Source organism: Streptomyces sp. NPDC046712, from assembly GCF_040645695.1.
In the GTDB taxonomy this organism is placed as follows: Bacteria; Actinomycetota; Actinomycetes; order Streptomycetales; family Streptomycetaceae; genus Streptomyces.
Window position 1 is genome coordinate 1 of sequence record NZ_JBEYYW010000024.1, and the last position, 110,972, is coordinate 110,972.

Annotated in this window: 107 protein-coding genes and 1 tRNA gene (1 of these 108 running past the window's edge); 49 read left to right on the forward strand and 59 right to left on the reverse strand. The window is 71.3% G+C overall.

Going from position 1 to position 110,972, the window contains the following annotated elements; translation table 11 throughout:
• Positions 1-100 precede the first annotated feature (100 nt).
• Entirely contained in the window at positions 101-589 is a 489-nt protein-coding gene (locus tag ABZ939_RS27025) for a hypothetical protein (protein ID WP_361860308.1), read from the reverse strand.
• Positions 590-750: 161 nt separating this feature from the next.
• On the opposite strand from ABZ939_RS27025, the gene sph reads away from it, so the two are divergent.
• On the forward strand, positions 751-1,746 hold the full coding sequence (gene sph, locus ABZ939_RS27030) for a sphingomyelin phosphodiesterase (RefSeq protein ID WP_361860311.1): 996 nt from the start codon (positions 751-753) through the stop codon (positions 1,744-1,746).
• A gap of 135 nt (positions 1,747-1,881) precedes the next feature.
• On the opposite strand, the gene ABZ939_RS27035 is transcribed toward sph, so the two are convergent.
• The gene (locus ABZ939_RS27035; protein ID WP_361860314.1) at positions 1,882-2,019 is read right to left on the reverse strand and encodes a hypothetical protein; all 138 of its coding nucleotides are present in this window, start codon (positions 2,017-2,019) and stop codon (positions 1,882-1,884) included.
• A 48-nt stretch (positions 2,020-2,067) separates the two neighbouring features.
• On the opposite strand from ABZ939_RS27035, the gene ABZ939_RS27040 reads away from it, so the two are divergent.
• Together ABZ939_RS27040 and ABZ939_RS27045 are read left to right on the forward strand one after the other, a co-directional pair.
• Positions 2,068-3,552: an APC family permease gene (locus ABZ939_RS27040; protein ID WP_361860316.1), complete on the forward strand. Its 1,485-nt coding sequence runs from the start codon at positions 2,068-2,070 to the stop codon at positions 3,550-3,552.
• A 5-nt stretch (positions 3,553-3,557) separates the two neighbouring features.
• Positions 3,558-3,767: a hypothetical protein gene (locus ABZ939_RS27045; RefSeq protein ID WP_361860319.1), complete on the forward strand. Its 210-nt coding sequence runs from the start codon at positions 3,558-3,560 to the stop codon at positions 3,765-3,767.
• On the opposite strand, the gene ABZ939_RS27050 is transcribed toward ABZ939_RS27045, so the two are convergent.
• Both ABZ939_RS27050 and ABZ939_RS27055 read right to left on the reverse strand, forming a co-directional pair.
• Positions 3,764-4,231, reverse strand: a complete 468-nt coding sequence (locus tag ABZ939_RS27050; protein ID WP_361860322.1) for a hypothetical protein — start codon at positions 4,229-4,231, stop codon at positions 3,764-3,766. The genes ABZ939_RS27045 and ABZ939_RS27050 overlap by 4 nt on opposite strands.
• A gap of 103 nt (positions 4,232-4,334) precedes the next feature.
• Positions 4,335-4,817, reverse strand: a complete 483-nt coding sequence (locus tag ABZ939_RS27055) for a macro domain-containing protein (protein ID WP_361860325.1) — start codon at positions 4,815-4,817, stop codon at positions 4,335-4,337.
• 115 nt (positions 4,818-4,932) lie between these two features.
• Here ABZ939_RS27055 and ABZ939_RS27060 point away from each other — a divergent pair, with 115 nt between their 5' ends.
• Positions 4,933-5,685 (forward strand): MerR family transcriptional regulator, encoded by a 753-nt coding sequence (locus ABZ939_RS27060; protein WP_361860328.1) that lies wholly within the window; start codon positions 4,933-4,935, stop codon positions 5,683-5,685.
• Here the strand turns inward: ABZ939_RS27060 and ABZ939_RS27065 are convergent.
• The 6 genes from ABZ939_RS27065 to ABZ939_RS27090 all read right to left on the reverse strand — a co-directional run bounded on the left by ABZ939_RS27065 (position 5,682) and on the right by ABZ939_RS27090 (position 12,801).
• Positions 5,682-6,569 (reverse strand): hypothetical protein, encoded by an 888-nt coding sequence (locus ABZ939_RS27065; protein WP_361860331.1) that lies wholly within the window; start codon positions 6,567-6,569, stop codon positions 5,682-5,684. The two genes, ABZ939_RS27060 and ABZ939_RS27065, sit on opposite strands and share 4 nt — an antisense overlap.
• Positions 6,566-6,913, reverse strand: a complete 348-nt coding sequence (locus tag ABZ939_RS27070) for a hypothetical protein (protein ID WP_361860334.1) — start codon at positions 6,911-6,913, stop codon at positions 6,566-6,568. The genes ABZ939_RS27065 and ABZ939_RS27070 overlap by 4 nt, the downstream gene beginning before the upstream one ends.
• 136 nt (positions 6,914-7,049) lie before the next feature.
• On the reverse strand, positions 7,050-9,224 hold the full coding sequence (locus ABZ939_RS27075) for a 3-hydroxyacyl-CoA dehydrogenase NAD-binding domain-containing protein (RefSeq protein ID WP_361860337.1): 2,175 nt from the start codon (positions 9,222-9,224) through the stop codon (positions 7,050-7,052).
• 34 nt (positions 9,225-9,258) lie between these two features.
• Entirely contained in the window at positions 9,259-10,473 is a 1,215-nt protein-coding gene (locus ABZ939_RS27080) for an acetyl-CoA C-acetyltransferase (RefSeq protein WP_361860339.1), read from the reverse strand.
• Positions 10,474-10,516: 43 nt separating this feature from the next.
• The gene (locus tag ABZ939_RS27085) at positions 10,517-11,659 is read right to left on the reverse strand and encodes an acyl-CoA dehydrogenase family protein (protein ID WP_361860342.1); all 1,143 of its coding nucleotides are present in this window, start codon (positions 11,657-11,659) and stop codon (positions 10,517-10,519) included.
• The gene (locus ABZ939_RS27090) at positions 11,656-12,801 is read right to left on the reverse strand and encodes a CaiB/BaiF CoA-transferase family protein (protein ID WP_361860345.1); all 1,146 of its coding nucleotides are present in this window, start codon (positions 12,799-12,801) and stop codon (positions 11,656-11,658) included. The genes ABZ939_RS27085 and ABZ939_RS27090 overlap by 4 nt, the downstream gene beginning before the upstream one ends.
• A gap of 152 nt (positions 12,802-12,953) precedes the next feature.
• Between ABZ939_RS27090 and ABZ939_RS27095 the strand changes: the two genes are divergently transcribed.
• Together ABZ939_RS27095 and ABZ939_RS27100 are read left to right on the forward strand one after the other, a co-directional pair.
• Positions 12,954-13,469: a hypothetical protein gene (locus ABZ939_RS27095; RefSeq protein ID WP_361860348.1), complete on the forward strand. Its 516-nt coding sequence runs from the start codon at positions 12,954-12,956 to the stop codon at positions 13,467-13,469.
• Positions 13,470-13,539: 70 nt separating this feature from the next.
• Positions 13,540-14,745: a saccharopine dehydrogenase NADP-binding domain-containing protein gene (locus tag ABZ939_RS27100; protein WP_361860351.1), complete on the forward strand. Its 1,206-nt coding sequence runs from the start codon at positions 13,540-13,542 to the stop codon at positions 14,743-14,745.
• A 46-nt stretch (positions 14,746-14,791) separates the two neighbouring features.
• Here the strand turns inward: ABZ939_RS27100 and ABZ939_RS27105 are convergent, their stop codons facing one another.
• The 3 genes from ABZ939_RS27105 to ABZ939_RS27115 all read right to left on the reverse strand — a co-directional run bounded on the left by ABZ939_RS27105 (position 14,792) and on the right by ABZ939_RS27115 (position 16,059).
• Positions 14,792-15,166, reverse strand: coding sequence for a VOC family protein (locus ABZ939_RS27105; protein ID WP_361860354.1), 375 nt, complete (start codon positions 15,164-15,166; stop codon positions 14,792-14,794).
• Entirely contained in the window at positions 15,163-15,297 is a 135-nt protein-coding gene (locus ABZ939_RS27110; RefSeq protein WP_361860357.1) for a hypothetical protein, read from the reverse strand. Before ABZ939_RS27110 ends, ABZ939_RS27105 begins: the two co-directional genes overlap by 4 nt.
• 66 nt (positions 15,298-15,363) lie before the next feature.
• Positions 15,364-16,059: an endonuclease V gene (locus ABZ939_RS27115; RefSeq protein ID WP_361860360.1), complete on the reverse strand. Its 696-nt coding sequence runs from the start codon at positions 16,057-16,059 to the stop codon at positions 15,364-15,366.
• An 84-nt stretch (positions 16,060-16,143) separates the two neighbouring features.
• Here ABZ939_RS27115 and ABZ939_RS27120 point away from each other — a divergent pair, with 84 nt between their 5' ends.
• Positions 16,144-16,443, forward strand: a complete 300-nt coding sequence (locus ABZ939_RS27120) for a YciI family protein (RefSeq protein ID WP_361860363.1) — start codon at positions 16,144-16,146, stop codon at positions 16,441-16,443.
• Here ABZ939_RS27120 and ABZ939_RS27125 read toward each other — a convergent pair.
• A complete protein-coding gene (locus ABZ939_RS27125; RefSeq protein WP_361860366.1) occupies positions 16,440-17,540 on the reverse strand; it encodes an oxidoreductase in 1,101 nt (366 codons plus the stop codon). The two genes, ABZ939_RS27120 and ABZ939_RS27125, sit on opposite strands and share 4 nt — an antisense overlap.
• A 212-nt stretch (positions 17,541-17,752) precedes the next feature.
• On the opposite strand from ABZ939_RS27125, the gene ABZ939_RS27130 reads away from it, so the two are divergent.
• The 3 genes from ABZ939_RS27130 (at position 17,753) to ABZ939_RS27140 (ending at position 21,417) form a co-directional block, all read left to right on the forward strand.
• Entirely contained in the window at positions 17,753-18,169 is a 417-nt protein-coding gene (locus ABZ939_RS27130; RefSeq protein ID WP_361860369.1) for an SsgA family sporulation/cell division regulator, read from the forward strand.
• Between the two features lie 237 nt (positions 18,170-18,406).
• Complete coding sequence (locus ABZ939_RS27135) at positions 18,407-20,086, forward strand: ABC-F family ATP-binding cassette domain-containing protein (RefSeq protein WP_361860371.1); 1,680 nt, start codon at positions 18,407-18,409, stop codon at positions 20,084-20,086.
• Between the two features lie 356 nt (positions 20,087-20,442).
• On the forward strand, positions 20,443-21,417 hold the full coding sequence (locus ABZ939_RS27140; protein ID WP_361860374.1) for an acyl-ACP desaturase: 975 nt from the start codon (positions 20,443-20,445) through the stop codon (positions 21,415-21,417).
• A gap of 49 nt (positions 21,418-21,466) precedes the next feature.
• On the opposite strand, the gene ABZ939_RS27145 is transcribed toward ABZ939_RS27140, so the two are convergent.
• Positions 21,467-22,771 (reverse strand): SDR family oxidoreductase, encoded by a 1,305-nt coding sequence (locus tag ABZ939_RS27145; RefSeq protein WP_361860377.1) that lies wholly within the window; start codon positions 22,769-22,771, stop codon positions 21,467-21,469.
• 111 nt (positions 22,772-22,882) lie between these two features.
• Here ABZ939_RS27145 and ABZ939_RS27150 point away from each other — a divergent pair, with 111 nt between their 5' ends.
• Positions 22,883-23,182: a hypothetical protein gene (locus tag ABZ939_RS27150; RefSeq protein WP_361860380.1), complete on the forward strand. Its 300-nt coding sequence runs from the start codon at positions 22,883-22,885 to the stop codon at positions 23,180-23,182.
• Positions 23,175-23,798, forward strand: coding sequence for a hypothetical protein (locus ABZ939_RS27155; RefSeq protein WP_361860383.1), 624 nt, complete (start codon positions 23,175-23,177; stop codon positions 23,796-23,798). The genes ABZ939_RS27150 and ABZ939_RS27155 overlap by 8 nt, the downstream gene beginning before the upstream one ends.
• Here ABZ939_RS27155 and ABZ939_RS27160 read toward each other — a convergent pair.
• Entirely contained in the window at positions 23,786-24,052 is a 267-nt protein-coding gene (locus ABZ939_RS27160) for a WhiB family transcriptional regulator (RefSeq protein WP_361860386.1), read from the reverse strand. The two genes, ABZ939_RS27155 and ABZ939_RS27160, sit on opposite strands and share 13 nt — an antisense overlap.
• Positions 24,053-24,299: 247 nt before the next feature.
• Here ABZ939_RS27160 and ABZ939_RS27165 point away from each other — a divergent pair, with 247 nt between their 5' ends.
• Entirely contained in the window at positions 24,300-25,160 is an 861-nt protein-coding gene (locus tag ABZ939_RS27165) for a hypothetical protein (protein ID WP_361860389.1), read from the forward strand.
• Between the two features lie 55 nt (positions 25,161-25,215).
• Entirely contained in the window at positions 25,216-25,905 is a 690-nt protein-coding gene (locus ABZ939_RS27170) for a TetR/AcrR family transcriptional regulator (RefSeq protein WP_361860392.1), read from the forward strand.
• 15 nt (positions 25,906-25,920) lie between these two features.
• Here ABZ939_RS27170 and ABZ939_RS27175 read toward each other — a convergent pair whose 3' ends face one another.
• Together ABZ939_RS27175 and ligD are read right to left on the reverse strand one after the other, a co-directional pair.
• Entirely contained in the window at positions 25,921-26,805 is an 885-nt protein-coding gene (locus tag ABZ939_RS27175) for an alpha/beta hydrolase (RefSeq protein WP_361860395.1), read from the reverse strand.
• 99 nt (positions 26,806-26,904) lie between these two features.
• The gene (gene ligD / locus ABZ939_RS27180; RefSeq protein WP_361860398.1) at positions 26,905-27,924 is read right to left on the reverse strand and encodes a non-homologous end-joining DNA ligase; all 1,020 of its coding nucleotides are present in this window, start codon (positions 27,922-27,924) and stop codon (positions 26,905-26,907) included.
• 52 nt (positions 27,925-27,976) lie between these two features.
• Here ligD and ABZ939_RS27185 point away from each other — a divergent pair, with 52 nt between their 5' ends.
• The 3 genes from ABZ939_RS27185 (at position 27,977) to ABZ939_RS27195 (ending at position 32,333) form a co-directional block, all read left to right on the forward strand.
• On the forward strand, positions 27,977-29,047 hold the full coding sequence (locus ABZ939_RS27185) for an ATP-dependent DNA ligase (protein WP_361860401.1): 1,071 nt from the start codon (positions 27,977-27,979) through the stop codon (positions 29,045-29,047).
• Positions 29,048-29,789: 742 nt separating this feature from the next.
• Positions 29,790-30,041, forward strand: a complete 252-nt coding sequence (locus ABZ939_RS27190) for a hypothetical protein (RefSeq protein WP_361860667.1) — start codon at positions 29,790-29,792, stop codon at positions 30,039-30,041.
• A gap of 207 nt (positions 30,042-30,248) precedes the next feature.
• A complete protein-coding gene (locus ABZ939_RS27195; RefSeq protein ID WP_361860403.1) occupies positions 30,249-32,333 on the forward strand; it encodes an MDR family MFS transporter in 2,085 nt (694 codons plus the stop codon).
• 142 nt (positions 32,334-32,475) lie between these two features.
• On the opposite strand, the gene ABZ939_RS27200 is transcribed toward ABZ939_RS27195, so the two are convergent.
• On the reverse strand, positions 32,476-32,913 hold the full coding sequence (locus ABZ939_RS27200; protein ID WP_361860406.1) for a YchJ family protein: 438 nt from the start codon (positions 32,911-32,913) through the stop codon (positions 32,476-32,478).
• A gap of 145 nt (positions 32,914-33,058) precedes the next feature.
• On the opposite strand from ABZ939_RS27200, the gene ABZ939_RS27205 reads away from it, so the two are divergent.
• Positions 33,059-34,840 carry an FAD-dependent oxidoreductase gene (locus tag ABZ939_RS27205; protein WP_361860409.1) on the forward strand — a complete coding sequence of 594 codons (1,782 nt, stop codon included), beginning with the start codon at positions 33,059-33,061 and terminating at the stop codon, positions 34,838-34,840.
• A 7-nt stretch (positions 34,841-34,847) separates the two neighbouring features.
• Here ABZ939_RS27205 and ABZ939_RS27210 read toward each other — a convergent pair whose 3' ends face one another.
• Entirely contained in the window at positions 34,848-35,237 is a 390-nt protein-coding gene (locus ABZ939_RS27210; protein WP_361860412.1) for a VOC family protein, read from the reverse strand.
• Between the two features lie 17 nt (positions 35,238-35,254).
• Here ABZ939_RS27210 and ABZ939_RS27215 point away from each other — a divergent pair, with 17 nt between their 5' ends.
• Both ABZ939_RS27215 and ABZ939_RS27220 read left to right on the forward strand, forming a co-directional pair.
• Positions 35,255-36,598: a 6-phospho-beta-glucosidase gene (locus tag ABZ939_RS27215; protein WP_361860415.1), complete on the forward strand. Its 1,344-nt coding sequence runs from the start codon at positions 35,255-35,257 to the stop codon at positions 36,596-36,598.
• Between the two features lie 68 nt (positions 36,599-36,666).
• Positions 36,667-38,562, forward strand: a complete 1,896-nt coding sequence (locus ABZ939_RS27220) for a M64 family metallopeptidase (protein ID WP_361860418.1) — start codon at positions 36,667-36,669, stop codon at positions 38,560-38,562.
• A 90-nt stretch (positions 38,563-38,652) separates the two neighbouring features.
• Here the strand turns inward: ABZ939_RS27220 and ABZ939_RS27225 are convergent, their stop codons facing one another.
• From ABZ939_RS27225 to ABZ939_RS27235, 3 genes are all read right to left on the reverse strand, one after another.
• Positions 38,653-39,459, reverse strand: a complete 807-nt coding sequence (locus ABZ939_RS27225) for an SAM-dependent methyltransferase (RefSeq protein ID WP_361860421.1) — start codon at positions 39,457-39,459, stop codon at positions 38,653-38,655.
• Positions 39,460-39,536: 77 nt separating this feature from the next.
• On the reverse strand, positions 39,537-39,773 hold the full coding sequence (locus ABZ939_RS27230; RefSeq protein WP_137992288.1) for a DUF397 domain-containing protein: 237 nt from the start codon (positions 39,771-39,773) through the stop codon (positions 39,537-39,539).
• Complete coding sequence (locus ABZ939_RS27235) at positions 39,774-40,637, reverse strand: helix-turn-helix transcriptional regulator (RefSeq protein ID WP_361860424.1); 864 nt, start codon at positions 40,635-40,637, stop codon at positions 39,774-39,776.
• Between the two features lie 256 nt (positions 40,638-40,893).
• On the opposite strand from ABZ939_RS27235, the gene ABZ939_RS27240 reads away from it, so the two are divergent.
• Genes ABZ939_RS27240 through ABZ939_RS27250 form a run of 3 tightly spaced genes read left to right on the forward strand, consistent with a single transcriptional unit; the run spans position 40,894 to position 42,498 of the window.
• Complete coding sequence (locus ABZ939_RS27240; protein ID WP_361860427.1) at positions 40,894-41,355, forward strand: ATP-binding protein; 462 nt, start codon at positions 40,894-40,896, stop codon at positions 41,353-41,355.
• Positions 41,356-41,360: 5 nt separating this feature from the next.
• On the forward strand, positions 41,361-41,819 hold the full coding sequence (locus ABZ939_RS27245) for a hypothetical protein (RefSeq protein ID WP_361860430.1): 459 nt from the start codon (positions 41,361-41,363) through the stop codon (positions 41,817-41,819).
• Positions 41,788-42,498 carry a methyltransferase domain-containing protein gene (locus ABZ939_RS27250; protein WP_361860433.1) on the forward strand — a complete coding sequence of 237 codons (711 nt, stop codon included), beginning with the start codon at positions 41,788-41,790 and terminating at the stop codon, positions 42,496-42,498. Before ABZ939_RS27245 ends, ABZ939_RS27250 begins: the two co-directional genes overlap by 32 nt.
• Positions 42,499-42,630: 132 nt before the next feature.
• Here the strand turns inward: ABZ939_RS27250 and ABZ939_RS27255 are convergent.
• Positions 42,631-42,718: transfer RNA gene (locus tag ABZ939_RS27255), tRNA-Leu, on the reverse strand.
• Positions 42,719-42,978: 260 nt separating this feature from the next.
• Here ABZ939_RS27255 and ABZ939_RS27260 point away from each other — a divergent pair.
• A complete protein-coding gene (locus ABZ939_RS27260) occupies positions 42,979-44,247 on the forward strand; it encodes a DUF2254 domain-containing protein (RefSeq protein WP_361860670.1) in 1,269 nt (422 codons plus the stop codon).
• A 10-nt stretch (positions 44,248-44,257) separates the two neighbouring features.
• On the opposite strand, the gene ABZ939_RS27265 is transcribed toward ABZ939_RS27260, so the two are convergent.
• The 3 genes from ABZ939_RS27265 to sucC all read right to left on the reverse strand — a co-directional run bounded on the left by ABZ939_RS27265 (position 44,258) and on the right by sucC (position 48,089).
• Complete coding sequence (locus ABZ939_RS27265) at positions 44,258-45,835, reverse strand: aldehyde dehydrogenase family protein (RefSeq protein ID WP_361860436.1); 1,578 nt, start codon at positions 45,833-45,835, stop codon at positions 44,258-44,260.
• Positions 45,836-46,034: 199 nt separating this feature from the next.
• The gene (gene sucD, locus ABZ939_RS27270) at positions 46,035-46,937 is read right to left on the reverse strand and encodes a succinate--CoA ligase subunit alpha (protein ID WP_361860439.1); all 903 of its coding nucleotides are present in this window, start codon (positions 46,935-46,937) and stop codon (positions 46,035-46,037) included.
• 15 nt (positions 46,938-46,952) lie between these two features.
• Positions 46,953-48,089 carry an ADP-forming succinate--CoA ligase subunit beta gene (sucC, locus tag ABZ939_RS27275; RefSeq protein ID WP_361860442.1) on the reverse strand — a complete coding sequence of 379 codons (1,137 nt, stop codon included), beginning with the start codon at positions 48,087-48,089 and terminating at the stop codon, positions 46,953-46,955.
• Between the two features lie 145 nt (positions 48,090-48,234).
• On the opposite strand from sucC, the gene ABZ939_RS27280 reads away from it, so the two are divergent.
• From ABZ939_RS27280 to ABZ939_RS27295, 4 genes are all read left to right on the forward strand, one after another.
• Positions 48,235-49,929, forward strand: a complete 1,695-nt coding sequence (locus ABZ939_RS27280) for a thiamine pyrophosphate-binding protein (RefSeq protein ID WP_361860445.1) — start codon at positions 48,235-48,237, stop codon at positions 49,927-49,929.
• A gap of 12 nt (positions 49,930-49,941) precedes the next feature.
• Positions 49,942-51,171 carry a formyl-CoA transferase gene (frc, locus tag ABZ939_RS27285; RefSeq protein WP_361860448.1) on the forward strand — a complete coding sequence of 410 codons (1,230 nt, stop codon included), beginning with the start codon at positions 49,942-49,944 and terminating at the stop codon, positions 51,169-51,171.
• Positions 51,171-53,339, forward strand: a complete 2,169-nt coding sequence (locus ABZ939_RS27290; protein WP_361860451.1) for an acetate--CoA ligase family protein — start codon at positions 51,171-51,173, stop codon at positions 53,337-53,339. The genes frc and ABZ939_RS27290 overlap by 1 nt, the downstream gene beginning before the upstream one ends.
• 112 nt (positions 53,340-53,451) lie before the next feature.
• A complete protein-coding gene (locus ABZ939_RS27295; protein WP_361860454.1) occupies positions 53,452-54,840 on the forward strand; it encodes an OFA family MFS transporter in 1,389 nt (462 codons plus the stop codon).
• Positions 54,841-54,924: 84 nt separating this feature from the next.
• Here the strand turns inward: ABZ939_RS27295 and ABZ939_RS27300 are convergent, their stop codons facing one another.
• The 20 genes from ABZ939_RS27300 to ABZ939_RS27395 form a co-directional block, all read right to left on the reverse strand.
• On the reverse strand, positions 54,925-55,584 hold the full coding sequence (locus ABZ939_RS27300) for an HAD family acid phosphatase (protein WP_361860457.1): 660 nt from the start codon (positions 55,582-55,584) through the stop codon (positions 54,925-54,927).
• A gap of 215 nt (positions 55,585-55,799) precedes the next feature.
• On the reverse strand, positions 55,800-56,879 hold the full coding sequence (locus ABZ939_RS27305) for a sugar phosphate isomerase/epimerase (protein WP_361860459.1): 1,080 nt from the start codon (positions 56,877-56,879) through the stop codon (positions 55,800-55,802).
• Between the two features lie 49 nt (positions 56,880-56,928).
• The gene (locus tag ABZ939_RS27310) at positions 56,929-58,326 is read right to left on the reverse strand and encodes a nucleotide pyrophosphatase/phosphodiesterase family protein (protein ID WP_361860462.1); all 1,398 of its coding nucleotides are present in this window, start codon (positions 58,324-58,326) and stop codon (positions 56,929-56,931) included.
• Positions 58,323-59,492, reverse strand: coding sequence for a metabolite traffic protein EboE (gene eboE, locus ABZ939_RS27315; protein ID WP_361860465.1), 1,170 nt, complete (start codon positions 59,490-59,492; stop codon positions 58,323-58,325). The genes ABZ939_RS27310 and eboE overlap by 4 nt, the downstream gene beginning before the upstream one ends.
• Positions 59,493-59,505: 13 nt before the next feature.
• Positions 59,506-60,354, reverse strand: a complete 849-nt coding sequence (locus tag ABZ939_RS27320) for a TatD family hydrolase (protein ID WP_361860468.1) — start codon at positions 60,352-60,354, stop codon at positions 59,506-59,508.
• Positions 60,354-60,908: an EboA domain-containing protein gene (locus tag ABZ939_RS27325; RefSeq protein ID WP_361860471.1), complete on the reverse strand. Its 555-nt coding sequence runs from the start codon at positions 60,906-60,908 to the stop codon at positions 60,354-60,356. Before ABZ939_RS27325 ends, ABZ939_RS27320 begins: the two co-directional genes overlap by 1 nt.
• On the reverse strand, positions 60,902-61,855 hold the full coding sequence (locus tag ABZ939_RS27330) for a sugar phosphate isomerase/epimerase family protein (protein WP_361860474.1): 954 nt from the start codon (positions 61,853-61,855) through the stop codon (positions 60,902-60,904). The genes ABZ939_RS27325 and ABZ939_RS27330 overlap by 7 nt, the downstream gene beginning before the upstream one ends.
• The gene (locus ABZ939_RS27335) at positions 61,852-62,814 is read right to left on the reverse strand and encodes an SCO3242 family prenyltransferase (RefSeq protein ID WP_361860476.1); all 963 of its coding nucleotides are present in this window, start codon (positions 62,812-62,814) and stop codon (positions 61,852-61,854) included. Before ABZ939_RS27335 ends, ABZ939_RS27330 begins: the two co-directional genes overlap by 4 nt.
• Entirely contained in the window at positions 62,811-63,941 is a 1,131-nt protein-coding gene (locus ABZ939_RS27340) for an inositol-3-phosphate synthase (protein ID WP_361860479.1), read from the reverse strand. The genes ABZ939_RS27335 and ABZ939_RS27340 overlap by 4 nt, the downstream gene beginning before the upstream one ends.
• Positions 63,942-64,024: 83 nt before the next feature.
• A complete protein-coding gene (locus ABZ939_RS27345; protein WP_361860482.1) occupies positions 64,025-67,714 on the reverse strand; it encodes a ThuA domain-containing protein in 3,690 nt (1,229 codons plus the stop codon).
• A gap of 264 nt (positions 67,715-67,978) precedes the next feature.
• Positions 67,979-68,983 (reverse strand): sugar phosphate isomerase/epimerase family protein, encoded by a 1,005-nt coding sequence (locus ABZ939_RS27350; RefSeq protein WP_361860673.1) that lies wholly within the window; start codon positions 68,981-68,983, stop codon positions 67,979-67,981.
• A 12-nt stretch (positions 68,984-68,995) separates the two neighbouring features.
• Positions 68,996-70,204 carry a Gfo/Idh/MocA family oxidoreductase gene (locus tag ABZ939_RS27355; RefSeq protein ID WP_361860485.1) on the reverse strand — a complete coding sequence of 403 codons (1,209 nt, stop codon included), beginning with the start codon at positions 70,202-70,204 and terminating at the stop codon, positions 68,996-68,998.
• 47 nt (positions 70,205-70,251) lie between these two features.
• Positions 70,252-71,289, reverse strand: a complete 1,038-nt coding sequence (locus ABZ939_RS27360; protein WP_361860488.1) for a substrate-binding domain-containing protein — start codon at positions 71,287-71,289, stop codon at positions 70,252-70,254.
• A gap of 56 nt (positions 71,290-71,345) precedes the next feature.
• Positions 71,346-72,353: an ABC transporter permease gene (locus ABZ939_RS27365; RefSeq protein WP_361860491.1), complete on the reverse strand. Its 1,008-nt coding sequence runs from the start codon at positions 72,351-72,353 to the stop codon at positions 71,346-71,348.
• Complete coding sequence (locus ABZ939_RS27370) at positions 72,350-73,867, reverse strand: sugar ABC transporter ATP-binding protein (RefSeq protein WP_361860494.1); 1,518 nt, start codon at positions 73,865-73,867, stop codon at positions 72,350-72,352. The genes ABZ939_RS27365 and ABZ939_RS27370 overlap by 4 nt, the downstream gene beginning before the upstream one ends.
• A gap of 157 nt (positions 73,868-74,024) precedes the next feature.
• Positions 74,025-75,206: an ROK family transcriptional regulator gene (locus ABZ939_RS27375; protein ID WP_361860676.1), complete on the reverse strand. Its 1,182-nt coding sequence runs from the start codon at positions 75,204-75,206 to the stop codon at positions 74,025-74,027.
• Between the two features lie 146 nt (positions 75,207-75,352).
• Positions 75,353-76,003 (reverse strand): class F sortase, encoded by a 651-nt coding sequence (locus ABZ939_RS27380; protein WP_361860497.1) that lies wholly within the window; start codon positions 76,001-76,003, stop codon positions 75,353-75,355.
• 73 nt (positions 76,004-76,076) lie between these two features.
• Positions 76,077-76,775: a hypothetical protein gene (locus ABZ939_RS27385; protein ID WP_361860500.1), complete on the reverse strand. Its 699-nt coding sequence runs from the start codon at positions 76,773-76,775 to the stop codon at positions 76,077-76,079.
• A 271-nt stretch (positions 76,776-77,046) separates the two neighbouring features.
• On the reverse strand, positions 77,047-77,724 hold the full coding sequence (locus ABZ939_RS27390) for a GntR family transcriptional regulator (protein WP_361860503.1): 678 nt from the start codon (positions 77,722-77,724) through the stop codon (positions 77,047-77,049).
• A 121-nt stretch (positions 77,725-77,845) separates the two neighbouring features.
• Positions 77,846-78,793 (reverse strand): beta-ketoacyl-ACP synthase III, encoded by a 948-nt coding sequence (locus ABZ939_RS27395; protein WP_361860506.1) that lies wholly within the window; start codon positions 78,791-78,793, stop codon positions 77,846-77,848.
• Between the two features lie 292 nt (positions 78,794-79,085).
• On the opposite strand from ABZ939_RS27395, the gene ABZ939_RS27400 reads away from it, so the two are divergent.
• The 6 genes from ABZ939_RS27400 to ABZ939_RS27425 all read left to right on the forward strand — a co-directional run bounded on the left by ABZ939_RS27400 (position 79,086) and on the right by ABZ939_RS27425 (position 86,121).
• Positions 79,086-80,063, forward strand: a complete 978-nt coding sequence (locus ABZ939_RS27400) for a 2-dehydropantoate 2-reductase (RefSeq protein ID WP_361860509.1) — start codon at positions 79,086-79,088, stop codon at positions 80,061-80,063.
• Positions 80,060-82,000, forward strand: coding sequence for a molybdopterin-dependent oxidoreductase (locus tag ABZ939_RS27405; RefSeq protein ID WP_361860511.1), 1,941 nt, complete (start codon positions 80,060-80,062; stop codon positions 81,998-82,000). Before ABZ939_RS27400 ends, ABZ939_RS27405 begins: the two co-directional genes overlap by 4 nt.
• Complete coding sequence (locus tag ABZ939_RS27410; RefSeq protein ID WP_361860514.1) at positions 81,981-84,074, forward strand: NADH-ubiquinone oxidoreductase-F iron-sulfur binding region domain-containing protein; 2,094 nt, start codon at positions 81,981-81,983, stop codon at positions 84,072-84,074. The genes ABZ939_RS27405 and ABZ939_RS27410 overlap by 20 nt, the downstream gene beginning before the upstream one ends.
• Positions 84,071-84,931: a 2Fe-2S iron-sulfur cluster-binding protein gene (locus tag ABZ939_RS27415; protein ID WP_361860517.1), complete on the forward strand. Its 861-nt coding sequence runs from the start codon at positions 84,071-84,073 to the stop codon at positions 84,929-84,931. The genes ABZ939_RS27410 and ABZ939_RS27415 overlap by 4 nt, the downstream gene beginning before the upstream one ends.
• 5 nt (positions 84,932-84,936) lie before the next feature.
• Positions 84,937-85,785 (forward strand): formate dehydrogenase accessory sulfurtransferase FdhD, encoded by an 849-nt coding sequence (gene fdhD, locus ABZ939_RS27420; protein ID WP_361860520.1) that lies wholly within the window; start codon positions 84,937-84,939, stop codon positions 85,783-85,785.
• 132 nt (positions 85,786-85,917) lie between these two features.
• A complete protein-coding gene (locus ABZ939_RS27425) occupies positions 85,918-86,121 on the forward strand; it encodes a hypothetical protein (RefSeq protein WP_361860523.1) in 204 nt (67 codons plus the stop codon).
• On the opposite strand, the gene ABZ939_RS27430 is transcribed toward ABZ939_RS27425, so the two are convergent.
• From ABZ939_RS27430 to ABZ939_RS27440, 3 genes are all read right to left on the reverse strand, one after another.
• Complete coding sequence (locus ABZ939_RS27430; RefSeq protein WP_361860526.1) at positions 86,118-86,522, reverse strand: (2Fe-2S) ferredoxin domain-containing protein; 405 nt, start codon at positions 86,520-86,522, stop codon at positions 86,118-86,120. The genes ABZ939_RS27425 and ABZ939_RS27430 overlap by 4 nt on opposite strands.
• On the reverse strand, positions 86,519-87,040 hold the full coding sequence (locus tag ABZ939_RS27435; protein WP_361860529.1) for an isochorismatase family protein: 522 nt from the start codon (positions 87,038-87,040) through the stop codon (positions 86,519-86,521). Before ABZ939_RS27435 ends, ABZ939_RS27430 begins: the two co-directional genes overlap by 4 nt.
• An 85-nt stretch (positions 87,041-87,125) precedes the next feature.
• Positions 87,126-88,217, reverse strand: coding sequence for a bile acid:sodium symporter family protein (locus tag ABZ939_RS27440; RefSeq protein WP_361860532.1), 1,092 nt, complete (start codon positions 88,215-88,217; stop codon positions 87,126-87,128).
• Between the two features lie 191 nt (positions 88,218-88,408).
• Here ABZ939_RS27440 and ABZ939_RS27445 point away from each other — a divergent pair, with 191 nt between their 5' ends.
• From ABZ939_RS27445 to ABZ939_RS27475, 7 genes are all read left to right on the forward strand, one after another.
• Complete coding sequence (locus tag ABZ939_RS27445) at positions 88,409-89,275, forward strand: LysR substrate-binding domain-containing protein (RefSeq protein WP_361860535.1); 867 nt, start codon at positions 88,409-88,411, stop codon at positions 89,273-89,275.
• A 289-nt stretch (positions 89,276-89,564) separates the two neighbouring features.
• Positions 89,565-91,394: a long-chain fatty acid--CoA ligase gene (locus ABZ939_RS27450; protein WP_361860537.1), complete on the forward strand. Its 1,830-nt coding sequence runs from the start codon at positions 89,565-89,567 to the stop codon at positions 91,392-91,394.
• A 113-nt stretch (positions 91,395-91,507) separates the two neighbouring features.
• Positions 91,508-92,767, forward strand: coding sequence for an ABC transporter substrate-binding protein (locus tag ABZ939_RS27455; RefSeq protein ID WP_361860540.1), 1,260 nt, complete (start codon positions 91,508-91,510; stop codon positions 92,765-92,767).
• A gap of 9 nt (positions 92,768-92,776) precedes the next feature.
• Positions 92,777-95,662 (forward strand): ATP-binding cassette domain-containing protein, encoded by a 2,886-nt coding sequence (locus tag ABZ939_RS27460; protein ID WP_361860543.1) that lies wholly within the window; start codon positions 92,777-92,779, stop codon positions 95,660-95,662.
• Entirely contained in the window at positions 95,659-96,429 is a 771-nt protein-coding gene (locus ABZ939_RS27465; protein ID WP_361860546.1) for an ABC transporter ATP-binding protein, read from the forward strand. Before ABZ939_RS27460 ends, ABZ939_RS27465 begins: the two co-directional genes overlap by 4 nt.
• 100 nt (positions 96,430-96,529) lie before the next feature.
• Positions 96,530-97,324, forward strand: coding sequence for an aldo/keto reductase (locus ABZ939_RS27470; RefSeq protein WP_361860679.1), 795 nt, complete (start codon positions 96,530-96,532; stop codon positions 97,322-97,324).
• Between the two features lie 125 nt (positions 97,325-97,449).
• Positions 97,450-97,917, forward strand: coding sequence for an RICIN domain-containing protein (locus tag ABZ939_RS27475; protein ID WP_361860549.1), 468 nt, complete (start codon positions 97,450-97,452; stop codon positions 97,915-97,917).
• A gap of 31 nt (positions 97,918-97,948) precedes the next feature.
• Here ABZ939_RS27475 and ABZ939_RS27480 read toward each other — a convergent pair whose 3' ends face one another.
• Both ABZ939_RS27480 and ABZ939_RS27485 read right to left on the reverse strand, forming a co-directional pair.
• The gene (locus tag ABZ939_RS27480) at positions 97,949-98,815 is read right to left on the reverse strand and encodes a methyltransferase domain-containing protein (RefSeq protein WP_361860551.1); all 867 of its coding nucleotides are present in this window, start codon (positions 98,813-98,815) and stop codon (positions 97,949-97,951) included.
• A 71-nt stretch (positions 98,816-98,886) separates the two neighbouring features.
• Positions 98,887-99,819: an AraC family transcriptional regulator gene (locus ABZ939_RS27485; protein ID WP_361860554.1), complete on the reverse strand. Its 933-nt coding sequence runs from the start codon at positions 99,817-99,819 to the stop codon at positions 98,887-98,889.
• An 82-nt stretch (positions 99,820-99,901) separates the two neighbouring features.
• On the opposite strand from ABZ939_RS27485, the gene ABZ939_RS27490 reads away from it, so the two are divergent.
• Complete coding sequence (locus tag ABZ939_RS27490; RefSeq protein ID WP_361860557.1) at positions 99,902-100,723, forward strand: NmrA family NAD(P)-binding protein; 822 nt, start codon at positions 99,902-99,904, stop codon at positions 100,721-100,723.
• Positions 100,724-100,737: 14 nt separating this feature from the next.
• On the opposite strand, the gene ABZ939_RS27495 is transcribed toward ABZ939_RS27490, so the two are convergent.
• Complete coding sequence (locus tag ABZ939_RS27495; protein WP_361860560.1) at positions 100,738-101,736, reverse strand: WYL domain-containing protein; 999 nt, start codon at positions 101,734-101,736, stop codon at positions 100,738-100,740.
• Between the two features lie 39 nt (positions 101,737-101,775).
• Between ABZ939_RS27495 and ABZ939_RS27500 the strand changes: the two genes are divergently transcribed.
• Positions 101,776-102,255: a hypothetical protein gene (locus ABZ939_RS27500; protein ID WP_361860562.1), complete on the forward strand. Its 480-nt coding sequence runs from the start codon at positions 101,776-101,778 to the stop codon at positions 102,253-102,255.
• Positions 102,252-102,770 (forward strand): hypothetical protein, encoded by a 519-nt coding sequence (locus ABZ939_RS27505; protein ID WP_361860565.1) that lies wholly within the window; start codon positions 102,252-102,254, stop codon positions 102,768-102,770. Before ABZ939_RS27500 ends, ABZ939_RS27505 begins: the two co-directional genes overlap by 4 nt.
• Here the strand turns inward: ABZ939_RS27505 and ABZ939_RS27510 are convergent.
• Both ABZ939_RS27510 and ABZ939_RS27515 read right to left on the reverse strand, forming a co-directional pair.
• Positions 102,757-103,512, reverse strand: a complete 756-nt coding sequence (locus ABZ939_RS27510) for a methyltransferase domain-containing protein (protein WP_361860568.1) — start codon at positions 103,510-103,512, stop codon at positions 102,757-102,759. The two genes, ABZ939_RS27505 and ABZ939_RS27510, sit on opposite strands and share 14 nt — an antisense overlap.
• A 23-nt stretch (positions 103,513-103,535) precedes the next feature.
• A complete protein-coding gene (locus tag ABZ939_RS27515; protein WP_361860571.1) occupies positions 103,536-103,841 on the reverse strand; it encodes a 4a-hydroxytetrahydrobiopterin dehydratase in 306 nt (101 codons plus the stop codon).
• A gap of 91 nt (positions 103,842-103,932) precedes the next feature.
• Between ABZ939_RS27515 and ABZ939_RS27520 the strand changes: the two genes are divergently transcribed.
• Positions 103,933-104,742, forward strand: coding sequence for a helix-turn-helix transcriptional regulator (locus tag ABZ939_RS27520; protein WP_361860574.1), 810 nt, complete (start codon positions 103,933-103,935; stop codon positions 104,740-104,742).
• On the opposite strand, the gene ABZ939_RS27525 is transcribed toward ABZ939_RS27520, so the two are convergent.
• A complete protein-coding gene (locus tag ABZ939_RS27525; RefSeq protein ID WP_361860577.1) occupies positions 104,732-105,148 on the reverse strand; it encodes a hypothetical protein in 417 nt (138 codons plus the stop codon). The genes ABZ939_RS27520 and ABZ939_RS27525 overlap by 11 nt on opposite strands.
• A 671-nt stretch (positions 105,149-105,819) precedes the next feature.
• Between ABZ939_RS27525 and ABZ939_RS27530 the strand changes: the two genes are divergently transcribed.
• The gene (locus tag ABZ939_RS27530) at positions 105,820-106,359 is read left to right on the forward strand and encodes a hypothetical protein (RefSeq protein WP_361860580.1); all 540 of its coding nucleotides are present in this window, start codon (positions 105,820-105,822) and stop codon (positions 106,357-106,359) included.
• A 599-nt stretch (positions 106,360-106,958) separates the two neighbouring features.
• Here ABZ939_RS27530 and ABZ939_RS27535 read toward each other — a convergent pair.
• Complete coding sequence (locus ABZ939_RS27535) at positions 106,959-107,219, reverse strand: hypothetical protein (protein ID WP_361860583.1); 261 nt, start codon at positions 107,217-107,219, stop codon at positions 106,959-106,961.
• A 324-nt stretch (positions 107,220-107,543) separates the two neighbouring features.
• Between ABZ939_RS27535 and ABZ939_RS27540 the strand changes: the two genes are divergently transcribed.
• Positions 107,544-107,858 carry a hypothetical protein gene (locus ABZ939_RS27540; RefSeq protein ID WP_361860586.1) on the forward strand — a complete coding sequence of 105 codons (315 nt, stop codon included), beginning with the start codon at positions 107,544-107,546 and terminating at the stop codon, positions 107,856-107,858.
• A gap of 99 nt (positions 107,859-107,957) precedes the next feature.
• Here ABZ939_RS27540 and ABZ939_RS27545 read toward each other — a convergent pair whose 3' ends face one another.
• Both ABZ939_RS27545 and ABZ939_RS27550 read right to left on the reverse strand, forming a co-directional pair.
• A complete protein-coding gene (locus ABZ939_RS27545; RefSeq protein ID WP_361860589.1) occupies positions 107,958-108,398 on the reverse strand; it encodes an ArsI/CadI family heavy metal resistance metalloenzyme in 441 nt (146 codons plus the stop codon).
• A 41-nt stretch (positions 108,399-108,439) separates the two neighbouring features.
• Positions 108,440-109,813, reverse strand: a complete 1,374-nt coding sequence (locus ABZ939_RS27550; protein ID WP_361860592.1) for an NAD(P)-binding domain-containing protein — start codon at positions 109,811-109,813, stop codon at positions 108,440-108,442.
• A gap of 220 nt (positions 109,814-110,033) precedes the next feature.
• On the opposite strand from ABZ939_RS27550, the gene ABZ939_RS27555 reads away from it, so the two are divergent.
• Both ABZ939_RS27555 and ABZ939_RS27560 read left to right on the forward strand, forming a co-directional pair.
• A complete protein-coding gene (locus tag ABZ939_RS27555) occupies positions 110,034-110,396 on the forward strand; it encodes a metalloregulator ArsR/SmtB family transcription factor (RefSeq protein ID WP_361860595.1) in 363 nt (120 codons plus the stop codon).
• Between the two features lie 213 nt (positions 110,397-110,609).
• Positions 110,610-110,972 carry the 5' end (the start) of a low temperature requirement protein A gene (locus ABZ939_RS27560; RefSeq protein WP_361860598.1) on the forward strand. 834 nt of this gene lie beyond the right edge of the window, so 363 of the gene's 1,197 nt are visible here — the first part of the coding sequence; its start codon is at positions 110,610-110,612; the stop codon falls past the right edge of the window.

Below are 110,972 nucleotides of genomic sequence, written 5' to 3' on the forward strand. Positions count from 1 at the left end.
GCCCCGGCCTGCGCGCGGCCCCCAGGGGCCGGGCGGGGGTCTCCGGCGCACCGCGCCCCCCCCCCTGCCCCCCCCCCCCCACCTGGTGGTGCGTTGGGTGTCAGGAGCGGTCGGCGCCGACCGGCTCGCCGACGATGCGGCCGGCCAGGGCGCGGGCCCAGGCGTCGACGTCGGCGGCGAGCTCGCGCTCGGCGGCGGCACGCTCTTCGGCGATACGCGCGGCACCGGCGGCCAGGATCGCGTCGCGCTCGGCGATGCCCTCCGCGCGGGCGGCGGCGATGGCGGCTGTGCCGTCCTCGGTGGCCTTGGAGCGGATACGGGCGGCGTCGTGGCGGGCCTCGGCGAGCTCGGCCTCGTACTGCTCACGGATCTGGGTGGCCTCGGCGCGCAGGTCGTCGGCGCGCTCGGTGCCGCCGGCGATGGCGTCATCGCGCTCGACGAGGGTGCGGTTGATCTTCGGCAGGATGCCCTTCGCCAGGATGAGGAAGGTGAGGGCGAACAGCACCACGCCGAGGATGAGCTCAGCCGTGACGGGGTTCAGCGGACCGAGGTCCATGTCGAAGATCGTCGAATTCTGCGCGAGGGTCATGCGCGCATGATACCTGCCCGGGAAAGCGACGATTTCCGCGGGTGCTCGACGAGAGTTGGCATGTTCGTGCCGACCGCGCAAGATTCCCGGCACCCAATGGCTACCGAAAGGTAACTACGGCTGCTTTGATGTGCGGCGCTGGTCCAACCCCCCACCTACACATGGGAGTTCCTGTGCCGCTCGCCGCACACCGCCGTCGTGCCTCCGGCGCCGCCCTGTCGCTGGCGCTCGCCGCCGCGACCCTGGCCACGGCAGCCCCCTCGGCTTCGGCCGCCGAGACCGACGCTCCGCGTCTGAAGGTGCTCAGCTACAACGCCTTCCTCTTCAGCAAGACCCTCTACCCGAACTGGGGCCAGGACCACCGGGCCAAGGCGATCCCCGCCGCCGGCTTCTACCAGGGGCACGACGTCGTCGTGATCCAGGAGGCCTTCGACAACTCCTCCTCCGATGCCCTCAAGGCGAACTCGGCCGCCCAGTACCCGTACCAGACCCCGGTCATGGGCCGGAGCAAGACCGGCTGGGACGCCACGAGCGGCGCCTACTCCGCCACGACCCCCGAGGACGGCGGCGTGACGGTCCTCAGCAAGTGGCCGATCGTCCGCAAGGAGCAGTACGTCTACAAGGACGCGTGCGGCGCGGACTGGTACTCGAACAAGGGCTTCGTCTACGCCGTCCTGAACGTGAACGGCAGCAAGGTCCACGTCGTCGGCACGCACGCCCAGTCCACCGACCCGGGCTGCTCGGCGGGCGAGGCGGCGCAGATGCGCAGCCGCCAGTTCAAGGCGATGGACGCCTTCCTCGACGCCAAGAACATACCGGCGAACGAGCAGGTCGTCGTGGCCGGCGACTTCAACGTGGACTCCCGCACGCCCGAGTACTCCACCATGCTGAGCGACGCGGGCCTCGCCGGCGCGGACGCCCGGACCGGCCACCCGTACTCCTTCGACACCGAGCAGAACTCGATCGCCTCCGAGCGCTACCCGGACGACCCGCGCGAGGACCTCGACTACGTCCTGTACCGCTCCGGCAACGCCCGCCCGGCGGGCTGGACGAACAACGTGGTCCTGGAGCAGAGCGCGCCCTGGACGGTCTCGAGCTGGGGCACGCAGTACACGTACACCAACCTCTCCGACCACTACCCGGTGACCGCGTACTGAGCGTACGGAGCTCCCTGAACCGATCGGGCCGGGCCCGCCACGCCTCCACGGCACGGCGGGCCCTCGCCTGTTTCCAGGGGCCCGGGTCAGCTGCTTCCAGGGGCCCGGGTCAGCTGGGACCACCAGGGGCCTCGGTCAGCCGTCCGCCGACCAGCCGGTCGCGGCGCGGCCGTACGAGTGGAGGGCGGCCACGACCTCCTGCGGCGAGCGCCAGCCGGTCAGGACGTCCATCTGGTAGCCGTCCTCCATCGCCACGAAATTGGCGGCGATCATCCGCGCGGAGTCAGGCGGCGACCGTACGCTCCTCACTGGGAGGCCGTCATGACCACCGAGAACGCGGGACCACCCCCACTGACCGAGAAGGGCCTGCGGAGCGACTCCGTCGGCCTGCTCGCCACGGTCGCGCTCGGACTCGCCTCCGTCGCCCCCGCGTACAGCATCGCCGTCACCCTGGGTCTGGTGACCCTCACGGTCGGCGACCTCGCACCGGCCGCTCTGATCCTCGGTTTCGTACCGATCCTCCTGACGGCCTTCGCCTTCCGGGAGCTGAACCGGCGGATGCCGGACTGCGGCACCACGTTCGTCTGGAACACCCGTGCCTTCGGTCCCGCCGCCGGCTGGCTCGCCGGCGGCTGGACGGTCCTCGTCGCGACCGTCATCGCGATGACGGCACTGGCCCAGGTCGGCGCGTCCGCGCTGCTCGTGCTCCTGGGCCTCGACGCGGCGGCCGACAGCAGCCTCGCCGTCACCGGCGTCGCCGTCCTCCTGCTCGCCCTGGTCGCCACCGTCGCCTACCGGGGCATCCAGCTCGCCGCCCACGTCCAGTACGCGATGCTGGGCATCCAGCTCGTCGCGCTGCTCGCCTTCGGCGTCGCGGCCTTCGCCCGGGACGGTGCGTCGACCCCGTCCCTCGGCTGGATCAACCCCTTCGCCTTCGACGGCTTCGGGCCCTTCGCCGAAGCGGTGCTGCTCTGCCTCTTCATCTACTGGGGCTGGGACGCCCTGATCACCTTCAACGAGGAGACGGTCGACAGCGACCGCACGCCCGGCAGGGCCGCCGTGGCCTCGACCCTGATCCTGCTGGTCACCTATCTCTTCACCGCCTTCGCCGCGATCTCCTACGCGGGAACCGGCGGCTCGGGCCTCGGGCTCGGCAACGAGGAGACCGCGGCCGACGTCCTCACCCATCTCGCCCCGCCGGTCCTCGGCGACGCCCTGGGCAGGCTGGTCACGCTCGCCATCGCCGTCTCGGCCGTGGGGGCCCTGCTGACCTGTGCGGGCTCGGCGCCGCGCAGCACGCTGTCGATGAGCACGCACGGCGCCCTGCCGGCCGCCTTCGCGCGCACCCATCCCCGCTTCCGCACGCCCGCCTTCGGGACGGTCTTCATCGGCACCGCGGCCGCCGCCGTGCTCGTGCTGCTCACCCTCGTCTCGGCCGACTTCCTGGGAGACGCCATCCTGTCGATCGGCCTGCTCATCGCGTTCTACTACGGCGTCACCGGCCTCGCCTGCGCCTGGATCTTCCGCGGGGAGCTGCGGAACTCTCCGCGCGATCTGCTCGTCAAGGGCGTACTGCCGGCGACCGGCGGGCTGATCATGCTGGCCGCCTTCGTCCGCAGCGCGTACGACATGGTCGACCCGGGCTACGGCTCCACCTCCCTGGGCGGCGTCGGCGGGGTCTTCCTGCTCGGCGTCGGCTCGATCGTCCTCGGAGCGGTCGTGATGCTCCTGGTCCGCCCTCGCTTCCGCCGCTTCTTCCACGACGGCCGCACGTCCGTCGCCACCCTGTCCGTCACGGAGAACTGAGCCCCATGCGCACCCTCGCCATCGCCGCGGTCCAGACCACGCCCGTCCCGCACGACCTCGCCGCCACCTGGGAACGCTTCGCCGACCAGGTCCGGGCGGTGCGCGCGACCTTCCCGCACGTCCAGCTGGTCGTCGTACCGGAGCTGATGCTCTGCGCCGAGGCGCCGCTGCCCATGTACGGCGGCCGGTTCGTGCCGGCGCCGGACAGGCCCTAGTACCCGTACATGCCGAACTGGGTGTAGACCCAGAGGCCCACGACCCCCGCCACGCAGAGAAGCACCACCCAGGAGCCGAGGCTCGTGTGGCGGCTCTTGCGGGGGCGGGCGGGCTTGGCCGGGCGCTCCGCGCGCTTGGGGCGCTCGGTGCGGGCGCGGGGCGGCTCCGTGTCGGCGGCGGCGACATCCGCGAGCAGGCGCCGGCAGACCGCGGCCAGCTCGCCCGTCCCGACGGAGAGGTCGACGACAACCTCCGAGCGGGCCGGTGCCGTGGTGCCGCCGTCGAGCAGGCGTCCGGCCCGGAGGCGCGCCTGGTCCTTCCCCCCGGTCGGGGCCAGGCTGATCCAGCGCCCCACGTGCTCGCCGCGGATCACGACCCCACCGCCCCGCTCCCGGTACACGGTGTGTTCCCGCCACAGGACCGCGGCCAACTCCGTGGCCGTCTCCCTGAGTTCCGTGTACATGACCCTCCCCAGTCACCGATCCCCGAATTCGAACAAGCACGTGACTCTAGCGGCAGGTACACGCCATCCGACGCGCGGGTGGGCCGGTATCCCTTACGGCCTGTTACGCCTCGAAGTCGTACACCGTGACCGATATCCCCCGGGCCGTCAGCCGCTCGGTGATCAGCGGCTCGACCTTCGACCACTTCCCGCCGGCCAGCCCGCAGCCGATCCGCGGCATGTGCACGGACGCCCCCAGCTCCTCCGCCTTGTCCGCGAGCAGCCCGAGCGCCGCGTCGATCGCCTCGTAGCGCACGGGCACACCCGTGCTCCGGCCGGTCCGTATGCCGCGCTGGCCCACCATGTTGGCCACCCAGACATACGGCCCGACCTGCACGAACTGGGCGGCCCCGAGCGCGAAGTCGTTCCGCGCGCGCTCCCGGTGCCAGCGCCGGAAGGCCGCCTCCGGCTCGGGCCAGCGGCGCGATATCGCCAGGACGAATCCCTTGCCCCAGCCGCCCAGGTCGTTGCAGACATGAGCGATGATCTTGACACCCTTGCCCTGCGGCGCGGTGGCGTCCCCCCGTACGTACGTGATCCCCGACATGCCCCCACCGTACGAGGCGCCACTGACAACGCGCCTACCTTTTACAACGGTGGTGAGACAGCAATACTGTTGCACCAATGGGGAACGGCACGGCACCGGAAGCGAGGCACCTCAGATGGGCACCGAGGCCGAGGAGCAGCCGCCGACGTTCACCGTCGACGAGCTTGCCGCGCGGGCGGGCGTGACCGTGCGGACCGTCCGGTTCTACAGCACCAAGGGCCTGTTGCCGCCGCCGGCCATCGGGCCGCGGCGGGTCGGGCACTACAGACCCGATCATCTCTCCCGGCTGGCACTCATCGAGGAGCTCCAGCGGCAGGGCATGACGCTCGCCGCCATCGAGCGGTATCTGCACCAGCTGCCGCCCGATCTCAGTGCGCGCGATCTCGCCGTCCACCGTGCCCTGGTGGCCTCGTGGGCGCCCGAGTCGGCCGAGGAGATCACCCGGCGCGAGCTGGAACGGCGCGCCGGCCGGGCCCTCGCCGACACGGACGTCGACCGGCTCGCCGCGATGGGCGTCCTCGACAAGGGCGCCGACCCGGACGTCTTCCGGCTCGACTCCACCCTGCTGCGTCTCGGGGTCGAACTCCTCGACGTGCCCATCGCACACGAGACGATCCTCGCCTCCCGCACCGTCCTCCTCGAACACGCCCGCGCCGCGGCCCAGGAGCTGTCCCGGCTCTTCCGGGACGAGGTGTGGAACCCGTACCGGGAGAGCGCCGAGGACCCGGACCACCTCGCCGCGATGAAGTCGCTCTCCGCGCACATGCAGCCGATGGTGATCCAGGCCCTGGTGACCGCGTTCCAGCGGTCCTTGCGGGAGGAGCTGCGGGCGGCGTTCGGCACGGAAACGGTGGCAGGGACCGATTAGCCGAGCAACTGCGGCTGGGTGCCCGGGGTCAGGCCGATCCACACACCGTCGCTCTCCTGGATGATGTACATCGCGTCGCGGTCCACGTTCCAGCCGAGGGGGACGACGTAATACCGCCCGTCGCGCTCCAGGAGCAGGCGCAGCCCGGTATAGCGGTAGCGGTGGAGCACGCTTTTCGGCAGGACCTCCTTCTTGACCGTGCCCTTCGGGAGCGTCGGGAACGCGAGCGGGCGACTGCTGAGAATCATCACTCCGGTCCATTCGGTGACGCGGCGGGCGTGAGCCTCGGCATCCCGGTGGGCCGTCTGCTGCGTGACCTGAGTCAGCGTCCAGAAGAGGAAGACTCCTGCCGCGAAGATCGGCAGCGCCCTGCGCCGGAATCCCTCCGGCCGTCGGCCCTCGGCGTCCCGCAACTGGCCCAGGAGCAGCCCGGCGGCGATGACGAGGGACGCGGCCCAGCCGTACGGCTGAATCTCGACCCACAGGACGAGCAGGACGACGCCGACCACCACGACCGGGACGTACAGACGGCCCGCCATGACCTCGGCTCTGGAGGGGTGCGGCCGGGCCCTGGCGTGAATCCAGGGCCCGGCGACAATCAGCACCATCACCCCGGCGGCGACCAGGATCTCCACCCTCAGCAGGTTCAGGCTCTGGGTCACCTGCTCGCCGAAGCCCAGGTCGAGCGCGTTGTGGGAAACGTGGAAGTACGCGAAGAACGTGCTCGTGTACATCGCTCCCAGATAGAACATGAGGGCGGCGATGAACGTACCCTGCGCGATCACGATCCTGAGAAGCGCGGTGGGGCTGCTCAGCTCAGCCCCACGGACCGGCTGCGTCGCCTCCCGCTCGTGAGGCGAATCGTCCGGCAAGAGATTGCTCACGTGCCGTCAGGATTGGGCTGTTCCTCCGGCGGTCCCGATGTTTCAGGCGCAACGGTCGCGGTGGGCGGAGGCGCGAAGGTCGGAGTTCCCTCGCGTTTGCCGGTCGCCGTCGGCGGGGGCGGCGGAGGATTGATGTCCTCGTCCCCGTCCCCCGTGGGCTGCGTGTCCTGGTCCTCGCCCGGATCCTCCGGCGTCTCCTCCGACGTCTCCTCGTTCACGACCGATGGCGTCGGGTCCGCCGGCTCGTCCTTGTCGGGGTCGCACCCGGCGATCAGGGCGACGCTGCACGCGCTCAGCACAGCGAGCACAACGCCCCGGATCCAGCGACCGGTCTTCTCCCGCATCCGACCTCCTTGATCGTCTGCGAGCGTAGGGGGCTCCCCCGCGCACCGCCCGGCCCCACACGTGACGGCCCCGCCGCACCGCTCGATCGGAGGATCGAAGGGTGGCGCGACGGGGCCGTTCAGCGGATCGGAGGCGTCACGCGTCCGTGAAGACCTCGCCCCGCTCGGCCTTCTCCACCAGGAGCGCGGGCGGCTGGAAGCGGTCGCCGTACTTCTCGGCCAGCTCACGCGCGCGGGCCACGAAGCCGGGCAGTCCGCCCTCGTACCCGTTGATGTACTGGAGCACACCGCCGGTCCACGCGGGGAAGCCGATGCCCATGATGGAGCCGATGTTGGCGTCGGCGACCGAAGTGAGGACGTTCTCCTCCAGGCAGCGGACCGAGTCCAGCGCCTCGGAGAAGAGCATCCGCTCCTTCATGTCCTCGAACGGGATCGTCACGTCGGAACGGGTGAAGTGCTCGCGCAGCCCCGGCCACAGACCGGCCCGCTTGCCGTCCTCGCCGTACTCGTAGAAGCCCGCTCCGCCGCTGCGTCCGGTACGCCCGAACTCGTCGACCATCCGGTCGATCACCGCGTCCGAGGGGTGCCCGGCCCATGTCCCGCCGGTCTCCTCGATCGCGCGGCGGGTCTCGTTGCGGATCTTGCGGGGCAGGGTGAGGGTCAGCTCGTCCATCAGGGAGAGGACCTTCGCCGGGTAGCCGGCCTGGGCCGCGGCCTGCTCGACCGAGACCGGGTCGGCCCCCTCGCCGACCATCGCGACGCCCTCGTTGATGAACTGCCCGATCACGCGGGAGGTGAAGAAGCCGCGCGAGTCGTTGACGACGATCGGGGTCTTGTTGATCTGCCGCACCAGGTCGAAGGCGCGGGCCAGGGCCTCGTCGCCGGTCTGCTCGCCCTTGATGATCTCGACCAGCGGCATCTTGTCGACCGGCGAGAAGAAGTGCAGGCCGATGAAGTCCTCCGGGCGGGTGACTCCTTCGGCGAGCACGGTGATCGGCAGCGTCGAGGTGTTGGAGCAGAGCAGCGCGTCCGGCTCGACGATGTCCTGGATCTCCTCGAAGACCTTGTGCTTGAGCGCGGTGTCCTCGAAGACGGCCTCGATCACGGCGTCGCAGCCGGCCAGGTCGGCCGGGTCCCCGGTCGGGGTGATCCGGGCGAGCAGCTCGTCGCGCTTCGCCTCGGTCGTACGGCCCCGCGAGAGCGCCTTGGCGAGCAGCTTCTCGGAGTACTCCTTGCCGCGCTGCGCCGCCTCGGCCGAGACGTCCTTGAGGACGACCTCGATGCCGGCGCGGGCGCAGGAGTACGCGATGCCGGCGCCCATCATGCCCGCGCCGAGGACGGCGACCTTGCGGACGGGGCGCGGCTCGATGCCCTGGGGGCGGTTGGCACCGGAGTTGACGGCCTGCAGGTCGAAGAAGAACGCCTGGATCATGTTCTTCGCCGTCTGGCCGGTGACCAGCTCGGTGAAGTAGCGGGCCTCGATGGTCAGCGCGGTCGCGAAGTCGACCTGGGAGCCCTCGACGGCGCACGCGAGGATGTTGCGCGGGGCCGGGTAGGGCGCGCCGTTCAGCTGCTTCTTCAGGTTGGCCGGGAAGGCCGGCAGGTTGGCGGCGAACCGCGGGTTCGAGGGGGTCCCGCCGGGGATCTTGTATCCCTTGACGTCCCAGGGCTGCTGCGACTCGGGGTTCGCGTCGATGAAGGCGCGCGCCTTGGCGAGCATCTCCTCGGGCGTGGCGGCCACCTCGTGGATCAGGCCGTTCTCCAGCGCCCGCTGCGGGGAGTACTGGGTGCCCTGGAGCAGGACCTTGAGCAGCGCGTCGGCGATGCCCATGAGCCGTACGGTACGGGTGACACCGCCGCCCGCGGGGAGGAGACCGAGGGTGACCTCGGGCAGGCCGATCTTGGAGCCGGGCGCGTCGAGCGCGACGCGGTGGTGGGAGGCGAGGGCGATCTCGTAACCGCCGCCGAGCGCCGCTCCGTTGATGGCGGCGACGACCGGCTTGCCGAGCGTCTCGATCCGGCGCAGCGAGTTCTTGATCTCCGTGCCGGTGTCGAAGGCGATCTGCGCGTCCTCCGGCCGCAGCCGGATCATGTCCTTGAGGTCGCCGCCCGCGAAGAAGGTCTTCTTCGCGGAGGTGTAGATGATGCCGCGGATGGAGTCCTTCTCGGCCTCGGCGCGGTCGGCGATCGCCGCGATGGAGTCCTTGAACGCCTGGTTCATGGTGTTCGCGGACTGGTTGGGGTCGTCGAGGACGAGGGTGACGACGCCGGTCTCGTCCTGCTCCCAGCGGATGGTGGTGCTCTGGCTCATTGCTGCTTCTCCGTAAGGCTGGTGGGACGGACGGTCAGACGCGCTCGACGATCGTGGCGATGCCCATGCCGCCGCCGACGCACAGCGTGGCCAGGCCGTACCGCTTGTCCTGGCGCTCCAGCTCGTCGACGAGGGTGCCGAGGATCATCGCGCCGGTCGCGCCGAGCGGGTGGCCGAGCGCGATCGCGCCGCCGTTGACGTTGACCTTGTCCAGGCTGATGCCCATGTCCTTGACGAAGCGGAGTACGACGCCGGCGAACGCCTCGTTGATCTCGACGAGGTCGATGTCGTCCATGGTCAGTCCGGCCTTGGCGAGCGCCTTGCGGGTCGCGGGCGCGGGGCCGGTGAGCATGATGGTCGGCTCGGAGCCGGAGACGGCGGCGGCCACGATGCGGGCGCGCGGCGTCAGCCCGTACCGCTCGCCGACCTCCTTGGAGCCGATGGCGACCAGCGAGGCGCCGTCGACGATGCCGGAGGAGTTGCCGGCGTGGTGGACGTGGTCGATCTTCTCCACCCAGTGGTACTTCTGCAGCGCGACCGCGTCGAAGCCGCCCATGTCGCCGATGGCCGCGAAGGAGGGCTTGAGGGCGGCGAGCGAGTCGGCGGTGGTGCCCGGGCGCATGTGCTCGTCGTGGTCGAGGACGACCAGGCCGTTGCGGTCCTTCACCGGGACGACGGAGCGGTCGAAGCGGCCGTCCTTCCACGCCTCCGCGGCACGCTCCTGCGACAGCGCCGCGTACTCGTCGACGTCGCGACGGGAGAAGCCCTCGATGGTGGCGATGAGGTCGGCGCCGATGCCCTGGGGGACGAAGCCGGTCTCGTAGTTGGTCATCGGGTCGGCGAACCAGGCGCCGCCGTCGGAGGCCATCGGCACCCGCGACATGGACTCGACGCCGCCGGCGAGGACGAGGTCCTCCCAGCCCGAACGGACCTTCATCGCGGCCATGTTGACGGCTTCGAGGCCGGAGGCACAGAAGCGGTTCTCCTGGACGCCGGCGACGGTGTCGGGCAGTCCGGCGGCGATGGCGGCGACCCGGGCGATGTCGGAGCCCTGGTCGCCGACCGGGCCGACGACGCCGAGGACGATGTCGTCGATCGCGGCCGGGTCGAGCCCGGGGAACCGGGCGCGGATCTCGTGGATGAGACCGACGACGAGGTCGATGGGCTTGGTGCCGTGCAGGGAGCCGTTGGCCTTGCCGCGGCCGCGCGGGGTGCGGATCGCGTCGTACACGTACGCTTCGGTGCTCACGAGAAGCCTTTCGGAAGATTCATGAGGGTGGGCAACGGGGAGGTCAGCCGAGCAGGGAACGGCCGATGATCTCCTTCATGATCTCGGTCGTCCCGCCGTAGATGGTCTGGATGCGGCCGTCGGTGAAGGCCCTGGCGACCGGGAATTCGCTCATGTAGCCGTATCCCCCGTGCAGTTGCAGGCAGCGGTCGGCGACCCGCTTCTGCAGCTCGGTGGCCCACCACTTGGCCATCGAGGCGTGGACGGCGTCGAGCTCCCCGTTCGAGTGATCGACGATGCAGCGGTCGAGGAACGTACGGGTGACGGCGCACTCGGTCGCCATCTCGGCGATCTCGAAGCGGATGTGCTGGAGCTTGGCCAGCGGGCGCCCGAACGCCTCGCGTTCCTTCACGTACGTGGTGGTGATCTCCAGGAGGTTTTCGGCTGCGGCTATGCCGGCGACGGCGATGGCCATCCGCTCCTGGGCGAGATTGGTCATGAGGTGGACGAAGGCGCCGTTGAGCTCGCCGAGGAGGTTCTCCTTGGGGACGCGGACGTCGTTGAAGAAGAGCTCCGCGGTGTCCTGCGACTTCTGCCCGATCTTGTCGAGGTTCCGGCCGCGCTCGAAGCCCTCCATGCCGCGCTCGACGACCAGCAGCGAGAGACCGTGGGCACCGCCCTCGGGGGTCGTCCTCGCGACGACGATCACCAGGTCGGCCAGGATGCCGTTGGAGATGAACGTCTTGGAGCCGTTGAGCACCCAGTGGTCGCCGTGGTCCTCCGCGCTGGTGCGGATGCCCTGGAGGTCGGAGCCGGCGCCCGGCTCGGTCATCGCGATGGCGGTGATCAGCTCGCCCGTGCAGAAGCCGGGCAGCCAGCGGCGCTTCTGTTCCTCGGTGGCCAGCGAGGTGAGGTACGGGCCGATGATGTCGTTGTGCAGGCCGAGGGCGATGCCCGGTGCGCCGGCCCGGGTGAACTCCTCGGCGAGCACGGCGCTGTAGCGGAAGTCGGCGTTGCCGCCTCCTCCGTACTCCTCGTCGACGGCGAGGCCGAGCAGCCCCTGGCGTCCGGCGGCCCGCCAGGCCTCGCGCGCGACGATGCCGTCCTTCTCCCACTGCTCGTAGTGGGGCAGCACCTCCTTGGCGAGGAAGGTGCGGACGGTCTCGCGGAAGGCTTCGTGGTCGGCGGTGTAGAGCTGGCGCTTCATGCTTCGGGCTCCTGGCCTTTCAGGGAGGGGACGGCCCAGTCGCGGGCGACCTCGTCGGTGTCGGCGCCGGGCCGGGCGGGTCCGGAGCGGACGGTGCCGGGGGTGGCGGAGAAACGGGGCGCGGGTGCGGGCTGGGTGAAGCCGGCGTGCTCGACGAAGGTGCCCCGGGCTGCGAGATGGGGGTGGGCGGGGGCCTCGCGCAGGGAAAGGACCGGCGCCACACAGGCGTCCGTCCCCTCGAAGACGGCCGTCCACTCCGCTCGGGTGCGTGCCCTGAACCGCTCGGCGACGGCGGCGCGCAGCTCGTCCCAGCGCCCGAAGTCCTTACGGGCGGGGGCGACGTCCTCGATGCCGAGCAGGCGCGTGAACTCGTCGTAGAACTGCTGCTCCAGGGCCCCGACAGCCATGTATCCGCCGTCGGAGGTCTCGTACGTGCCGTAGAAGGGGCAGCCGCCGTCGAGCAGATTGACGCCCCTGCGGTCCTGCCAGCCGCCGGCCGCCAGCATGCCGTGGATCATGGTGGCGAGGTGGGCCGTGCCGTCGACGATGGCCGCGTCGACGACCTGGCCCTCGCCGTGCGTGCGCGCGTGCTGGAGCGCGGCGAGCACGCCGACGACGAGGTAGAGCGAGCCGCCCGCGTAGTCGCCGACGAGGTTGGCGGGGACCGTGGGCGGCCCGTCAGGCTCGGGCCCGATCATGCCGAGGGTGCCGGTGATCGCGATGTACGCGATGTCGTGTCCGGCGCTCGCGGCGAGCGGCCCGTCCTGGCCCCAGCCGGTCATCCGGCCGTAGACGAGCTTCGGGTTGCGGGCGAGGCAGGCGTCGGGGCCGACGCCGAGGCGCTCGGCGACACCGGGCCGGTAGCCCTCGACGAGGATGTCGGCGCGTTCGACCAGGTCGAGGACCGTGGCCGGGCCGCCGTCGGCCTTGAGGTCGACCAGGACGGAGCGCTTGTTGCGATTGGTGAGGTCGTACGCGGGGTCGATACCGAGTCCCGAGCCGCCGGGCCGGTCGATCCGCACGACGTCGGCGCCGAGGTCGGCCAGGAGCATGGCGGCGAACGGGCCGGGCCCGATCCCCGCCAGTTCGACCACACGCACCCCGGAGAGGGGGCCGTTCCCACCGTTCGTCCGCGCTGCCATCGAGCCCCCAGGACCGTGTGTGACACCAGTGATGTAACACCGGTGATGCTAGGAACGTGTTCCACTCCGCACAAGCCCCCAGGCCGAGCAAGCGCTTGGAAATTCACCCGGCGCATCAGGAACGTCCGGACCGGCACCGATAGAGTCCCGCCATGCGCATATCAAGACGCGGTACGACCGCCCTGCTCGCAGCCCCTCTCGCGGCCGCCCTGCTGATCTCCTGCTCCTCGACGGAGGAGCGGCCGGGGACCGGTTCCCAGGCCGCACCGAGCTCGACCTCGTCCCCGCTCGCCGCCGCCGGTGCGGACGGTGGCGCGCAGCCGGGGAACGGTGCGGTCGAGGAGAGCGCGACCCCGTCCCCCGCGCCCGAACTGGTCAGGGACGCCTTCGCCGGACTGCAGGCCACGCTCAACGACAGCTGCGCCGCCGACTGCGCCTACTTCCTCGGGCGCGTCCACGAGGAGCTCCAGGGGCTCGACGCCGCCATGAAGGCCGACCCGAAGGGTCCCGGCCACTTCCCCGAGCCGATCGCCTGGATCGAGAAGCTGCGGACCACGCTGGGCGGCGACCACACCTACGCGAACCTGAAGAAGCACCAGACCCTGCTGCTCGGCACGAGGGACCGGATCAACACCTGGATGCAGGACCACCCCGACGACTACCGCTGACACACCTCGCGTGAGGTACCGCTAGGCTCCGCGCTCGCAGGGGAAGCCGCAGGCGAAGGCGAGGGGCTGGATGGAGACCGGGAACGGCACGGGGCGGGTCGCGGTGGAGCGACCCTATGACGTGGTCCTGTTCGGGGCGACGGGGTTCGTGGGCGAGCTCACCGCGGAGTATCTGGCCGAGCATGCTCCGACCGACTGCCGGTGGGCGCTCGCCGGGCGCAGCCGCGCCAAGCTGTCGGCCCTGCGGGCGCGGCTCGCCGTCCGGTGGCCGCGGTGCGCGGAGCTGCCGCTGCTGGTCGCGGACTCCGCGGACGCTGACGCGCTGCGCGAACTGGCCGAGTCGACCACGGTGGTGGCCACCACGGTCGGACCCTACGTCTGGTACGGCGAGGGCCTGGTCGCGGCGTGCGCGGAGGCCGGCACGGACTACGTGGACCTGACCGGCGAGTCCGAGTTCGTCGACCAGATGTACGTCCGGCACGACGCGCGGGCCCGGGAGACGGGTGCCCGGATCGTGCATGCGTGCGGCTTCGACTCCGTACCGCACGACCTGGGCGTCTACTTCACCGTCCAGCAGCTGCCGAAGGACGTGCCGCTGCGGATCGACGGATTCGTGCGCGCCGGGGCCGTCTTCTCGGGCGGGACCTTCGCGTCGGCCCTGACGGCGATGGGGCGCGGCCGGGAGATTCTGGCGGCGGCGCACGAACGGCGCCTGCACGAACCCCGGTTGGTCGGCCGACGGGCGCGGGCACCGCTGGGCGGGCCACGGTTCAGCCGGGAGACCGGCACCTGGGCACTTCCGCTGCCAACACTCGATCCGCAGGTGGTGGCGCGGTCGGCGAGGGCCCTCGAGTCCTACGGCCCGGACTTCCGCTACCGGCACTACGCCTCGGTCAAGACGCTGCCGATGGCACTCGGCGGCGCCACCGCGGTCGGCACGGGCGTATTGGCGGCCCAACTGGCGCCCGTACGGCGCTGGCTGATGGAGCGTTACGAACCGGGCCAGGGGCCGAGCGCGGAGCGGCGCGCACGGAGCTGGTTCTCCGTACGGTTCGTCGGCGAGGGCGGCGGGCGGCGGGTGTTCACCGAGGTGTCGGGTGGCGACCCGGGCTACGACGAGACGGCGAAGATGCTCGCCGAATCGGCTCTGTGCCTCGCTTTCGACGATCTGCCGAAGACCGCGGGGCAGGTCACGACGGCGGTGGCGATGGGCGACGCGCTGGTCGACCGGCTGCGGGCGGCGGGCATCCGCTTCCGGGTGGCGTACGAGGGCTGACGCCCGGGGTCAGTGCCGTACGAGGCACGAGGGCTGATGCCCGGAATCAGTGCCGTACGAGGCAGAAGGGATGGCCGGCCGGGTCCGCGTAGATCCGCCACCCCCGGTCGCCGTCCCCCTCGTCGAGCTGCCACGCCCCGAGCGCCAGGACCGCCTGGTGCGCCGCCTCCAGATCGGCGACCCGTACGTCCAGGTGGAACTGCTGCTCGGGCGCACCCCAGACCGGCGGCCGGTGGTCGGCGACCCCCTGGAAGGCGAGCACCGGCGCGCCCGCGGCGTCGTGGAGGGTGGCCCAGCCGTCGCCGACGGCCCACTGGGGGTCGGGGCGGTTGATCTCGCCACCGAGCAACTGCTGGTAGAAGCAGGCCAGTTCCATGACGTCCGTGCAGTCGAGCACGACGCACTGCAGGGTGCCGATCACGCCATCACCCAGCCGACGACGATGTAGATCATGGCGCAGACCCAGGCCAGGGCGGCGAGCCCGGCGACGGCGAGGATCGCGATCATGCCGCGTTCGACAGGACGGAGCGGGGCGGGAACGGGGGTTGTCATGCCCCCCACTCTGCCGCCCATGATCGCGTTCCGCCATCCGTACTCGTACTCAGGCGCCTCAGTCGCCTACTCAGCTCCCCGCGCTTCCTTCAGGGCGCGGCGGCAGAGGGAGTCGGCGTGGCGGGTGGTCTCGGGGATGCGGTAGCGCGGGGCGAGCAGGAGGGTGTGGGCGCAGGCGTTGCCCAGGGAGACGCGGTGGCCCACGGAGACGAACACGGGCTTCACTCCGGCCTGGGTGCGCAGGGCGCGGCCGACCTCCTCGTCGGCGGCCACGAGGGGGCTGAAGTCGCCCCGGGCGGGGCCGGGTTGGTCGTAGCCGAAGGTGAAGGGGTTCTTGGCCACGCCGATCGACGGGCGCCCGGTCAGCACGCCGAGGTGACTGGCGAGCCCGAAGCGGCGCGGGTGGGCGAGGCCGTAGCCGTCGCAGACGAGGAGACCGGGGTCGGCCTTCAGCGAGGCGAGGGCGGCGAGCACCGTCGGGATCTCACGGAAGGCGAGGAGGCCCGGGACGTAGGGGAACGAGACCCGGCCGACCGCCGTGGCCTCCTCCACCACCTCGAGCGTCCGGGCGTCGAGCACGACGGCCGCCGCCGCGACCAGATCGCGCTCGTCGTCGTACGCCACGTCCAGACCCGTGACGTGCCCCGTGCCGGGCGACGGGCCCGGCTCGTCGAGCACGAGGCGTCCCCGCAGCTCCCCCTGCACGGCACGGGCGGCGGACTCGTCGGCGGGCCAGCCCGCGGGAATGTCGATGATCGTCATGGTGCGGCCAGCCTACGGCGGCCCTCCGTCCGAAGGACGAGAGGTTTTCCCACCGCTTCCCGGCCCCCGGGTAGCCTGGCGATCATGTTCGTACTGGAATTGACCTACACCGCCCCCGTCGAGCAGGTCGACACGTTGCTCGAGGCGCACGTCGAGTGGCTCGACGCGCAGTACGCCGCCGGCGTGTTCATCGCCTCCGGTCGGAAGAACCCGCGCGACGGCGGTGTCATCCTCGCCGCCGGGGTCGACCGCGTGGAGATCGAGAAGATCGCCGCGGCCGACCCCTTCAGCGTCGAAGGCGTCTGCGCGTACCGGATCACGGAGTTCTACGCGACCAAGACGGCCGACGCCCTCGCCCCGTACCGGGAGCAGCTGCCCGGCTAGGAGCGGCTCTGGCCCAGCCGGGCGATCCTGCCCTTCTCGCCGGAGGCCCAGCACGCGCCGTCCCGCGTGCAGTCGACCGTGTCGTACGAGCCGGTGTCGATCGTCCGCCAGGTGCGGCCGCCGTCCGTCGTCAGGTCCGTGCCCGTGGGGCCGACGGCGAGCGCCGCCGACCTGCTGTGCGGGAGCCAGGCGACACCCGAGCGGTAGGCCGGCGGCGGGACCGACGCGGCGCTCCAGCCGCGCCCGCCGTCGCCGGTGACGGCGGCCGCCCGCGGGGACGGCTGGTCCTTGCGGTAGTCGCCGCCCACCGCGATCCCGTGCGTACGGTCACGGAACGCGAGCCCGAAGACTCCGCGCGCCGGGTCGCCCGCCGGGATGGTGGATTCGGCGACGGTCCAGTTCAGGCCGCGGTCGCCGGAGTGCAGCACGCGTGCCGTGGCCCCGCCGCCGGTCGCCAGCCAGACGTCTTTGGGCCCGGAGGAGACCAGGCACTGGCCGCTCGCCGCGAAGGCGGCCTCGCCGGGCAGCGCCGCCGGCATCCCGGCGTCCGGCAGCACCTCCCACGTACGGCCGCCGTCCCGCGTGGAGAGGATCCGGTACTTCCCGTCCACCGGATCGCTCATGGCCAGCCCGTGCCGGTGGTCGAAGAAGGTCAGGCAGTCGTAGAACGCCCTCGGGTCGGTGTTACGGAAGGACTCGGTCCAGGTCGCGCCGCCGTCGTCGGTGCGCAGCACCCGCGACGCCTCTCCCTCGCCGATCGCGAGGACCACCGCGCGGCGGGCGTCGAAGGCCTCCACATCGCGCAGTTCCAGCTCCGCCGCCCCGGGGGGAGACACGTTCCGCCAGCTCCGGCCGCCGTCCGTGGTCCGCAGCACCGTCCCCTTCGAGCCCGCGGCCCAGGCGGTCGTGCGGTCGACCGCCGCGAGCCCCCGGAAGCGGGCGTCCGTATCGGTCCGGGTGAGCTGCCAGGTTCCCACGGAGGTCTCCCCGTTCGACGCGCCCTGCGCCGGTACCGCCGGAATCGCCACGGCCAGGGCGAGCACCGCCCCGCTCAGGCCCACCGACATCATTCGTCTCGTCTTCCCCATGGACGTCATGGCGCCGGAAGCTAGCCCACCCCGGTGATCCCGTCCAGAGCGCGTCGGGCCCGCCGCGGCGGGCCGTTCCGCCGAGTCGAGGTGAGAACACCCAGGTGAACCGGCGGTGACACAGGTCACGTGACCCCCCAGTGCACGATCCGGCCCGATCGTTCGTCTTCCCCTGTGTCAGGGAGACGTCAGGAACCGAAGCCGCGCGACAGGAGCTGGCCTTGTCCACCGTCATCGAGCAGGCCGTCCAGGCCCGTCTGGTCGCATCCGCTCCCAGGATGGAAACCGTCCCCGCCACGCTGCGGTACGACCGTGCGGATCCCTTCGCGGTGAGCATGGCGTTCCCGCCGCCGGCGACGCTGGAGGGCGTCGAGGTGTCGTGGGCGTTCTCGCGCGAGCTGCTGGCGCAGGGCGTGGAGGGCCCGGCCGGGGTGGGGGACGTCCGTGTCCGCCCGTACGGCTACGACCGCACCGTCGTCGAGTTCCACGCGCCCGAGGGCGTGGCCGTGGTGCACATCCGCACGGCCGAGCTGCGGCGCTTCCTCAAGCGGTCGCAGCACCTGGTGCCGGTCGGCCGCGAGCACCAGTACCTGGACTGGGACCAGGATCTGGCCCAGCTCCTCGACGACTACGCCTGAGCGTCCATAAATCGTTTGTCTCCCGCTCGGCGCACGGCGTAGCTTCTGGTCCGGCCCTGTTGTCGCCCGATCGGAGAAGGCCGTTGCTCGTCTGAGGTTTCGAGACACCGTGCCGCGCGTGCCCCTTGCCGCCGCGTGTGCCGTCTTCGACCTCGGCGTACGAGCCCTTGTGCCTGCCCGCGCCCCCGGTGTCTCACCCGTTGCCCCAGCCCACGCTCTTGCAACAGGGAGGCCACCATGGCGACCCATCCCACGTTCATCACCTGCTCGTCCCTCTCCTTCTCCTGGCCCGACGGCACCGAGGTCCTCGACGACTTCCGGCTCGCGGTCGGCCCCGGCAGAACGGGGCTGATCGGCCTCAACGGATCGGGCAAGTCCACGCTGCTCAAGCTCATCGCGGGCGAGCTGACGCCCACCGCGGGCAAGGTCCTCACCGTCGGCGAGGTCGGCTACCTCCCGCAGAACCTGTCCCTCGACACCGCGTTGCGGGTCGACGAGGCGCTCGGCATCGCGGCCACCCGCGCCGCGCTGCACGCCATCGAGGCGGGCGACCCCGCCGAGGCCCACTTCGCCGCGGTCGGCGACGACTGGGACGTGGAGGAGCGGGCCCGCGCCACGCTCGACCAGCTCGGGCTCGACCACATCGGGCTCGACCGGACCATCGGCGAGGTGTCGGGCGGTGAGTCCGTCCTGCTGCGGCTCGCCGCGCTGCTGCTCGCCCGGCCGGACATCCTGCTGCTCGACGAGCCGACGAACAACCTCGACGTGTACGCCCGCCACAGGCTGTACGAGGCGGTGGACGCCTGGTCCGGGGTGCTGGTCGTGGTCAGCCACGACCGCGAACTCCTGGAGCGTGTCGACCAGATCGCCGATCTCCGGGACGGAGAGGTCGGCTGGTACGGGGGCACCTACTCCGCGTACGAGAAGGCGGTCGCCGCCGAACAGGAGGCGGCCGAGCGGATGGTGCGGGTCGCCGAGGCCGACGTACAGCGTCAGAAGCGCGAACTCTCCGACGCCCAGCAGAAGTTGGCGCGGCGCAAGCGGTACGCGCAGAAGAGCGCCGCGAACAAGGTGGTCCCGAAGATCGTCGCCAACAACCGGAAGAGCGAGGCTCAGGTGTCGGCGGGCAAGCACCGCGCCCTGCACTCGGAGCGGCTCGCCGAGGCGAGGGAGCGACTGGACGTGGCGGTAGAGGCGGTACGGGACGACGACGAGATCCGGATCGAGCTGCCGCGCACCACGGTCCATCCGGGCCGTGGCGTGCTGTCGCTGCGCGAGGTGGAGCTGCGCTACGGAGCCCGGGTGGGTGGCGAGTTCGAGCTGCGCGGCCCTGAGCGGATCGCGCTCGTGGGCCGCAACGGAGCCGGCAAGACGACGCTGTTGCGGACGATCGCCGGGGAGCTGGAGCCACTGTCGGGCGAGGTGCTGCCGGAGGTGCCGCTGCGCTTCCTGCCGCAGCGACTCGACGTCCTCGACGACGAGCTCAGCGTGGTGGAGAACGTCACCCGGTTCGCGCCCTCGGCGTCGGGGAACGCCATCAGGGCGCGGCTGGCGCGGTTTCTCTTCCGGGGCGCGCGGGCGGATCAGGCTGCCGGGACGCTGTCGGGCGGGGAGCGGTTCCGGGCGACGCTTGCGGCGCTGCTGCTCGCCGAACCCGCTCCGCAGTTGCTGATGCTGGACGAGCCGACCAACAACCTGGACATGGCTTCCGTCCGGAAGCTGACGGCGGCGCTGGAGTCGTACGAAGGGGCGCTGATCGTGGCGAGCCACGATGTGCCGTTCCTGGAGTCGCTGGGAATCACCCGCTGGCTGCTGCTCGACGGTGAGCTGCGGCCGACGACGCCGGAGGCGGTACGGGAGGGACTGCTCGACGAGGGCTCGACGAGGCGAGGGGGCGGGGGGTCAGCGGTGCAATAGCACTTCGCACCTCCGCCGGGGGTGAGGACGGGGGCGAGCTCCTGGTCCCCACCGCGCGTCTCGACCGCCGCGGCCGGCAGCCACACGCTGCCGCTGCGGCGGTCGCGGCCCCTCCGCTTACCGCCTCTGCGTCGGAGCCCCTCCGCTACGAGTAGCCATGATCACGCCAGGCGGGGGCGCCGAGGGCGTGACCTGCCTCTCTGCGGACACGCCACCAGCTGCGTACATAACCGAACGTAACCGGACATCGGTGAGACGGGCTTGGCCGACGCCTTACGGAGCCTTAACCTACGGTCTCGTAACCTACGAATCCGTAGGTAATTCCGTATACCCTTCTCCGTCCCCCAGGAGTCCCCGTGACGCTCACCTCTCCCCACCTCGGCAGCTCGACAGGGTGGACCGACGCGCGGCTGCTCTACGCGCTGGAAGAGGTGGTCGAGAAGGAGCTCAACCGGCACCTCAAGGTCACCAAGGACTGGATGCCGCACGAGTACGTCCCGTGGTCCGACGGCCGTAACTTCCCGGGCCTCTTCGAGGACGGCGAGGCCTGGGAGCCGTCGCAGTCCAAGGTCACCGAGGTCGGCAAGATCGCCCTCGTGGTGAACCTGCTCACCGAGGACAACCTGCCCAGCTACCACCACGAGATCGCCACCCTCTTCGGCCGCGACGGCGCCTGGGGCACCTGGGTGCACCGCTGGACCGCGGAGGAGGGCCGGCACGGCATCGTGATGCGCGACTACCTCCTGGCCTCGCGCGCGGTGGACCCGGACAAGCTGGAGCAGTTCCGGATGGCGCACATGAGCGAGGGCTTCGAGTCCGACAACCGGCACTCGATGCTGCACTCGGTCGCGTACGTCGCCTTCCAGGAGCTCGCCACGCGCATCTCGCACCGGAACACCGGCCACCAGTCCGGCGACCCGGTCTGCGACCGGATGCTGGCCCGTATCGCCACCGACGAGAACCTGCACATGGTCTTCTACCGCAACCTGCTGGGCGCGGCCTTCGAGCTCGCCCCCGACCTGACCATGCAGGCCGTGCGGGACGTCGTCGTGAACTTCCGGATGCCCGGACACGGCATGCCCGGGTTCGAGCGGGCAGCGGCGCAGATGGCGATCGGCGAGATCTACAACATGCGCATCCACCACGACGACGTCATCCAGCCGGTGCTGCGCTTCCTCAAGGTGCTCCAGATCGACGGTCTCGGCCCGGAGGGCCTGAAGGCCCAGGAGGAGCTGGGGCTCTACATGGCGGGTCTGGACAGCGAGGCCAGCAAGTTCGACGAGAAGCTCGCCGCCCGCAAGGCGCGGATGGCGGCCCGCGCGGCCGGCTGACCGGCCACGCGCCGACCGGCCAGGCGCCTACCGGTCAGGCGCCGACCCGCTACCAGGCGGCTTCCCGGTAGTCCTTGAGGAAGACGCCCGAGACGGGCTCCCCGGCCTCGCCGCGCACGATCGGGTCGTAGATCCGCGCGGCGCCGTCGACGACGTCGAGCGGCGTACGGGTGCCCGCGGCCGCGATCCGGGCCTTGCGGGGCGCCGGGTTCTCGTCCGTGATCCAGCCCGTGTCCACGCTGCACATGTGCACGCCCTGCTCGGCCAGCTCGCCGGCGCTGGTGCGCGTGAGCATGTTGAGGGCGGCCTTCGCCATGTTCGTGTGGGGATGGCCGCCCGTCTTGTTCCGTACCGCGAAGCGCCCCTCGACGGCCGACACGTTGACGATGTAGCGGCGCGGCCGCGGGGAGGCGAGCAGCAGCGGCAGCAGCCGGTCGCAGAGCAGGGTCGGCGCGAGGGCGTTGACGAGCTGGGTCTCCAGGAGTTCGGCGGCGTCGAGATCGCCGAGCCGTACGGACCAGGAGTTCTGGGCCGAGAGGTCGGGCAGCAACCCGGCCTCGTCCGGCTCCAGGCCGGCGACGACCGGGACCCGGTCGCCGCCGGTCTCGTACCCCGGTGCCGGGATGACGCCCTCGGGGAGCGCCTTCCGCTCCCCCGCGGCGAGCAGGGCGTACGACTCCGGGGGCCGGCGTATCGTCTGGGCGGCGTTGTTGACGAGTATGTCCAGCGGTCGCCCCTCCGCCCGCAGCCGCTCGCAGAGGCCGAGGACCTGGCGCGGGTCGCGGAGATCGATGGCGACGACGGTGAGCCGGTCCAGCCACCGCTCGCTGCCCTCGGCGGCCCGGAAGCGGCTCAGGGTGTCGTGCGGGAAGCGGCTGGTGACGAGCAGCTCGGCGCCGTCGCGGAGCATCATGAGCGCCAGCTGGAACCCGATCTTGACGCGGCCGCCGGTGAGCAGGACCCGGCGGCCGGTGAGGTCGGTGCTCAGGGCGCGGCGGGCGGTGTTGTCGGCGGCGCAGGATTGGCAGAGCCGGTGGTAGAAGGCGTCGACCTGTCGGTAGGACGACTTGCAGACATAGCAGTACCTGACCCGGCGGAACTCGCCGGGGGATTCCTGGTCCAGGGCCACCAGGGGCGCGTCCTCGCGCCGGTCGAGCGCCCCGGTCGCGGTGCGCGCGGCCAGGGCGGCGTCGGCGGCCGACTGCTCGGCGCGGCGTGCCTTGCGGCGCTTGTTGCGGCTCTCGCGGGCGAAGGTGGCGGCTAGCTCCTCGCCGCGCATCCGGGCGGGATCGCCGAGGGGCAGGCTCCGCAGCCTGCTGATCGTGCGCTCGAAGGCGGCGAGTTCCTGGTCCATGGCTCCATGATCGTAGTGAGGCCGGGCCCGGGTCAGCATCCGGTTATCTCCTCACTCGGGGGCGGGACGGCATTTCTCCTCTTTGGCGATGATCTGCCAGGGTGATCGCCCATGGATCCCGATCTTCAGGTGGACACGGATCAGTTGGGCCGTTTCTCGCGCGCCCTGGACCAGTCGCTGACGTCGCTGAGCGCGGCGAGACGGGCGCTGGAGCATGTACGGGCGGACCAGTTGGGGACGCGGGAGCTGGACGAGGCCTGCGACGGGTTCCAGCGGCGGTGGAAGTACGGGGCGGGGCAACTGGGCTTACGGATCAAGGCGGTTCACGAGGGCGTGAGCGCGAGCCACGAGAGCTGTGCGCAGCTGAACCGCTCGATCGAGTCGGCGTTCCGGGCGGTGGAGCGTGCCTGAGGGGACGTTCCCGCACCTGGGTTGGAACCCGGCGCCGGGCAGCCCGCCGGAGATCGCGGCGCTGAGGACGAAGTTGACGACGTCGGCGACTTCGCTGGGCACGGCGTGGCGCCTGGTGGACCAGCTCCTGTCGGACAGCACGACCTGGCGCGGCGAGGCGGCGACCGCCTTCCGCGAGGCCCTCTCCGACGACCTCCCCCGCCACCTCAAGAACGCCCCCTACATCGCGCTGACGTGGGCCGGCCTCGTGTCCGCGGCGCGCGCGAGGCACGTCCTGCGGACGCATCCGTGGCGTGCCTACGGTTGTTCCTTCGGGCCGACCGGGGAGCACCAGTACGGCGGGCTCGTGGTCGAACTGGACGACGGCCACTCGCTCGTCGTCGTGCCGGCGGGGCTCTCCACCGAGATCAACACCGCTCACGACCGTCAGACCGGGAGAGTCTGGCTCGCCGGTGACCCTCTCACGGGCGGGGTGGCGTCACCGGTCGGTGGGCACCGGCCCGTGCGTGTCGTCCGCAGACGGGACCGGGAGCGCGATCTGGGTGTTCGCTCGCCCGACGTCCGGGCCGACATGCCCAGGCGCGCGGACGACAGGGTCACCGCTCACCCCCGCTGACGCTTCAGCCGCCCCCGCTCCTTCTCCGAGAGCCCGCCCCACACCCCGAACCGCTCATCGTGCTCCAGGGCGTACTCCAAGCACTGCACCCGCCCCTCGCACGCCCCGCACAGCTGCTTCGCCTCGCGCGTGGACGAGCCGGGGGCCGGGAAGAAGAATTCGGGGCCCGCCTGGGCGCACAGGGCGTTCTCCTGCCAGGACATGTCGGCGGCGGGGGCGGGGGCGGTCAGTACGGCGGTGTTGTCGGTCTGCATGGCCGACACGTTGCCCCGTGGCCGTAAACGGCCCATCAACGTTCGATCAATGCGGCGCGCCGAGCACTGCGCCGCCTCCTCACGCGACCGTACCCCCCGTCGGCCGCGGCCATGCGATCATGCGTCCATGACGACCAGAAAGGGCCATGCCGTCTAGGCGCCCCGCTTCTCTCTCCCCGGCCCGCGCGCCGCCCGGCACATCGTGCCGCCGCGCGTTGGAGACCCCCTGACGAGGAGAGCAATGACCATGCAGGAGACCGCACTCGAACCGTACGCCCGCCTGCCGCGGCCGTACCGCGACCATCACATCCTGGCGAGCACCGTCGACGCCTTCGGGCGCGCGCTGTGGCTGCTCACCCCCGGCGTGCCGGAGGAACCGCCGTACGACGCGGTGGTGGTGACCGTCGAGGGCGGTCGGTACTCGGCCACGGAGCTCAGCGCGGTGGCCGTGCGGTACCCCCGTGTGGACGCGCTGCCCGACGGCGGCTTCGTCGTCGCCGCGGCCCGCAGCCGGCCGTCGGAGCGCCAGGTGCAGGTCTTCGACGCGCTCGGGCGTGAGTCGTGGGACTTCCGGGTCGGCGACGCCGTCGAGCATCTGCTGGCCGACGAGTCCGGCGCGCTCTGGGTCGGCTACTTCGACGAGGGAATCTTCGGCGACGACCCGCTGAGTTGGCCCGGTCTGCGCCGCTGGGGCATGGACGGCGAGCCGCTGTGGCGGCACGACCGCGCGGACGGCGGCGAGATCTCCGACTGTTACGCCCTCAATGTGCACCGGACGCACGCCTGGGCCTGTACGTACCACCACTTCGCGCTCCTGGAGGTCCGGCCCGGGAAGAGGACGGTCGTCCGGACCAACCCCGTCCGCGCCGCGAAGGCGCTGGCCGTGCACGGTGAACGGATCACCTTCTTCGGCGGGTACGGCGACGATCACGACCGGCTCGTGTCGTGCGAGCTCCTCGGCAGCGAGGTGAAGCCCCTCGTCACCGGACGGCTGACCCGCTCCGACGGTGCCCGCGTCGGCCGTCGCCGTGTCGTCGGCCGCGGGCCCAGGATCTACGTCCAGGAGGAGCCGTACACCGACTGGGCCGTCCTCGACATCAGCCCCTGAGGGACGGCGGTGCGGGCCGCCCGCCGGATGTCCGCACGATCGTGCGTTCAGTACGATGGACGGCATGAAGACGGACGGGCGCGTCGAGCGCGGCAACCAGACCCGGCGCCTGGTCCTCGGCCGGACGATGGACATCGCGTCGGTCGAGGGCCTCGAAGGCCTGTCCCTCGGCCGGATCGCAACCGAGCTGAACCTCAGCAAGAGCGGGGTGTTCGCGCTCTTCGGCTCCAAGGAGGAGCTTCAGCTCGCCACGATCCGCGCGGCCGTCGCCGTCTTCTCCGGCCGGGTGGTGGCGCCGCTCGCCGACCTGCCGCCGGGCCCCGGCCGGGTCTGGGCGCTGTGCCGGAACTGGCTCGCGTACTCCTCGGAGCGGGTCTTCACGGGCGGCTGTTTCTTCTACGCCGTCTCGGCGGAGTTCGACGCCCGCAGCGGCCCGGTCCACGACGCGATCGCCCAGGCGCGCAGCGACTGGGTCACGTATGTGGAGCAGAACCTGGACGATGCCCGCCTCGCGGGCGGCCTGGTCGCGGACGCCGACGTCCCCCAACTGGCCTTCGAGATCATCGCCCTGATGGAGGCGGCCAACGCGCAGTCGGTCCTGCACGGCGACACATCGGCCTATGCGCGCGCGAGCCGTGGCATCACAGCCCGCCTGCGCGCGGAGGCCACGGACGGGGCCCGCGACGAGATCGACGACGCCCCGGACGCCCCGAAGACCGCGAACCCGGCGACGCCGTCGAGCTGAGGCGGCAGGCCCCTCTCAACCGTGTACCGCTGCCGCCTCACCCCGGACCGGCACCGGCTCCGTCACGAAGCGGAGCGTCTCCGCCACGACCTCCGGGGCCGCGAGAATGCGACGGTGGCCGAGGCCATGGGTGACGATCAGGTGGGCGCGGTCACCGTGGGCCTCGGCCGTGGCGCGGGAGTGGGCGAGCGGGACCATGTCGTCGGTGTCGTCGTGGAACAGCAGGACGGGAGCGTCCAGTTCGGCCGGTGCGTGGGTCGCGTTCAGGCGCTGCCAGATGTCCGGTTCACCACGGAAGAGCGTCCGCTCGACATGGCGGCGGAGCCGGCGGACGGTCCGGTCGCTGAGCCCCCAGCCCGCCCTGAACTCCTCGACGAGGAGGTCGAACCGACCGACTCCGCCGATCCCCACGAACCGTCCGGTCCGCACGCCGTCGCGCAGCGCGAACAGCGCGGCGAGCACCCCGAAGGAGTGCGCGACCACGGCCTCGAAATCGCCGTGCTCGGCGTGGAGTTCTCGGATGATGCGGCGGTACTCGAGGATGTTGCTGGCCCGCCCCTCCGAGGCGCCGTGGCCGGGCGCGTCGAAGGTGACCGGGCTGTAGCCCTGGGCGCGCAGAGCCTCGACGAAGGCCGAGAGACGCGAGGCGCGCGAGGACCAGCCGTGCACCAGGAGCACGGGCCGTGCGCCGTCGCCCCAGGCGTACGTGACGACACTCTTGCCGTTGACCCGCAGTCGGCCCGTCCGGGCCTCTGCGAAGAGGGGTTCCTCCTCCGGTCTCAGCCGGGAGCGGCCCAGCGGTCGGACGAAGAGCGCGAAGGTGGCACGCCCGGCGGGGCCAGGGGCTACGAGTGAGGCGGCGTTCAGGGCGGTGCGCACGAGCGATATCGGGGGAGTCATGCCGGATCTCCTCGGTCGGCCGGAGCGATGAGAAAATATTAGCACGATCGTTCGTGTTGTTTTAGGGGCGACAGAAGCCCCGGGGCCCGTCGTGGCTCGTCAGTCGTCCTTCTTCGCCCGGCTCGGCTGCACCCGCTTGGGCTCCCCCGGCATCTTCGGGTACTCCGGCGGGTACGGCAGGTCGCCGAGCCCGTGCTCCGCCTCGTCACGACGGGCCAGCTCCAGCAGGCTCTCCAGGCTGAAACGGTGGTCGTCCATGTCTGCGTGGACGTCGCCCACCTCCGCGTACCGGGCCGGCATCGTCCTGATGTCGAAGTCCCGCGGTGTCGCGTCGTCGATCTCGTCCCAGTTCAGCGGCGCGGAGACCGGCGCGTGCGGGCGGGGCCGTACGGAGTAGGCGGAGGCGATCGTGCGGTCGCGGGCGGTCTGGTTGTAGTCGACGAAGATCTTCTCGCCGCGCTCCTCCTTCCACCACTTCGTCGTCACCCGATCCGGCATCCGCCGCTCCAGTTCGCGCCCGCAGGCGATGGCCGCGCGGCGCACCTGGGTGAAGGTCCAGCTGGGCTCGATCGGTACGAAGACGTGCAGGCCGCGGCCGCCCGAGGTCTTGGGCCAGCCGCGCAGCCCGTGCTCGTCGAGCACGGCGCGCAGCTCGTGCGCGGCGCGCACGGCGTCGGAGTAGTCCGTGCCCGGCTGCGGGTCGAGGTCGATGCGCAGCTCGTCGGGGTGGTCGGTGTCCTCGCGCCGCACCGGCCAGGGATGGAAGGTGACCGCGCCGAGGTTGGCGGCCCACAGGACGGCAGCGGGTTCGGTCGGACACATCTCGTCGGCGGACCGGCCGCTGGGAAAGGTGATGTGGGCGGTGGGGATCCAGTCCGGGAGGTATTTGGGGGCGCGCTTCTGGAAGAAGGACTCGCCGGTCACCCCGTCGGGGTAGCGCTCCAGCGTCGTGGGGCGGTTGCGCAGCGCGCGGGTGATGCCCTCCCCGACCGCCAGGTAGTAGCTGACCATGTCGAGCTTGGTGTAGCCGGGTTCAGGGAAGTACACCTTGTCCGGGTTGGACACGCGTACGGTCCGCTCGCCGACTTCCAGTTCCACCGCTGCCGCCTTGCTCGCCATGCGAGCCAGCGTAGGGCTCGCCGACATTCCCCGCATACCGGACAATCGGTCCATGGATCTGCCGGTGATGCCACCCGTGAAGCCGATGCTGGCCAAGGCTGTGAAGAAGATTCCGCCGGGCATGCAGTACGAGGCGAAATGGGACGGCTTCCGCGCCATCGTGCACCGCGACGGCCCGGACCTTGTCATCGGCAGCCGTACGGGCAAGCCACTGACCCGCTACTTCCCCGAACTGGTCGAGGCCCTGCTGCCCCGGCTCCCGCAGCGCTGCGTGGTGGACGGCGAGATCGTGATCGAGCACGACGGACGGCTCGACTTCGACCGGCTCACCGAGCGCATCCACCCCGCCGACTCACGGGTGCGGATGCTGGCCGAGCGAACCCCGGCCCGGTTCATCGCCTTCGACCTGCTCGCCCTCGGCGACGAGTCCCTCCTCGACACCCCGCTCACCGACCGCCGGTCCGCCCTGGAAGAAGCCCTGCGCGGGGTCGACGCCCCGGTGCACCTGGCGCCGGCGACGACGGACCCGGAACTCGCGGAGCACTGGTTCGAGCAGTACGAGGGTGCGGGCCTGGACGGCGTGATCGCCAAACCGCTGGATCTGCCGTACCGGCCGGACGCCCGGCTGATGTACAAGATCAAGCACGAGCGGACCGCCGATGTGGTCGTGGCCGGATACCGCTTCCACAAGAGCGGGCCCGTGGTCGGCTCGCTGCTGCTCGGCCTGTACGACGACGGCGGCACCCTCCAGCACGTCGGCGTGTGCGCCGCCTTCACCGCCAAGCGCCGCGAGGAGCTGGTCACGGAGCTGGAACCGCTGCGGATGGACCCGCCCGACGGGCACCCCTGGGCGGCATGGGCGGAGGAGGCCGCGCACGAGGGGGCCCGGCTGCCCGGCGCGCCGAGCCGCTGGTCGGGGAAGAAGGACCTGTCGTGGGTGGCGCTGCGCCCGGAGCGGGTGTGCGAGGTCGGCTACGACCACATGGAGGGCGACCGGTTCCGGCACACGGCTCAGTTCAAGCGGTGGCGGCCGGACCGGACGCCGGAGTCCTGCGGGTACACGCAGCTGGAGGAGCCCGTCTCGTACGACCTGTCCGAGGTGCTGTCACCCGCTCACCCGTAGAGCGCCTCGATCTCGGTCGCCCAGGCCGCCGTCACCGCGTGCCGCTTGACCTTGAGCGAGGGGGTGAGCATCCCGTTCTCCTCGGTGAACTCCCCCGGCACGATACGGAACTTCGGCCGAGGAGGTGGCGTAGACAGGAATGTGCCATCAGGAGGACCCGTCCGCCGGGCTCGATACCGGCGGCGATCAGCCCTTTCGCGGCGGCCTCGACTTCACCGGCGAACTCGGCGGCAGTGACGGCCCGCCAACTCCCGAGAGCCTCGCGTACGCCCATGGCGGGCTCCCGTTCGCGGCATACGGGCGGGGAGTTACCGATCGCTGGACTTACCGCGCAGTCAACTTACTCGGATGTAACAGGATTTCAACCGTCCGAGCACGATCTCCCACGCGCGACCTCTGCCCGTCGACGGCCCGAGCGGCAGGTGAGATGCTTCACATTCCTCCGGGGAGGATCTTGCACCGAAGAGGGGATGCTCGACTCCGCGTTCGACGGACGTCTGAGCGATCCGAGTCGTCGGCTCCGTGTGAAGATCGCACCGCGCGCCGCGCACCTGCGAGAACGTTCCGCGCCGCCGACCGTCCCGCTGCGAACGGGGCCCACGACCGGTCCGCACACCCCGCCGAACGGCCTGCGGGCCGTTGCTTCACGAAGACATCCCCGTCGACGAACCCGGAACACCATCCTGTACGTATGGAGAAGGAGACACCTCCTCGACACCAGACCCACAAGGACTGACCCGTGATCACCTCGCCCTCGCCCCTCGTCCCCGTCCCGATCCCCGACCGTGTGGCCGCGATGATCGGTTCCTGTCTGCCGCTGCACGTCCTCCAGGCGGAGGTCGACGCCGACTGCGCGGCGCGCGAGGTGCTCCGGTTCCGGGGGCCGCTGTGCGCCGAGGACCGCGCGGACCGCGAGCACGCCCTGGCCGCGCTGGCCCGGGCCAACAAGGTGCTGGCGAAGCACCACCCGCTGCTGCCCGTGGTCCCGCGCTAGCCCGTCACCCGGGCCGGGCCGGGCGACGTCGGGGCCGGTCGGCGTCGGGGGCGGTCGGCGACGGGGGCGGTCGGCGACGGGGGTCGCGCGTCCCGAGCCCGACATGACACGCGTACCGAATAGCCCGTTCGGGGCGCCGCCCCGCCGCCGCACCGGTTCGGCCGACTCCCACATGCGGGCGGCCCCGCCCGATGTGAGGCTGCGAGGGTGACCACCACCAGCGAAGCCGCGCCCGCGCCCCCGGCCGCCGAGCCTCCCGTGCTCGACAGCCGCCGCCGCAACATCGTCTTCGGGACGATCATGCTCGGCGTGCTCCTCGCCGCGCTGGACCAGACGATCGTCGGCACCGCCCTGCCGACCATCGTCTCGGACCTCGGCGGCGCCGCCCACATGTCCTGGGTGGTCACCGCCTATCTGCTGGCCGAGACGGTCGCCACCGTCCTCGTCGGCAAGTTCGGCGATCTCTTCGGGCGCAAGGTGATCTTCCAGATCTCCGCGATCATCTTCATCACCGGCTCGTTCCTCTGTGGCCTCGCCACCAACATGACCCTGCTGATCGTCTGGCGCGGACTGCAGGGCATCGGCGCCGGCGGCCTGATGGTCACCTCCATGGCGCTCATCGCCGATGTGATCCCGCTGCGCGACCGCGGCAAGTACCAGGGCGCGATCGGCGCGGTCTTCGGCGTCTCCACGGTCATCGGCCCGCTGCTCGGTGGACTCTTCACCGACCATCTGACCTGGCGCTGGGCGTTCTACGTCAACGTCCCGATCGCGATCCTGGTCGTGATCGCCGCCGCCCGCACGATCCCCTCCGTACGCTCCGCGAGCAAACCGGTCATCGACTACATCGGCATCGCTCTGGTCGCGGTCGGCTCCAGCGCCCTGATCCTGGCGACCAGTTGGGGCGGCAACGAGTACGCCTGGGGTTCCGGCGTCATCATCGGTCTCTTCGCCGGGGGCCTGATCGCGCTCGCGCTGTTCTGCTGGGTCGAGACCCGGGCGGCCGAACCGATGCTGCCCATGCGGCTGTTCGCCAATCCGGTGTTCACCGTCTGCTCCGTGCTGAGCTTCGTCGTCGGCTTCGCCATGCTCGGCTCGATGACGTTCCTGCCGTCCTACCTGCAGTACGTCGACGGGGACTCGGCCACGATCTCCGGCATCCGGACGCTGCCCATGGTCGTCGGTCTGCTGATCGCCTCGATCTACAGCGGCAACGTGGTGAGCAAGACCGGCACCTACCGGATCTTCCCCATCGCGGGCTGTCTTGTGATGGGCTTCGGTCTCTTCCTGCTGTCGCTGATGGGCCCGGAGACCAGCGCCTGGCTGGAGTCGCTGTACATGTTCGTGCTCGGTGCCGGCATCGGTCTGTGCATGCAGGTGCTCACCATCGCCGTGCAGAACACCGTGGACTACGCCGACCTCGGCACCGCCACCTCGGGCGTCACCTTCTTCCGTACGCTGGGAAGCTCCTTCGGCACCGCCGTCTTCGGCACGATCTACACCAACTCCCTGGAGCCCAACCTCGCGCAGGGGGTCGGCGAGGCGGCGGCCGTCCCGGGGGCCCCGGATCCGGCCGCCCTCACGGTGGCCGCACAGAACCCGGCCGGCCTCCACGGGCTGCCGGGCGACGTCGCGGCTCCGATCGTCCAGGCGTACGCAGACACCCTGCACACGGTCTTCCTCTGGACGGTACCGGTCGCCGCGATCGGCTTCGTCGTGGCGCTCTTCCTGAAGGAGGTGCCACTCCGGGACCCCGCCCGGGCCTCGGCGCCCGACATGGGCGAGGGCTTCGGATCCCCGACCACCTCCGGCGACTCGGCCAAGCTGCTCGAACTCTCCGTCGGCCGGATCATCCGGAGGACGGACCTGGAAACCGCGCGCCGGATCGTCACCGACTCCGACACCCGGCTCGACACGGCGGGGGCCTGGGCGGTGATGCAGGTCGAGCTCTTCACCCGGCTCGTCGGGCACGCCAGCCTCGGTCTGATCTCGGCCGGCCGGCGGGTGCCCCCGGAGGTCCTGCTCCCGGTCTTCGACCGCATGGTCGACGAGGGGTTCCTGACCCGGACCGGCAATCTGCTCTCGCACACCCAGGCGGGGAAGCGGGAGGCCGACGTCATCACGCGCGCCTGGGGGGACTGGCTCAGCAACCAGGTCGAGCGGGAGCGCGGGCGGCCGAGCGGGCCCGAGCTGCGGGCGGCGACGGACGCCATCGCCAAGAAGCTGATCGCCGAGGACCTGGCGAGCGGGCTGCCGCGGGGCCGGCGTGAGACGGCCGGGGTCACGTCCTGATCAGAGCCGCGTCGTCAGGACCCGCGCCCATCAGAGCCGCGCCATCCCGGCGCGCGCCCATCAGGACCGGGCCATCAGCACCGGGCCATCGGGACCGCGTCACCAGGACGCGCCCACAAGGACCGCTGTCGGCGGCCCGTTGTCAGGGCGCGTCGATGAAGTCCCCGTCCACGTACACCCAGGCCCCGTCGTGGCGCCGGAAGCGGCTGCGCTCGTGGAGCGAGCCCTGCTCGCCGCCCTGGGTGTAGCGGGCGACGAAGGTGACGGTCCCGGTCTGGTGGAAGGCGGTCCCGTCGGTGGTGTCCCGGATCTCCAGGCCCGCCCAGCGCAGTGACGGGTCGAAGTCGACCTCGCCGGGCCGGGTCTCCGGCGCCCACGTCCGCAGCAGATACGCCGCGTCGCGCACGACGAAGGCGCTGTAGCGGGAGCGCATGAGGAGTTCGGCGGTGGGGGCGTTCGCCGGTCCGGCGTGGAAACGTCCACAGCACTCGCCATAGGAGGCGGCAAGGCCGCAGGGGCAGGGCGAGCCCGTGGTGACAGCGGGACGGGCGGGGTTCTTGCGGGTGACGCGTCGGGACATGACGCCATTGTCTCGTGTACCGGAGGGGCGGGATCACGCCATGTGTTCGGCGTGGCCCGCACGGTGCTTCCGGGAGCGGGTGGACACCCTTATGCTCCTGCGCCGGACGTGACCGTTACCGCCGGTAAGGCAAAGGGGCTGGGGAATGAACCGTACGGGCACCTCACGGCGCACCTTCGTGACCACGGCCGCCGCGGTCACCGGCGCGGCGGCCGTCGGCGCCGCGCCGACTCCGGCTCTCGCGGCCGGAACGACCACCGCGACCGCTCCCTCCGTCGCCGTCCTCGGCGGCGGCGTCGCCGGCCTGACCGCCGCCCACGAACTCGCCGAACGCGGCTTCCGCGTCACCGTCTACGAGCGTCGGGCACTCGGCGGCAAGGCGCGCTCCATGGACGTGCCGGACAGCGCGCGCGGCACCCGGCGGCCGCTCCCCGCCGAGCACGGCTTCCGTTTCATCCCCGGGATCTACCACAACCTCCCCGACACGATGCGGCGCATCCCCTTCCCGGGGAACGCCAACGGCGTCTGGGACAACCTCGTCGCCCCGGCGGAGATGTCCTTCGCCCGGACCGGCCGCGAGGACCTGCGCATCCCGCTGCCCTGGCAGGGTCACCGGCCCGCCGAGCTCACGCTCGACGAGATCCGCCGCGCCCTGACCGCGCTCCTGGAGACCGCCCGCTCCATCCCGCTCCACGAGGCCGCGTACTTCGTCAACCGCTTCCTCGTCTTCCTCACCAGCTGCGACGAGCGGCGCGACCGGACCTGGGAGGCCACTCCCTGGTGGGATTTCCTGCGGGCCGACCGGATGAGCTACGACTACCAGCGCATCCTGGCCGTCGGACTCACCCGCAACATCGTGGCGACCAAGGCGGAGGAGGCCAGCACCCGTACGGTCGCCACACTCCTGGAGGCCTTCGCCTTCAACGCGCTCGGACGCGGCGCGGACGGGCCCCTCGACCGGATCCTCGACCTGCCCACGAACGAGGCGTGGATCGACCCCTGGGTCACTCATCTGACCGGCCTCGGCGTGGAGTTCCGTGTCGGCTGGACCGTACGGGAGATGGCGTACGACTCCGACGCCGGGCGGATCTCCGCGGCCGTGATCGAGGACCCCCAGGGGGCGCGCCGCTCGGTGACGGCCGACCACTACGTCTCGGCGATGCCGGTGGAACACGCGCGGCGTACCTGGGGAGCGGCGCTGCGGGCGGCCGATCCTCAACTGGCGCGTTGCGACAAGCTGGAGACGGACTGGATGACGGGAATCCAGTTCTATCTGACCGAGCGGGCCCCGCTCCTCGCCGGCCATGCCAACCTGATCGACTCCCCCTGGTCCCTGACGTCCATCCAGCAGGCCCGTCACTGGCCGACCAGGGACTTCCCCGCCGACTACGGCGACGGGACGGTCGTCGACTGTCTCTCGGTGGACATCTCGGAGTGGGACCGGCCGGGCATCCTCTACGGCAAGACCGCCAAGCAGTGCACCCGCACCGAGGTCGCGCGCGAGGTGTGGGCGCAGCTCAAGGCGGCGTTCAACGACACCGGCCGTGCGGTCCTCAAGGACGGGGCCCTGCACTCCTGGTTCCTGGACCCGGGCGTCGACGGCCTCGGCACCCCGAACCCGACCAACGACGACCAGTTGCTCATCCACCCGGTCGGTACCTTCCACAACCGCCCGCAGGCCGCGACGAAGGTCCCGAACTTCTATCTGGCCGGGGACTACGTGGCCGTCGACATCGACCTTGCCACCATGGAGGGCGCCAACGCCTCCGCCCGGCAGGCCGTCAACGCGCTCCTCGACCGTACGGGTTCGTCCGCCCCGCGCTGCACGGTCCAGCCGCTCTTCCGCGCGCCGGAGCTGGAGGCGCTCAAGCGCCACGACCGGCTGCGCCACCGGCTCGGCCTGCGCAACGCGCTCGACGTGGGGTAGGTGCCCCTCAGGGCCGGTAGCGGAGCGGGTGGTCCTCGGGGACCTCGACGACGACGATCTCGACGCCGTCGGGGTCCGCGATCCACATCTCGACGAGCCCCCAGGGCTCGGTCACCGGCTCCCGCAGGATCTCGACGTTCTGGTGGCCGAGGAGATCCTGGTGCACGGTCCGCACATCCGCCACCTGGAGCCAGAGGCGCAGGCGTGACGGGGTCTCGGTCGGGGCGGCGCGCCCGGAGATCTCCAGGAAGCCGCCGCCCAGGAAGTAGACGGTGCCCCGATCGGGTCCGGTGCCGAACTCGCGGTACACCGTCAGCCCGAGCGAGTCCCCGTAGAAGCGCCGGGACCGCTCGGGGTCGGTCGGCCGGAGCAGAATCCGGCTGCTCAGTACGTGCATCGCAGTAGCGTACGACCATGAAACTGACGATTCTCGGAGGCGGCGGATTCCGGGTCCCGCTCGTGTACGGCGCCCTGCTCGGTGACCATGCCGAGGGGCGGGTCACCCAGGTGACGCTGCACGACCTCGACGGCGGGCGGCTCTCGGCGATCGCCAGGGTCCTCGCCGAGCAGGGCGCGGGGGTGCCGGACGCTCCGGCGGTGACGGCGACCACGGATCTGGACGAGGCGCTGCGCGGAGCGGACTTCGTGTTCTCGGCGATCCGGGTCGGCGGTCTGGAGGGCCGGGCGGCCGACGAGCGGATCGCGCTGGCCGAAGGGGTCCTCGGCCAGGAGACGGTGGGTGCCGGCGGGATCGCCTACGGGCTGCGGACGGTTCCGGTCGCCGTGCACATCGCGCGGCGGATCGCTGAACTCGCCCCGGACGCCTGGGTCATCAACTTCACCAACCCGGCCGGCCTGGTGACCGAGGCCATGTCACGGGTGCTCGGCGACCGGGTCGTCGGCATCTGCGACTCCCCCGTCGGGCTCGGCCGCCGGGTCGCCAGGATCCTGGGCGCGAATCCGGACGAGGCGTGGATCGACTACGTGGGCCTCAACCACCTGGGCTGGCTGCGCGGCCTGCGGGTCGCGGGCCGCGACGAGCTCCCGCGGCTGCTGGCGGACGAGCAGGCACTCGGCTCCTTCGAGGAGGGCCGGCTCTTCGGCCCCGAGTGGCTGCGCTCGCTCGGCGCGATCCCCAACGAGTATCTGCACTATTACTACTTCAACCGGGAGGCCGTCCGCGCCTACCAGCAGGCCGAGCGGACCCGTGGCGCCTATCTCCGGGACCAACAGGCCGGTTTCTACGAGGAGATGGGCAAGCCGGACACGCCTCCGCTGGCGACCTGGCACCGTACGCTCGCCGACCGGGAGGCGACCTACATGGCCGCCAACCGGGAGGCGGCCGGGATCGGCGAGCGCGACGAGGAGGATCTGGAGTCGGGCGGGTACGAGAAGGTCGCACTGGCGCTGATGCGGGCGATCGCGCGCAACGAGCGGGCCACGTTGATCCTCAACGTCCGTAACGGCAGCACGCTTTCGGTGCTCGACGCGGACGCGGTGATCGAGGTGCCCTGCTTCGTGGACGCGGCCGGCGCCCATCCGGTGTCCGTGGCGCCGCTGCCGTACCACGCGGTGGGTCTGGTGACGGCGGTCAAGGCGGTCGAGCGCGAGGTGCTCGCGGCGACGGAGAGCGGATCGCGGGCGACGGCGGTGAAGGCGTTCGCGCTGCATCCGCTCGTCGACTCGGTCTCCGTGGCGCGCCGGCTCGTCGACGGCTACACGGCCGAGCACGCCGGCCTTGCCTATCTGCGAAGCTGAGTTGTCGGTCGGACGACGGCCGACGAACATCTTTACGCCCCATGGGGCGCCGCATACGCTCGCGCCCCATGGGCTCACATGGCATACGTTTTCGAAGGGCGGTCACCCGGCTGACCGCGGGCTGTCTCCTGACCGCCGGTCTGCTGGGGGCCGGGCCGGCGGTCGCCGAGACGGCGGATCCCGTCACCGAGGCCGCCACGGTTGTTCCCGTCCAGACCACGGGGCCGGCGGACAAGCGCTTCAACCTGGTCGTCATGGGCGACGGTTACACGGCCGACGAGATGGACGAGTTCCGGGCGGACGTCGACAAGCACCTGGGCGTCCTGTGGAGCATCGAGCCGTTCGCCTCGTACCGCTCGTACATCAACGTCTGGGCGGTGGAAGTCCCTTCGCCGGAGTCGGGGGTGGACTGCGACCCGGGGCTCGACGCACCCCGCCGTGACACCCCCCTGAACATGGGCTTCTGGGGCGGCTGCAACCCCGACAGCGTGCAGCGGCTCCTGACGGTCGACAGTACGAAGGCAGCCGCGCTGGCCGACCTCGTCCCCGGCACGAGCAGCGCCAACCGGCAGATCGTGGCCCTGGCCCACAGCGACACCTACGGCGGCGCGGGCGGCAGTTACGCCACCGCGTCCGGCGGTAACGCGCTCTCCTCGCTGATCACCCCGCACGAGATAGGCCACTCGCTGGGCAAGCTCCAGGACGAGTACGACTACTACGCGCGCGGGGTCGCCGGCGGCGTGTACTCCGGGCCCGAACCGTCGTCGGTGCACCACACCCTGCTGACCGAGGAGCAGATGCGGGAGCAGCGCGCCAAGTGGTGGCGCTGGCTGGGCGAGCGGAGCGAGGCGGGTGGGGTCATCGGCCGCTTCGAGGGCGGGCTGTACAGCACCAAGGGCGTCTGGCGGCCGAGCAAGCACTCGATCATGAAGACGCTGGGTTACGCCTTCGACCAGGTCGAGCGTGAGGTGATGGTCCAGGCGATCTCGGCGAAGGTGAATCTCGTCCAGGCGCACACGCCCAACGCGGCGCCGATCGGGGCCGATCGGACGGTGTGGGTGGACACGCTGCATCCGGTGGGCGGTGAACTCGACGTGGTGTGGCGGCTGGACGGCCGGCAACTGGGCACCGGAGGCGCCCGGACGATCGACCTGCGCGCCCTCTCCCTCTCCCCCGGCGCCCACACGCTGACGGCGACCGTGAGCGACCCGACCCCGTTCGTCCGCGACCCCGCGGTCCGCGGTTCGGCGGCCCTGACCCGTACGGTGAGCTGGACGGTCAACCGCGCGCTGACCACCCCCGAGGACGAGGTCGAAGCGGCCTTCACCGGCCACACGTCGACGGCGTCGCCCGTCGCCGCGCGCTCGGTGGTCCACGCCGACACCACCCACCCGACGCGCGGCACCGTCGCCGTCCGCTGGCGGCTGGACGGCCGGGCGGTCGACAACCCGGGCAACGACCGTGACCTGGACCTGCGTTCGCTGCGCCTCACCCCGGGCACGCACACCCTGACGGCCAGGATCCCGGGCACCGGCGCCGAGTTGAGGTGGACGGTGGACGCCCGTCCCGCGACGGGATCGTACGAGCTGTCCGAGCCGCTGCGGACGGTGAGCCGTCCCGGGCGCCCTGTCGAGTACGTCTACGACGGGGAGTTCACGATGAAGCTGGCGGCCCGCGACGATCAACCGGGCTCCGTGGTCCGCCAGTTCCGGGTGGACGGCGACGGCTGGTACACGTACTACGGCTGGCCGACCGACGCCGACGCGCCGTTCCGATTCTCGCCGGGCGGCACGGTCATCGACGATCTCGTCTACGGCAAGCTGGGCAAGAGCCGGGCCGTCCCGTGGGACGACGCGACGCCGGACTACGGGACGCACACGGTCGAGTACCGCACGATCGACGCGGCGGGCAATGTGAGCGCGGCGAAGTCGTTCCTGGTGACGCTGGTCGAGCCAGGGCGCTGAGGCGGCGCGGACGCAGTGCCGGCACAGTGCCGATGTGCGAAGGCCCGCGGACCGGAGGGTCCGCGGGCCTTCACATGTGCCAGTGGTGCGTCAGGGCTTGCGGGCGACGCCGGCCCAGCCGGGGATGGGCTCGTCACCCGGGACCGGGACGGCCTCGCCCAGTTCCGGGTGCCACTCGGCGGTGAGCGAGACGCCGGGCTCGACGAACTCGAGACCGTCGAAGAAGGCGGCCAGCTCGTCGCGCGAGCGCGGCCGCAGCGTCAGCCCGCGCGCCTTGTACATGCCGACGGCCTTGGCCGCCCCCTCCGGGTCGAAGTCGCCCGTGACATGCGAGAGAACGAGGTAGCTGCCCGGCGCGAGCTGGTCGACGAGCTTGCCGACCAGGTCGTACGCCCCGTCCTCGTCCCCGACGAAGTGCAGCAGGGCGAGCATCGAAAGCGCGATGGGCTGGTCGAAATCAAGGACCTTTCCGGCCCTTTCGAGGATGATCTCCGGGTCGCGGGCGTCCGCCTGGATGTACTCGGTGGCCCCTTCGGGCGTCGAGCGCAGCAGGGCGGCCGCGTGCGCGAGCACGATCGGGTCGTTGTCGCAGTAGACGATCCGGGACTCGGGCGCGGCCTGCTGGGCGATCTGGTGCAGGTTGGGCTCGGTGGGGATGCCGGTGCCGATGTCCAGGTACTGCCGTACGCCGTTGGCGCTGAGCCAGCGGATGGCGCGGTGCATGAACGCCCGGTTGACCCGGGCCATGTCCCGGCCGCGGGCGTCGACGGTGAGCAGCTGCTTGGCCATCTCCTCGTCGACCGGGTAGTTGTCCTTGCCGCCCAGGAACCAGTCGTACATCCGCGCGGGGTGCGGCTTGCTGGTGTCGATCCGTACGGCTGCGGGGTCCTGGCTCATCGGGGCTCCTGGTCGGCGGAGAGAACTACGGTTATGAGAGCAAGAGTTACGCGACGGTAGGGGTGCGACGGAAGGGGTCAGGTGAGCAGAAAGTCGGCCTGGCCGGATTTCGCTCCTTGGATGAAGGCGGCGATCTCGCCATGGGTGTAGATGAGGGCCGGTCCTTCAGGGTCTGCGGACTGTCGCACGGCGACTCTGCCGTCGGCCAGCTTCATGGCCTCCACGCAGTTGCCCCCGTTCCCGCCGCTCCACGGCTTGTGCCATCCCTCGGCACCGAGATCCGCGGCGGGCATGCCGTTGTATATGCGATCCATTCACAGCTCCTTGCGGAGATCCCGGAGGATCTCCTTCGTGCGTTGTGCAGTCGCGGCCTGAGCCGCCATGCGGTCCATGACCTCGAGATGGGAGGCCACCTCGGGACGCGCGTCGAGATAGACGGCGCCGGTCAGGTACTCGCTGTAGACCATGTCCGGGAGTTCGGGCACGGCGAAGCGGAAGAGGACGAACGGTCCGTAGGTGCCGGGGTGGTGGCCGGACGCGAACTCCGCGATCTGCAGGGTGACGTTCGGCAGCTCGGACGCTTCGAGCAGCCGGTCGAGCTGGTCGCGCATCACCTGAGGCCCGTCGCCGACCGGTCGACGGAGGACCGTCTCGTCCATGATCACCCAGAACTTCGGGGCGTCGTCCCTGGTCAGTAGGGACTGCCGCGCCATCCGCAGGGCTACATGACGTTCGATGTCCTCGGTACTGCTCCCGCCGACGGCCCCGCTGCGCAGGATGGCGCGGGCGTATCCCTCGGTCTGCAGCAGACCGGGGACGAACTGCGGTTCGTAGGCCCGGATGAGGCTGGCCGCCCCCTCCAGGCTGACGTACATGGAGAACCAGCCGGGCAGCACGTCATGGAACCGCTGCCACCAGCCGGGGAGGTTGGCCTCCTCGGCGAGGGCGACGAACCCCTCGGCCTCGGAGTCGGTGATGCCGTACGCCTTCAGCAGGAGCTGGACGTACGGGATCTTCAGCGCGACTTCCGCCGTCTCCATGCGTCGGATGGTGGCCGGAGCGACACGGAGGACCTTGGCGGCCTCCTCCCGCTTCAGGCCGGCCCGCTCGCGCAGATCCTGCAGACGCTTGCCGAGAACGACCTGTCCCACCGTGGGGGCGGACCGCGGCTCGCTCACTCCCAGACCTCCCCGACGCGCTGTTTCGGTTGAGTGTGCCATGAACAGGGCCAGAGAGAACACAGCACTCTGCAATTTTCAGAGTGCCACTTGCCAAGTGTCCGCGTCGGGAGCAAAGTATTCCGGTGAACCAGTACGCGCTGCTGCCGTGCGCCGCCACGGGGGGCGACGTATGGCACTGCTTACCCACTGTTGTGAGGAACCGGTCGTGGCTTCTGGTAACGCGCTTCCCTCAGGCCTTATGAGCCCCCGCGTCATGACCCAGCGCCCACGAACCGACGCTCCCCACACCGATGTCTCCCGGCCGGCCCGCCCCGACGTCCGCCGCTTCGCCTTCGAACTCCCGGCCCGCACCGCCTCGGTGTCGCGCGCCCGCAGACTGGCGGAGGAGCGGCTCATCCTCTGGGGCTGCGATCCGGAGATCCACGACACGGTGAAGCTGATCGTCTCCGAGCTGGTCACCAACGCGATAGTGCACACGGCGAGCGGCCATGTCGTCTGCGAACTGCGCGAAGGGGAAGAGCAGTTGCGCATAGCGGTACGGGACGAGGGCGGCGCGGGCGACCCGCGGATCCGCGACTGCGGCGAGGAGGAGCGCGGCCGCGGACTGATGCTCGTGGACGGACTGTGCAGCGCGTGGGGCGCGGACCGCACGGGTCATGGAACGGCGCGGGTCGTCTGGGCGGAACTGGCCCACGGCATGGGGCACACGTGCTGAGGTCGATGGCGACACTCCTGACACCGAGGTCGCGCAGAGCCGCGGAGACCGGCTCGACCCGACTGATCGTCCCGGCGGGCTTCCGCACCAGCCTCGGCTGCGACGCGGTGGGCGTTCCTGCGCGCTACGGCTTCCGGATCCTCTCCCGGCTCCCCTCCAAGGGCTGTGTCTACGCGGACACCGACTGGTGGTGGTGGCTGGTCCCGACCGGCTCGGACCTGGAACTGACCTGGCCGATGCCGGCCTGCTACGCCCCCGGCGCGGAGATCCCGGACCGCCGCCCCCGCCTGATCCACCGCCCCGACGGCACGTCGCCGTACACCCCGCCGATCCCGCTGTATCTGCTGAGCTGCCAGCTGACGGGCGCCTCTCCGTCCTGGACCCTGTTCCCCACGCAGAGTGACGGCGCGAGTGACGGCGTACTGTCGGAGCATGTTCACCCCTCAGGGCCCGACCGTCCGTGAGCTGGCCGTCCAGGCCCTCTCCTCCGTGGAGCACGGCTACGACCTGCTGGCGAAGAAGTTCGACGAGACCCCGTTCCGCACGCCGGACCCCGTCCTGGCCGCCGTGACGGACACCCTGCGGCCCCTGGGGCCCTTCGAGACGGGCCTCGACCTGTGCTGCGGCACCGGGGCTGGCCTCTCCGTCCTGCGATCGCTGTGCACGGGCCGGGTCACGGGCGTCGACTTCAGCGCGGGCATGCTGACCGAGGCCCGCCGCGCCCACCCCAAGGCCACCCTGATCCGCGCGGACGCCCTGGCGCTCCCCTTCGCACCCTCCTTCGACCTGGCGGTCAGCTTCGGCGCCTTCGGCCACTTCCTGCCGGCGGAGCAGTCCCGACTCTTCACCCAGAGCCACGCCGCCCTCCGCCCGGGCGGCGTCCTCGCCTTCCCCCTCCCGGCACCCCCGCGCGTCGGCTCGCTGCCGTACTGGACCCTGCTGGGATTCGACGGGGCGATGCGGATCCGGAACGCGGTGTGGCGACCGCGGTTCGTCATGTACTACCGGACCTTCGGCCTGACGGACGTACGAGAACGACTGACGGGGGCGGGGTTCGAGGTGGAGACCCTGCCGATCGAGGCGCTGGGACGACGCGAGGACGGGAGCCCGCGCTGCCGGCTGGTGGTGGCGCGGAAGGCGTAGCCCGCGGCGGGGCCGTCAGGGCTCAGGACTTCAAGGCTCAGGGCTCTGGGCTCTGGGCTCTGGGCTCTGGGCTCTGGGCCGGGAACGACGAAGGCGGGTCGTGGCTCTTCAGCCACAACCCGCCTTCGTATCTGGTGTCCGAGGGGGGACTTGAACCCCCACGCCCGATAAAGGGCACTAGCACCTCAAGCTAGCGCGTCTGCCATTCCGCCACCCGGACTAGGTGTTTGTGCCGCTCTGGGGTGTTCCCCGCGGCGACATGGATAACTCTACCAGGGGTTTGAGGTGCCTTTCACCCACGTTTCCCGTGGTCAGTGGGGTGCGGCGGGCTCAGTGTCCTTGATCCAGTCCACGCCGACAGGCTGGGCGTACAGAGTGTCGCCGTGCGGATACGTGGAGTGGAGACCGGCGCCGCCTAGCCTGCGCTGGGTGAGCTACCTCTCCGAGTACCGCAGGTCGACGACGTACCGCAGGCCCCGGATGCTGTCGCCGCTGCGGGAGCATCTGCGGGACACCTTCTGGTTCGCCCCTGTCGTGTCGATGGTGGTCGTGTTCGGGCTGTGGTCCGGCGCCGAGACGCTGGACGAGGCGATCATCGGGTGGCTCCGCGACGAGGAGGCGTACGAGGAGATCTCCGACCTGATCGGGATCGCCGACGACGCCAAGACGATCGTGACGACGATCTCCTCGGCGATGATGACCTTCATCGGTGTCGTGTTCTCCATCTCGCTGGTCGCGGTGCAGATGGCGAGCGGCCAGTTCAGTCCGCGGATCGTGCGGATCTTCATCAGGAGCCGCATCACCAAGGCGGCCTTCTCCGTCTTCCTGTCGACCTTCCTGCTGTCGCTGCTCGTGCTGACCTCGTACGAGAGCGAGACCGATCCCCGCTTCGTGACGAGCGTGCCGCTGGTGCAGTCGCTGCTGACGCTGCTCATGGTGGGGCTGAGCCTGCTGCTCTTCGTGGCGTACGTGAACTCGACGCTGCGGCTGATGCGCGTGGGGCATGTGGCGGAGCGGATCACGACCGAGTCGTTGACCGTGCTGGCGAAGCAGCCTCAGTACGGAGCCGAGGTCGGCGAGCTCGGGGAGCCCACGGCGTTCCTGGTGCACCGGGGGCGCGCCGGGGTGCTGCGGGACGTGAACGTGGCGTGGTTGGTGAAGGGCGCGCAACGGCACGGGGCCGTACTGAGACTGCTGCCCCGGATCGGGGACTTCGTGGTGCCGGGGACCCGCATCCTCTCCGTACATGGTGGGCAGGTGCCGCGACGGTTGGCCGCGGCGGTCTCCGTCGGGGTCGAACGGACCTTTCACCAGGACCTCGCATTCGGGCTGCGGCAGCTCTCCGACATCGCTCTGCGGGCCCTCTCCCCCGCCGTCAACGACCCGACGACGGCCGTGCAGTGTCTGGACCGGATCGTCCAGATCCTCGCGGTGCTCGCGAACCGGCCGCTGGGGTCCGTGCATCACCGGGACCGCGCGGGCGAGGTACGGCTGGTGCAGGACGGCCCCGGGTGGACCGATCTGGTGGATCTCGGGTTCACCGAGATCCGGGGGTGCGCGGCGGACAGCCCGCAGGTGTCCCGGCGGATGCTGGCGGGGCTCGACGACCTGTTGTCTCTTGTTCCCGAGGAACGCAGGGCACCCTTGGTCCGGCACCGCGCGCTGCTGACGCAGCGGGTGGAGCGCGCGGTGCCGGAGGCGGCCGACCGGGCCTTCGCCCTGGAGCCGGACCGTCAGGGGATCGGATGAACGGCCCCTGTCAGGGCATCAGGTGGTAGTCGGGGAAGTTGCCCGGGGGACGCTCCCCCTCCGATCCCTCGGTGACGGCCTTGACCAGCAGGTCTCCGCCGACGAAGGCCCCGCGCCAGGAGGCGCCGAAGCCGCCGAAGAGCTCTTCGCGGTCGCCTCGGGAGCGGGGCTTTCCGTGCCCGGTCTTGAAGGCACGGATCTGCGGGGCGAGTCGGCCGTACGTCTCCGGGTCGTCGGTGGAGAGCGTGGCGACGAGGGCCCCGTTGGAGGCGTTCATCGCGGCGAGGAGTTCCGCCTCGGTGTCGACCAGGACGATCGTGTCGACCGGACCGAAGGGCTCGGCGTGGTGGAGGGGTGAGGACGGGGGCGGGTTCAGGAGCGTGACCGGCGGGAGGTACGCCGAGGTGTCCTGGCCCGGCAGGAAGCGGCCCTCCGCGAGGGAACCTTGGTGGAGCGGAATGGCTCCGCGGTCGACGGCCTCGGCGACCTGGTCGCCGAGCTCCTTCGCCTTGGCGGAGTTGATGAGCGGGCCGAAGTCGAGGTCGGGGAGGTCGTCCTCCGGGTGCTCGACGGCGAGCGGGTGGCCGAAGCGGATGCCGTGGACGGGCGGCAGGTAGGCGGCGAGGAAGTCGGCGAAGAGGGTGCGCTGGACGACGAAGCGGGGGTAGGCGGTGCAGCGCTGCTTTCCGTAGTCGAAGAGTTTGGGGATCACGGAGGTGAGGGCGGGCCAGTCGGTGTGGTTCCAGACGCCCCAGGTGTTGAGGCCCTCCTGCTCCAGGATGTGGCGTTTCCCCAGGTCGGCGACCGCGGTGGCGATCCGGCCGCCGGTGTCGCGGCCACCGACGAAGGAGACGCAGCCGATCTCGGGGGCGCGGACGAGGGCTTCGGAGAGTTCGCCGCCGCTGCCGCTGACGAGGGTGATCGGGATGCCCTCGCGGGCGGCGAGCGCGGAGGCGAGGGTGAGGCAGGCGAGTCCGCCGTCGGTCGGGGTCTTGGCGATGACGGCGTTCCCGGCCAGCGCCTGGACGAGCATCGCGTGGACCAGGACGGACATCGGGTAGTTCCAGCTGGCGATGTTGGAGACGGGGCCGGGGAGCGGGGCGCGGCCGGCGAGCATGGGGTCGATCCCGTCGACGTACCAGCGCACGCCGTCGATGGCGCGGTCGACGTCGGCCTGGGCGAGCCGCCACGGCTTGCCGATCTCCCAGACGAGGAGGAGGGCGAGCAGTTCCCGGTGCGCGGTGAGCGCGTCGAGGGTGGCGGAGACGCGGGCCCGGCGTTCGGTCAGCGGGATGTGCCGCCAGGCGCGGTGCTGGTCCAGCGAGGCGCGTACTGCCTTATGGGCGGTGGTGGCATCGAGACGCGGTGGGCCGGCGATGGGACTGCCGTCCACGGGGCTGGTGGCGGGGAGTGGCCGACCGTCGGGCTGCCAGGTGCCGGCCCAGAGGTTGCGGACGCTGTCGTCGCGGAACGCCTCGGGGGCGGTGGTCAGGCAGCGCTGCCAGGCGTCGGCCCAGGCGGTGCCGGGCTTGAGGGTGAGGGTGAGGGTGAGGGTGGGGGCTGGGGTGCGGGCTGGGGTGGGTGCCATGGAGGGTTCTCCGCTCTCGGTGCACAGTCGGGCGGGAGGGTGCGATGGCTGGGGGCGCCACGGCAGGAGCGCCAACCCCGGGGCGATCGCGCGGGCGGGGTGGGGCCGGGCGACCTGCGGGGCGGGCCGGCTTTGGGCGCGGCCCGACTTGGGGCGGGGGCAGGCTTGTAGCGCGGGCCGGCTGTGCGCGGCCGCCGCGTCAATCGTGGGTGGGCTCGCCCGGGGATGCCAGTCGGGCGAGGACGAGTCCGGCGGTTTCGGTGGGCGTGGAGCCGACCCGTACCCCGGCCGCTTCCAGGGCCTTCCTCTTCCCCTCCGCCGTACCGGACGAGCCGGAGACGATGGCGCCGGCATGGCCCATCGTCTTGCCCTCGGGGGCGGTGAAGCCGGCGATGTAGGCGATGACGGGCTTGGTGATGTGCGCCGCGATGTGCTCGGCCGCGCGTTCCTCGGCGTCGCCTCCGATCTCGCCGATCATGACGATCAGGTCGGTGTCGGGGTCGGCCTCGAACGCGGTGAGGCAGTCGATGTGGGTGGTGCCGACGACCGGGTCGCCGCCGATGCCGACGGCCGAGGAGAAGCCGTACTCCCGCAGCTCGTACATGAGTTGGTAGGTGAGCGTGCCGGACTTGGAGACGAGTCCGATGCGGCCGGGCTTGGGCGCGATGTCGGCGGGGATGATGCCCGCGTTGGACTGGCCGGGGCTGATGAGGCCGGGGCAGTTGGGGCCGATGATCCGGGTGCCGTGGGCGCGGGCGTGCGCCTGGAACGCCACGGTGTCGTGGACGGGGATGCCTTCGGTGATGACGACGGCGAGGCCGATGCGGGCGTCGACGGCTTCGAGGACGGCCGCCTTCGCGAAGGGCGGCGGGACGAAGACGACCGTGACGTCCGCGCCGGTGGCGTCCATCCCTTCGCGGACGGAGCCGAAGACGGGGATCGCGCGGCCGTCGAGATCGACGGTGCTGCCGGCCTTGCGCGGGTTGACTCCGCCGACGACGTCCGTGCCGGCGGCGAGCATGCGGCGGGTGTGCTTCATGCCTTCGGCGCCCGTCATGCCCTGGACGAGGACCTTGCTCTCCTTGGTCAGAAAGACGGCCATGGGGTTCACATCCCTTCAGCGGGTGGCGAGCTGGGCGGCGCGGGCGGCGGCGCCGTCCATGGTGGTGACCTGTTCGACCAGGGGGTGGGCGCGGGCTTCGAGGATGGCCCGGCCGCGTGCCGCGTTGTTGCCGTCGAGGCGTACGACGAGTGGCTTGGTGAGGTGGACGGATTCGAGGGCCTGGACGATGCCTTCGGCGACGGCGTCGCAGGCGGTGATGCCGCCGAAGACGTTGACGAGTACGGCGCTCACCTCGGGGTCGGAGAGGATCACGTCGAGGCCGTCGGCCATGACCTGGGCGGAGGCGCCGCCGCCGATGTCGAGGAAGTTGGCGGGGCGGGCGCCTCGGCCGGCGACGACGTCGAGGGTGGACATGACGAGTCCGGCGCCGTTGCCGATGATGCCGACCTCGCCGTCGAGCTTGACGTAGTTGAGGCCCTTGGCCCTGGCGGCGGCTTCCAGCGGGTCGGCCTCGGCTGTCGGCGCGTCGGGGGTCTCCCCCCAACGGGCTTGGCGGAAGACGGCGTTGTCGTCGACGGTGACCTTGCCGTCGAGGGCGAGGATCGCGCCTCCGACGGTAAGGACGAGAGGGTTGACCTCGACGAGGAGCGCGTCCTCGTGGACGAGGACCTGCCAGAGCCGGCGTAGGACGTCGGCGGTCTCCGGGGGGAGACCGGCCGCGGCAGCGATCTCGGCGGCCTTCGCCTCGGTGACGCCTTCGGCCGGGTCGACCGGGATGCGGGCGACGGCCTCGGGGCGGGTGGCGGCGACCTCCTCGATGTCCATGCCGCCTTCGGCGGAGGCAATGGCGAGGAAGGCGCCGGCCGCCCGGTCGAGGACGTAGCTCACATAGAACTCGTCCTGGATGTCGACGGGTTGGGCGAGCATCACCCGGTGCACGGTATGGCCCTTGATGTCCATGCCGAGGATCTGCCGGGCTGTGATCTCGGCGGCGGCGGGGTCGGCGGCGAGTTTGACGCCGCCCGCCTTGCCCCGGCCTCCGGTCTTCACCTGCGCCTTGACCACGACGCGTCCGCCGAGGAGTTCGGCGGCGTGCCGGGCTTCGCGGGGGTGGTCGACCACGGCCGCGTCGGGGACGGCGATGCCGTGGCTCTTGAAGAGTTCCCTTGCCTGGTGCTCGTACAGGTCCATCTCGGCTCCCTGTCTCGAAAGTGCCGCACACCCCCTGGACACCATCCGGGCGATGCGGGATAACAAGCTTCATACAGTATTCGTCGACTGTATGCAATCGACCGCGACAGCACCTCAACCCCCTACGAAGGGACAGGACTTCGCCATGCCCGACGACAGCCAGCAGCCCCAGCAGGAACGCATCTCCGGTGGACATCTGGTCGCCAAGGCCCTCAAGGCGGAGGGTGTCGATGTCATCTACACGCTCTGCGGCGGCCACATCATCGACATCTACGACGGCTGTGTCGACGAGGGCATCGAAGTCGTCGACGTACGCCACGAACAGGTTGCCGCGCACGCCGCCGACGGCTACGCCCGGATCACCGGGAAGCCCGGCTGCGCGGTGGTCACCGCGGGGCCCGGAACCACCGACGCGGTCACCGGGGTCGCCAACGCCTTCCGCGCGGAATCGCCCATGCTCCTGATCGGCGGTCAGGGAGCCCATACGCAGCACAAGATGGGCTCGCTGCAGGACCTGCCGCACGTGGACATGATGACGCCCATCACCAAGTTCGCCGCGACGGTGCCGGACACGGCACGGGCGGCGGACATGGTCTCCATGGCGTTCCGCGAGTGCTACCACGGCGCGCCGGGGCCATCCTTCCTGGAGATCCCGCGTGACGTCCTGGACGCCAGCGTCCCGGTGGAGAAGGCGCGGGTGCCCAAGGCCGGGCAGTACCGGGCCTCCACCCGCAGCGCCGGCGACCCCGAGGCGGTCGAGAAGCTCGCCGATCTCCTCGTGCACGCCGAGAAGCCGGCGATCCTGCTGGGCAGCCAGGTCTGGACGACCCGGGCCACGGACGCGGCCGTCGAGCTCGTGCGGACCCTGAACATCCCCGCGTACATGAACGGGGCGGGGCGCGGCACGCTGCCGCCCGGCGATCCGCACCACTTCCAGCTCTCCCGGCGTTACGCCTTCTCCAACGCGGACGTCATCGTCATCGTCGGCACCCCCTTCGACTTCCGGATGGGCTACGGCAAGCGGCTCTCCCCGGACGCCACCGTCGTCCAGATCGACCTGGACTACCGGACCGTCGGCAAGAACCGGGACATCGACCTCGGGATCGTCGGCGACGCGGGGCTGATCCTGAAGTCGGTGACGGAGGCGGCGAGCGGCCGGCTCAACGGCGGCGCCATCAAGCGAAAGGCGTGGCTCGAGGAGCTGCGCACCGCCGAGCAGACCGCGCTCGACAAGCGGCTGCCGCAGCTGCGCTCGGACGCCTCGCCGATCCACCCGTACCGCCTGGTCAGCGAGATCAACGACTTCCTGACCGAGGACTCCATCTACATCGGCGACGGCGGGGACATCGTCACCTTCTCCGGTCAGGTCGTGCAGCCCAAGTCACCCGGGCACTGGATGGACCCGGGACCGCTCGGCACGCTCGGCGTCGGCATCCCCTTCGTCCTGGCCGCCAAGCAGGCGCGCCCGGACAAGGAGGTGGTGGCGCTCTTCGGTGACGGCGCGTTCTCCCTCACCGGCTGGGACTTCGAGACGCTCGTCCGCTACAACCTCCCCTTCGTCGGCATCGTCGGCAACAACTCCTCGATGAACCAGATCCGCTACGGCCAGGCCCAGAAATACGGCCTGGAGCGCGAGCGGGTCGGCAACACCCTCGGCGACGTCCACTACGACAAGTTCGCGCAGATGCTGGGCGGTTACGGCGAAGAGGTGCGGGACCCCGCCGACATCGCCCCTGCGCTGCGACGCGCCCGCGAGTCCGGGCTGCCGTCCCTGATCAACGTCTGGGTCGACCCCGACGCGTACGCCCCCGGAACCATGAACCAGACCATGTACAAGTGAGGGGTCTTCATCATGACCAAGGCTCTCGAAGGCATCCGCGTCCTCGACATGACGCATGTGCAGTCCGGCCCGTCCGCCACCCAGCTGCTCGCCTGGCTCGGTGCGGACGTGGTGAAGCTGGAGGCCCCGTCCGGTGACATCACCCGCAAGCAGCTGCGGGACATCCCGGAGGTCGACTCGCTCTACTTCACGATGCTCAACTGCAACAAGCGGAGCATCACCCTCAACACCAAGAGCGCGCGTGGCAAGGAGCTTCTCACCGAGCTGATCCGGCGCAGCGACGTCATGGTCGAGAACTTCGGCCCGGGGGCCGTCGACCGGATGGGCTTCACCTGGGAACGCATCCAGGAGATCAATCCACGAATCGTCTATGCCTCCATCAAGGGGTTCGGGGACGGCCCGTACACCAACTTCAAGGCGTACGAGGTCGTCGCTCAGGCCATGGGCGGCTCGATGGCCACCACCGGGTTCGAGGACGGACCGCCGCTGGCGACGGGCGCCCAGATCGGTGACTCCGGCACGGGCGTCCACGCCGTGGCCGGGATCCTGGCGGCGCTCTTCCAGCGCGAGAACACCGGGCGGGGGCAGCGGGTGAACGTCGCGATGCAGCACGCGGTGCTGAATCTGTGCCGGGTGAAGCTGCGGGACCAGCAGAGGTTGTCCCACGGACCGCTCTCCGAGTATCCCAACGAAGATTTCGGCGAGGAAGTCCCCCGTTCGGGTAATGCTTCCGGCGGTGGCCAGCCGGGGTGGGCGGTGCGGTGCGCCCCCGGCGGTCCGAACGATTACGTGTACGTCATCGTGCAGCCCGTCGGATGGGCCCCGATCTCGGAGCTCATCGGCCGGCCCGAGCTCGCCGAGGACCCGGAGTGGGCGACGCCGGAGGCCCGGCTGCCCAAACTCCCCAAGATGTTCCAGCTGATCGAGGAGTGGTCCTCGGACCTGCCGAAGTGGGAGGTGCTGGAGCTGCTGAACGCCCGCGGCATTCCGTGCGGGCCGATCCTGTCCACCAAGGAGATCATCGAGGACGCCTCCCTGGTCGCCAACGAGATGGTGGTCGAGGTCGCCCACCCCGAGCGCGGCAGCTTCACCACGGTCGGCTCCCCGCTGAAGCTCTCCGACTCCCCGGTGGACGTGGTCACTTCGCCGCTGCTCGGCGAGCACAACGAAGAGGTGTACATCGGCGAGCTCGGCCTCGGCGACGAGGAGCTGCGGCTGCTGAAGACGAGTGGGGTGATCTGATGACGCACAACTTCGACCAGCGGGCGGTGCGCGAACTGCTCGATGCCGTACGGGCGGAGGGGCGCACCGCGCTCACCGCGCCCGAGGGGAAGACGATCGCCGACGCGTACGGGATCGCCGTTCCCGGGGAGGCGCTCGCAAGGGACGTCGACGAGGCGGTGGCACAGGCCGACCGGCTCGGCGGCAAGGTGGTCCTGAAGATCGTCTCCCCCGACATCCTGCACAAGACCGACGCGGGAGGTGTGGTCGTCGGCGTGGAGGGCGCGTCCCAGGTCCGTGAGGCGTTCTGCCGGATCGTCGAGAACGCCCGGGCCTACGCCCCTGACGCCCGCATCGACGGAGTCCAGGTGCAGCAGTTGCTGCCGCCGGGCCAGGAGGTCATCGTCGGGGCGGTCACCGATCCGGCCTTCGGGAAGGTCGTCGCCTTCGGGCTCGGCGGGGTGCTCGTGGAGGTGCTGAAGGACGTCACCTTCCGGCTCGCTCCGGTGACCGCCGACGAGGCGGTGTCGATGCTCGACTCGATCCGGGCTGCGGAGATCCTGCGCGGCGTGCGCGGGGCGCCGGCGGTGGACCGCTGGGCGCTCGCCGAGCAGATCCGGCGGGTCTCCCAACTGGTCACCGACTTCCCGGAGATCGCCGAGGTCGACCTGAACCCGGTGATCGCCACGCCCGAGGGCGCCACCGCGGCCGACATCCGCGTCATCCTCGCCTCCGAGGCACCGACGCCGCGCCGGACCTTCGGCCGGGAGGAGATCCTGCGGTCGATGCGACGGCTGATGCAGCCGAGTGCGGTGGCCGTGATCGGGGCCTCCAACGAGCAAGGGAAGATCGGCAATTCGGTGATGCGCAACCTCATCGACGGCGGATTCCCCGGCGAGATCCATCCGGTGAACCCCCGGGCCGATGACATTCTGGGCCGCAAGGCGTACAAGAGTGTCACGGACGTTCCCGGTGAGGTGGATGTGGCGGTCTTCGCGATCCCCGCTCCCTTCGTGGCGTCGGCTCTGGAGGAGGTGGGTCGCAAGGGCATTCCCAACGCGGTGCTCATTCCGTCCGGCTTCGCCGAGACCGGTGAGCACGCCCTCCAGGACGAGATCGTCGCGGTGGCCGAGCGGTACGGAATCCGGCTCCTGGGACCGAACATCTACGGGTACTACTCGACCTGGCAAGACCTGTGCGCCACCTTCTGCACGCCGTACGACGTCAAGGGCGGAGTGGCGCTGACCTCGCAGTCGGGCGGGATCGGCATGGCGATCCTGGGCTTCGCCCGCACCACGCGGACGGGTGTGTCGGCCATCGTCGGGCTCGGTAACAAGTCGGACATCGACGAGGACGATCTGCTGACGTGGTTCGGCGAGGATCCCCGTACCGAGTGCATCGCGATGCACCTGGAGGACCTCAAGGACGGGCGGGCCTTCGTCGAGGCGGCCCGGCAGACGGTGCCGAAGAAGCCGGTGGTCGTCCTCAAGGCGGGACGGACCAGCGCCGGGGCGAGGGCGGCGGGCTCGCACACCGGCGCGCTCGCGGGTGACGACGCGGTCTACGACGACATCCTGCGGCAGGCGGGGGTGATCCGGGCCCCGGGGCTGAGCGACATGCTGGAGTACGCGCGGGCCCTGCCCGTCCTGCCGGCTCCGCGGGGGGACAACGTGGTCGTCATCACCGGCGCGGGCGGGTCGGGGGTGCTGCTGTCGGACGCGATCGTCGACAACGGCCTGCGGCTGATGGAGATCCCGGACGATCTGGACGCCGCCTTCAAGGCGTTCATCCCGCCCTTCGGGGCGTCCGGCAACCCCATCGACATCACGGGCGGCGAGCCGCCGTCGACGTACGAGGCCACCATCAGGCTGGGTCTGGAGGATCCGCGGATCCACGCGCTCGTCCTCGGCTACTGGCACACCATCGTCACTCCCCCGATGGTCTTCGCCGAGCTCACCGCGCGCGTGGTGGCGGAGTTCCGGGAGCGGGGCATCGAGAAGCCGGTGGTGGCCTCGCTCGCGGGCGACGTCGAGGTCGAGGAGGCGTGCCAGTACCTCTTCGAGCGGGGCGTCGTGGCCTATCCGTACACGACAGAGCGCCCCGTGGCGGTGCTCGGGGCGAAGTACCGGTGGGCCCGGGCGGCGGGGCTGCTGGGCGAGGACGGCGTTGGGGGGCGGTCGATGAGCTGAGCGACAGCTCGAACCACGGGGCTCGCGGTGGCCGCTCGCCGCGGGCCCCGGTGCGAAGGGAACGGACAGGGGGCGCTGGCCAGACTTCTTCCACGCAAGGGGTTCGATCTCCATGACGACAACCGACATCACCACCTCCCTCCCCTACAGGGAGGTGACGGACGCCAACGGCCGCACGTACCGGCTCGGCGAGACCGACATCGACCTGATGGGCCGCACACGCAAGTGGATGGTCATCCTGCCCTGGGTGGGCATGATGGGCATCAGCTCGGCGGAGTACGCGTTCGCGTCCGCCGAGGAGACCCTGCACACCGCGCACAGCTGGAGCAGCGCGCACATCTTCTGGATGCTCGGGGTCTGGGTGTTCTTCCAGGCCGCGGTGGCCTTCCCGGCCGGCAAGCTGCGCGAGAGCGGGAAACTGCCGGCCCGCTGGGCGATGATGCTCGGCGCCGTCGGCACGCTGCTCGGCTATGTCTCCCTCGCGTTCGCGCCCCATGTGGTGGTCGCGTACATCGGCTTCGGCATGTTCAGCGGCATGGGCGCGGGCATGGTCTACGCGACCTGCGTCAACATGGTCGGCAAGTGGTATCCGGAGCGGAAGGGCGGGAAGACCGGGTTCGTCAACGGCGGCTTCGCGTACGGGTCCGTGCCGTTCGTCTTCATCTTCACCGGCTACATGGACCTGACCAACTTCCGCTGGGTGCTGGTGGCCGTCGGGCTCTTCCTGGCGGCGATGGTGGCGGTGGCCGGGTACTTCTTCCAGGACCCGCCGAAGAACTGGTGGCCGGCCCACGTCGATCCGCTGCGCAAGCCGGACGACCCGCGGGCGCGCAGGGCGCTGGAGAAGAACCCGCCGGCGGTGAAGCAGTACACCCCGATCGAGGCCTGGCGGACCGGGCGTGTGGCGCTGATGTGGTTCTGTCTGCTGTGCACCTCGGGCGTCAACATCTTCGGCATCGCCTTCCAGGTGCCGTTCGGCGACGAGGCGGGCTTCGCGGGCGGGATCGTGGCGACCGCGATGTCGCTGAAGGCGATCGTGAACGGCACCGGGCGCGGCGTGATCGGCTGGCTCTCCGACCGCTACGGCCGCAAGCAGTGCCTGATCTTCGTCTGCGTCGTCCTCGGACTCGCCCAGTACGGAATCCTGTGGTCGGGCTCGATCCACAATCTGCCGCTGTTCCTGGTGTTCTCCAGCATCTCCGGCTTCGGCGGCGGCGCGATCTTCCCGATGTTCGCGGCGATGACGGCCGACTACTTCGGGGAGAACAACAACGCCTCCAACTACGGTCTGGTCTACAGCTCCAAGCTGGTGTCGGGGCTGCTCGGCTCGGGCATGGGCGCGGTCGTGGTCTCGGCCTGGGACTACTCGGGCGCGTTCGTGCTGGCCGGGTCGATCTCCCTGTTCGCGGGGGTCGTGGCGCTGTTCCTGCATCCGCCGGGACGGCCGCGGGCCCGCCGGGTGGCGGCGAACCCGCGGCCGATCAGCCGGGACGTCGGCTGAGGGCACTGATCAGGCAGTCCCCGGGGTGGGAACCGGCGAAGGCGGGCGCGGGACCGGAGGCACCGGTCCCGCGGCCACCGCTCTTCAGGACAACTGGCCGTCGTAGTCGGGCAGCTTGAACGTCCGCTCGGCGTGGCCGCCCACCAGGTCGCCGGTGTTGTTGCCGATGTTGGCGATGATCTTGTAGCCCTTGGCCTCGATCTCCGCACGCTTCTCGGTCTTGTAGGTGCTGACTTCGTGGAAGAGATCCGGCAGGGACCTTACGTACAGACCGTCGACGGGGTAGCCGGCCCGCTTGAGGTTCCAGTCGGTGAGCGAGTGGATGATGCCCGGGCGGGCGGTGACGAAGAAGATCGCGACGCCGCGGGAGTCGGCGAAGCGGGCAAGCTCGCGCACGGACGCGACCGCGGGGGTCGGCAGCTCCCAGAAGTAGTGGAAGTCCGTCTCGAGCGAGGTGTTGTCGATGTCGAGGACGATCGCGCGCTTCTCGCCGGAGGGCTCTGCGGTGCGCTGTTCGATGTACGGCCGGGCGACCGCGACGACGTCCGCCACGTCGCGCTGCCAGGTCGCGTAGTCGACGCCGGCGGTCTGCGCGGCCGTCGCCGCAGTTGCTGCGGTCGCTTCGAGGCGCGGGGCGGCGGAGGGCGCCGTCGGGGTGGCGGCCGTGGCCGCGGGGGTGGCCAGGGCGAGGGCCGCCGTGGCGGCGACGGTCGCCGTTGCGGTCCGCCATCTGCGTGCATGCATGGGGGGTTCTCCTGGGGTCGAGGGTGAACGGGAGAGCCGCACGTCCGGAGTTGCCGGGCGGGCGGCGTTGGCATGCTCGCGTCCGATGATGGACGGAAGGCAACATTCTCTCTACTGGTCAGTAGCCAAAAAATTCGGTGATCTCTCCGCGACGCGACTCCGCCCGCGGCGCATGGTGCTCGCCGCGGGCGGGGTGCGCCGCACACGCAGGCCGGCTAGCAGTCCTTCTCGCGCAGGGAGTGGAGGTGCGCGCTGGACTTTTGGGCGAAGGCGAACGACTCGACGGGGTTGTCGTGTTCGGCCTGCCAGTGGTGGGAGCGGTAGCCGTGCTGGGTGCGGTTCACCGCCGAGATGAAGCGTTGGTAGTCGATGTCTCCGTCCCCGACGTCCGCCATGCGGTAGCCGTCGCGGACGGAGTCGTCGCGTTCGCCGTCCTTGACGTGGAAGAGCGGATAGCGGTGGGGCTGGTCGAGGACGTAGTCCAGCGGGTCGAAGGGGGCGGGGCTGCCGTCGGCGCGGCGGGAGAAGCGGAACTGGGCGACGTGTGCCCAGTAGATGTCCATTTCGAGGTGGACCAGCTCGGGGTCCGTCTCGGCGAGCAGGACGTCGTAGAGGCGGACGTCCGGGCGGTCGGTGGCGAACGAGAACTCCTCGGCGTGGTTGTGCTGGTAGAACTTCATGCCGCGCTTCTTCGCCTCCGCGCCGTAGTGGTTGAACTCCTCGGCGCAGCGCTTCCAGCCGTCGACGGTGGCGCCGTAGCGCCAGGGCCCGGAGGCGGTGCCGATGTGCGGGAGGCCGAGGGCCTGGGCGTCGTCGAGGACGCGGTCGAGGTTCTGGGCGAAGGTGTAGGCGTTGGGGTCGGAGGAGTAGTAGCCGACGTGGCTGCCGATGCCGCGCAGGCCGTGGTCCCGGGTGAGCTTCTTCAGCTCGGCGAGGGTGATGGGGCCGGCCGAGCCCTGGCTGTAGCCGGCGAACTCGACCTCGTCGTAGCCGTACTTCTTCAGCTCGGAGAAGACGGTGGCGAAGCCTAGCGTGGCCACCTTGTCGCGCAGGGAGTAGAGCTGGATGCCGAGGCGGCCGGGAGGCAGGACGGGGCGGCCCCGGCCCTGGCCTCGGTCGGCGGCTGCGGTGCCGGCTCCGGTTTCGGTTTCCGCGGCTGCCGCGGTGGGGGCGGTCGCGCCGAGGAGGGCCGCGGCGGTGGCGCCGGCGGCGACGCCGAGCATGTTCCGTCTGCTGAGCTTGTGGGTGAGCTCGGGGTCGGCGGGGGTGCTGTGGATACGGCGGGTGCGGCTCATCTGTGGATAACTCCTGGTTGTCGGTCGGGTCTGCTTCACTGGAGTCCGGTCAGTGAAGACCGGCCAGTCGGAGCAAGAGGGACTTCACATCGGTGGCCGCGACACGGCCGCTTACAGCGCGGGGGGTGGAGCACAGAATGAGTGGACTTTCGTCTTCGCTCGTGGGGAGGCGGCCATGGCTGCCGCGAATAGGTGAGGGGTCCAGGGGGACCACCGCCGGCCGGTAGCGCATGCCGAGTTTCTTGCGGGCGATCGCTTTCGCCGCCTTGATCCGTACGTATGGGTCGAGCGGATCCATGAACAGTTCGGCGGGGTCGTAGCCGGGTTTGCGGTGGATCTCGACGAGCTGCGCGAAGTCGGGCGCGTTGGCGTCGTCGAGCCAGTAGTAGTACGTGAACCAGGCGTCGGGTTCGGCGAGGGCGACGAGCTCCCCGGAGCGGGGGTGGTCGAGGCCGTGTTCCTTCTTGCCCTCGTCGTCGAGGAGTCGCTCGATGCCGGGGAGTCCGGCGAGGGTCTCGCGGACGACGTCCAGGTCTTCGGGGCGACGGACGTAGACATGGGCGAGTTGGTGATCGGCGACCGCGAAGGCGCGGGACGTCATCGGGTCCAGGTACTCCATGCCGTCCTGGGTGTGGACCTCCAGCAGGCCCGCTCGGCGCAGGGCCCGGTTGATGTCGACGGGGCGGTTCACGCGGGTGATGCCGTACTCGGAGAGGGCGACGACCGTCCGTCCTTCGGCGCGGGCGTCGTCGAGGAGCGGGGCGAGGGCGGTGTCGAGTTCGGCCGCGGCACGGAGGGACCGCGGGTTGTCGGGGCCGTAGCGCTGGAGGTCGTAGTCGAGGTGCGGGAGGTAGCAGAGGGCGAGGTCGGGGCGGCGGGTGCGCAGGATGTGGCGGGTGGCGTCGATGATCCACCTGCTGGAGACCAGGTCGGCGCCCGGGCCCCAGAAGTGGAAGAGGGGGAAGGTACCGATTTCTTCGGTGAGTTCGTCGTGGAGGGCCGGGGGCCGGGTGTAGCAGTCGGGCTCCTTGCGGCCGTCGGCGTAGTAGACGGGACGGGGGGTGACGGTGATGTCGGTGTCGGCGCCCATGGCGTACCACCAGCAGATGTTGGCCACGGTGTAGCCGGGGTGCGCGCGACGCGCGGCGTCCCAGAGTTTGTCGCCGGAGACGAGGCCGTTGTGCTGGCGCCAGAGGAGGACGTCGCCGAGTTCGCGGAAGTACCAGCCGTTGGCGACGATGCCGTGTTCGGAGGGGAGGGTACCGGTGAGGAAGGTGGACTGGGCGGTGCAGGTGACGGCCGGCAGGACAGTGGAGAGAGCGGCTTGTGAGCCGGTCCGGCCGAGGGCCCGAAGGCGGGGCATGTGCTCCAGGAGGCGCGGGGTGAGACCCACGACGTCGAGGACCAGAAGGGGGGTGGGTCGGGTGTCGCTCCGGGGGCTGGTCATGGGAGTTCCTTGAGGCCGAGGTCGGTCAACAGGTCGCGGGCCAGGGTGAGTTCGGCTGCGATGCCGTCGGCGAGGCGGGCGCGGGTGCGGGGGCGCCGGCCGGCCGGGAGCGCCTGCCAGGTGTAGGTCTCCACCTCCAGGTGGTGGGTGCGTGGGCGGGGGCCGCCGACGAGCAGGGCGAGGGCGGTCTTGAGTACGGGGAGGGTGGAGGTGAGCGGGGGCGCCGGTGGGGCGTGCAGGGGGACGTGGAAGTGGGCGCGCCAGGGGGCGCCGTCGGGGAGCGAGCCGTCCGAGAGGGCTTCGGGCAGGTCGTCGGTGCCGCGCAGTCCCGCGGCGGTCCGTGTGCGGGTCTGGTGGAGGAAGCGCGGTTCGGCGAACTCGGCCAGCGCGGCACGGACCTCGGGGAGATGGGGGTGCTCGGCGTGCAGGGCGGCCGAGAGCTGGGACTTGACGACGGGGATGCCGGCGGAGCCGAGGGCGTCCAGGGCGGTGTGCGGATCTTCGAAGGAGGTGGCGAGATGACAGGTGTCGACGCAGACGCCGATGCGCGGGCTTGAGAGGGCGGTGAGCGGTGCGATCGCGTCCGCGGTGGTCTCGACGGTGCAGCCGGGTTCCGGCTCGAGTCCGATCCGCACGGACTTCCCCGTGAGTTCCTCGAGGGCGTCGAGGCGTTCGGCGAGGGTGGTCAGGGCGATGCGGGCGGTGTCCGCGGCGCGGGAGTCGTAGGGGGTGCGCCAGGCGATGGGCAGGGTGGAGACGGTGCCCTCGGTGATGTCGTCGGGAAGCAGTGCGGCGAGGAGGCGGGCCAGGTCGGTGGTGTGGGCGAGACGTTCGGGGCGGGTCCAGTCCGGCTGGTAGACGCGGTACTTGACCTCTTCGGCGCCGAACCCCTCGTACGGGAAGCCGTTGAGGGTGACGACCTCGAGGCCGCGGCGGTCGATCTCGGCGCGCAGTGCGCGCAGGGAGGCCGGGTCGGTGATCAGGGAGTGGGCGGCGTCCCGTGCGAGCCAGAGACCGATGCCGAGCCGGTCGCGGCCGAGGCGCCGACGGACGGGTTCGCAGTGGTCGCGGAGCTGGGCGAGAACGCCTTCGAGGGTCTCGGCGGGGTGGACGTTGGTGCAGTAGGCGAGGTGGACGGTGGAGCCGTCGGGGTGGCGGAAGCGCATCGGCGGGCCTCCCTCATTCCCCGCCGCGGAGGATGGAGTTGCCCTGGTGGGAGGCGTCGGGTGAAGGGGGGTCGAGACGGAGGCGGCCGCTGAGGCCGTAGAAGGCGACGGGGTTGCGCCAGAGCACCTGGTCGACGTCGTCGGCGGAGAATCCGGCGGCGAGCATGGCGTCGCCGACCCTACGGGTTTTGAGCGGATCGCTCTTGCCCCAGTCGGCGGCCGAGTTCACCAGGACGCGCTCGAGCCCGTGGTCCTTCAGTACGGCGACCATGCGGTCCTCGTCCATCTTGGTGTCGGGGTAGATGGAGAAGCCGAGCCAGGCGCCGCTGGCGGCGGCCTCCTTGACGGTGGTCTCGTTGAGGTGGTCGAGCAGGACCCGGTCGGGGGCGAGCGCGGACTCACTGACGACGTCGAGGGTGCGGCGCAGTCCGGCGAGCTTGTCGCGGTGCGGGGTGTGGACGAGGGCGGGCAGGCCGTGGTCGGCGGCGAGCTGGAGCTGGGTGGCGAGGGCGGTGTCCTCGGCCGGGGTCATGGAGTCGTAGCCGATCTCGCCGACGGCGACGACGTTGTCCTTGGCGAGGTAGCGGGGCAGGGCGTCGAGAACGGGGGTGCAGCGGGGGTCGTTGGCCTCCTTGGGGTTGAGGGCGAGGGTGCAGTGGTGGGCGATGCCGTACTGGGCGGCCCGGAAGGGTTCCCAGCCGAGGAGGGAGTCGAAGTAGTCGAAGAAGGAGGCGGGTGAGGTGCGGGGCTGGCCGAGCCAGAAGGAGGGCTCGACCAGGGCGCGGACCCCGGCCTCGTACATCGCCCGGTAGTCGTCGGTGGTGCGCGAGGACATGTGGATGTGGGGGTCGAAGATGCGCATCAGGACTCCTCAGTGGGGGCGGTGAGGGTGAGGGCGCGGTGGAGGTCGGCGGGGACGGGGCGGCCCGCGGCGGTGCGCTCGGCGGCGTAGTCGGTGAGCATCCGGGCGAGTTCGGCGTCACCGCGGGCCCGGTGGGACAAGCCGGCGACGGCGTCGACGGGGACGCCGGTGAAGAGGCACTTGAGGACGGCATGGCGCCAGCTATGGGCGGCGAGATGGGAGGCGGCGTAGGGGCCGAGGGCGGCGGCGAGGAGGGTGGTGTCGTTGGTGCGCAGGGCGTCCTCGACCAGGGGCAGGGCCTCGGGCCCTGTGACGAGTGAGGGGAGGGCGAGGAGGACGGCGCGGCGTTCGGCGGTCGAGCCCTGGTGGTAGAGGCGGGTGAGGACGGCCGTGTCGGCGCGGGCCGCCTCTAGGAGGAGGACGCGGGCGGAGTCGGCGTGCTCGGGCCCGCAGTGGCGGCCGGCGGACGCGAAGCGCAGCTCCCAGAGGGCGGTGTGGGCCGCGGCGGCGGCGAGGGCCTCGTCGAGCCAGGCGCGTGCGGAGTCGGTCAGCATGCCGGGACCTCCCGTGGTGTGGTCCGGTCGCGGAGGAACGAGAGAGAGGAGCGGGCGAGTTCGGGTCCGGCGTGGGAGTGGCGGGGCAGTTCGACGACGGTCAGGCCCGGGTAGCCGGCGGCGGTTAGTTCGGCGAGGGCCGTGAGGACGGGCGGGAAGTCGATCTCCCCTTCGCCGAACGGGAGGTGCTCGTGGACGCCGCGGCGCATGTCCTCGATCTGGATGTGGTGCAGCCACGGGGCGGCGGCACGGACGCAGTCGGCAGGGGACACGGGCTCCAGGCACTGGCAGTGGCCGATGTCGAGGGTGAGGCCGAGGAGGCGGGGGTCCGGATCGCCGAGGAGGCCGCGCAGGGTGTGGAAGTCGTCGAGGGTGGCGAGGAGGTGACCGGGTTCGGGTTCGACGGCGAGCGGGACGCGGGCGGCGTCGGCGGCTTCGAGGACGGGGGTGAGGGATTCGACGAGGCGCTTCCAGGCGGTCGGCTCAGGGGTCGCCGTGGGGGTGATGCCGCTGAAGCAGTGGACGGCGTGGGCGCCGAGGTCGGCGGCGACGCGGACGGCGCGGAGGAGGAGGCGAGTGCGGGCGGCGCGGGCGTCGGGGTCCGGGTCCAGGAGGGAGGGGCCGTGCTTACGGCGCGGATCGAGGACATAGCGGGCGCCTGTCTCGACGGTGACCCCGAGGCCGAGTGATCCGAGGCGCCGGGCCACCTGGGCGGTCCGGGCGGGGAGGTCGGGGGCGAGGGGGTCGAGGTGCATGTGGTCGAGGGTGAGGCCGACGCCGTCGTAGCCGAGGTCGGCGAGGAGGGCGAGGGCGTCGTCGAGGCGGAGGTCGGTGAGGCCGTTGGTGCCGTAACCGAGGCGGACGGCTGGGGGGTGGTGGGAGGCCGCGGGTCGGGGGGCCGAGGGTTGGGGGGCCGGGGGGCGGGGGGCCGGGGGGTGGGGGGTCATGTGGGGCTCACCTTCCGGGCGAGGGCGCGGGCGAGCGGTGCGAGGCAGAGGATCGCGAGAGCGGTGCCGGGAGCGCCGGCCCGGGCGGAGAGGGTGGCCTGGAGGGGGATCACGGCGCGGATGCCCGCGCCGACGGAGCGCTGGACGAGGGGAGGTGACGGGTTGAGGGCCGCGTGGAGGAGCGGGGTGGCCGGGGTGCGGACGTAGGTGGCGGCGAGCACCGCGGTGACGAGGGCGCCGGCCGACGGGGTGGGGGTGCGCGCCCCGGCAGGGCCGGGTGGGCCGTCCGGCTGGGGCGCGGGGGTGGGGCGGGAGGCTTTGGCGGCCAGGGTCAGGGTGGCGGCGAGGGCCAGGAGGGGAGTTCGTGTGGAGCCGCCCTGGGTCTCGTGGCGGGAGACCGAGGTGACCGCGTAGGTGTGTGCTCCCAGGAGGGCGGCCGAGCGGAGGGCCGTCGCGGTCGGGCGGCCGCCTCGGCTCGCGGCGGGGGTCGGTCTGCCGGACGGGCCTGTCGATGTCGCGACCGTGCCGAGGAGGAGGTCCAGTGCGCGGGCCCCCGCCATGGCCGCCGGTCCTGCCGGGGTGTGCTTGAGGTGGAGGTCGTAGGCCCAGACGGTCGCGGCGAGGGCGGTGGCGACGGCGAGCGCCGGGCGGCTCGCGCGGGCGGCCAGGCCGAGGCCGGCGGCGGTCAGGGCGGCCGAGGCGGTCAGGGCCGCGCGGGGGGTGATGCGGCCCGAGGGGATCGGGCGGTGGGGGCGGTCGATGGCGTCCTCGGCGCGGTCGGCCCAGTCGTTGAGTGCCATGCCCGCTTCGTAGAGGCAGAGGGAGGAGCCGATGGCCAGCAGAGTGGACCGGTTCGGTCGCAGGCCCGTGGCCGCCGCGCCCGCCAGGGCGTCCCCGGGCACGGTGCAGAGTGCGGAGACGCGCAGCAGTTCCGCCCAGGAGGCGAGGCGCCCGGTCACCGGCCCTCCCCCAGCCGCGCCGCGAAGGCGACCAGCCGTGCGTACTGTTCCGCGAGCGCGGCGGGGGCTTCACCGTCGGGGTCCTTGAAGTAGAACGCCAGGTCCTCCAGCGGACCCGAGAGGCCGGTCTCGTGGGCGCGGGCCGTCAGCCGGGCCAGGTCGAGCACCAGGGGGGCCGCGAGGGCGGAGTCGCAGCCCTGCCAGGTGGTCTGGAGGATCATGCGGGAGCCGAGGAAGCCGTCGAAGGCGATGTGGTCCCAGGCGGTCTTCCACTCCCCCAGGGCCGGTACGTCGTCGATGTGGACCTCGCCTTCCGGGGCTCGGCCGAGGACGTCGGCGAGCACCCGTTCCTTGCCGGCGTTCTTCGCCGCCGCCGCGGCCGGGTCGGCGAGGGCGGCGCCGTCGCCGCCGCCCAGGAGGTTGGTGCCGGACCAGGCCCGTACGGTCAGGGCGCGCTGGAGGAACATCGGGGCGAGGACGGAGCGCAGGAGTGTCTGGCCGGTCTTGCCGTCGCGGCCCGCGTGGGGAAGGCCGCTCGTCGCGACGGTGTCGGTGAGGGCGGGGTGGCGCAGGCCGGTGGAGGGGGTGAAGTTGACGTAGGGGCAGCCGGCGCGCAGTGCGGCGGCCGCGTAGAGGGAGCTCGGCGGGAGTCCGGCGCCCCCCGGCGCCGGCTCCGTCGAGGCGACATTCACGACGATTACTCGGTTCAATGCCAGCCGCTGCCGGAATTCTGTCATGTCGGCGGCGAAGGAGGTGATGAGTTCCCGCTCGTCGCGGGTGTCGCCGGGCAGGGGTCCGCCGGGGCGGATCTCCGTGTCCGCGGTGTGCAGTTCTGCCGCGACGGCGGTGGCGAGGCCGTGCGGGAGGACGCCCGCGGCGGTGAGTTCCTCGGCCCGTTTGGGCAGCGGACACGCCGCCGTGTCGTGTCCGCCGAAGACGAGGGAGGCGAGCGGCGGCAGGCCGGTCGCCGCGAAGGCGTCGGTCTCGGTCACCATGCCGGTCGGCGGGTGCAGGCCGGCCGTGGTCGCGGCGCAGCCGGCCACCGCCGTGGTGGCCACGGAGCCTCTCGCTCCGATGAACCAGACTCCCGTGCGCGTTCCGGCTCCCGTGCGTGTTCCTGTGGTCACGTCCCTGCCTCCCTGGACGGTGGTGGAGACGGCGGGCGGGGGGTACGGCGCCTCCCCGCCCGCCGCCGGCTGTGCGGGGAGCTCTACGGGGCGAGCTCCTTGAGTTGGATGTTGCGGAAGGACACCTGGTCGTCGGCACCGTGGTTCTGGATGCCGATGTGGCCGTCCTTCAGGCTGCGGACGGGGTCGGTGTTGGTGAAGTCGTTGATCTTCACTCCGTTGAGGAACACCTGGAGCCGTTCGCCCTGGACGCGGATCTCGTAGCTGTTCCACTGGCCGGGCGGCCGCAGCACGGCGTCGCGTGCGGTGAGGTTGGCCGACTTGAAGCCGTAGACGGCTCCGGTGGTCCGGTCGGGGGCGTCGGTGGCGTCGATCTGGATCTCGTAGCCCTTGTTCACGGCGGACCAGGGGTCGTCGGAGGCGGGGAAGCCCACGAAGATCCCGGAGTTGTCGTCACCGGCGGTCTTCCAGTCGAGCGTGAGGGAGTAGGAGGAGAACTCCTTGGCCTGGTACCAGAGCATCCCCATGCCGCCGACGGAGCGCAGTTCGCCGTCGACGACGTCGAAGCTGCCGGGTCCCGCCTGCTTCCAGCCTTCGCGGGTCTCTCCGTTGAAGAGCGCGCGGTAGCCGGTCTGCGGCCGGCAGTCGGCAGTGACCTGGCCGGCGGCGTAGCGCAGTCCGCCGAGAAGGTGCCGGCGGAAGGCGGGCTCGGTGTAGGACTCCTTGGTGTGGCCGCCGCCGGTGTAGAAGGAGCGGCCGCCGCCGTAGGACTTGCACCAGGCGATGGGGTGGTCGCCCTTCATGGTGCCGCCCTGGTAGGTGGTCTCGTCGAGGGTGGCGAGGATGCGGGCCTGGCCGCGGGGGTTGGTGCGGTAGTTGTACCACTCGTCGGTGCGCTGCCAGGGGCCGTCGAGGTGTGCGGTGGCCGGGTGGTCGTGGTCCTCGACGCGGACGGTGGCGGGCTGGATCTGGGGGTGGGAGGCGAAGTGGGCGCCGACGAGTCCGCCGTAGAACTCCCAGTCGTACTCGGTGTCGGCGGCGGCGTGGACGCCCATGTAGCCGCCGCCGGTGGAGACGTAGTTCTCGAAGGCGGTCTGCTGTTCGGCGTTGAGGACGTCGCCGGTGGTGGAGAGGAAGACGACGGCGTCGTAGCGGGCGAGGTTGTTGGTGGTGAACTGGCGGGGTTCCTCGGTGGCGTCGACGGTGATGTTGCTGCCGGCGCCGAGTTCCTTGAGTGCGGTGATGCCGGAGGCGATGGAGTCGTGCCGGAAGCCGGCGGTGCGGGAGAAGACGAGGACGCGCTTGGCGGTCCGGTCCACGGGTGTGTTCGAGAGCGTGAAGTCGTCGACGTCGTAGAGCGCGCCGGCGCCGCCCTTGAAGACGAGGAAGAGTTCGGTGGTCCTGCGGGGCACGTTCCGCAGGGGTACGTCGATGTCCTGGAAGGTCTCCCAGCCGCCGGTGACGGGGATGGGTGCGGAGCCGTGGAGGGTGCCGGTGGGCGATCCGGTGCGGACTTCGAGGAAGCCGCCGGCGCCGCCGGAGGAGACGCGGGCGGTGAGCTTGGTGGATCCGCTCAGGTTGTAGGGCTTGAAGGAGATCCAGTCGCCGTCGTTGATGTCGCCGACGGTCCGGCCGCCGTTCGCCGGGGCCTTGTCGATGACGGCGACGCCGTTCTGGGCGTCGAAGTGCTCGGCCTGGCGGTGGCGCGGCTGGAGCTTGGCCTGGTCGTGGGTGGTGAGGGCGGCCTGGCCGCCGCCTCCGCCGTCGGTGTACTCGGCGTCGAAGACGGCGAAGATGTTGGCGTCGTCGTCGTGGCCGCCGTCGGCGGAGGTCTTGATGGTGCCGGTGCAGCCGTTCGCGGAGGTGACGGGGTGGCCGTGGCTGTCGTGGCCGAGGATGTAGGTGACCTTGACCTTGGCGCAGTCGATCGTGCCGTCCTCCGGGTCGGTGACCGTCACCTTGAACGGGATCTCGTCGCCGAAGGTGAAGAGGGCTCCTTCGGCCGGCAGGTCGAGGGTGACCTTGGGCGCGGTGTTGCCGACGACGACGCGGACGGAGGCGGAGCCGGTGCGGCCGTCGGTGTCCTTGGCCGTCACGGTCGCCGTGTATTTACCGTTCTTGCGGTAGGTGTACGTGGGGTTGGCGGAGGTCGACGTGCCGCCGTCTCCGAAGTCCCAGCTGTAGGTGAGGGCGTCGCCGTCGGCGTCGGTGGTTCCGGCGGAGGAGAAGGCGACCTTCAGGGGTGCGACGCCGGAGGTCTTGTTGGCGCTCGCCTCGGCGACCGGGGAGCGTCCGCCGGTGGCGTTCTCGATGCGGTAGAGGCCGGAGTTGTGGTCTCCGCCGAACCAGGCGGTGCCGTAGTCGAGGACGTACAGGGCTCCGTCCGGGCCGAAGGCCATGTCCATCACCTGGGTGCCGGTCCAGGGCACGGAGTTGATGGACTGGACGGTGCCGTCGGCGCCCTGCTCGATGCGCTTGATCCAGCGGCGGCCGAACTCGCCGGCGAAGAAGTCTCCGTCGTAGGACTCCGGGAACTTCACCGGCGAGGTGGAGGCGGCGTCGTAGCGGTAGACGGGTCCGCCCATCGGGGACTCGGATCCGGTGCCGAACTCGGGTACCGATCCGCCGTTGTAGGGGATCCAGGCGGGCTCGGCGGGCGGCAGGTCGACGAGTCCGGTGTTGTACGGCGAGTCGTTCTTCAGCGCACCGCAGTCGAAGGTCGCGCCGGAGACCTTGGTGGCGAAGTCGTAGTCGACGTACGGGTCGTTGTTGCCGGTGCAGAAGGGCCAGCCGAAGTTGCCGGGCTTGGTGACGCGGGCGAACTCGACCTGGCCGGCGGGTCCGCGGGTGGGGTCGGCGGCGCCGGCGTCGGGGCCGTAGTCGCCGACGTACAGCACGCCGGTGGCCTTGTCGACGCTGAAGCGGAAGGGGTTGCGGAAGCCCATCGCGTAGATCTCGGGGCGGGTCTTGTCGGTTCCGGGCGCGAAGAGGTTTCCGGCGGGGACGGTGTACGAGCCGTCGTCGGCGACCTTGATGCGGAGGATCTTGCCGCGGAGGTCGTTGGTGTTGCCGGAGGTGCGGCGGGCGTCGAACGCGGGGTTGCGGCCGGGGCGTTCGTCGATGGGGGTGTAGCCGTCGGAGGCGAAGGGGTTGGAGTCGTCGCCGGTCGACAGGTAGAGGTTGCCCTGGGCGTCGAAGTCGATGTCGCCGCCGACGTGGCAGCAGATGCCGCGGGTGGCGGGTATGTCGATGACCTTCTTCTCGCTGGCGTTGTCGAGGGTGCCGTCGGCCTTCAGCGTGAAGCGGGAGAGGCGGTTGACGCCGTCGTAGCGGGCGAAGTCGGCGGCGGTGCCGTCGTTGGGGGCGTCGCCGGCGGGGGTGTCGAGTGGCGGGGCGTAGTAGAGGTAGATGGCCTTGTTCCGGGCGAAGTCGGGGTCGAGCCCGATGCCCTGGAGGCCCTCCTCGTCGTGGGAGTAGACGGGGATGGTGCCGATGACGGTGGTGTTGCCTGCGGCGTCGGTGCGGCGTAGTTCGCCGCCGCGTGAGGTGTGCAGGACGCTGCGGTCGGGGAGTACGGCGAGCGACATCGGTTCGCCGACCTCTTCGCCGCCCTTGGCGAGGGTGACCTGCTGGAATTCCTCGGCGGCGGCTGCCGCGGCGTCCGTGTCGGCCGCGAAGCCCTGCGGGGTGCCGAGGGCGAAGGTGGTGACGGCGAGCAGGCCGCCGGTGAGCAGGGCGAGTGACTTCCTGAATCGGAGTCGTTGTCTGTGCACGGATGTCCTCCGGAGTAGGGCCGGGTGTGCGGGTGTCCGGGGACCGGCGTGCGCCGTCACGCTGGTCGAATCCAACGGTTACGTCATGTACACATCAGGCTCACAGGGACCGTAGCGGGGTTCGTCCGAGCCCGAAAGCCCTTGTGCGTCGGTGCTGTCGAACTTTTCACCGCGAGAGGACAAAGCCGCTCGCGGGCAGGGCGGACCGGCCCGGTGGCGCTGCTCGCCACCAGGCACCGGCCTGCGTGAGGGGGTGGCCGAGGGCTACCGATCGCCCCCGAAGGCGGCGTCGAAGGAGGCCGCCGGCGGATCGAAGTCGAACCGCTTCAGATGGGTGAGCGCTTCCGGAGCGCCGGTCAGCCGGTCCATCCCGGCGTCCTCCCACTCCACCGAGACGGGCCCGGCGTAGCCGATCGAGCGGAGCATCCGGAAGACGTCCTCCCAGGGCACGTCGCCATGCCCGGCCGAGACGAAGTCCCAGCCGCGCCGCGGATCGCCCCAGGGAAGGTGCGAACCGAGCCGCCCGTTGCGGCCGTCGAGGCGCTTACGGGCCTCCTTGCAGTCCACGTGGTAGATCCGGTCGCGGAAGTCCCACAGGAAGCCGACCGGGTCCAGGTCCTGCCAGACGAAATGACTCGGATCGAAGTTGAGCCCGAAGGCCGGCCGGTGGTCCACCGCTTCCAGGGCGCGCTGAGTGGTCCAGTAGTCGTACGCGATCTCGCTCGGATGAACCTCGTGGGCGAAGCGCACACCCTCGGCGTCGAAGACGTCCAGGATCGGGTTCCAGCGCTCCGCGAAGTCCTCGAAGCCGCGCTCGACCATCCGTTCCGGCACCGGCGGGAACATGGCCACCAGATGCCAGATCGACGAGCCGGTGAAGCCGATGACGGTGTCGACGCCGAGGGCGGCCGCGGCCCGCGCGGTGTCGGCCAACTCCTGTGCCGCCCGCCCCCGTACGCCCTCGGGATCGCCGTCGCCCCAGATCCGGGCGGGCACGATCGCCTGATGACGTTCGTCGATCGGATGGTCGCAGACGGCCTGGCCGACCAGGTGGTTAGAGATGGCCCAGCACTTCAGGCCGTACTTCTCCAGGAGGGTCCGGCGGCCTTCCACGTACGAGGGGTCCGCCAGCGCCTTGTCGACCTCGAAGTGGTCGCCCCAGCAGGCGAGTTCGAGGCCGTCGTAGCCGAAGTCACGGGCGAGCCGGCAGACCTCCTCCAGGGGCAGGTCGGCCCACTGGCCGGTGAAGAGGGTGAAGGGACGGGACACGGTCACGGCCTCCTAGAGCGGTACGGGGGTGTAGACGGCGTTCTTCTGCGCGCTCTCCTCCACCGCGGCCAGCACCCGCTGGACCTGGAGCCCGTCGGCGAAGGACGGCGCGGGGCCGGTCCCGGACGCGACGGCAAGGACCAGATCGCGGGCCTGGTGGACGAAGGTGTGCTCATAGCCGAGCGCGTGACCGGGCGGCCACCAGCCCTCCAGGTACGGGTGGTCGGGCTCGGTCACCAGGATGCGGCGGAACCCGGCGGAGGCGGCCGGCTCGGTGTGGTCGTGGAAGGAGAGCTCGTTGAGCCGCTCCAGGTCGAAGGCGAGCGAGCCCCGCTCCCCGTTGATCTCCAGCCGCAGGGCGTTCTTGCGGCCGGCCGCCATCCGGGTCGCCTCGAAGGACGCGAGCGCCCCGGAGGCGAGCCGCCCGGTGAACAGCGCGGCGTCGTCCACCGTCACCGCCCCGTACGCCGCGCCGGAGGCGGCCCCGGAGAGTCCGGCCGACACTCCGGCGAGCAGCGGCCGCTCCCGTACGAAGGTCTCGGTGAGCGCCGAGACCCCGACCAGGAGCTCGCCCGCCAGGTACTGGGCGAGGTCGACGGCGTGCGCGCCGAGGTCTCCGAGGGCTCCCGAGCCCGCGTGCTCGCGCTCCAGGCGCCAGGTCAGCGGAAAGCCCGGGTCGACGAGCCAGTCCTGCAGATAGGTGACGCGTACGTGCCGGAGCACGCCGAGCCGGCCCTCCGCGATGAGCCGGCGGGCGTACGCGATCGCCGGCACCCGCCGGTAGTTGAAGCCGACCATGGCGACCTGGCCACGGGCGGCGGCCGCCGCCGCCGCGGCGACCATGGCCTCGGCCTCGGCGACCGAGTTGGCGAGCGGCTTCTCGCACAGGACGTGCTTGCCCGCCTCCAGGGCGGCGACGGCGATCTCCGCATGGCTGTCGCCAGGGGTGCAGACGTCCACGAGCTGGACGTCGTCGCGGGCGACGAGGGCGCGCCAGTCGGTCTCCGCGGCCGCCCAGCCGTGCTGCGCGGCGGCGGCCCGGACGGCGTGCGCGTCGCGGCCGGCGACGGCAGCGAGGACCGGCCGCATCGGCAGGTCGAAGACGCGTCCGGCGGTGCGCCACCCCTGGGAGTGGGCGGCGCCCATGAACGCGTACCCGACCATGCCGATGCCGAGTGTCGGCGGCGTGGCCTCGCCGGCCTCGCTGTCCCTCTGTTCCATACGGATTCCTCCTCGTCGGTTGCGCGGTGGGGGCGGCCGGAGGCCGGTCAGCTGAAGCCGGTGGGCAGGTACTCGTCGACGTTCTCCTTGGTCACCACGGCCGAGTAGAGGGTGATGGAGGCCGGGATCTCCAGCTCGGCCATGCCACCGACGCCCTTCTTCTGACCGAGGGCGCGGGCCAGGTCGATGGCGGAGGCAGCCATGGTCGGCGGGTAGAGGACCGTCGCCTTGAGGACGCTGTCGTCGGCCTTGATGGCGTCCATGGCGGACTTGGCGCCGGCGCCGCCGACCATCAGGAAGTCCTTGCGGCCGGCCTGGGCGATGGCGCGCAGGGCGCCCACCCCCTGGTCGTCGTCGTGGTTCCACAGGGCGTCGAACTTCGGCTGCGCCTGGAGGAGTTGGGCCATCTTGGCCTGGCCCGACTCGACGGTGAAGTCGGCGGCCTGCCGGGCCACCTTGCGGATGTTGGGGTAGTTCTTCAGGGCGTCGTCGAAGCCCTGGGTGCGCTGCTTGGTCAGTTCGAGGCTGTCCATGCCGGCGAGCTCGATGACCGTGGCGCCCGGCTTGTCCTTCAGCTTCTCGCCGATGTAGCGGCCTGCGTTGAGGCCCATGCCGTAGTTGTCGCCGCCGATCCAGCAGCGGTATGCCTGCGGGGAGGCGAAGATGCGGTCCAGGTTGATGACGGGGATGCCGGCCTTCATGGCCTGGAGGCCGACCTGGGTGAGCGCCTTGCCGTCGGCGGGCAGGATGACCAGGACGTCGACCTTCTTGTTGATGAGGGTCTGGATCTGGCCGATCTGGGTCGCGGTGTCGTTGGAGCCCTCGGTGATCTCCAGGGTGACCTCGGAGTACTTCTTCGCCCGGTCCTTGGCGTTCTGGTTGATGGCGTTGAGCCAGCCGTGGTCGGCCTGGGGGCCGGCGAAGCCGATGGTGACGGGGGTGCCGGGCTTGTCGTCGGCGGCCGGGACGTTGCTCGCGGCCGGGGCCTGGCTCTTGGGCTCGTTGCTGGTGCAGGCGGTGAGCAGCGCTCCGGCGGAGACCGCTGCGGTGCCGAACAGCAGTCCTCTGCGGCTGGTTTGTGGCATGGCGATGGATCCCTTCGGGGGTGAGGGAGATACGGGGGCGTTACGGGGCTGGGGGGTCAGACCTCGCCGTGGCGCGCGGTGCGGCGCTGGACCAGGACGGCGGCGACGATGATCGCGCCCTTGGCGATCTGCTGGACGTCGCTCTGCAGGTTGTTGAGCGCGAAGATGTTGGTGATCGTGGTGAAGACGAGGACGCCGAGGACGGAGCCGACGATGGTTCCGCGACCGCCGGTGAGCAGGGTGCCGCCGATGATCGCGGCGGCGATGGCGTCGAGTTCGTACAGGTTGCCGTTGGTGTTCTGGCCGGAGCCGGACAGGATGATCAGCAGGAAGGCCGCGATGCCGCAGCACAGTCCGGAGAGCAGATAGAGGTAGAGGCGCTGGCGGCGTACGTCGATACCGGCGAGGCGGGCGGCTTCCGCGTTGCCGCCGACGGCGACCGTGCGGCGGCCGAAGGTGGTCCGGTTGAGGATCAGCCAGCCCACGACGGTGACGGCGGCGAAGACGAGGACCAGCGGCGGGATGCCCAGGATGTAGGCGTCGGGGATGCCGAGGTCGAGGACGGCGTCGACGGTGACGATCTGGGTCCGGCCGTCGGTGATCTGCAGGGCGAGTCCGCGGGCCGAGGCGAGCATGGCGAGGGTCGCGATGAACGGCACCATGCCGCCGTACGCGATGAGCAGCCCGTTCACGAGTCCGCAGGCCAGGCCCACGACGACGGCGGTGAAGAGGATGCCGGCGAAGCCGTACTCCTGGGTGGCGAGGGTGGTCGCCCACACCGATGCGAGGGCGACGATCGCGCCGACGGAGAGGTCGATGCCGCCGCTGGTGATGACGAAGGTCATGCCGACGGTGACGACCCCGATCACGGACGCCTGGGTGAGGACGAGCTGGAGATTGGAGGTGGCGAGGAACTCGTCCGGCTTGGTGAAGCCGCCGACCGCGATCAGGACGGCGAGCACCCCGAGCAGGGAGAGGTTGCGGACGTCGGCCTTGAGACCGAGTGAGCGCCAACCGCCCTCCTGCGCAGGCGCCTTGGTGTTCTTGGCGGTGGACAGCGTCATGACGTGGGGCTCCCTTCCATCACGAGGTCGAGTACCCGGTGTTCGTCGAGCTCGCGGGCGGGTGCCGTGTGGACGACACGGCCCTCCTTGAGCACCAGGACGCGGTCGGCGAGGCCCAGGACTTCGGGTACCTCGCTCGACACGAGGAGGACGGCGAGGCCGTCGTCGGCGAGGCGGCGGATGACGGCGTAGAGCTCGGCGCGGGCTCCGACGTCGACGCCCCGGGTCGGCTCGTCGAGCAGCAGGACGCGGCAGCCGCGCAGCAGCCACCGTGCGAGGACGGCCTTCTGCTGGTTTCCGCCCGAGAGGGTGCGGATCCGGGCGTCGGGGTTGTCGGGTCTGAGGGAGAGTTCCCGGGTGGCCGCCCGGGCGGCCTCGCGTTCGGCGGTACGGTCGATCCAGCCGGCGCGCGAGAAGCGGGCGAGCGTGGAGACCGACACATTGCGGGTGACGGACTCCAGCATCAGCAGCCCTTGGGCCTTGCGTTCCTCGGGGGCGAGGCCGAGCCCGGCGCGGACGGCGTCGCGGACGCTGCCGGGGCGCAGGGTGCGGCCGTCGACGACGACACGTCCGGCGGTGGCCTTCCGGGCGCCGTAGATCGTCTCCAGGATCTCGGAGCGGCCCGAGCCGACGAGTCCGGCGAGGCCGACGATCTCGCCTGGTCGCAGTTCGAGGTCGACTGAGTCGAACTCGCCTTCCCTGGCCAGCCCTTGGGCCTGGAGCACGGGTGCGGCGGCCGGGGGTTCGGCGGGGCGTGGCGGGAATACGTACTCGACGTTGCGGCCGGTCATCAGGGCGACGATGTCCCGGGTGGGGGTCGTGGCGGCGGGCAGACCGCCGGCCACGGCCCGGCCGTCCTTGAGGACGGTGACCCGGTCGCCGATGCGGCGGATCTCCTCCAGGCGGTGGGAGATGTAGACGACGGCCACCCCGTCGGCGGTGAGGTCGGCGACGATGCGGAAGAGGTTGTCGACCTCGTCCGGGTCGAGGGCGGCCGACGGCTCGTCCATGACGATGAGGCGGACGTCGTGCGAGAGGGCGCGGGCCATGGAGACGATCTGCTGCTGTGCGGCGGAGAGTTCGCCGACGAGGCGGGCCGGGTCGATCTCGGGATGGCCGAGCCGCTTGAGGAGTGCGGCCGTCGACGTCCGGGCGGCGCGGCCGCGGACGACGAATCCGGCGGTGGTGGGTTCGTGGCCGAGGTGGACGTTCTCGGCTACGGAGAGCCCTTCGACGAGGTCGAGTTCCTGGTAGATGGTGGCGATGCCGAGGCGCATGGCGGCGATCGGGGAGCGGAGCTGGACGGGGTCTCCGCGCCAGGCTATTCGGCCGCCGTCGGGCTGGTGGGCGCCGGCGAGGACCTTGATGAGGGTGGACTTGCCGGCACCGTTCTGGCCGAGGAGGCAGTGGACCTCGCCGGGGGCGACCTCGAGGTCGACGCCGTCGAGGGCGCGGACGCCGGGGAAGGTCTTGGTGATGGCGGACATGGTGAGCAGGGGTGGGTCTTGAGGCATGACGAAGATCCCCTCGGCGGGTGCGGGGCATGCTTGCGCTGAGGTGGTGACGACCGGGGCGGGCCGGTGGGTTGGTTCGTGGCCACCCGTTCCGCTTGCGGTCCCCCGAAGCTCGGGGGGAGGAACGGATGCTCACGAACCACTGGCAGGTTGAGAACTACGCCGGTGAGAAGACGTGGTCGCTGATGAGGCGGGCCGCGCCGATGACTCCGGCTGTCGGGCCCAACTCGCCGAGCACGATGGGGAGGTTGCCGGTGGCCAGCGGCAGGGACTGCCGGTAGACCTGGGTGCGGACACTGGCAAGGAGGTTGTGACCGAGGCCGGTGACCCCGCCGCCGATCACCACCAGACCGGGATTGAAGAAGCTGACGAGTCCGGCGATGACCTGCCCGACCCGGTTGCCGCCCTCGCGGATGAGGGCGAGTGCGGTGGCGTCGCCCGCGGCGGCCGCGGCCGCGACGTCGATCGCCGTGAGCCGGCCGGCCGCCGCGAGGCGTCCGGCGAGCTCGTCCGACCGGCCCGCGCGCGCCGCGTCCTCGGCGTCGCGGGCCAGGGCGGCGCCGCTGAAGTGGGCTTCCAGACAGCCCTTGTTGCCGCACGCGCAGGCGCGGCCGTCCGGTTCCACCTGGATGTGTCCGATGTCGCCGGCGCTGCCCGTCGTACCGCGGTAGACGTCACCGCCGACGACGATGCCGCAGCCGATGCCCGTACCGATCTTGACGCAGAGGAAGTCGCCGACCGATCGGGCGACGCCCGCGTGCTGCTCCCCCATGGCCATGAGGTTCACGTCGTTGTCGACCATGACGGGACAGCCGAGTTCCTGGCTGAGCGCCTCCCGCACGGGGAAGCCGTCCCAGCCCGGCATGATCGGGGGTGCGACCGGGATGCCCTCGGGGAAGCGGACCGGGCCGGGGACGCCGATGCCAGCTCCGTCGAAGCCTTCGGCGAGCCCGGAGGCGCGCAGTTTGGCCGCCATCGACAGGGCCTGTTCGAAGACCGCGACAGGACCTTCGCGGACGTCCATCGGATGGTTGAGATGCCCGAGCACCTCCAACTCGGCGTTGGTGACGGCCACATCGATGGATGTGGCGCCGATGTCGATGCCGAGGAAGCGGAGTTCGGGGGCGAGCCTGATGTTGTGCGAACGGCGACCGCCGCGGGAGGCGGCGAGACCGTCGGCGACGACGAGACCGGTCTCGAGGAGCCGGTCGACCTCGACCGCGAGCTTGGAGCGGGAGAGGTCGATCTGATCACCCAGCTGGGCGCGGGAGTTGGGTCCTCCGTCACGCAGCAGCCGGAGCAGACGCGCCTGGTGCGCGTTGGCAGGTCGTGCCGTCATGCGTCTCACGCGCCCCTCCCTCTCTGTCGGGCTTTCGAGGGGAACGTAGCAGTGGCGTCCGAGGGTGGGAAGAAGTCGCGCAGGATTCCGTGCAGACTTTTTCCCGATCGAGGACAAAGCGCGTCGGGACGCGTACGCGGAGGAGGTCAGCGCACCTCGACCAGGCGGGCGGAGACGACGACGTTGCCCTCGTACCCCTTCTGCCGGGAGAAGCCTCCCCCGCAGGTGAGAACGCGCAGCTCGGGCACACCGGCTGACTTGTAGATCCGCTCGGCCGGGAAGGCGTCCTTCGGGACGACCTCGATGCCGTACACGGAGAAGACGGCCGTCCTTCCGTCCTTGCGGGCGATCTCGACGCGGTCGCCCTTGGTCAGCGCGCCGAGGTCGTAGAAGACGGCTCGCCCGTCCGGGGTGTCGACATGGCCGACGACGACCGCCGTGCCCTTCTCGCCGGGGGTGACGGCGCCGGTGAACCAGCCGGCGAGGTTCGTCTCCGACGCGGGCGGGGTGTCGATCCATCCCTGGGCGTCGAGGCCGACGGTCGTGACCCGCGCGTCGATCCGGACGGCCGGGACGCGGACGCGTTCGGGGCGGGAGGGCGGCAGGGGTCCGGGGACGCCCGCGGGGGCGGGGGCGGGGAGGGCGGCGAGGCCCGGGGCAGCCGCGGCGAGCGGCTGCGGGGGCCCTCCGGCCCGCCACTCCTCCGTACCACCGCGCACGAGATGGATCCCCACCAGCAGAACGACGGCCACGACGCCCCACGCGCCGCGTCCCGGCAACCCGATCGAGTCCCGCACGATCCACTCTCCCGATGTACGCGATGGCACTCCCCCGCCCCGGGCCTCGTCACCCCAGGGCGGAGGAGCCGTATCAGGCGTGGTCCTCCGTGCCGCGGCGGCGCATCAGCAGTACGCCGCCGCCGAGCGCGCCCGCGATCAGCGTGGTACCGATGACCACCTCGGCGGTGCCGAGCTGCCCTGCCCCGCCTCCGAAGCCGGCCTTGACGCCCTTGTGCGCGCCGGTGTCGTGACCACCCGTCGATTGACCACCCGTCGAGTGCCCGGCGGTGGAGTGACCGCCCGTGGAGTGACCGGCGATGGTGAGGGGGGTGGTGCCCTTCTCGCCCTCGCACTCGAAGGTCACCTGGTACTCGGCGCCGACCTTGGCGTCGGCGTCGACGGTGGCAGTGCCCGGATGGCCCTCTTTGAGGGTGACGGTGACGAAGACACCGGACGAGACGGTGACGGTCGGGACCTCGCAGCCGTCGGACTTCAGCGTGACCGTGCCACCGGGGGCCACCGTCGAGGGTGAGACGGAGAAGCCGAACGACGTGATGTTGCTTCCGGTGCCGTCGCTCCCGCTGACCTCGCTCCCCATGACGGCGCTCCCCAAGCCGTCACCCCCGAGGCCGTCGCTCCCCAAGCCGTCACTCCCGAGGCCGTCGCTCCCCATCACGGCGCTCCCCAAGCCGTCGCTCTCCAGGCCGTCGTCGGCCGACGCCGTCGGTGCGGCGAGGCAGACGACGGCGGTGGCGAGCAGGGCTGCGGAAGCAGCACGTATCGCGCGCATGGCGATCCTCCAGATCACGCGAGGGGCGGGGGCGGACGGTTCCGCATACAGCAGGAAATGTCCCTCGACGCGATCGAAGCTAGGGCGGCCCCGGCCCCCTCGCCACCGGGCTCCGCCGAACGGGGAACGGGGCGGAGCCAGTTGCCACGGCGGGCCCACGGCGGGCCCACGCCGGGTCGGGACACACCGACCGGGCGGTGACGGAACGCAAGACTCCCAGGGGTCGGTCCCGCGCCGGCCGGGCTCCCCCAGGCCGGCTTCCGGGCGGCGATCAGCTCTGGCTGTGCTCGCGGTAGGTCGCGCGGGTGTGCTCCGTGTGGGCGCGCATGATCGCGGTCGCACGCGCCTCGTCGCGCCCCGCGATCGCGTCGATCAGGTCCCGGTGTTCCTTCCAGGACTGCTTGCCGCGCTGCCGCGCGACCGGCGTGTAGTACCAGCGGACACGGCGGTCGACCTGGCCGGCCAGCTCGGACAGCACGAGGTTTCCGGCCAATTCCATGACCTTGGCGTGGAAGGCCGCGTTGGTCGCCACGGCCAGATCCACGTCGTCGTCCGCGACCGCCTGCTCGCCCCGCGCGCACAGCTCCTCCAGGGCGGCGATCCCGGCCGAGCCGGAGTTCGCGGCGGCGAGCCGGGCGGCCTCCGCCTCCAGGAGCGTACGGACGGAGAGTAGCTGGTCGGCCTCCTCGTCGGTGGGCTCGTGGACGAAGGCGCCCTGCGCCGGCCGCAGGTCCACCCAGCCCTCGGTGTTCAGCCGCTGGAGCGCCTCGCGGACCGGCTGCCGGGAGACACCGAGGTGGCCGGCGAGTTCGCTCTCGACCAGATGCTGACCGGGGCGCAGGGCACGGGTGGTGATCAGTTCGAGCAGCGCTTCGTAGACCCGGTCGCGCAGCGGCCCGGGCCGCTCCAGCCTGGGCACGGCTCCTTGCGGCAGTCCTGCGGACAACATCGCGGCCCCCTCGGTTCGCCGTAGCCGATCAACGCGGATTGGCTATCGTCTACAGTCTACCGATCTCAATGTCCAGCCATGCGGCCCGTCGCGCTCTCGGCCGAAACACCCCCGTCCCCGGTTACGGGACGCGGACGACCTGGCCCGCGTAGGAGAGGTTGCCGCCGAAGCCGAAGAGCAGGGTCGGGGCCCCGGAGGGGAGCTCGCCCCGCTCGACCAGCTTCGCCAGCGCCAGCGGGATCGAGGCGGCCGAGGTGTTCCCGGACTCGACGACGTCGCGGGCGACGATCGCGTTGACCGCGCCGATCTTCGCGGCGAGCGGCTCGATGATCCGCAGGTTGGCCTGGTGCAGCACGACACCGGCCAGCTCCTCGGGCGCGATCCCCGACCGCTCGCACACCTCGCGGGCGAGGGCGGGCAGCCGCTGGGTGGCCCAGCGGTAGACGGACTGGCCCTCCTGCGCGAAGCGCGGCGGGGTGCCCTCGATACGGACGGCGTGGCCCATCTCCGGGACCGAGCCCCACAGCACGGGTCCGATGCCGGGTTCCTCGCCCTCCCCGACCGCCTCGACGATCGCCGCGCCCGCGCCGTCGCCGACGAGGACGCAGGTCGTGCGGTCGGTCCAGTCCGTCACCTCGGTCATCTTGTCGGCGCCGATGACCAGGGCGCGCCGGGCGCCACCCGCCCGGATCGCGTGGTCGGCGGTGGCGAGCGCGTGGGTGAAGCCGGCGCAGACCACGTTGAGGTCCATGGTGGCGGGTGAGATCATCCCGAGCCGGGCGGCGACGCGGGCCGCGGTGTTGGGTGAGCGGTCGATCGCCGTGGAGGTCGCCACGAGGACCAGGTCGATGTCGGCGGGGTCGAGGCCCGCGGAGGCGAGCGCCTTGCCGGCGGCGTGCGCGGCGAGTTCGTCGACCGGCTCGTCCGGGCCGGCCATGTGGCGCGTCCTGATCCCGACCCGGCTGCTGATCCATTCGTCGCTGGTGTCGACGAGTGCGGCCAGGTCGCGGTTGGTCAGTACCTTGGCGGGCTGGTAGTGCCCGAGCGCGGCGATACGAGTGCCCGTCATGCCCGGGACCCCCTTGGGTTCATGTGACGCGTGGTGTTGCGGAAGCAGGAACCACCCAGTCTTGCCAGCGACTGATGGGTAACAGGGCACGTAAACCACCAAGATTCGCCCGTGGGTGTTGGGAGACCGTGACAACGGCGCGACCACGGCAACGGGGATGGACGGCGGGGACAACAGGGCCTTCCGCGCCCCCTTGTCGACCCTCCTTCCATACTGTAGACAATATTTCGTCGACACACTGACACCCCTGCCCGGTCCCTCGCGGTTCCCTCAACCGAACGGAGACCCGCACGTGAAGGTCGCAGTCCTCGGCGCCGGTGCGATCGGCGCCTACGTCGGAGCCGCGCTCGACCGCGCCGGCGCCGATGTCCATCTGATCGCCCGTGGACCGCATCTCGCGGCCATGAGGCAGCACGGAGTACGGGTCGAGAGCCCGCGCGGCGATTTCACCGCCCGGGTTCACGCCACCGACGACCCGGGCGACGTCGGCCCCGTCGACTACGTCTTCCTGGGCCTGAAAGCCAACGCGTACGCGGCGTGCGGGCCGCTCATCGCGCCGCTCCTGCACGACACCACGGCGGTCGTCGCCGCCCAGAACGGCATCCCCTGGTGGTACTTCCACCGGCACGGCGGCCCGCACGACGGCCATCGTGTCGAGAGCGTGGACCCGGCCGGCGCCGTCTCCGCCGTCCTCGCCCCCGAGCGGGCGATCGGCTGCGTCGTCTACGCCGCGACCGAGCTCAGCGGCCCCGGAGTCGTCCGCCATCTGGAAGGCACCCGGTTCTCCATCGGCGAGCCCGACCGCTCGGCGTCGAAGCGCTGCGAGGTGTTCGCCGAGGCGATGCGCGCGGGGGGCCTGAAGTGTCCGGTCGAGCCGGAGCTGCGCCACGACATCTGGATCAAGCTGCTCGGCAACATCTCCTTCAACCCCATCAGCGCGCTCGCCCGGGCGACGATGCGCCAGATGTGCCTGCACGGCGGTACGCGGCAGGTGATCGAGCTGATGATGCACGAGACCCTGGCCGTCGCCGCCGCCCTCGGCTGCCGCCCCGACATCTCCGTCGAGCGCCGTCTCGCCGGGGCGGAACGGGTCGGCGACCACCGCACCTCCACCCTCCAGGACCTGGAGCGGGGCAAGCCGCTGGAGCTGGACGTGCTCCTCGCGGCCGTGGTGGAGCTCGCGGACATCACCCACGTACCGGTGCCGACGCTCCGTACCGTCCACGCCCTGTCGGACCTGCTCGCGAACCAGTCCAGGAGCACCGCATGACGAACACCAGGAAGCGGGACCGCGCCCCGAAGACGTACACCCGGCTGACCCATCCGCTCGTCCGTGACGAGAAGGGCGGGCCGCTGCGGCCGGCGAGCTGGGACGAGGCCCTGGACCGGGCGGCGGCCGGGTTCCGGGATGCCCGGGGCGCGTTCGGGATGTTCTCCTGCGCCCGCGCGACCAACGAGATGAACTATGTGGCGCAGAAGTTCGCGCGCGTGGTGATGGGGACGAACGACGTCGACTCCTGCAACCGGACGTGTCACGCGCCGAGCGTCGCCGGACTCTCCGCGGTCTTCGGCTCGGGCGGCGGCACCTCCTCGTACGAGGAGATCGAGCACACCGACGTGATCGTGATGTGGGGCTCCAACGCCCGCTTCGCGCACCCGATCTTCTTCCAGCACGTGCTGAAGGGGATACGGAACGGGGCGCGGATGTACGCGGTCGATCCGCGCCGCACCTCGACCGCCGAGTGGGCCGAGAGCTGGCTCGGGCTCGACGTCGGCACCGACATCCCGCTCGCGCACGCCGTCGGCCGCGAGATCATCCACGCGGGCCTTTACAACCGGGCCTTCGTGGAGCGCGCGACGAGCGGCTTCGAGGAGTACCGGGCCCTGGTCGAGCCGTGGACTCTGACGGCCGCGTCGAAGGTGACGGGCGTACCGGCCACCGCGATACGGGAGTTGGCGCATGCCTTCGCCCGCGCGGAGCGGGCCCAGCTGTGCTGGACGCTCGGCATCACCGAGCACCACAACGGCACCGACAACGTCCGCGCGCTGATCAACCTGGCGCTGCTGACGGGGCATGTGGGGCGGTACGGCTCGGGGGTGCAGCCGCTGCGCGGGCAGAACAACGTGCAGGGCGGCGGCGACATGGGCGCGATCCCGAACCGGCTGCCCGGCTTCCAGGACATCCTCGACGCGGGGGTGCGGGAGAAGTTCGAGTCCTTCTGGGGCACGGAGATCCAGCCCCGGTACGGGCGGACGCTGACCGAGATGTTCGAGGCGATGGAGAGTGGCGAGCTGCGGGCCGTGTACTGCATCGGCGAGAACCCGGCGCAGTCGGAGGCGGACAGCGGGCAGGCGATGGAGCGGCTCGCGAAGCTCGACTGCCTGGTGGTGCAGGACATCTTCCTCACCAGGACGGCCGAGTTCGCCGACGTGGTGCTGCCGGCGACGGCGGCGTGGTGCGAGACGGAGGGCACGACCACCAACAGCGAGCGGCGCGTGCAGCGGGTCCGCAGGGCGGTGCGGCCGCCGGGCGAGGCCCGAGAGGACATCGACATCATCTGCGAGCTGGCGCGCCGGCTCGGCCACGAGGAGTGGAAGTACGCGGACGCGGAGTCCGTCTGGAACGAGCTGCGGGCGCTGTCGCCGGACCACTGGGGCATGACGTACGACCGCCTGGAGGAGCATCAGGGCATCCAGTGGCCGTGCCCGGACCTGGAGCGCCTCGAACCGTCCTTCCTGCACGGCCGGTTGTGGGAGAGGGATCCGGAACTGCTGGGCAGGCGAGCGCCGTTCGGGATCGTCCGGCACGATCCGCCGGTCGACCTCACGGACGAGGAGTATCCGATCCGGCTGACCACCGGACGGCGGCTCGACTCGTACAACACCGGTGTGCAGAGCGGGAGTTTCGCCTCTCCGCTGCGGCGCGGGGAGTACGTGGAGCTGTGTCCGGAGGACGCGGAGCGGTACGGGGTCGCGGTGGGCCAGCGGGTCCGGGTGACGTCGCGGCGGGGGTCCGTGGTGGCGCCGGTGTGGGTGGATCCCGCGCTGCGGCCGGGGCTCGCCTTCATGACGATGCACTTTCCGGACGAGGTCGACACCAACCAGCTGACGATCGAGGCGAACTGCCCGATCGCGGGCACGGCGGAGTTCAAGGCGTCGGCGATACGGATCGAAAGGGCGGCGGACGATGGATCTGCGCTTCGGTGACAGCAAGCCGACGGACGAGGAGCGGGAGGCGGTGGACGCCGTCCTGGGCCCGCCGGAGTCGGCATGGGAGGGCGCGGACGACCGGTCGGCGGCGGATCTGCGGTGGGCGAGGGGCGGGCGGGAGGCCCGGGAGCGCCGGGACCTGCTGCTGCCGGGGCTGCACGCGCTCAACGACCGGGTGGGGTGGATCAGCGAGGGGGGCCTGGACTATCTGTGCCGCCGGCTGACGGTGCCGCCGGCGGAGGCGTACGGGGTGGCGACGTTCTACTCGATGTTCGCGGTACGTCCCCGCCCGGCCCAGGTCCTCCATGTCTGCACGGACCTGGCCTGCGCGGCACGGGGCGCGGGGGTGCTGACGTCGGGCCTGGCGGCCGAGGGCGTCGCCTTCGAGCCGAGCCCCTGCCTGGGCCTGTGCGAGCGGGCCCCGGCGGCGCTGCTGACGCGGGCGGGGGTGGACGCGCCGAAGGACCGGGGTGGAACCGCTGGGCCGACCGGGCCGGGCCTCGGCCCCGGATCCTCGCTGCTCGGCGCGCTCAGTGGCCAGGGGCCGACGGCCCCCGGCGCCCGGAACTCCGTCGCCCCGGTAGGCACGACCGGGGGCGACGAGCCCGCCTCCACCACACCCGCCCCCGGCACCCGTATCTCCGTCGTCGTCGCCCCCGCCACGACCGTCACGCTCGCCCAGGTGGCCCGGCACCCGGAGGCCGCTCCGCCCGAGGCGCCCGCCGTCATGGCCGTTCCACAGGCCGGGCCCACCGAGTGGCCGGAACACGCTGCGCGGCCGGTGCGGCCCGGTGGTCGGGTTGTGCCCACCCTCCCCCGGACTCCGTTCGGGGGGACCCCCATCGCCCCGCGGGACGATCGCCCACATCCCCGCGCGCTCCAACTCCTCGGCCGGGTCGGGGTCGTCGATCCGGGGAGTGTCGACGACTACCGCGCGCACGGCGGGTACGCCGCGCTGCGGCGGGCGTTCGCGCTCGGGCCCGCCGGGGTGATCCGGGAGGTCACGGAGTCCGGGCTGGTCGGCCGGGGCGGGGCCGCGTTCCCCACCGGACGGAAGTGGCAGGCGACGGCATCACAGCCCGACACCCCCCACTACGTCGTGTGCAACGCCGACGAGTCCGAGCCGGGCACCTTCAAGGACCGTGTGGTCATGGAGGGCGACCCGTACGCGCTCGTCGAGGCGATGACCGTCGCCGGGTACGCCGTCGGCGCCCGCCGCGGATACCTGTACCTGCGCGGCGAGTACCCCCGCGCCTACGCGCGGCTCGCCCACGCGATCGACGAGGCGCGGGCCCGCGGACTGCTCGGCGACGACATCCTCGGCAGCGGCTTCGCCTTCGACATCGAGATCCGGCGCGGCGCGGGCGCGTACATCTGCGGCGAGGAGACCGCCCTGTTCAACTCCATCGAGGGATACCGGGGAGAGCCCCGCTCCAAGCCGCCCTTCCCCGTCGAGAAGGGCCTGTTCGGCAAACCCACGGCCGCCAACAACGTCGAGACGCTCGTCAACGTCCTGCCGATCCTCACCCAGGGCGCCGAGGCGTTCCGCGCCACCGAGACCAAGCTCTTCTGCGTGTCGGGCAACGTCGACCGCCCCGGCGTGTACGAGCTCCCGTTCGGCGCCACCCTCGGCGAGCTCCTCGACCTCGCCGGGCGACCGGACACGCTGCGCGCGGTCCTGCTCGGCGGGGCCGCCGGCGGTTTCGTCCGCCCCGACGAGCTGGACATCCCGCTCACCTTCGAGGGCACCCGGGCCGCCGGCACCACCCTCGGCTCGGGCGTCGTCCTCGTCCTGGACGAGTCCGTGGACCTGCCCCGGATCCTGCTGCGCATCGCCGAGTTCTTCCGCGACGAGTCCTGCGGCCAGTGCGTGCCCTGCCGGGTCGGCACGGTCCGGCAGGAGGAGGCGCTCCACCGCATCAAGGATCGTACGGGCGCAGCCGCGGCCGGTGACATCGCCCTGTTGCGCGAGGTCGGGCAGGCCCTGCGCGACGCCTCGATCTGCGGTCTCGGGCAGACCGCGTGGAACGCCGTCGAGTCCGCCATCGACCGTCTGGGGGTCTACAAGTGACCACGGTTCCCCTCGCCCCGCCCCGCCGCCTCCTGGAATTCACCCTCGACGACGCCCCCGTGCGCGTCGCCGAGGGCGCCACGATCCTCGACGCCTGCCGCGCCGCGGGGAAGGACGTGCCGACGCTCTGCCACGGCGACACCCTCACCCCGAAGAACGCCTGCCGGGTGTGCGTGGTCGAGGTCGAGGGCGCACGGACCCTCGCCCCGGCCTGCTCGCGCCGCGCGGAGCCCGGCATGGTCGTCCGCACGGACACCGAGCGCACCCGCCACAGCCGGAAGATCGTCCTGGAGCTGCTGGCCTCCTCCGTCGACCTCTCGACGACACCCCGCGCCGCCGAGTGGATCAAGGAGTACGGGGCTGAGCCCGACCGCTTCGGCCCGGAGGCCCGCCGCCTGGGCGAGGAGCCGCGGATCGACAACGACCTCTACGTGCGCGACTACGACAAGTGCATCCTCTGCTACAAGTGCGTCGACGCGTGCGGCGACCAGTGGCAGAACTCCTTCGCGATCTCCGTGACGGGCCGTGGCTTCGACGCCCGGATCGCCGTGGAGCACGACGGGCCGCTCACCGAGTCCGCCTGCGTGTACTGCGGGAACTGCATCGAGGTCTGCCCGACGGGCGCGCTGAGCTTCAAGCGCGAGTTCGACATGCGGGCGGACGGGAGCTGGGACGAGGAGGCGCAGACGGAGACGACGACGGTCTGCGCGTACTGCGGAGTGGGCTGCAACCTCACTCTGCACGTGCAGGACAATGAGATCGTCAAGGTCACCTCCCCGCACGACAACCCGGTGACCCACGGCAACCTCTGCATCAAGGGCCGCTTCGGCTTCCAGCACGTACAGAATCGGGTGTAGCGATCATGGGACGGGTGACCGAGCGACGACGGGTCCTGCGGATCCGCGGCGAGGCCGTGAACGAGCGCCCGGACACGCTGGTGGCCGAGGAGCCGCTGGAGATCCGGCTGAACGGCCGGCCGCTCGCGATCACGATGCGCACGCCCGGCGACGACTTCGCGCTCGCCGCCGGGTTCCTGGTCAGCGAGGGGGTACTGGGCGCCGCCTCCGACGTACGGAACATCGTGTACTGCGCGGGGGCCAAGGACGACGGCACGAACACGTACAACGTGGTGGACGTGCAGCTGGCGCCCGGTGTCCCCGTCCCGGACATCACCCTGGAGCGGAACGTCTACACGACGTCGTCGTGCGGGCTGTGCGGCAAGGCCAGCCTGGACGCGGTACGGACCACGGCGCGCTTCCCGATCGCCGACACTCCCCCGGTCCGGCTCACGCCCGAGCTGCTCGCCCGCCTCCCCGACCGGCTGAGGGCCGCCCAGCGGGTCTTCGACCGGACCGGCGGGCTGCACGCGGCGGCGCTGTTCTCGGAGGACGGCGAGCTGCTCGACGTACGGGAGGACGTGGGCCGCCACAACGCGGTGGACAAGCTGGTGGGCCGGGCCCTGAACGACGGGCGGCTGCCGTTGCAGCGAGCGGTCCTGCTGGTCTCGGGCCGGGCCTCTTTCGAGCTGGCCCAGAAGGCGGTGATGGCGGGCATCCCGGTGCTCGCCGCGGTCTCCGCGCCGTCCTCGCTGGCCGTGGACCTGGCCGTGGAGACGGGCCTGACGCTGGTGGGCTTCCTGCGCGGGCCGGACATGAACGTGTACGCGGGTGAGCACCGGATCGCCCTCGGGGCCGCGGCCTCCCGGGGCTGACGGGCCCGCGCCCGCTGCACGGGTCGGGCCGCCGGCCGGCGGGGAGCGCCCCCTGCGCCGGCCGGTCCCGTACCCCCCCGGCGGATCCCGGACGCGTGATCGCGGGACAAGTGTCCACCCCCCGGCGAGCTCGTGGCCTTGCTGCGCGCCGAGGGCCCGGGGCGGGAGCGGCCCGCGGTGGAGCTCCGGGGCGAGCTGGTGCGGGCCGAGCAGGAAGGCCGGCTCGTGGACGCGGATCAGGCGCGCGGGTGGGCCACCATCCGGGACGGAGCGGCGGCGGGCAGTGGGGCGATCGCTCTGGTGGTGTCGCTGACGCAGGCGCTGGGGCTCTCCTAGCGCGCGCGGCGGCTCCCCGTCTCGGCCGGTGGGTCGATCATCTGGAGGGTGAGGGTGGCCGGGGGTTCGGCGATGCCCGGGCCGCCCGCGGTCGTCCAGGCGAGGATGTCGTCGAGGCAGTCGTCGTCCACGGTGAAACCGATCCAGGCGGCCCGGCCGCCGCGGCGACGACCCTCGGTGGAGGGCTGGACCACGACGATGTTGGCCTGCGCGCAGGGGCCGAGGCAGTCGCTCGTACGGACGGACAGCCGGCCGCCGGAGGCCGCGGCGGCCTCGCGGAGGCGGGCGAGCTGGCCGGCGTGGTCGACGCCGGGGTTCTTGCGGGCGACGCCGCAGCAGCAGCCCCGGCAGACGACGAGGCTGCAGGGGCGGGCGCCGTAACGTATCGGGACGGGCGTCACGCGGGCCCGTCCAGGGTGATCTCGGAGACGGCGGCGACCGTGCCGAGCCTCGGGAAGTCGAGCGTCACCGAGGCGTGGTGCTCGTCGGCGGTGAAGGCGGTCATGGCGTCCTCGGCGAAGACGGGCTCGTAGCCGAGGTCGCAGGCGGCCCGGGCGGTGGACTCGACGCCGAGGTTCGTGGCGATGCCGCCGAACACGACGGTGGTGACGGAGTGTTCGGCGAGGAGTTCGTGGAGTCCGGTGTTCTGGAAGCCGCCGATGGTCCGCTTGACGACGATGTGGTCGCCCGCGTGGACGAGGGAGGGGACGAGCTCGCTGCCGGGCGGCTGGGTGTCGATGTTCGGCCGCTCGACCCGGATGTGGACGACGGGCGCGCCGGCGGCCCGGAAGGTCCGGGCGAGCCGGTCGGCCGCGGCGACGACGTCGGTTCCGGGGCGGGGTGCGAGGGGCAGCGCGACGATGCGTTCCATCAGGTCGACGAGGACGAGCGCGGTGCGGCCGGGATCAAGTGCGGGCATGGGAGCACGGTAGCGGGCGCGTTGATCTTCACGGCGCGGGTGGGGATGTGATCCCGCCAACGGTAGGCCCGGCCGGGCGCCTGCTTCAGCGCCGGACCGGGACGGACTCCGCGGCCGGATGGTCTTGAGCGGGCTCGGCGGTCGGCGACGGGTGGTCCGGGTCGAGTGCCGGTCGGTCCGGCTCGGGGGCCGGTCGGTCCGGCTCGAGGTCGCGGGAGCGGCGCTTCGCGAGGACCGCGCAGACCATCAGCTGCATCTGGTGGAAGAGCATCAGCGGCAGCACGGCGAGCGAGGCCTGTGCCCCGAACAGCACGCTCGCCATGGGGAGCCCCGCCGCCAGGCTCTTCTTCGAGCCGGCGAACTGGATGGCGATCCGGTCCGCCCGGTCGAAGCCGAGCCGCTTCGCCCCGTACCAGGTCAGCGTGAGCATCACCGCGAGCAGGACGGCCTCGACGGCGAGCAGGAGGCCGAGCCGCGCCGGGGTGACCTGGTGCCAGACGCCGGCGACCATGCCGTGGCTGAAGGCCGTGTACACGACGAGCAGGATCGAGCCCCGGTCGACGTACCCGAGCACCTTCTTGTTCCGGACGAGGAATCCCCCGACCCAGCGGCGCAGCAGCTGGCCCGCCAGGAACGGCACCAGGAGCTGGAGCACGATCTTCAGCAGCGAGTCGGCGGAGAAGCCGCCCGCACTGCCTCCGATCAGGAGCGCCGCCAGCAGCGGGGTGAGCACGATCCCGGCGAGGGAGGAGAAGGAGCCCGCGCAGATCGCCGCCGGCACGTTGCCGCGCGCGATCGAGGTGAAGGCGATCGAGGACTGGATGGTGGAGGGCACCAGGCAGAGGAAGAGGAGACCGCTGTAGAGCGGGGGTGTGAGAACGGCCGGTACCAGTCCCTTCGCCGCGAGCCCGAGGAGCGGGAAGAGGAGGAAGGTGCAGGCGAGGACCGTGAGGTGGAGCCGCCAGTGCTTCAGCCCGTCGAGCGCCTCGCGGGTGGAGAGGCGGGCGCCGTAGAGGAAGAACAGCAGGGCGATGGCCGCCGTCGAGGCCCCGTCGGCAACGGTGGCGGCGGTGCCGGAGGCGGGCAGCAGAGCCGCGAGGCCGACCGTGCCGAGCAGCGCCAGGATGTACGGGTCGATCGGCAGCCAGGACGGCAGGAGGGTCGTACGGCGGCTCATGTGCTCCACTGCTCTGCGTGCTCGGGGTGGATCTGCGTGCTCGGGTTCGGTCCGCGTGCCCGGGCTCGGTCCGCGTGCTTCGGGGTGGGGTCGTGCCCTCCCCATCCTGCTCCCTCGCGCGGACATCGGGAATCCCGTACAGCGCTCTGACTGCCATCACGGATCATGATGACCGCGCTAGTCTCGGGAGCGTGTACGACCCCTCCCAGCTCCGGACCTTCCTCGCGGTCGCCCAGACGCTGAGCTTCACGCAGGCCGCGCGCCGGCTCGGGCTGCGCCAGTCGACCGTGAGCCAGCACGTACGCCGTCTGGAGGACGCCACCGGGCGTCCGCTGTTCACCCGGGACACCCACAGCGTGGAGTTGACGGAGGACGGCGAGGCGATGCTCGGCTTCGCCCGGACGATCCTGCAGGCCCATGAGCGGGCCGCCGCCTTCTTCACCGGGACCCGGCTGCGCGGGCGGCTCCGCTTCGGCGCCTCGGAGGACTTCGTCGTGACCCGGCTGCCCGAGATCCTGGAGTCGTTCCGGCGCGAGCACCCCGAGGTGGATCTGGAGCTGACGGTCGAGTTGTCGGGGACGCTGAACGCCCGGCTGGAGGCGGGACGCCTCGATCTCATCCTGGCGAAGCGGCGCGCCGAGGAGAGTGGGGGCGAGCTGGTCTGGCAGGACTCGCTGATCTGGATCGGCGCCCCGCAACTGCGGCTGGACCCGGACCGGCCGGTTCCGCTGATCGTCTTCCCGCCGCCCGGCATCACCCGCGCCCGGGCGCTCGAAGCCCTGGAGGCGCAGGGGCGCGCGTGGCGGATCGCCTGCACGAGCAGCAGCCTGAGCGCCAACATCGCGGCGGCCCGCGCCGGGCTCGGCGTGATGGCCCACACCCGTGGCCTGGTGCCGCCCGGCCTGGTCCGGCTTCCGGCCCGGGCGGACCTGCCCGATCTGGGCGAGGTCGACTTCGTGCTGCGCAAGGGGCGGCGGCGCGGCCCGTCCCAGGAGGCGGCCGACGCCCTGGCCTCGGCGATCCTGGCGGGCGGCGACCGACTGCACCGGCCGCGCTGACACGGCACGGCGCGGCGTCGGGGGTCGCGGCCGCGCCGCCCCGGGACCGTCGGTCTCCGCCCGGATGGTGAGCGGCCGGTACAGATTCCGTGGAGATTCGGGCCCGCCCTGCTTACTCGCCAGTCAGTAAAGGGCCCCGACCGCCCGCCACTCAGCCGCTCCCCCTCCCCTGACCTGTGAGAACACCCAATGTCCCGGCTTGGTGAAGGCGCTCCCACCCGTCAGTCGGGTGGGGTACCGTCACCCGCGCCGTACGGAGCGCGACAACGAGCGGGCGAGGAGCAGGTCATTGCGCGAGTTCACCGTGCCGCCCGTCGAGGCGGCGCCTCAGGTCGGCGGCCTGGCGGACGCCGTGTTCGATCACGCCGAACAGACGCCGGACCGGGTCGCGCTCGGCCGCAAGGACGCCTCCGGACAGTGGCATGACGTGACGTCGGCGCAGTTCCGGGACGAGGTGCTCGCGCTCGCGAAAGGGCTGATCGCACAGGGCGTACGGTTCGGCGACCGGGTCGCCATCATGGCCAGGACCCGTTACGAATGGACTCTGTTCGACTTCGCGCTGTGGACGCTGGGCGCGCAGTCGGTGCCGATCTACCCGACCTCCTCCGCCGACCAGGTCTACTGGATGCTGCACGACGCCGAGGTCACCGCGTGCGTGGTGGAGCACGAGGACCACGCCATGACGATCGGTTCCGTGATCGACCGGCTGCCGCGGCTCCAGCGGCTGTGGCAGCTGGACGCGGGTGAGGGTGCGGTCGCCGAGCTGGTCGCGGCGGGCGTGGAGATCGACGAGGACGTGGTGCAGCGGCACCGGCGGGCGGTGACGCCGGAGTCCGTGGCGACGATCATCTACACCTCGGGCACCACGGGCCGTCCCAAGGGCTGCATCATCACCCACTCCAACTTCATGTTCGAGACGGACATGCTGACCGGCCGCTGGGAGCCGGTCTTCCACTCCAAGCCGGGCGACGAGGCCTCGACCCTGCTGTTCCTCCCGCTCGCCCATGTCTTCGGGCGGATGGTCGAGGTGGCCGCGATCGTGAGCGGGGTGAAGCTGGGGCATCAGCCGGCGCTCGCCGCCTCGGCGCTGCTGCCGGACCTCGCCGCCTTCCGGCCGACGTTCATCCTGGCCGTGCCCTATGTCTTCGAGAAGGTCTTCCACGCGGCCCGCCGCAAGGCGGAGAGCGGGGGGAAGGTCGGCCCCTTCGACAAGGCGGTCGAGGTGGCGGTCAAGTACGCCGAGGCGATGGAGCACAAGGCGTTCGGCCTCGGACCCGGTCCGTCGGCGGGGCTGCGGATGCAGCACCAGTTCTTCGAGAAGGTGGTGTACGGAAAGGTCCGCGAGGCCATGGGCGGGCGGGTCCGGCACGCGATGTCGGGCGGCTCGGGCATGGACCGGCAGCTCGGGCTCTTCTTCGAGGGCGCCGGGGTGACGGTGTTCGAGGGATACGGCCTCACGGAGTCCTCGGCGGCCGCGACCGCGAATCCGCCGGAGCGCACCAAGTACGGGACGGTCGGGCAGCCGATCCCGGGCACGACCGTGCACATCGCGGAGGACGGGGAGGTGTGGCTGCACGGCGGCCAGATCTTCTCCGGGTACCTCAACAACCCGCAGGCCACCTCCGCCGTCCTCAACGACGGGTGGCTGGCCACCGGGGATCTGGGGATGCTCGACGAGGACGGTTATCTGACGATCACCGGGCGCAAGAAGGAGATCCTCGTGACCTCGGGCGGCAAGAGCGTGTCGCCGACCGGTCTCGAGGAACGGGTGCGCTCGCATCCGCTGATCGCGCAGTGCATCGTGGTGGGCAACGACCGGCCGTACATCGCCGCACTGGTGACGATGGATCAGGAGGCGGTGGAGCACTGGCTGGCGATGCAGGGGCGGCCGCCGCTTCCGCCTGCCGAGCTGGTGCGGGACCCGAGCCTGGAGACCGAGATCCGGCGGGCCGTCGTGGCGGCCAACACCCTGGTCTCGCAGGCCGAGTCCATCCGGACCTTCCGAATCCTGGCACATCCGTTCAGCGAGGAGCACGGGCTGCTCACACCCTCGCTCAAGCTGAAGCGGAAGGCGATCGAGAAGGCGTACGCGGCGGAGGTCGAGGCGCTGTACGGCTGATCCGGGCAGTGGTCAAGGGTTTCTGACGCATCATCAATTGACGTTGCATCAGTTATTGACGGTTCATCAGCTCGGTCACAGAATGCGGTCACCCGACGGAGGGACGACCGACCGTGTTGCGACCGATCCGCACCCTCGCCGCCGCCGCAGCGGCCCTGCTCCTCGCCTCAGCCTGCAACTCCGCCTCCACCGGAGGGACTTCGGAGAAGCCCGGCTCCTCCGCACGCGGAGTCACCGCCGACTCCGTCAAGGTCGGCGGCATCGTCTCCATGACCACCGCGAGCGGCTACTCGAAGAAGGACACCGACCTCGGCGCCAAGGCGCGCTACGACCGGGCCAACGCCGAGGGCGGTGTGAACGGGCGCCGGATCGACTACCTGGGCGCCGAGGACGACGGCCAGGACCCGGCGAAGAACCTGGCGGCGGCCCGCAAGCTCGTCCAGCAGGACAAGGTCTTCGCCGTCTCCCCCATGAGCTCGGTCACCTTCGCCGGCGCCGACTTCCTCAACGGCCAGAAGGTCCCCACCGTCGGCTGGGGCACGCTCCCGTCGTTCTGCGGCCCGAAGTACATCTACGGCTTCAACGGCTGCCTCGTCCCGACCCCGGGCGGCACCCTCAACCAGACCTGGCCCGAAGGGCTCGCCACCGTCCTCGGCGGCGCGCGGGGCAAGTCGGTCGCGCTGATCGCCGGCGACAACGACGCCGGCAAGTTCGGCATCCGCACCTTCACCCAGGGCTTCAAGGCGGCCGGCTTCCATGTCGCGTACGCCAAGGCCGCGGTGCCCGCGACCTCGATGCCCAGCGACTGGTCGGCGTACACCAAGGAGATCCTCCGCTCGGGCCCCGGCGGCGGCGCGCCCGACGCCGTGGTCTCCGTGATGCAGACCCCGTACAACATCGGTCTCTTCACCGCCCTCAAGCGGTCCGGCTACAAGGGCGTCATCTCCGATCCGACCGACTACGACCCGGGGCTGCTCGCGAAGGACGCGACGCGGCAGGCGCTCGACGGGGTGCACGTGCTGCTGCAGTTCCAGCCGTTCGAGGCCGACAGCCCCGCGATGCGGCAGTTCAAGGCGGACATCAAGAAGGCGGCGGGCGGGAAGGACGTACCGCTCAACATGCACATGCTGACGGGCTACATGTCGGCCGACCTCTTCCTCGCCATCGCCGCGAAGGCCGGCAAGGACCTGACCGTGGAGTCCTTCCAGAAGGCGGCGGCCGGCTTCTCCGACACCGGAACGCTCGTGGGCGACCGCGCCGAGCCGAAGGGCCAGAAGGAGAGCTTCGGCTGCGGAGCTCTCGTCCGGCTGAAGAACGGACGCTACGAGGTGGCCGTGCCGTTCAAGTGCTACCCGCCGATCCCCTTCGGCTAGGGCGGCGCCGTGGGTGACCTGCTGGGCTTCGTGCTGAGCGGTCTGGTCTCGGGCGCGCTGTACGCGCTGCTCGCGACCGGGCTCGTGCTGTCGTACTCCGCCTCCGGACTCTTCAACTTCGCGCACGGCGCCACCGCCTATCTCTGCGCGCTGGCGTTCTACGAGCTCCACTCCGGCTTCGGCTGGCCCGCCGTGCCGACGGCGCTGCTGCTCGTGTGCGTGGTCGCGCCCGCGCTCGGTCGGGGCCTGGACCGGCTGATGTTCCGCAAGCTGGCCCGGGTCGGCGAGACGGCGCAGATCGTCGCCACGATCGGCCTGCTGGTCGCGCTGCCCGCGGCCGGGCTGTGGGTGGTGGAGCTCCTTGAGCGGGCCGGCGCCCCGGTCCAGCCCGCCGAGAACCAGTTCGGGCTGCCGGGCGTCGGGCCGAGCCCGGCCGTGTCCTGGCAGCCCCTCGACGGGGTCGGCATCGACTCCGACCAGCTGATCACCTGGGTCGCGACGGCGCTCGTGGCGGCCGGGCTGTGGGTGCTGATGCGGCACACCCGGCTCGGACTCCAGCTGCGGGCGGCCGTCGACAACCGCTCGCTGACGGAGCTGCGGGGCATCAGCGCGGACCGGCTTTCCTCGATCGCGTGGATGCTGTCGTCGGGGCTCGCGGGACTCGCCGGCGTCCTCGCGACCCCGCTCCTCGGTCTCTCCGCCCACGACTACACGCTGTTCCTGTTCGTCTCCGCGACCGCGGCGGTGCTCGGGCGCTTCGTGTCGGTGCCGCTCGCGTTCGCGGGCGGGCTCGGGCTCGGGGTGCTGCAGAACCTGGTGGCGGGGTACGCGTCGTTCGCGGAGGACATCACCGGCTTCCGTACCGCGGTGCCCTTCCTGATCCTCTTCGGCGGTCTCGTCGTGCTGGCACAGCGCCGGCGCGCGGCGGGCACGGCCGCCGCGGATCCACCGCCGGTCGACTATCTCGCCGGGAAGGGCTGGGGCCGCAGATGGGGTGCGTGGGCCGGCGCGGGCGCGCTCCTCGCCACGGCCTTCTACACGGTCACCACGCCGTTCTGGAGCGGGATCCTGGCGCAGGGCCTCGCGATCGGGCTGGTCTTCATGTCGTTCACGGTGGTCACGGGCCTCGGTGCGATGGTGTCGCTCGCCCAGTCGACGTTTGTGACCGGCGCGGCGCTGGTGGCGGGGCTGCTGATGAGCCACGGCTGGCCCTTCGTGGCCGCGGCGGCGGTCGGCACGGCCGCGGCGGCGCTGCTCGGGGCGGTGGTCGCGCTGCCCGCGCTGCGGCTCGGCGGCCGGTCGCTGGCGCTGGCCACCCTGGCCCTCGCCTTCCTGGCGGACCAGGTGCTCTTCCAGGTGGGGTGGTTGCGCAACGGGGACACGGGATGGGAGATCCCGCGTCCCGTCCTCGGGCCGGTGGATCTGGGCGACGATCGGGCGCTGGGGGTCGCGCTGGTTCTGCTGTGCGGGGCGGTCGTGTGGCTGCTGACCTGGCTGCGCGGTTCCCGGTGGGGCCGGGCCGTGCTCGCGGTCCGCTCGGCGCCGGAGGCCGCGTCGGCGTCGGGGGTGTCGGTGGTACGGACGAAGCTCCTGGTCTTCACGGTGTCGGCGGGCCTCGCGGGCTTCGGGGGCGTGCTGTACGCCTCGTACCACACACGGATCACGGCGACGGACTTCACGGCGATGACGGGCCTGGTGTGGCTGGCGGTGGTGGTCGCCGCGGGGGTGCGCAGACCGCAGTTCGCGGTGGTGGCCGGGCTGGTCTTCGCGGTGGTCCCGCATCTGATGGCGACGTACGTGACGGAGTCCGCGCACCTGCCGGTGATCCTCTTCGGCCTGGCGGGCCTGGCCCTGGCGAACGACCCGGACGGCTACTGCGCGGCGTGGCCGTCCCGGCGGGCGGCACGGAGGGCGGCGGCGCGGGGGTCCGTGCGGGAGGCCGTTCCGCGGGGGTCCGTGCGGGGGGCCGTTCTCCGTCCCCTCCCCTCCCCGAGACCGGGGGCAGGCCCCCGGACCCCTGGGGAGCAGGATCGAGGGCAGGGCGCCCGATCGCCCGAGGGCGCCGGCTTCGCGCCGCAAGGCGGGGCCGCCGGGCCGCTCGATTCGGCCTCGCGGCGCGCACCGGGGCCGACGGATCCTTCCATCGCCGAGAGCAGGGGCGCGGCCCCCGGTCCGCACCGCGGGACGGGCAACGCGGCGCTCGCGCTCGAGTTGAACGGCATACACGCCGGATACGGCGGGGCGCCCGTGCTGCATGGGGTGGACCTCGGGGTGGGCGCCGGGGAGACGGTGGTGCTGCTCGGGCCCAACGGGGCCGGGAAGTCCACGCTGTGCCGGGTGGCCGCGGGGCTTCTGCGGCCCACCGAGGGGCTCGTACGCGTAGGGGCGGAGGACGCGGGACGCGACACGGCCGTCGCGCGGGCCCGGCGCGGGGTGCGGCTCGCGCCCGAGGGGCGGGGGATCTTCGCCGGGCTCTCCATCGAGGAGAACCTGGCCCTGCAGCTGCCCGCCCCCGAGGACCGTGACGCCGTGTACACGCGCTTTCCCGCGCTCGCCGCCCGCCGCTCCGTCGCCGCCGGCTCCCTGTCCGGCGGCGAGCAGCAGCTCCTCGCGCTCGCCCCGCTCCTCCAAAGCCCGCCGGCCGTCCTCGTCGCCGACGAACCCTCCCTCGGCCTCGCGCCCCGCGTCGTGGACGAGGTGTTCCGCCTCCTCACCGAGCTGCGGGCGAGCGGCACGGCGCTGCTCCTGGTCGAGGAGAAGGCCGCCGAGGTGCTCGGTATCGCCGACACCGTCGCATACCTCTCTCAGGGCGAGATCGCCTGGTCCGGCCCGCGGTCCGAGGTGGACACGGACCGGCTCGCCGAGGCCTATCTGGGGACGGGGGTTCGCCGATGACCACTGGGCTGCTTCATGCCTCCGGGATCGACGTCCGCTTCGGCGGCGTCCACGCCCTGCGCGACGTGACGATCTCCGTACGGCCCGGTGAGGTCTGCGGCCTCATCGGGCCGAACGGCGCCGGCAAGACCACGCTCTTCGACGTCCTGTCCGGGATCCGGCGGCCGGACGGCGGAAGCATCGCGTTCGCGGGCGAGGACATCACACGTCGGTCCCCCGTGTGGCGGGCCCGCCACGGCATCCGCCGGACCTTCCAGCGCCAGCAGCTCTTCGGGCAGTTGACGGTGACCGACAACCTGGTGGTGGCCCAGGACTGGCGGCCGGGTGCGCGGCGCCACCGGGAGCGGGCCGCCGTCGTGCTCCGTGAGTGCGGGCTCGACGCGCTCGCGGAGTCGTACGCCGGCGCGCTGCCCGTCGGGCAGGCCCGCATGGTCGAGCTCGCCCGCGCCCTCGCCGACCCGCCCCGCGTGCTCCTGCTCGACGAGCCCGCCTCCGGCACGACCGTCGAGGAACGCCGCCAACTGGCCGCCGTCGTCCGTCACATGGCCGAGGAGGAGAACTGCGCGGTGCTGCTCGTCGAGCACAACGTGGCCTTCGTGATGGAGCTGTGCTCGCGCGTCGTGGTCCTTGGCCTCGGCCGGGTCCTGGCCGAGGGGACGGCCGCCGAGGTCCGCGCCGACCCCGCCGTACGGGAGGCATACCTCGGAACGACTCCCGGTGGGGCACCGCATACGTCCCGGGGCACCACGGAATGCGAGGGAGTCTGAGATGGTTGACCCAGGGAGTACCACTCGACGACGTTAGGATCGACCGCACGTGAGCACGGACAACAAGGTCCCTTCCCTCACCCTGAACAACGGCGTGGAGATGCCGCAGCTCGGCTTCGGCGTCTGGCAGGTGCCGGACGACGAGGCGACACGCACGGTGGCCACGGCTCTCGAGGCGGGCTACCGCTCGATCGACACCGCCGCGATCTACCAGAACGAGACGGGCACCGGAAAGGCCATCGCCGCGTCCGGCATCGCCCGCGAGGAGCTGTTCGTCACCACCAAGCTCTGGAACAGCGAGCAGGGCCACGACTCCACGCTGCGGGCCTTCGACGCCTCCCTCGACAAGCTGGGCCTGGACTACGTCGACCTGTACCTGATCCACTGGCCGGTGCCGTCGAAGGACGCGTACGTCGACACGTACCGAGCGTTCGAGAAGATCCACGCCGACGGCCGGGCGAAGGCGATCGGTGTCTCCAACTTCCTCCCGGAGCACCTGGAGCGACTGATCGGCGAGACCTCGGTCGTCCCCGCCGTGAACCAGATCGAGCTCCACCCGCACCTCCAGCAGGCGGCCTCGCGCGAGGCGCACGCCAAGCACGGCATCGCCACCGAGGCCTGGTCGCCGCTGGGGCAGGGCAAGGGCCTCCTGGAGGTCCCGGCGATCGTCGCCGTCGCGCAGAAGCACGGCCGCACCCCGGCCCAGGTGGTGCTGCGCTGGCACCTGCAGACCGGCAACGTGGTCATCCCGAAGTCGGTGACCCCGTCCCGTATCCGGGAGAACATCGACGTGTTCGACTTCGAGCTGGACGCCGAGGACATGGCCGCGATCGCCGTCCTCGACGAGAACCGGCGCCTCGGGCCGAACCCGGCCGAGTTCAGCGTCGGCGCCTGAGCGAGCGGAGGGCCGGCCCGGCACCGGGCCGGCCCTCTCCACTGCCCGGGGGCCGGCTCCCTGGGGGACGGCTGCCCCTGGAGACGACTGGCCCGGGAGACGACGACGAACGAGGGGTACGGAGAGTGAGCGGTTCGCCCGCACCGGTCGAGGAGGGCCTCTACCGGGTACGGAACGTGGCCAGCGGACTGCTCCTGGAGGTGTACCAGGGCTCGACCCGCAGCGGTGCCAACGTGCAGCAGGGCAAGGAGAACGGGTCGCCGGGGCAGCACTGGCACATCACGGCCGTCCCGAACGGCAGCGGCCTCTACCACCTGGTCAACGCGGCCGGCGGCAAGCGGCTCGACGTGGCGAACGCCTCGACGGAGAACGGCGCCAACATCCAGCAGTGGAAGGCGAACAACTTCGGCGCGCAGGAGTGGATCATCGAGCAGGACCTCCAGTCGCCCGGAACGGTCGCGCTGGTGAGCTTCATCAGCGGGCTGCTCCTGGAGGTCGAGGACGGCTCGATGGACGACGGCGCCAACGTCCGGCAGTGGGAGGACACCGACTCGCCCTCCCAGTGGTGGCAGTTGGAGCCGGTCGTCCCGTAGCCCGGCAGGATCCGGAGGACAGGCCCTGGCCCTAGCCCTTCCGTGCGGTGTGGACCGTGCGGGCGGTGAGGTGGAAGACGTCCGTGCGATGGTGCAGGGAGTACGGGTCGGCGGGGTCGAGGAGCCTGTCGAGGGTGGCCAGGTCGTCGTCGGCGAGCCGGTCTTCCATGACCTCGCGCTGGTGGGTGAAGTGGGAGACGACCTTCTCCCGTACGACGGCGGGCACGGGCGCGGGCACGTCGGTCAGGAACGAGCGGGTGCCGCTGGGTGTCAGGCCGGCCGCGGTGAGCAGGGCGCGCCAGTCGTCGATCTCCGCCTCGGCCCCGGGCAGCCCCTCGCGCATCGCGCCGAACCACTCGGCGTTCGCGGCGTCGATCCGGGCCTCAAGGCCGGGGCGGCCGATGCCGATGTTCCACGGGAGGTGCCGGGCGGGCAGTCCGCCCTCGACGAGGGCGACGAGTCCGCCGGACCGCAGCGTCGCGGCGAGGGCGGCGAGGGCGGCCCGCTGGTCGCCGAGGTGATGCAGGGAGTTGCCGGCCCAGATCAGGTCCGCCTCCCCCAAGTCGTCGAATCCCTTCGGGAGTTCGGCGTGGATGGTGGAGATCCGGGCACCGAGCCCGCGGGCCTCCGCGCGGGCCCGGGCGCGCTCCAGGAGCTCCGGCGTGGCGTCGACGGCGACGATCTCGGCGGCCGGGAACGCGTCGGCGAGCAGGGCGGTCACGACGCCGGGGCCGCTGCCGATGTCCAGGACGCGGCGGACGCCTGCGGCCGGGACGAGTTCGCCGAGCCAGGCTGCCGCCCGGGCGTAGGCGGGGCCCTGGATCTCGGCCTGGCGCTCGAGGAGCGGGGCCATCTCGCTCCAGTTCAGGTCCGTGCTGTGGTGGTGGTGTCGACTCATGCGCCCAGGGTCCGCCGGGCGGGCCGAAAGCGCCAGGATTTTTGCTGTTCCGGCAACTCTCGATGCCGATCTCAGGCCCTCGTGCGGTGCTCCTGAGGGCTGATGCCCCGTACCCGCTTGAAGGAGGCGCTGAGCGCGAACGCGCTGCTGTAGCCCACCTGCCGGGCCACGGACTCGATCGTCGCGTCCGTCTCCCGCAGCAGGTCGGCGGCGAGCGCGAGACGCCAGCCGGTGAGGTATGCCATCGGCGGCTCGCCGACGAGTTCGGTGAACCGGCGTGCCAGTCCGGCTCGCGACGTGCCCGCCTTGGCCGCGAGCGAGGCGACGGTCCAGGGGTGGGCCGGGTCGTTCTGGAGGAGTCGCAGGGCCCGGCCGACGACGGGGTCCGCCATGGCGCGGTACCAGGCCGGGGCCTGTGCTCCCGGCCTGGAGAACCAGGCCCGGACGACGGCGATGAGGAGCAGGTCGAGGACCCGGTCGAGGACGACGCTCTGCCCGGGTTCGTCGCGGGAGATCTCCTCGTCGAGGAAGGGCATGAGGGGGCAGTTCCACACCTCGGTGGGCAGGTGCAGCAGGGGCGGCAGGGCGTCGAGCAGGCGCCGGCTGACCTCGCCGTCCATCTGGTAGGTGCCGACGAGGACGGTGGTGGAGCCGTCGAGTGCGTTGCCCCAGGTCCGTACGCCGAGGTGCATGGACTCGGAGAGCGGCTCGCCGCTCAGGGTGGTGCAGACTCCGCCGGGGCCGATCACCGCCCGGGGCGCGGCGTCGGGGGCGTCGGCGACGGTGTAGGGCTCGGGGCCGCGGGCGATGGCGATGTCGCCGGGCCGCAGCAGGACGGGCTCGCCCCGGTCGGGGACGATCCAGGCCTCGCCCTCGGTGGCGCACATCAGGCAGAGCGGCGCGCGGTCCTCGATCCGGACCGACCACGGCGGCTCCATGATCATCCGGAGCAGGAAGGCCCCTTTGGCCCGCGGTCCGTCGAGGAGTCCGGCGAGAGCGTCCATGAGTCGCAAGCGTAGACGGACGCGTATGGGAGTGAGTCTGTGGAGCATGGGAAGACGGCTCCCGGCCCGCGATTCTGGGGACATGACGACGAACACGAACACGAAGCAGACGGTTCTGGTGACGAGCGCGACCGGCAAGACGGGCCGGCGGGTGGCGGAACTCCTCGCGGCCCGCGGCGTGACCGTCCGGGCGGGCTCGCGCTCCGGTACGACCCGATTCGACTGGGAGGACGTGAGCACCTGGGCCCCTGCGCTGCGGGGCGCGGACGCCGCGTATGTGAGCTACTACCCGGACCTCGCCGCGCCGGGCGCGGTGGAGGCGATGCGGACCCTCGGCGAACTGGCCGTGGCGAACGGGGTGCGGCGGCTGACGCTGCTGTCCGGGCGCGGCGAGCCGGAGGCGGTCCACGCGGAGGAGGCGCTGCGCGAGTCCGGGGCCGAACTGACCGTCGTACGGGCCTCGTTCTTCGCGCAGAACTTCACCGAGGGCGCGATGGCGGAGGGCGTCGCGGAGGGCACGATCGCGTTTCCCGGGGGCGACACGGCCGAGCCGTTCATCCACGCCGACGACCTGGCGGAGGTGATCGTCGAGACCCTGGACGGCGACGGCCACGCGGGGGTGGTCCACGAGGTGACCGGTCCGCGGCTGCTGACCTTCGCGGAGGTGGCTGCGGAGGTCTCCCGAGCCTCGGGCCGTGAGGTCACGTACGTCCCGATGAGCGAGGACGAATACACCTCCCTGCTCCAGCGGTTCGGGCTGCCCGAGCCGGACGCGCAGTGGCTCTCGGCGCTCTTCTCGATGCTGCTCGACGGCCACAACGCGTCGGTGACGGACGGGGTGAAGCGGGTCCTGGGCCGTGAGCCGCGCGACTTCACGGACTTCGCGGCGGAGGCCTGGAGCTAGGGGCGTCCGGCGGATCAGGATCGGACAGGCCCTGGAGGGGCCACGCCCTGGGCGGGAGGCGCGGGCGCGTAGCGGCCGGCCAGGGTGGCGACCGTGGCGGCGATACGGGCCCGGAGTTCGGCCGGTTCCAGGACCTCCACGTCGACGCCGAGGGCGAGGAAGGTGTCATGGGCGTGGGAGAGGGACTCGGTCGGGACGGTGGCACGGGTCCAGCCGTCCCGGTCCGGTACACCGGTCTCGGCGAGGGCCCGGGCCGCCGCCCCGGTGAGGCGTTTCGCGCCCTCCGGGGAGAGCCGGACCAGCGCCTCGCCGGTGTGCAGGCGGGAGCGGAAGCCGTCCTGGTACTCCTGCCAGTGCGCCGCCAGGTCGAAGCCGTCCGGGATCTCGAACTCCTCGTCGGTGACGTCGAGTTCGAGGATCTGGTCGACCCGGTAGGTGCGCGGCCCCGGTCCGGCGACCAGGTACCAGCGGCCGGCCTTGAGGACCAGTCCGTACGGTTCGAGGCGCCGGTCGACGTCGGTGGGGTCCTTCCAGCGGCGGTAGCGGACGGCCAGGACCCGGCCGGCCCGTACGGCCTCGGCGACCCGGGGCAGGAAGGGCACGTCGATGTCCTCCGCGTACCACCCGGGCGCGTCGATGTGGAACCGGGCCCGCAGCCGGTCGACATGGTCACGCAGCGGCGCGGGCAGGGCGGCGCGCAGTTTGAGCTGGGCGTCGACGAAGTGCGCACCGAGCCCGAGTTCGGCGGCGGCCCCGGGGATGCCGGCGAGGAACAGCGCCTCGGCCTCTCGCGTGTACAGGTCGGTCAGCCGGGAGCGGTGTCCGGCGAGCAGCCGGTAGCCGCCGGAGTGGCCCGCGTCGCCGTAGAGCGGCACACCGGCCGCGTGCAGGGACTCGACGTCGCGGTAGACCGTCCGTACCGACACCTCCAGCTCTTCGGCGAGCTGCCCGGCGGTCATCCGGCCCCGGGTCTGGAGCAGCAGAAGAATCGAGATGAGCCGACTGGACTTCACTGACACAAGATGTCAGTGAAGCCCTCCTACAGTCCAGCCATGGCTTTCGCAGAGAAGTTGCTCTTCGTGCCGCCGCCCGTCGAGGCCGGCGGTCGCCGCGTCAAGCGCTACCACGTCACCCATGACCCGGCCGGCATCGAGCCGGAGGTGGAGAAGGCGGCTTACGCGATCCTGCCGGAGATCCTCCCGGCGCCGGACGGCACCCCGCCCGCGACCTTCGTCGTGCTGCACCGGGGCGGCGACACCGGCGCCTACCTGAACGCCTACAGCTGGGTGTGGGACAACGTGATCCACTTCGGCGGCGCGGCGGCCGGTCAGCCGGTCCTCGGCTGTCCGGACACCGACTCCACGCACTTCGTGAAGACCGAACGGCCGTGGATCGGCTGCGTCTGGGAGCTCCCGCCGGTCCTGCACGAACGGGACGCCTGGGTACGGCACATGCTGACGCCCGACACCCCGGATCTCGACGCCTATGTCCTCGACTGCCTTCCCGCCGGCACCACTGGAGACCGCACATGACCCGCACCACCGACACGACCAGCACGACCAGCACCGGTACCGGCACCGGCACCGGCACCGGCACGGCCGACGGCTTCGGCTTCCTCGACGGCCGCTGGCACGTCCACAACCGTCGCCTCGCCGACTTCCTCGATCCCGCGAGCGGCTGGGAGGAGTTCGACGGGCATACGACGGGCCGGCTCTTCTGGGACGGCCGGGCGCATGTCGACGAGATCGTGTTTCCGTCGAAGGGGTTCAGCGGGCTGACGCTGCGGCTGTACGAGCCGGAAACGGGCGAGTGGACCCTGAACTGGTCCAACAGCCGTACGGGCCGCCTCGATCCGCCGGTCAGGGGGCGGTGGGCCGAGGACGGCACGGGAGAGTTCCACGGCGTGGACAGCTACGCGGGCAAGGACGTGCGGGTGCGCTTCCGCTGGTCGGGCATCTCGGCCCGCACCGCCCGCTGGGAGCAGGCGTTCGCGCTCGACGGCGGAGAGTGGGTGACGAACTGGGTGATGGAGTTCAGCCGCGCCTGACGGGTCGGCGGTAGGAGACCAGCCGGTAATCAGGGTCGTCACGGGGGCGATCCTGGTCCGGCAGGGCGGCGAGTTCGGCGACGAGCGTCGCCGCCGTCTCCGGGGGACCGCCGAACCACGAGGCGAAGTAGCCGCTGCGCAGCTGCTCGGCCGTCCGGCGTGGGGAGCGGGCCTGGCCGTGGCCGGTGAAGCGGGTGGCGCCGGCCGGTTCGAGGCCGTGGGTGGCCGTGTGGGCCGCGATCAGGTCGGCCCGGTCGGAGCTCTGCTCGTACGAACGGTGAGGGGCGAGGACGGCGTCGATGTCGCTGCCGACGTCGTGGGCGGCGTCCTTGTCGACCGTCGCGATCAGGACGCCGCCGGGCCGCAGCACGCGGGCCGCCTCGGCGACGATCGCGTCCGTGAACGGAACCAGGTGCAGCAGCCAGACGGCGCTGACCACGTCGACGGAGGCGTCCGGGAGGGGCAGGCGCCGGGCGTCGGCGAGGACGACCCCGCCCGGGACCCGCTGGGCCGCCTTGCGGACCATGCCGTGCGCGGCGTCGGCGCCGTACACGCGCAGGCCCGGACGGGTGAGCCGCTCGGTGACCAGGCCGGTGCCGCAGGCGAGGTCGAGGAGGGTGCGGGCGCCGGGCGGGACCAGGCGCAGGACGGCGTCCGCCGCCGCCTGCGCACGCGGCACGCCGCCGCGCGTCTCGTCGTAACGGTCCGCCTCGGCGTCGTAGTCCAGCAAGGTCCGTCCCATGCCGGAGAGGGTAGTTGCCGGTGTCAGCTCGCTCCGTGCCCAGGGGCGATGTTCTCGACCCGCGTGGCCAGTTCGAAGTCCTTCTCGGTGACCGCGTCTCCGGCGGAGTGGGTGTTCATGGACACCGCGACCGTGTTGTAACCGAGCGTCAGATCGGAGTGATGGTCGAGTTCCTGCTGGATCTGCGCCACGTGGACGACCATGGCGGTGGCCGCGAAGTGGTCGCCGAGACGGTAGGTGCGGGTGATCCGGTCGTCCGTCAGGGACCAGCCGGGGAGCTCTCGCAGGCGGTCCTCGATCTCCTTCTGCGACAGCGGCTCTGTGGGCATGTCCGTACTCCCTCCGGTCGGGGTTGCTGACGGTGACGATACGGTCCCAGGGGCTCGATACCCGGGCCGACACCTGGGATACCGTCGGGCCATGACAACACTCGCAACCGACACGGGGGTAGGGCCGCTGCTGCGCGGCTGGCGCGAGCAGAGGCGGCTGAGCCAGTTGGAACTGGCGCTGCGGGCCGATTCCTCGGCCCGGCACATCTCCTTCATCGAGACGGGCCGGTCCCGGCCGAGCGAGGAGATGGTCCTGCGCCTGGCCGAGCATCTGGACGTACCGGTCCGGGAACGCAACGCGCTGCTCCTCGCGGCCGGGTACGCCCCGAAGTACGCGGAGTCGACACTCGACGATCCGCAGCTGGAGACGCTGCGGGAGGGCATCGAGCAGCTGCTGCGGGGGTACGACCCGTATCCGGCGCTCGTCGTGGACGGTTCGTACACGGTGGTGGCGGCGAACCAGGGCATCGGGATGCTGCTCGCCGGACTGCCGGAGCATCTGCTGACACCGCCGCTGAACGCGATGCGGATCACGCTGCACCCGGAGGGGCTCGCGCCGCGGATCCGGAATCTGCGGGAGTGGCGGGGGCATCTGCTGGCTCAGATGGAGCGTCAGATCGGCCTGGCCCGCTCGGAGGCCCTGCGCGAGCTGTACGAGGAGGTGGCGGCGTACCCGCTGCCCGAGGGGGCCGGGGAGCCGGGCGACCGGGAGGACCCGGAGCCGTATCCGTACTTCGCGCTGCCGCTGCGGATCGAGCACGACGGTCACGTGCTGTCGTTCGTGTCGTCCATCTCGACGTTCAACACGCCGATGGACGTGACGGTCGCCGAGCTGGCCATCGAGACGTTCCTCCCGGCCGACCCGGCGACGGTCGCGTATCTGCAGTCACTCAAGGGGTAGCGGCCCGCAGCGCCGACCACTGGAGTCCGGCGAACCCGGCGACGGTGGCGGCCTGCATCGGGGTCCACACCAGCCCGGCGGTGGTGGGCTCCAGCCAGGCGACGAGGGCGACCATGCTCAGGACGGCCCAGAGGATGTTGGCGTCGACGACGAGCTTGACGCCGAGGACGGAGGGCTGCGGGCGGCTCGCGAGCCAGCCGACGCCGGCGGCGAACACGGTGAGGAAGAGGCCGAGTTCGAGCAGCAGACCGGAGTCGACCCCGAGCAGCTCCCCGAGCGGCCCGGAGGCGGCGAGGTAGGCGAGCCCGTTCCCGCCGGTGACGACGGCGTCGAGGGCGAGGAACCGCCGCACCATCGACTGCGGCTGGGTGGTGCGGGAGAGACCGGCGAGCAGGGCCTGGGACATGACGAATCACCCTCCGTGGGGACGTTTGTGCAGGTGGTGGGTCGGAACTCGGCCGGAGTGCGCCGGCCGAGCCCCGATGGACACCACGATGCCGCGGCGCTCGACGGGGGTCGATTACGTGCGAGGTAATGCGGGACGCCGCGGGGCCTGGACCGAGGGCCCGGTCGCCCCTGCACCGGGGAGCCACGACGTCCGCCGAAGTTCGCCTACGTCCGCTGGATGTCGCCGTCGGTGGCTCCCCGCGTGGCTCCCCCCGGCCGGCAGGACCCACTTATGAATACAGGCTCGCCATGAGCTCCCCCGCCGTGTACCCGTCCAGCCCTGCTTCTTGTTGCGGAGGAAGTGACGCGCCACTCAGCTCGCCTCCATCGATGGCACTACCCCTGGTGGCAGCGGCTGAGAAGCGGTGGTTAACGGTGGACGATGGTGCCCCTGGGCCGCCTTCGGACGGCCCAGAGACGGCCCAGCACCACCACCATTGTGTCGGGCCAAGCTCACGGACCAGTTGCCACCGAGGCAAACCTCTGTTTTGGCGTGGAGCCACTTACGGTTTCGAACCGCCGACATCTGCTTTGTAAGCCTGGCACCGCTCGCGGGACAGTCCTTGCAGTTCAACTGCCACACGGGGGAGCCGGGTCTGCCAACGACCTCTGCGCCGTCACACCCCCCGATTGACCGCGGCTGACCGCTCGAACTCCCACGGATCTGGCACGCACGCGCACGGAACCGGTTTCATCGAAGCCGCGTCTGACGGCCAGGAAGGGGGCGGCGTGATAGCTCAAGGCAGGGCCCGTCGTCGCTGCGTGGCGGCTGTTTCGTTTCGCGCGCGGCTCGTCGCGGTAGCGCTGACGTCCTTGCTGGCTGCCGGTTGCGGCATGCTGAACGATCCAGTCAAGGAACGCTGGGAGTCTAGAACCGAGTCTTCAAGCTGTGGCGAGGTGAGCCTGGATCAGGGTGAGGAGATGCAGAAACAGGCGGCGCGAGAAATTGTCTGCCTCCAGCGAGCCCTCAAAAACGGCGAGAGCGCGGAACTGAAGGTGACCTATCCCACCGTGGAGGGTGACCCGATTCGCGAGTACTACCGCTTGACGCCGCAAGGCAGGCTTGAGGTGTACACCGACAGCACAGACGATCACTACTCAGACCAGAAGTGGTCGTTCGCCGAGTGCTACACCCCGGAATGGTTGGCTGAGATTTCCTGCGATCTATGACCAGCGCCAACGACCCCATCTGGCGCGATGAGGTCGTCTATTGCTCCCGGCAACCGACTGGAACCACCCGTCAGACGCTTTCACGCTGAGTCGCAGGGTTGGAGCATCGGTATTCAGGCGGTGCAGACGCGCGGGCGGCCGATAGCCGGCAGTCGGGCAGAGGTCTTGAAAACCGTCGTGGCGCGAGTCACCGTGGGTTCAAATCCCACACCCACCGCCAGGTGAAACGGCCCCTGACCAGGTACATCGGTCAGGGGCCGTTCTCGTGCTCGCTGCCCGCCCATCACTGTGGTTCCCTGTCCGTTCCCGCTGGAATCGGACACGGGAGGGGCACGGCTGCCTTCTGATCCGTAGCTCTGGCGGGATCGGTCAGCGACGGTCATAACGGCTGCTGCGGGGCCCGGGAAGGGCGCTACTGGACGGTGTCGGTTGCTGGGGTTGCGGTACGGAGCTGCTGTACCTCACGACGGTCACCAGTCGCGGCAGCGGTCCGCGATCTCCGGCTCATGGATTCCGCGCCTCGCCGCCATGGCGGCCACGTCCACGCCACCCGTCGCTATGGGGTGGGCACCTTGTCGATCAACTCACAGATCAAGCCGTCATTCGAGCGTGGCGATGGCGAGGCCGGCGAGCGCGAGCACGGGCGATCCGAGAAAGACGATGCCGCCCACGAGCCGAAAGAACCAGGCACCGAATCGCGATGGCTCCGTAAGCCCCATATCCAGCGTCCGCGCTGCGGTCACAGCCCTGACGGCGTTGCGCCGCGCCACGGCCTTGTCCACCGCGCCCCGCACGTTGAAGAGGAACATCGCCCCCCACGCCACGCCCGCCAGTCCCAATACGAACAGCGCGATACCCACAACCACAGCCGATCCCCTCCCTTGAACACCGCCGTGACCAGCGGTCGTCCGAGGATGATGCCAGCCAGCCCGCGGGCGAGTACGGGCAGTCCCTGGTCGGTCTCCAGTCCCCCGGGGGATGGCAAAGCGCACTGTGACATCCAAGTCAGGCCGATCATGGGTGCTCAGGGACCTCGCCCAACGTGTTCCATGCCCCGGCTGGCCTGCCGCTGACGTTCGGCGTCGATCGGCGAGATTCGCGCTCGTTGGTGTCACCCGTTGATGTCACTGCGCGCTTGTCTGTCTCGGTCGCGTCGACCTGACGGACCTTCGCTCCGTGCTGCCGTGCGTGACCAGGCGGGACCGGACGAGCTCCAGATCGTGCGGTATCTGCGGTCCGGGACTGTACTTGCCGCGACTGGATCCAGCGTCCACGACGTCTTGAGCCCCGCCCACGAGTTCGTCGACGGACTCCACCTGCACACCGATGGTCAGTGGTTCTGGTACTCGGACCTGGCCCACTACGTCGAGCACTACCACGTCGCCCTGGACGAAGAGTTCCTCCAGCACGCCCGGGACTTGAACTTCATCCCGCCCCAGTTGTCGGACAGCGACCTCCTCGAGATCGAGGAGTCCCTGTTCGACGACGAAGACTCCTGACTTTCGCCCCTACTTGACGAGTTGAACGCGGCGCGGGGCCGCGATCGGTCTCCGGTTCCGGTCGCGGCCTCGCGTGCGTGGATGTGGGACATCTGGCGATCAGCAGCAGCTGCTCACAGTGGCGGTGGGCGGGCCGGAGCAGCACGTGCCGGCCCGTTCCCTGGCCAGGGTGTCGGCGTCGGCCTTGACGACGTAGACCTCCCACGGCTCGCGGCCGGGGCCGTGGACCCACACCTTGTCCTGGAGGGCGTAGCAGCAGGTGGTGTTGTTCTCCTCCGTGGTGGCGAGACCCTCCTGGGCCAGCCGGGTGGTGGCCTCATGGACGGCCTCGGTGCTGTCGACCTCGACCCCGAGATGGTCCAGGCGGGTGTCTCCGCCGTCGGCGCCCTCGATGAGGACGAGCTTGAGCGGCGGTTCGGCGATGGCGAAGTTCGCGTATCCGTCGCGGAGCTTGGCAGGCTCGGTGCCGAAGAGCTTGGTGTAGAAGGCGACGGATGTCGCCAGGTCGGGGACGCGCAGGGCGAGCTGTACACGAGACATGACGGTCCTCCTGCTGTGAGTGTGGTGATGGGGCGGGACGGTCAGCAGCCGCCGGAGGTGGACGGGGAGCCGACGCCGAGCTGGATGAGGGCCGGGGCCGGGGCGCAGCAGCCGGCGTTGTCGGTCGCCGCGTCGGTCTGCGGCTGGTCGAAGAGGCCGGCGCCGCCGCAGACTCCGGTCTCGGGGAGTACGAGTTCGACCCGTTCGGCGGACTCGCGGTCGCCGGCGATCGCGGCGACGACGGAGCGGACCTGCTCGTAGCCGGTGAGGGCGAGGAAGGTCGGGGCGCGGCCGTAGGACTTCATGCCGACCAGGTAGATGCCCTGCTCGGGGTGGGAGAGCTCGTTCACGCCGTGCGGGTAGACCGTGCCGCAGGAGTGCTGGTTGGGGTCGATCAGCGGAGCCAGTCGGACCGGGGCCTGGAGGCGCTCGTCGAGGCCCAGGCGGAGCTCGCCGAGGAAGGACAGGTCGGGGCGGAAGCCCGTCAGTACGATGACCTCGTCGACCGGGTCGAGCCGGCGGCCGTCCTCGGAGACCAGCACGAGTCGCTCGCCGTCGCGTTCGATCGCCTGCGTGCGGAAGCCGGTGACGGCGTCGGCGTGGCCCTCGTCGACGGCCGCCTTGGCGGCGAGGCCGAGGGCGCCGCGGGCGGGAAGCTGGTCGGCGGTGCCGCCGCCGAAGGTCGAGCCGGAGATGCCCCGGCGCAGGATCCAGGTGGCGTGCGTGCCGTTGCCGTCCTCGGACTTCGCGAGGTCGGCGAGGGAGGCCAGGGCGGTGAACGCGGAGGCGCCGGAGCCGATCACGGCAGTGCGCCTGCCCGCGTGACGAGCCCGCGTGGCGGGGTCGTCGAGGTTCGGGACGCGGTACGAGATCCGGTCGGCCGCCGCCCTCTCGCCGAGCGCCGGGAGGCCGTCGCCGCCGGCCGGGCTCGGGACGGCCCACGTACCGGAGGCGTCGATGACGGCGCGGGCGAGGATCCGCTCCTCGCGACCGTCGGTGTACCGCACGTGGACGGTGAAGGGCTGGGTGTCCCGGTCGGCGTCGACGATCCGGTCGCGGCCCGCACGGGAAACGCCGGTGACCTTTGCCCCGACACGGACCTTGTCACCCAGGACATCGGCAAGGGGCTGCAGGTACTGCTCCGCCCAGTCGCCGCCGGTCGGGTACGTCCCCGCCTCCGGCTTCACCCAGCCGGTGGGGGCGAGGAGCTTCTCGGCCGCCTGGTCGGTGAGCTCGCCCCAGGTGGAGAAGAGCCGCACGTGCGACCAGTCGCGCACCGCCGCACCCGCCTGCGCACCGGCCTCCAGAACGAGCGCCTCGAGGCCGCGGTCGACGAGGTGCGCAGCGGCAGCCAGCCCTGCAGGTCCGGCTCCGACGACCACGACGGGCAGCTGCTCGGTGGCGGTGGCGTTCATGGCGATTCCCCTTGCTTCGACGTTCGTCGATCTCTTATGCCATCAGCATGGCACCTGTATCGACAAGCGTCAACATAGACATTCATCTATTCAACGATGAAACGATGACCCGTAGCCGCTCCCTCTTGTTTGCAGGGGCCGGTCACCGGCGACTGGCGACCGTCCGGACCTAGGTCGAGCGCGACTGGGCGGCTGGTTCGACATGTGTCAACATAGACACATGTCGAATATGAAGGTGCTTCCACTGCTCGAACCCGAAGTGGAGCCCTGCTGCCCGCCACTCAACGAGCGCCCGCTGACGGCCGAGGAGGCCGAGCGGACGGCGGCCATGTTCAAGGCGCTGGGCGACCCGGTCCGCCTGCGGCTGTTCTCCGCGGTCGCATCGCACGAGGGCGGCGAGGCATGCGTCTGCGACATCTCCGACGTCGGCGTCTCCCAGCCCACGGTCTCCCACCATCTGAAGAAGCTCAAGGACGCCGGCCTGCTCTCCTCCGAGCGGCGCGGCACCTGGGTCTACTACCGCGTCGAGCCCGCCGTCCTCGCCGCCATGGGGCAGCTGCTCACCAAGGCCGCCGCGGGCTGACATTCCGAAGGCCGTCGCAGCGGTCCAGCGGTTGTCCGGCGGTTGTCCAGCGGAACGAGCCTGCCGCTTGGCTCTCCCAGGCCGGATCGCGGACACCGCCTCGCCGCCGCCCGCTCGTGGGTAGGGTGCGGCCCTAGGGCCTGTCCGACCCTGATCCGCCGGACAGGCCCTAGTGGCGGCGGGGGCCGCCCCGAGGACGCGGGGAGAGCGCACATGGCAGGGCGCAAGGAGCGGGCGCGGATGGTCGCCGCCGGGGACGACCATCGGGTGACTCCCGCGGAGCTGTTCTTCGACCTGGTGTTCGTGTACGCGATCACGCAGGTCACCGCACTGATGGCGGCCGATCCGACGCCGATCCGGGTGGTCGGTGCGATGGTCGTGCTGGCGCTGCTGTGGTGGTGCTGGTGCTGCTTCGCATGGCTGGGCAATGTCGTACGGGCCGACTCCGGCGCCCTGTTCGCCGTGCTCGTCACCGTCATGGCGGTCGTCCTGATCGTGTCGTTCGCCGTTCCCGAGGTCTTCGCGGACGCGCCCGGCGGGGTCTCGGCGCCCCTGCTGTTCGTGCTCTGTTACGGA

Excerpts from the sequence above, each read along its gene's own strand:
- ABZ939_RS27210 (WP_361860412.1), bottom strand. The coding sequence starts at position 35,237 with ATGCACGTACTGAGCAGCCGGATTCTGCTCCGGCCGACCGACCCCGAG.
- ABZ939_RS27060 (WP_361860328.1), top strand. The coding sequence starts at position 4,933 with ATGGGCACCGAGGCCGAGGAGCAGCCGCCGACGTTCACCGTCGACGAG.
- ABZ939_RS27555 (WP_361860595.1), top strand. The coding sequence starts at position 110,034 with ATGTCGAATATGAAGGTGCTTCCACTGCTCGAACCCGAAGTGGAGCCC.
- ABZ939_RS27185 (WP_361860401.1), top strand. The coding sequence starts at position 27,977 with ATGGATCTGCCGGTGATGCCACCCGTGAAGCCGATGCTGGCCAAGGCT.
- ABZ939_RS27290 (WP_361860451.1), top strand. The coding sequence starts at position 51,171 with ATGACGCACAACTTCGACCAGCGGGCGGTGCGCGAACTGCTCGATGCC.
- ABZ939_RS27240 (WP_361860427.1), top strand. The coding sequence starts at position 40,894 with ATGACCCAGCGCCCACGAACCGACGCTCCCCACACCGATGTCTCCCGG.
- ABZ939_RS27295 (WP_361860454.1), top strand. The coding sequence starts at position 53,452 with ATGACGACAACCGACATCACCACCTCCCTCCCCTACAGGGAGGTGACG.
- ABZ939_RS27040 (WP_361860316.1), top strand. The coding sequence starts at position 2,068 with ATGACCACCGAGAACGCGGGACCACCCCCACTGACCGAGAAGGGCCTG.
- ABZ939_RS27220 (WP_361860418.1), top strand. The coding sequence starts at position 36,667 with ATGGGCTCACATGGCATACGTTTTCGAAGGGCGGTCACCCGGCTGACC.
- ABZ939_RS27395 (WP_361860506.1), bottom strand. The coding sequence starts at position 78,793 with ATGACGGGCACTCGTATCGCCGCGCTCGGGCACTACCAGCCCGCCAAG.
- ABZ939_RS27045 (WP_361860319.1), top strand. The coding sequence starts at position 3,558 with ATGCGCACCCTCGCCATCGCCGCGGTCCAGACCACGCCCGTCCCGCAC.
- sucC (WP_361860442.1), bottom strand. The coding sequence starts at position 48,089 with ATGGACCTGTACGAGCACCAGGCAAGGGAACTCTTCAAGAGCCACGGC.
- ABZ939_RS27075 (WP_361860337.1), bottom strand. The coding sequence starts at position 9,224 with ATGAGCCAGAGCACCACCATCCGCTGGGAGCAGGACGAGACCGGCGTC.
- ABZ939_RS27470 (WP_361860679.1), top strand. The coding sequence starts at position 96,530 with ATGCCGCAGCTCGGCTTCGGCGTCTGGCAGGTGCCGGACGACGAGGCG.
- ABZ939_RS27525 (WP_361860577.1), bottom strand. The coding sequence starts at position 105,148 with ATGTCCCAGGCCCTGCTCGCCGGTCTCTCCCGCACCACCCAGCCGCAG.
- ABZ939_RS27050 (WP_361860322.1), bottom strand. The coding sequence starts at position 4,231 with ATGTACACGGAACTCAGGGAGACGGCCACGGAGTTGGCCGCGGTCCTG.
- ABZ939_RS27125 (WP_361860366.1), bottom strand. The coding sequence starts at position 17,540 with ATGACGTCCATGGGGAAGACGAGACGAATGATGTCGGTGGGCCTGAGC.
- ABZ939_RS27510 (WP_361860568.1), bottom strand. The coding sequence starts at position 103,512 with ATGGGACGGACCTTGCTGGACTACGACGCCGAGGCGGACCGTTACGAC.
- ABZ939_RS27230 (WP_137992288.1), bottom strand. The coding sequence starts at position 39,773 with ATGGATCGCATATACAACGGCATGCCCGCCGCGGATCTCGGTGCCGAG.
- ABZ939_RS27120 (WP_361860363.1), top strand. The coding sequence starts at position 16,144 with ATGTTCGTACTGGAATTGACCTACACCGCCCCCGTCGAGCAGGTCGAC.
- ABZ939_RS27310 (WP_361860462.1), bottom strand. The coding sequence starts at position 58,326 with ATGACCAGCCCCCGGAGCGACACCCGACCCACCCCCCTTCTGGTCCTC.
- ABZ939_RS27265 (WP_361860436.1), bottom strand. The coding sequence starts at position 45,835 with ATGGCACCCACCCCAGCCCGCACCCCAGCCCCCACCCTCACCCTCACC.
- ABZ939_RS27440 (WP_361860532.1), bottom strand. The coding sequence starts at position 88,217 with ATGAGCCGCCGTACGACCCTCCTGCCGTCCTGGCTGCCGATCGACCCG.
- ABZ939_RS27360 (WP_361860488.1), bottom strand. The coding sequence starts at position 71,289 with ATGCCACAAACCAGCCGCAGAGGACTGCTGTTCGGCACCGCAGCGGTC.
- ABZ939_RS27215 (WP_361860415.1), top strand. The coding sequence starts at position 35,255 with ATGAAACTGACGATTCTCGGAGGCGGCGGATTCCGGGTCCCGCTCGTG.
- ABZ939_RS27095 (WP_361860348.1), top strand. The coding sequence starts at position 12,954 with ATGCGCATATCAAGACGCGGTACGACCGCCCTGCTCGCAGCCCCTCTC.
- ABZ939_RS27520 (WP_361860574.1), top strand. The coding sequence starts at position 103,933 with ATGACAACACTCGCAACCGACACGGGGGTAGGGCCGCTGCTGCGCGGC.
- ABZ939_RS27550 (WP_361860592.1), bottom strand. The coding sequence starts at position 109,813 with ATGAACGCCACCGCCACCGAGCAGCTGCCCGTCGTGGTCGTCGGAGCC.
- ligD (WP_361860398.1), bottom strand. The coding sequence starts at position 27,924 with ATGGCGAGCAAGGCGGCAGCGGTGGAACTGGAAGTCGGCGAGCGGACC.
- ABZ939_RS27090 (WP_361860345.1), bottom strand. The coding sequence starts at position 12,801 with ATGGCAGCGCGGACGAACGGTGGGAACGGCCCCCTCTCCGGGGTGCGT.
- ABZ939_RS27145 (WP_361860377.1), bottom strand. The coding sequence starts at position 22,771 with ATGGACCAGGAACTCGCCGCCTTCGAGCGCACGATCAGCAGGCTGCGG.
- ABZ939_RS27500 (WP_361860562.1), top strand. The coding sequence starts at position 101,776 with ATGGCTTTCGCAGAGAAGTTGCTCTTCGTGCCGCCGCCCGTCGAGGCC.
- ABZ939_RS27485 (WP_361860554.1), bottom strand. The coding sequence starts at position 99,819 with ATGGACGCTCTCGCCGGACTCCTCGACGGACCGCGGGCCAAAGGGGCC.
- ABZ939_RS27110 (WP_361860357.1), bottom strand. The coding sequence starts at position 15,297 with ATGACAACCCCCGTTCCCGCCCCGCTCCGTCCTGTCGAACGCGGCATG.
- ABZ939_RS27490 (WP_361860557.1), top strand. The coding sequence starts at position 99,902 with ATGACGACGAACACGAACACGAAGCAGACGGTTCTGGTGACGAGCGCG.
- ABZ939_RS27205 (WP_361860409.1), top strand. The coding sequence starts at position 33,059 with ATGAACCGTACGGGCACCTCACGGCGCACCTTCGTGACCACGGCCGCC.
- ABZ939_RS27085 (WP_361860342.1), bottom strand. The coding sequence starts at position 11,659 with ATGAAGCGCCAGCTCTACACCGCCGACCACGAAGCCTTCCGCGAGACC.
- ABZ939_RS27375 (WP_361860676.1), bottom strand. The coding sequence starts at position 75,206 with ATGACGGCACGACCTGCCAACGCGCACCAGGCGCGTCTGCTCCGGCTG.
- ABZ939_RS27385 (WP_361860500.1), bottom strand. The coding sequence starts at position 76,775 with ATGCGCGCGATACGTGCTGCTTCCGCAGCCCTGCTCGCCACCGCCGTC.
- ABZ939_RS27300 (WP_361860457.1), bottom strand. The coding sequence starts at position 55,584 with ATGCATGCACGCAGATGGCGGACCGCAACGGCGACCGTCGCCGCCACG.
- frc (WP_361860448.1), top strand. The coding sequence starts at position 49,942 with ATGACCAAGGCTCTCGAAGGCATCCGCGTCCTCGACATGACGCATGTG.
- ABZ939_RS27405 (WP_361860511.1), top strand. The coding sequence starts at position 80,060 with ATGACGAACACCAGGAAGCGGGACCGCGCCCCGAAGACGTACACCCGG.
- ABZ939_RS27435 (WP_361860529.1), bottom strand. The coding sequence starts at position 87,040 with ATGCCCGCACTTGATCCCGGCCGCACCGCGCTCGTCCTCGTCGACCTG.
- ABZ939_RS27150 (WP_361860380.1), top strand. The coding sequence starts at position 22,883 with ATGGATCCCGATCTTCAGGTGGACACGGATCAGTTGGGCCGTTTCTCG.
- ABZ939_RS27200 (WP_361860406.1), bottom strand. The coding sequence starts at position 32,913 with ATGTCCCGACGCGTCACCCGCAAGAACCCCGCCCGTCCCGCTGTCACC.
- ABZ939_RS27365 (WP_361860491.1), bottom strand. The coding sequence starts at position 72,353 with ATGACGCTGTCCACCGCCAAGAACACCAAGGCGCCTGCGCAGGAGGGC.
- ABZ939_RS27260 (WP_361860670.1), top strand. The coding sequence starts at position 42,979 with ATGCTGTCGCCGCTGCGGGAGCATCTGCGGGACACCTTCTGGTTCGCC.
- ABZ939_RS27160 (WP_361860386.1), bottom strand. The coding sequence starts at position 24,052 with ATGCAGACCGACAACACCGCCGTACTGACCGCCCCCGCCCCCGCCGCC.
- ABZ939_RS27100 (WP_361860351.1), top strand. The coding sequence starts at position 13,540 with ATGGAGACCGGGAACGGCACGGGGCGGGTCGCGGTGGAGCGACCCTAT.
- ABZ939_RS27410 (WP_361860514.1), top strand. The coding sequence starts at position 81,981 with ATGGATCTGCGCTTCGGTGACAGCAAGCCGACGGACGAGGAGCGGGAG.
- sph (WP_361860311.1), top strand. The coding sequence starts at position 751 with ATGGGAGTTCCTGTGCCGCTCGCCGCACACCGCCGTCGTGCCTCCGGC.
- ABZ939_RS27245 (WP_361860430.1), top strand. The coding sequence starts at position 41,361 with ATGGCGACACTCCTGACACCGAGGTCGCGCAGAGCCGCGGAGACCGGC.
- ABZ939_RS27070 (WP_361860334.1), bottom strand. The coding sequence starts at position 6,913 with ATGCGGGAGAAGACCGGTCGCTGGATCCGGGGCGTTGTGCTCGCTGTG.
- ABZ939_RS27225 (WP_361860421.1), bottom strand. The coding sequence starts at position 39,459 with ATGAGCCAGGACCCCGCAGCCGTACGGATCGACACCAGCAAGCCGCAC.
- ABZ939_RS27325 (WP_361860471.1), bottom strand. The coding sequence starts at position 60,908 with ATGCTGACCGACTCCGCACGCGCCTGGCTCGACGAGGCCCTCGCCGCC.
- ABZ939_RS27480 (WP_361860551.1), bottom strand. The coding sequence starts at position 98,815 with ATGAGTCGACACCACCACCACAGCACGGACCTGAACTGGAGCGAGATG.
- ABZ939_RS27170 (WP_361860392.1), top strand. The coding sequence starts at position 25,216 with ATGGACGGCATGAAGACGGACGGGCGCGTCGAGCGCGGCAACCAGACC.
- sucD (WP_361860439.1), bottom strand. The coding sequence starts at position 46,937 with ATGGCCGTCTTTCTGACCAAGGAGAGCAAGGTCCTCGTCCAGGGCATG.
- ABZ939_RS27305 (WP_361860459.1), bottom strand. The coding sequence starts at position 56,879 with ATGAGCCGCACCCGCCGTATCCACAGCACCCCCGCCGACCCCGAGCTC.
- ABZ939_RS27175 (WP_361860395.1), bottom strand. The coding sequence starts at position 26,805 with ATGACTCCCCCGATATCGCTCGTGCGCACCGCCCTGAACGCCGCCTCA.
- ABZ939_RS27390 (WP_361860503.1), bottom strand. The coding sequence starts at position 77,724 with ATGTTGTCCGCAGGACTGCCGCAAGGAGCCGTGCCCAGGCTGGAGCGG.
- eboE (WP_361860465.1), bottom strand. The coding sequence starts at position 59,492 with ATGCGCTTCCGCCACCCCGACGGCTCCACCGTCCACCTCGCCTACTGC.
- ABZ939_RS27250 (WP_361860433.1), top strand. The coding sequence starts at position 41,788 with ATGTTCACCCCTCAGGGCCCGACCGTCCGTGAGCTGGCCGTCCAGGCC.
- ABZ939_RS27545 (WP_361860589.1), bottom strand. The coding sequence starts at position 108,398 with ATGTCTCGTGTACAGCTCGCCCTGCGCGTCCCCGACCTGGCGACATCC.
- ABZ939_RS27320 (WP_361860468.1), bottom strand. The coding sequence starts at position 60,354 with ATGCGCATCTTCGACCCCCACATCCACATGTCCTCGCGCACCACCGAC.
- ABZ939_RS27135 (WP_361860371.1), top strand. The coding sequence starts at position 18,407 with ATGGCGACCCATCCCACGTTCATCACCTGCTCGTCCCTCTCCTTCTCC.
- ABZ939_RS27025 (WP_361860308.1), bottom strand. The coding sequence starts at position 589 with ATGACCCTCGCGCAGAATTCGACGATCTTCGACATGGACCTCGGTCCG.
- ABZ939_RS27165 (WP_361860389.1), top strand. The coding sequence starts at position 24,300 with ATGCAGGAGACCGCACTCGAACCGTACGCCCGCCTGCCGCGGCCGTAC.
- ABZ939_RS27035 (WP_361860314.1), bottom strand. The coding sequence starts at position 2,019 with ATGATCGCCGCCAATTTCGTGGCGATGGAGGACGGCTACCAGATGGAC.
- ABZ939_RS27515 (WP_361860571.1), bottom strand. The coding sequence starts at position 103,841 with ATGCCCACAGAGCCGCTGTCGCAGAAGGAGATCGAGGACCGCCTGCGA.
- ABZ939_RS27465 (WP_361860546.1), top strand. The coding sequence starts at position 95,659 with ATGACCACTGGGCTGCTTCATGCCTCCGGGATCGACGTCCGCTTCGGC.
- ABZ939_RS27370 (WP_361860494.1), bottom strand. The coding sequence starts at position 73,867 with ATGCCTCAAGACCCACCCCTGCTCACCATGTCCGCCATCACCAAGACC.
- ABZ939_RS27330 (WP_361860474.1), bottom strand. The coding sequence starts at position 61,855 with ATGACCCCCCACCCCCCGGCCCCCCGCCCCCCGGCCCCCCAACCCTCG.
- ABZ939_RS27505 (WP_361860565.1), top strand. The coding sequence starts at position 102,252 with ATGACCCGCACCACCGACACGACCAGCACGACCAGCACCGGTACCGGC.
- ABZ939_RS27355 (WP_361860485.1), bottom strand. The coding sequence starts at position 70,204 with ATGGAACAGAGGGACAGCGAGGCCGGCGAGGCCACGCCGCCGACACTC.
- fdhD (WP_361860520.1), top strand. The coding sequence starts at position 84,937 with ATGGGACGGGTGACCGAGCGACGACGGGTCCTGCGGATCCGCGGCGAG.
- ABZ939_RS27055 (WP_361860325.1), bottom strand. The coding sequence starts at position 4,817 with ATGTCGGGGATCACGTACGTACGGGGGGACGCCACCGCGCCGCAGGGC.
- ABZ939_RS27115 (WP_361860360.1), bottom strand. The coding sequence starts at position 16,059 with ATGACGATCATCGACATTCCCGCGGGCTGGCCCGCCGACGAGTCCGCC.
- ABZ939_RS27280 (WP_361860445.1), top strand. The coding sequence starts at position 48,235 with ATGCCCGACGACAGCCAGCAGCCCCAGCAGGAACGCATCTCCGGTGGA.